The organism is Lentzea chajnantorensis (assembly GCF_054300775.1).
On record NZ_JBSDZT010000002.1, the window covers coordinates 1,688,528 to 1,803,616 of the forward strand.

A 115,089-nucleotide genomic window follows, 5' to 3' on the forward strand; every position below is an offset into this window, starting at 1 on the left:
GAGCTGCGCGACAAGAGGTTCATGAAGATCATCTCGCTGGCTCCGGAGGTGCTCTGACCATGAAGGTGAAGAAGGGCGACACGGTCGTCGTAATCGCCGGCAAGGACAAGGGCGCGAAGGGCAAGGTCATCCAGGCCTACCCGGAGACCGGCAAGGTCCTGGTCGAGGGCGTCAACCGGATCAAGAAGCACACCAAGATCACGCAGACCCAGCGGGGCGCGCAGTCGGGTGGCATCGTGACCCAGGAAGCCCCGATCAACGTCTCCAACGTGATGGTGGTCGACTCGGACGGCAAGCCGACCCGCGTTGGTTACCGTACGAACGACGAGGGCAAGCGGGTCCGCATTTCCCGTCGTAACGGGAAGGACATCTGATCATGACTACCGCAGAGAAGATCATCCCGCGGCTCAAGACGCGCTACCGCGACGAGGTCAAGGGCGAGCTGCAGAAGCAGTTCTCCTTCGCCAACGTGATGCAGATCCCCGGCGTCGTCAAGGTCGTCGTCAACATGGGTGTCGGCGACGCCGCCCGTGACGGCAAGCTGATCGACGGTGCCGTCAAGGACCTGTCGATCATCACCGGCCAGCGTCCCGAGATCCGTCGGGCCCGCAAGTCCATCGCGCAGTTCAAGCTGCGCGAGGGCATGCCGATCGGCGCGCGCGTCACGCTGCGCGGCGACCGCATGTGGGAGTTCCTCGACCGCCTGCTGACGATCGCTCTCCCGCGCATCCGCGACTTCCGCGGACTCTCGGGCAAGCAGTTCGACGGCAACGGCAACTACACGTTCGGTCTGAACGAGCAGTCGATGTTCCACGAGATCGACCCCGACTCGATCGACCGTCCCCGCGGCATGGACATCACCGTCGTCACCACCGCCACGAACGACGAGGAGGGCCGGGCGCTGCTGAAGCTCCTGGGCTTCCCGTTCAAGGAGAACTGAGTCGATGGCCAAGAAGGCGTTGATCAACAAGGCCGCGAAGAAGCCGAAGTTCAAGGTCCGGGGCTACACCCGGTGCCAGCGTTGCGGCCGCCCCCACGCGGTGTTCCGCAAGTTCGGCCTCTGCCGGATCTGCCTGCGCGAGATGGCTCACCGCGGTGAGCTGCCTGGCGTGAGCAAGTCCAGCTGGTAATTCAGAGCACCATTACTTCGCTGTAGGCCCGCACGCGACCGTCCTGGCCCCTTCACGGGGGCCAGGTCTGGACCCCGAGCGGTGAACCGCAGCGAGAAAGGTTGACCAGGTCACCATGACGATGACCGACCCGATCGCAGACATGCTCACTCGTCTGCGCAACGCGAACTCGGCTTACCACGACAAGGTCGTGATGCCGCACTCGAAGCTGAAGGCCAACATCGCCGAGATCCTCAAGCGCGAGGGCTACATCGCCTCGTACCGCGACGAGGAGGGCGAGGTCGCGAAGAACCTCGTCGTCGAGCTGAAGTACGGCCCGAACCGGGAGCGCAGCATCGCCGGCCTCCGCCGCGTGTCGAAGCCCGGCCTGCGCGTGTACGCGAAGTCCACCGGTCTGCCCCGAGTTCTCGGTGGCCTCGGTGTGGCGATCATTTCGACCTCTGGTGGTCTCATGACCGACCGCCAGGCCAACAAGGCAGGCGTGGGCGGAGAAGTCCTCGCCTACGTTTGGTAAGGGGGAGTAGACATGTCGCGCATCGGTAAGCAGCCGATCATTGTCCCCTCCGGGGTCGACGTGAACATCGCCGGTCAGGACGTGAGCATCAAGGGCCCCAAGGGCACCCTGACGCTGACGATCGCTGAGCCGATCAGCCTGGAGAAGGCTGAGGACGGCACTCTCGAGGTCAAGCGCCCGAACGACGAGCGCCGCAACCGCGCGCTCCACGGCTTGTCGCGCACGCTGGTGCACAACATGGTCGTCGGTGTGACCCAGGGTTACGAAAAGAAGATGGAAATCCACGGCGTCGGTTACCGCGTCGCGCTCAAGGGCTCTGAGCTTCGAGTTCGCGCTCGGTTACTCCCACCCCGTCAAGGTCGAGGCCCCCGCGGGCATCACCTTCGCGGTGGAGACCCCGACCCGCTTCTCCGTCTCGGGTATCGACAAGCAGCTGGTCGGTGAGGTCGCCGCCAACATCCGCAAGCTGCGCAAGCCCGACCCGTACAAGGGCAAGGGCGTCCGCTACTCGGGCGAGAAGATCCGTCGCAAGGTCGGAAAGACGGGTAAGTGACATGAGCGAGTCGACTGTTACGAAGCGCAAGCCGGTGGGCAAGGACATCTCCACCAGGCGTCGTGTTGCCAAGGCCCGTCGCCACTTCCGCCTCCGCAAGAAGGTCAACGGAACGGCCGAGCGCCCGCGCCTGGTCGTGCACCGTTCGTCGAAGCACATCACCGTGCAGATCATCGACGACCTGAAGGGCCACACGGTCGCGTCCGCTTCCTCCATGGAGGCCGACGTCCGTGCCCTGGAGGGCGACAAGAAGGCCCGCGCGGCCAAGGTCGGCCAGCTGGCCGCGGCCCGTGCCAAGGACGCCGGTGTCACGGCGGTCGTGTTCGACCGCGGCGGCAACGCGTACCACGGCCGGATCGCTGCTCTGGCGGATGCCGCTCGCGAGGCGGGGCTGGAGTTCTGACAATGATCATCACTGGAATTGAGAGGGACGCCTGATGCCAGGACGTACGCGTCGCGAAGGCGGCGGGGGCGAGCGCGGAGAGCGCCGCGACCGTCGTGACGGCGGCCGCGGCGGCGCGGCCCAGGAGAAGACCCCGCACCTCGAGCGCGTGGTTGCGATCAACCGCGTGTCCAAGGTGGTCAAGGGTGGTCGTCGCTTCAGCTTCACCGCCCTCGTGGTGGTGGGCGACGGCGACGGCATGGTCGGCGTCGGCTACGGCAAGGCCAAGGAAGTTCCCGCGGCCATCGCCAAGGGTGTCGAGGAAGCGAAGAAGAACTTCTTCCGCGTGCCTCGCATCGCCGGCACCATCCCGCACCCGGTGCAGGGTGAGAAGGCCGCCGGTGTGGTCCTGCTGCGTCCGGCCTCGGCCGGTACCGGTGTCATCGCGGGTGGCGCCGTCCGCGCCGTCCTCGAGTGCGCCGGCGTGCACGACGTGCTGTCGAAGTCGCTCGGCTCCGACAACGCGATCAACATCGTGCACGCGACCGTGGCGGCCCTCAAGGGCCTGCAGCGTCCCGAAGAGGTCGCGGCCCGTCGTGGCCTGCCCCTCGAGGACGTCGCCCCCGCCGGCATGATCCGCGCTCGCGCGGGCCAGGGGGTGTGATCATGGCTCAGCTGAAGATCACGCAGGTTCGCAGCACCATCGGTACCAAGCACAACCACCGCGAGTCGATGCGCACCCTCGGGCTGCGCAAGATCCGCCAGTCGGTCGTGCGTGAGGACACCCCCCAGGTGCTCGGCCTGATCCACGCCGTGCGCCACCTGGTGGTTGTTGAGGAGGTCCAGTCGTGACCATCAAGATTCACGACCTGCGTCCTGCCCCCGGGGCCAAGACCGCCAAGACCCGCGTCGGTCGTGGTGAGGGCTCCAAGGGCAAGACCGCCGGCCGCGGTACGAAGGGCACGGGCGCTCGCAAGAACGTCTCGCCGCGCTTCGAAGGTGGCCAGATGCCGCTCCAGATGCGGCTGCCCAAGATGAAGGGCTTCAAGAACCCGTTCCGCACCGAGTACCAGGTCGTGAACGTCTCCGACATCGCTGCCTCGTTCCCCGAGGGCGGTTCGGTCGACGTCGCCGCGCTGGTGCTGGCCGGGCTGGTCCGCAAGGGCTCGCTCGTCAAGGTGCTGGGTGACGGTGAGGTCAGCGTCAAGCTCGACATCACCGCGAACAAGTTCTCCAAGACCGCTGTGGAGAAGATCGCTGCTGCGGGTGGGACGACCACGGTCGCCTGATCCGCGGGACTGTCTGAAGGGCCTCGGGGCGTTGCCCCGGGGCCCTTCGGCGTTTCCGGGGGACGTGGCCGCGAGCGCGGTGGCGGTGACGGCGACGTCGGCGCGGAACCGCTCGCGGAGGGCCTTGACGCCTCGCCTTCGGCGTCGGCTGGGCCGGCGCGGCCCGATCGTGCTGCGGCGCGACTCCGCGGCCCGACCGTGGTGCAACCCGACCGTGGTGCGGTGCGGCTCGGCAGCGCGACGCGGTGCGGCGCGATTCGGCGCGCGTGCGGGGTTCTGCGAACAGCTGAACTTTCCGCCCGATCGGAGGGAACACGAAGAGTGGTGTGGACGTTCCGCCGGGTCTGTTCTGGCTGCTGGTAGCACGGATTGTCCGGGTTCGGTACCCCGAAAGGACCAGTGGACCGGGCAGAGATCAACCGAGTTGAACCTGTGATTGGCCACTGGGTACGACCAGGTGGTGGGGGGCTGTTAGTGTTGCGGGCTGAACCCGGATGTCCTCCGGGTTGCTTGGTCGTGGCTACCTACCTCGGCCCTGCCATCTACCGCATGCGCCGGTCCCTGGGGGTCGGCAACGCTCAGGAGGTTCGCGTGCTCGGCGCATTCCGCTCGGCTCTCGCGACGCCGGATCTACGCAAGAAGATCCTCTTCACGCTCGGGATCATCATTGTGTACCGGCTTGGTGCGACCATGCCCGCGCCGGGCGTGTCCTTCAAGAACGTGCGGGCGTGTGCCGAGCAGCTCGAAGGCCAGAACATCTACTCGCTGATCAACCTGTTCAGCGGTGGTGCGTTGCTCAACCTGTCGGTGTTCGCGCTGGGGATCATGCCCTACATCACCGCGAGCATCATCATCCAGCTGCTCACCGTGGTCATCCCGCGGTTCGAGCAGTTGAAGAAGGAAGGGCAGGCCGGGCAGGGCAAGCTCACGCAGTACACCCGCTACCTCACGATCGGGCTGGCGATCCTGCAGTCCACCGGTCTGGTGGCGCTGGCGGTGCGCGGGCAGCTGTTCGGCGAGTGCGACCAGGACGTCATCCCCGGCAAGGACAGCATCTTCACGCTGATCGTGCTGGTCATCACGATGACGGCCGGTACCTCGGTCATCATGTGGCTGGGTGAGCTGATCACCGAGAAGGGCATCGGCAACGGCATGTCGTTGCTGATCTTCACCGGCATCGCCGCCCGCATCCCGGCCGAGGGCAAGAACATCTGGGACAAGGACCAGTCGCGGATCACCTTCGTCCTCGTCATCATCGCCGCTCTGATCATCATCGCGAGCGTCATCTACGTCGAGCAGGCGCAGCGCCGCATCCCGGTGCAGTACGCCAAGCGCATGATCGGTCGCCGCATGTACGGCGGCACCTCGACCTACCTTCCGTTGAAGGTGAACCAGGCCGGCGTCATCCCGGTCATCTTCGCCTCGTCGCTGCTCTACCTGCCGGACCTGATCGTCCGCCTCACGAACTCCACGGGTGAGCCCAACTGGTTCACCACGTTCGTGCAGACCTACCTGGTCAAGCAGTCGAGCTGGGTGCACATCAGCGCGTACTTCCTGCTGATCGTCTTCTTCACCTACTTCTACGTCGGCATCACGTTCAACCCGGACGAGCGCGCTGACGAGATGAAGAAGTTCGGTGGCTTCATCCCCGGCATCCGTCCCGGTCGCCCGACCGCCGAGTACCTCAAGTTCGTCCTGGGCCGCATCACGCTGCCCGGTTCGCTCTACCTCGGCATCGTGGCGATCCTGCCGAACCTGTTCCTCGACATCACCAGCGAGGGCCAGAACCAGAACTTCCCGTTCGGCGGTACCGCGGTTCTGATCATGGTCGGTGTCGGTCTCGACACCGTGAAGCAGATCGAGAGCCAGCTCATGCAGCGCAATTACGAAGGGTTCCTCCGCTAGTGCGACTTGTTCTCGTTGGCCCGCCGGGTGCGGGCAAGGGCACTCAGGCCGAGGTGCTGAGCACCAAGCTCGGCGTGCCGCACATCTCGACGGGCGACCTCTTCCGGTCACACATCAGCAACCAGACCGAGCTCGGGCTGGAGGTGCAGAGCATCCTCGACGAGGGCGCTCTCGTACCGGACAGCATCACGAACGAGATGGTGCGCAAGCGCTTGGCCGAGTCCGACGCCACGGACGGGTTCCTGCTCGACGGGTTCCCGCGCAACGTGGCGCAGGCCGACAAGCTCGCTGAGTTCCTCTCGGTCGACGGACACGGGCTCGACGCGGTGCTGGAGTTCCGGGTCGACGAGGACGTCGTGGTGGAGCGGTTGCTGGCGCGCGGGCGCACGGACGACAAGGAAGAGGTCATCCGGCACCGGCAGCAGGTGTACCGCAACGAGACCGCGCCGCTGCTCGACTACTACGCGGACAAGGTCATCACCATCGACGCCGTCGGTGAGATCGACGAAATCAGTGAGCGGGCCCTCGCTGCGCTGCACGCGCTGCGCGGCGAGAAGTGACCGGTGGACTGCTCGACCGACTCCGGTCTCTAGTTTCCCCAGGCAGTGAACGCATGATCGAGATCAAGACCCGCGGCCAGCTGGAGGCCATGCGCGCCTCCGGCCTGGTCGTGGCCAGGGCCCTGCGCAACGTCGTCGACGCGGTCAAGGTCGGTGTCTCCACGCAGGAGCTCGACGAGATCGCGGAGCAGACGATCCGCGACGCCGGCGCCGTCCCGTCGTTCAAGGGCTACCACGGGTTCCCCGCGAGCATCTGCGCCTCCGTGAACGAGCAGATCGTCCACGGCATCCCCAGCAGCAAGCAGGTGCTCGCCGAGGGCGACCTCATCTCCATCGACTGCGGTGCCATCCTCGACGGCTGGCACGGCGACTCGGCGGTCACCGTGGGCGTCGGCGAGCTCTCGCCGGCCGACCACCGGCTCTCCGAGGCGACCAGGCTGTCGATGCTCGCGGGCATCGAGGCCGCGGTGCCCGGCGGGAAGCTCACCGACATCTCGTTCGCCATCGAGTCCTCGGCGATCGAGTCCGGTGAGCGCGACGGCATCGAGTACGGCATCGTCGCGGACTACGGCGGCCACGGCATCGGCACCAAGATGCACATGGACCCGTTCCTGCCGAACTACGGCAAGCCCGGCAAGGGCCCGCGCCTGAAGGTCGGCATGGCCATCGCGATCGAACCGATGCTCACGCTCGGCTCCGACGACTCCCAGGAGCTGGACGACGGCTGGACCGTCGTCACGCTCGACGGGACGCGGGCCGCGCACTGGGAGCACTCGGTCGCCATCACCGAGGACGGCCCCTGGGTGCTCACCGCGCCCGAGGAGTGACCCGGCAGCACCACGAACGTCTCCGGCACGGCCCCCGTCTCCACGCGAGGCGGGGGCCGTGCCGTTGTCGCGCCCCGAGTGGCGAGCGGGCCGCCGTCGGACCTGAGCTCCGGTCCCGCGCTCGTCGATGCAGCTCAGCGGTGTTCCAGCGACACCGCGCACAGGCGGCGCGGCACTGTTCAGCGGGGCGCACGGGGCCCGATTTGGGTTGCCGGGGTGAACTGCGTACACTGGTCAGGTGGCGCACCCGTAGCGCCGGTTCTGTCGTGCCCTTCAAGGTGAGATCGAGCCGGGCCGAAACGCGTCCAAAGGTTATTATCACCGTCACGAAACGCGGAGGACATGGGCAAGAAGGACGGGGCCATTGAGGTCGAGGGCCGCGTAGTCGAGCCGCTCCCCAACGCGATGTTCCGCGTCGAGTTGGAGAACGGTCACAAGGTACTCGCGCACATCAGCGGCAAGATGCGTCAGCACTACATCCGCATCCTCCCTGAGGACCGGGTTGTCGTGGAGCTCTCGCCCTACGACCTGTCCCGCGGGCGCATCGTCTACCGCTACAAGTGACCTCCAATAGCAGGAGACTTCAGGCGTGAAGGTCCAGCCGAGCGTCAAGAAGATCTGCGACAAGTGCAAGGTGATCCGCCGTCACGGCCGGGTCATGGTGATCTGCGAGAACCTGCGCCACAAGCAGCGCCAGGGCTGAGCAGCTCCACCACGCGCTCGTCGAGACCTTCGATGACGCAGTAACGAGAAACTCCTCGCACCTGCCGCACGCAGGGCTTCAAGCGTGCGGACACCCCCGGATTCCAGGCCGGGGCCGGGACACCGGCTGTGAGAGCAGCCGGAACGACACAGCGAGTCAGTCGCCGGAACTGGGCGAGGAGCAGACCTGGAAGTAATCGACAGGAGTTAACCGCCACATGGCACGACTCGCTGGCGTCGACCTCCCCCGCGAAAAGCGGATGGAGATCGCGCTCACCTACATCTTCGGCATCGGCCGCACCCGTTCCAAGGAGGTGCTGGCCGCCACGTCGATCTCGCCCGACCTCCGGGTGAAGGATCTGACGGACGACGACGTCGCCACCCTGCGGGACTACATCGAGAACAACTTCAAGGTCGAGGGTGACCTCCGTCGCGAGGTCGCGGCCGACATCCGTCGCAAGATGGAGATCGGCTGCTACGCGGGTCTTCGGCACCGTCGCGGCCTGCCCGTTCGCGGGCAGCGCACCAAGACGAACGCTCGTACCCGCAAGGGTCCGAAGAAGACCGTGGCCGGCAAGAAGAAGGCCGGCAAGAAGTAAGACCTCGGGTCTGCTGCCCTCAACTTAGGAGTTTGTTTTGCCACCGAAGTCCCGCACGGGCGCCGGGGTCAAGAAGATCCGGCGCAAGGAAAAGAAGAACGTCTCGCACGGCCAGGCGCACATCAAGAGCACGTTCAACAACACCATCGTGTCCATCACGGACCCGATGGGCAACGTGATCTCGTGGGCGTCCGCCGGCCACGTCGGCTTCAAGGGTTCTCGCAAGTCCACGCCGTTCGCGGCGCAGATGGCTGCCGAGAACGCCGCCCGCAAGGCCGCAGAGCACGGCATGCGCAAGGTGGACGTGTTCGTCAAGGGTCCCGGCTCCGGCCGTGAGACCGCGATCCGTTCGCTGCAGGCCGCCGGTCTCGAGGTCGGCACCATCCAGGACGTGACCCCGCAGCCCCACAACGGCTGCCGCCCGCCCAAGCGGCGCCGGGTCTGAGGCACGGGGAGGAGTAAGAACTAATGGCTCGTTACACGGGACCCGCGACGCGCATCTCGCGTCGCCTGAAGGTCGACCTCGTTGGTGGGGACCAGGCCTTCGAGCGCCGTCCGTACCCGCCCGGCCAGCACGGCCGCGGCCGGGTCAAGGAGTCCGAGTACCTGCTGCAGCTCCAGGAGAAGCAGAAGGCTCGCTACACCTACGGCGTTCTTGAGCGGCAGTTCGTCCGCTACTACAAGGAAGCGGTTCGCCGCCCCGGCAAGACCGGCGAGAACCTGCTCCAGATCCTCGAGGCCCGCCTCGACAACGTGGTGTACCGCGCGGGCCTCGCCCGCACGCGTCGCCAGGCCCGTCAGCTGGTCGCTCACGGTCACTTCCTGGTCAACGGCCACAAGGTGAACATCCCGAGCTACCAGGTGTCGAAGTTCGACATCATCGACGTGAAGCCGAAGTCCATGCCGACGCTGCCCTTCGAGGCTGCTCGCGCGTCCTTCGGTGACCGCCCGATCCCGGCTTGGCTGCAGGTCGTCCCCTCGAACCTGCGCATCCTCGTGCACCAGCTGCCCGAGCGCGCGCAGATCGACACGCCTGTCACCGAGCAGCTCATCGTCGAGCTCTACTCGAAGTGATCCTCTCCGGGCGACTGTCCCTCGTGGACGGTCGCTCGGGTCGGGTCCCGCATCGGCGCGAAGGGTGTGCCGAGTGCGTTTGCCGGTCTCCGCACCGGCGTCGTGACGGCGTCAAATAGCGGGCGTCGTTGTAGAAAGGTTGAACCCAGTGCTGATTTCCCAGCGCCCCTCGCTCGGCGAGGAAGCGGTCTCCGAGACCCGTTCCCGGTTCGTCATCGAACCGCTGGAGCCGGGCTTCGGCTACACGCTCGGCAACTCGATCCGCCGCACGCTGCTCTCGTCGATCCCCGGTGCTGCTGTCACGAGCATCCGCATCGACGGCGTGCTGCACGAGTTCACCACGGTTCCCGGGGTGAAGGAGGACGTCACCGACGTCATCCTGAACCTGAAGGAGCTCGTCGTCTCGTCCGAGGAGGACGAGCCGGTGACCATGTACCTGCGCAAGCAGGGCCCCGGTGTGGTGACCGCGGGCGACATCGTGCCTCCGGCCGGTGTCACCGTGCACAACCCCGACCTGCACATCGCGACCCTGAACGGCAAGGGGAAGCTGGAGATCGAGCTCGTCGTCGAGCGCGGTCGCGGCTACGTCCCGGCTGTCCAGAACAAGCAGGCGGGCGCCGAGATCGGCCGCATCCCCGTCGACTCGATCTACTCGCCGGTTCTCAAGGTGACGTACAAGGTCGAGGCGACGCGTGTTGAGCAGCGGACGGACTTCGACAAGCTGATCCTCGACGTGGAGACCAAGCCCTCGATCACCCCGAGGGACGCGGTTGCCTCCGCGGGCAAGACCCTGGTGGAGCTGTTCGGCCTCGCTCGCGAGCTGAACATCGACGCCGAGGGCATCGAGATCGGCCCGTCGCCGGCCGAGGCCGACACCATCGCCGCGTTCGCGATGCCGATCGAGGACCTGGACCTCACCGTCCGGTCCTACAACTGCCTCAAGCGGGAAGGCATCCACACCGTCGGCGAGCTGGTTTCGCGCAGCGAAGCGGACCTGCTGGACATCCGCAACTTCGGTGCGAAGTCGATCGACGAGGTCAAGATGAAGCTCGTCGGCCTCGGCCTCGCGCTGAAGGACTCGCCTCCTGGGTTCGACCCGTCCGCCGCCGCGTCGGACTACCACCCGTCCGACACGGGCTGGGGTGCCGGCGCAGGCCTGGACCCCCACGACGACGGCCAGGACTACGCGGAGACCGAGCAGCTCTGAGGCTCTGAACCAGAGCTAGAGGATCGCAACAGTTACAGGAGTAAGCGATGCCCACCCCTACCAAGGGCCCCCGGCTCGGTGGGTCCCCGGCGCACGAGCGGCTGCTGCTCGCCAACCTGGCGACTGCGCTGTTCGAGCACGGCCGGATCAAGACCACTGAGGCGAAGGCGAAGCGGCTGCGTCCGTACGCCGAGAAGCTCATCAGCAAGGCGAAGGTCGGCGACCTGCACAACCGCCGCGAGATCATGAAGTTGATCCGCGACAAGGACGTCGTGCACAAGCTGATCGCCGAGATCGGTCCGTTCTTCAGCGACCGTTCCGGTGGCTACACCCGCATCACCAAGACGCTGGCGCGCAAGGGCGACAACGCCCCCATGGCCATCATCGAGCTGGTGCAGCAGAAGCTCGTCTCCACCGAGGCCGAGGCTGCGCGCAAGACCAAGTTCGCCAAGGACGAGAAGCCGGCCGCCGCCGAGGCCCCGGTCGTCGAGGCGGACGACGAGGTGAAGGACCAGGACGCCGACGCGCCCGAGTCCGCCACCAAGGACGCCGCCGCGGAGCCCGCTGAGGGTGCCGTCGAGGTTGACGGCGAGCCGTCGGCCGAGGACGTCAAGGCGGAAGAGGCCAAGGACGAGTCCGCCAAGGACAAGTCCTGAGTCTGACCGCTGACGAGCCCGCCGTTCCCGCTTCCGGGGACGGCGGGCTCGTTCGTGTGCGCCTTGATCTCGGTTACGACGGCACCGAGTTCTCCGGCTGGGCCCGCCAGCCCTCCCGCCGGACGGTGTGCGGTGTCCTGGAAGACACCATGTCGATGGTGCTGCGCGAGGACGTCGTCCTGACCGTCGCGGGCCGCACCGACGCCGGTGTGCACGCCTCCGGGCAGGTCGCCCACGCCGACCTGCCCGCGTCCCTGGACGTCGCCGCTTTCCCGAAGCGCCTGGCGCGTGCGCTGCCTTCGGACGTGCGGGTCTTCTCCGCCAGGGTCGTGCCCGCCGCGTTCGACGCGCGGTTCTCGGCCCTGCGCCGCCACTACGAGTACCGCGTGACCGACGCGCCGTTCGGTGCGCACCCGTTGCGCCGCCTGGACACGCTGGCCTGGCCACGCCCCCTGGACGTCGGCGCGATGAACGCCGCCGCGACGTTGTTGCTGGGGGAGCACGACTTCTGCGCGTTCTGCAAACGCCGCGAGGGCGCCACGACGATCCGCGAGCTGCAACGGCTCGAACTGGTCCGTGCCGGGAACGACGGTGTGATCACCGCGTTCGTGTCCGCCGACGCCTTCTGCCACTCGATGGTCCGGTCGCTCATCGGGGCGCTGCTGGCCGTCGGGGAGGGGCGGAAGCCGGTGGAGTGGCCCGGTGGGCTGCTGTCGCTGCACGGGCGGGCCAGCGGGGTCACCGTGGCGCCGGCGCACGGCTTGTCGTTGGTGCGGGTGGACTTCCCGGCCGACGAGGAGCTGGCCGCGCGGGCCGAGGCGACCCGCCGGGTGCGCACCCTGTCCTGAGCCGTCACCGGCCGTGTCCTCCTCCCGCGCACAAGGGAGGAGCCCCCGGTGGTGCACCGGGGGCTCCGGGAGCGGGATGAGCGTCAGAGCTTCAGGGTCCACGAGTCGATGTGGCCCGTGTCCTGGCTGTAGGCGTCGCGGACCCGCAGGTGCCAGGTGCCGTTGGCGTTCTCGGTGGAGACGTTGACGGAGTAGGTGGCGTTGACGTCGTCGGCGCTGTCACCGCTGGTGGCGACCTTCAGCAGCTTCACGGCGCCCGAGGGGGTGACCAGGGCGAGCTCCAGGTCACCGCGGTAGGTGTGCTTGATGGCGACCTTCACCGAGGCGGTGGCGGTGGCCTTGCCGTTGCACCCGGCGATGGTGATCGGGGAGGTCACCGAGCCCGCGTCGGGGATGGCCGTGTCGGTGTCGTTCGTGACCGCCGGGCACTGGCCGGGCGGGTTGCCGGGGGTGGTGCCGGTGATGTGCAGCAGCTTGTTCGGGGAGCCGGTGCCGGGGTTGGTGACGACGTCGGAGGTGGCGTTCTCCACCAGGGCGTCACGGACCTGCTGCGGCGTGGCGGCGGGGGAGGAACCGAGGAACACCGCTGCCGCGCCCACCACGTGCGGGGTCGCCATCGAGGTGCCGGAGATGGTGTTCGTGGCGTTGTCGTCGGTCAGCCAGGCGCTGGTGATGCCGGTGCCGGGGGCGAAGATGTCGAGGCACGTGCCGATGTTCGAGAAGCTCGAACGGACGTCGGTGCGCTCGGTGGAGCCGACCGTGATGGCCTCCGGCGTGCGGGCCGGGGAGGTGTTGCAGGCGTTGGAGCCGCTGTCGTTGCCCGCGGCCAAGCCGTAGGTGACGCCGGCGGCGATGGAGCGCTTCACGGCGTCGTCGACGGTCTGGTTCGCGCCGCCGCCGAGGGACATGTTGGCGACCGCGGGCTTGCGGGCCGGGTTGCCCTGCACGTCGGCGGTGACCCAGTCGATGCCGGCGATGACGCCCGCGAACGTGCCGGAGCCCGCGCAGTTGAGGACGCGGACGGCGACGAGCTTCACGTCCTTGGCCACGCCGAAGCGGGTGCCGCCGACCGTGCCGGCGACGTGGGTGCCGTGGCCGTTGCAGTCGGTGGCGTCGTTGTCGTTGTCGACGGTGTCGCGGCCGTGGGAGGCGCGGCCGCCGAAGTCGCTGTGGGTGGTGCGGATGCCGGTGTCGATGATGTAGGCGGTGACGCCGGAGCCCGCGTTCGGGTACGTGTAACTGTTGTCCAGCGGGAGCGCGCGCTGGTCGATGCGGTCGATGCCCCACGACGGGGTCGGCGTCTGCGTGTCGGAGATGCGGACCTCGGCGTCCTGCTCGACGTACGCGACGCTCGGGTCAGCCGCGAGGCGCTTGGCCTGGGACTCGGACATCGTCGCGGAGAAACCCCGCAAAGCGGACTTGTAGGTGTGTTTCACCTGAGCGTCGTACTTGGCGCTGAGGCTTTCGACACTGGTGGTGCTGAAGTCCTTCAGCACCACGACGTAGCTGTCCTTGACCGCGTTGGACGCACCGAGGTTGCGAATCTCCCCCTCGGGCGCAGCGGTGGCGGAGACGGACGTCAACGCGAGCGCGGTGCCCGCAACCAGTCCGATTCCAGCCGCTCGTCTGAGCCACGATTCACCCATAGCAGCGTTCTCCCTCGTCGCCTGGTCCTGCAGGTGAAGTTTTTCCTAGTGGCGTGGACGGATTGCGCACAAGAAGTTTCACGGATTAAGACGCGTTCGGCCATTCCACAGATTTCGCGTCCGTGTGAATTAGTTGGTGCAGCGGGTCTATGGACAGAACAATGCGGCTTTGGGGAAGCGGACGGCTCGCGCGGCGCGGCCGGCGGTGCCCTCGCCGGTCCTGGAGTCGGTCCAGGTCGGGCCGGTGCGCACGCTCACGGCCGCCACGCAGTGAGAGTAGGCGGTCACGTGGGGCGTTCAAGTGTGGTTGAACATGTTTCACCCGTGCTCTACGTTCAGTTGTGGGAACACAAGTTCTTCTGGGGTTGTTCCCGGAGTTTCGGAACATGGGGCTGGGGGGCTCAGATCGTGCTTCCGCGCGTCGAGAAGATCGATGTCGAATGGCCGGGAAGTGGCCTGTTTTGCCTGGTGAACCGCGTTCGCGGGCGGTGACAGGTCGTCTCGTCAGCGCGTCCCCGGCTTGATTGCGCAATCGAACAACGCACGATGAACAGCGCGCGATGTGCTGTTCCTATTTGGTGACCTTGAATCACTGAGGAGAAACCAGCAATGATTCGTCGCTTCGTTCAGCTGGCTGCGATCACCGGTGCGGCCCTGGCGCTCACGACCTCGACCGCCGGTGCCACGCCGGTTGCGGTGCCGACCGCACCGGGGGTCCTGGCCTGCCACAACGCCGACAACCCCACCAAGACGACGGGCTGGGTGCACGGCAGGGGCTCCGGCAGCTGTGCCCAGGGTGTCGACGTCTTCCTCCAGCGGCTCCGCGCGTGGGGCTGGGTCATCGAGGCCAGCGCCCACTACCAGGGTCCCGGCAGCGCGATCGCGTCCTGGAACTGCTCGGGCTCCGGCCACTACACCTACCGCACGCTCGTCCAGTGGCGCGACGGCGCCGGTGTCCCGCAGAGCTCGATCTCGGGTGAGAGCCGCTTCGAGTGCTGATCAGGCCCGGCACGACCGCGCCCCCGAACGGATCACCGTTCGGGGGCGCGGTTCGTCGGGTCCTCAGTCGCCGCGGCGGACCGCTCCGAGGATCTGCTGCTCGGTGGGCGTGGTGTACAGGCGCAGGTGCGCCCACATGTCCTGGCCCATCGCGATGACCTGGTCGTCCTTCAGCTGGGTCAGCTGCTGGAACATCTGCGGGCGCAGGCGCCACATCTGCCCGGCGAGCTGCGCCTGGCCCATCGGGAGGCGCTGCAGCAGCACCAGGTCCGCGTTGTTCGCCGTCGACGAGGCCTGCGGGTGCAGGTACGGCAGCACGTACATCGTGGTCTGCCACGCCGCCCGCGGCGGGAACAGCTCCTGCGGGACGTGGCCGCCGTCGTGGATGACGAGCAGCGGCATGTCCTCGGTCGGGCGGGGCAGGTCGGCCGGCGACAACCGGCGCAGCTGCACCAGCTGGGACGGGCGGCCGTCCGGGCCCTGGCCCGCCGCACGCACCACCGGCTGCCAGGCCTGCGGGCGGCCGGTCGCGATGATGATCCACGCACCGGTCGCCATGGCCCGCAGCGCGATCTGGCGGGCCAGGTACAGGCCGCCGACGACCACCATGCGGGTCGGGGTCGGGCGCAGCACGGACACCGTGAGCGGCTCGCCCTTGGTGCCCTGGCCGAGCATCATGCCGCCGCGGTCACCGCTCGGGCTGACCAGGTCGAGCATGGACGGCGACACCAGGAACTCCGGTGCCACCGCGCCGCGGCCGCGGGCGTCCAGCAGACGGGTCGACGTGCTCATGCCACACCTCCCAGCGGCAGCGTCGCGGCGAGACCCGCGAGCTGCATGCCCCGCAACGGGGTCAGCGTGATGTCCAGCTTGTCGCTCAGCTTCGTCAGCTGGTCGTCGGCGCGGTCGAGCTCGCTCGGCGTCCTGGCGCTCACCCGCACCAGGCCGCGCAGCGACACCTGACCGTCCTCGCGCGACGGCGAGATGGACATCGCCAGCGTCGACGAGAGAGCGCGCACACCGGTCAGCGCGTTCAGGTTGCCCTTGAGGCCCTTCGCCGGCCAGCCGGTGATCGCGTAGCTCGCGTGGCCGACGCCGCCGGCCGTGACGCCGGACCACTTCTCCCGCAACGACACGGGGGTGGTGCCGCCGACCGCGGCGGTCAGCTCGGCCGAGGAGATCGCCGCGCGCAGCAGCTCGTCGGAGTCGAGCGGGCGGATCGCCACACCGGCGGACTCCAGCGCGTTGCGGACGCGCGACAGGGCGCCGATCAACGCGCGGTGCGCGCCGACGACGCCGCCGCCGCGTTCGCGGATGGCCTCGCCGCAGCGGCGCGGGTCGAGCCGGACCGTGATCCACGTGGTGCGCCTGGCCGCCGCGGGCAGCGGGCCGAGCACCTCCATGTACGAGCTGAGCGCGGGCGACGACGGCGGGAGCGCCGCGCTGCCGGGGTAGCAGTGCCAGAGCACGGTGATCGCGTCCAGCACCACGCCGCGGTCCTCCAGGCACGGCACCAGCGCGCCGAGGGGCAGCGACGGGGCGGAGCCGACGGCGGAGATCAGCGGCGGGGTCGGGTCGACGAGCAGCACCGCCGTCCACACGCCGTCGTGCCACGACAGCGCGAGCGGGCGGCGTTCGTGGTCGACGCCCTTGGCGATCACCAGGTCCGGGATCGCCAGGCGCAGCAGCGCGACGCGCGGGTCCTCGGCGCCGAGGACCTGCATCTCGTCGTCACCGGGCTTGGACTCCTGCTGCGCCTCGCGGTTCGCGGTGCGGCTGTGCGAGCGGAAGCTGTAGCGCAGCCGGACGCCGATCCACTGGGTCAGCCAGCGCCCCCGCGACCGGGTGAAGGCCACTACCAGCGCGATCAGCAGCACGCCGCCCGCGATCGACAGCGAGACGACGTTCAGGTTGCCCGCGGCGTCCTTCACGCCGACGAGGGTCAGCACGAGGAGTGCGATGGCGAGACCGACCTCGATCGTGACTACGTTCGACACGGGCAAGGAGCCCAGGCTGACGCCGGCCGCCCTGCGCCGGACGCGCCCGACGGGACGGGGAGGCGCCGGTGCCTGCTGGCCAGGAGTCCCCGGACCCTGCGGCCGTGCCATCCCGGGGTTCGGCCGGGGCGGATGTGGAGTGGTCACGGACATCCGTTGTGGTCTCTTTCCCCTCGATGGTCGGTGGGCTTGGCGAACCGGCCCACGGAGCAACCTGCGTCCGGCTATCCTGCCGAACCGTACCGCGACTGGGAGAGCAGCGAGCCGAGAATGGCATCAACACCCACCACCAAGTCACAGGTCCAGGCCTACCAATTCGTCCTGCGGCGGATGCAGTCCGCGCTCGTCCGCAGAGACGCCGTGATGCTGCATGACCCCATGCGCAACCACTCCCGCGCGACATCGGTCGGTGTGATCCTCGGCATCGTCGGTCTGCTCGGCTTCCTGGTGTACGGGTTCTTCAAGCCGGCACCGCGCCTGGACAAGGAAACGCAGATCGCCATCAGCAAGGAGACCGGGCAGGTCTACGTCGTCGACAACGCGACGTCGACCCCCGTGCTGGTGCCGATGACGAACCTCGCCTCGGCACGCCTGCTCTGGTACTCGCGGTCGAACCCGGACCAGGCGCAGAGCGGTGGCGGTGACGCCCCTGGCGGCTCGGTCGGCGGCGCCTCCGGTGGTGCCGCGGGCGGGGAGCCCAAGCTCGTCAGCGAGGCCGCGCTGTCCAAGTACCCGCGCGGGCGCCTCACCGGCCTGCCGGACGCGCCGGACGTGCTGCCCAAGCCCGAGACCCGCATCGACGCGCAGTGGTCGGTCTGCGACACCCTCGACCTCGACGCGTTCCGCAGCAACCAGGCGGCGGCCAACCAGATCAAGACCTCCGTCATCGCGGGCGTCAGCGAGGGCAACCCGAAGCTCGGCGACAACGCCGTGCTCGTGCAGCAGCGGACGGGCGCCAAGAAGGCCTACCTGATCTACAAGAAGCCCGAGGGCTTCGACATCTCATCGTCCACCGTCCGCGCCGAGGTGGACCTCAAGGACGACAAGGTGATGAACGCGCTGAACCTGCGGGGCAAGCAGCCGCGCGCGGTCAGCACGGCGCTGCTCAACTCGATCTCCGAGGCCAAGCCGCTGAAGGCGCCGGTCATCCCGAGGCAGGGCGAGCAGGCCGCCTACGTCACCGAGACCAGGGTCAACATCGGCGACGTCATCTCGGTCAGCCTGACCGGCACCCAGCGGTTCATGGTGGCGCTGGAGGACGGCTTCCAGGAGGTCGGCCAGACGGTCGGCGACCTGCTGCGCTGGGCGTACGCGAACAACAAGAAGGCGACCGAGCTCTCCCCGAGCGCGGTCACGAACAACCTCGAACCGAAGAACAAGCTCGACCTCACGCAGTACCCGGAGAAGACGCCGACCACGATCGAGCCGAACGCGAACAACGCGGTGCTGTGCCTGGGCTGGAAGGGCAAGGACTACGAGTCGCAGAACCGGACCCAGCACGCCATCGACACCTCGGTCACCATCGGTTCCGCGCTGCCGGGCCCGAAGGACATGAGCCCGGTGCAGCTGGGCGCTCCCGGTGCGGCCGGCGAGATCATCGACCAGTTCCTGATGCTGCCCGGCAAGGCGGCGGTCGTGCGGGCGAGCCAGGGCACCGGTGACTTCGGCGCCGGTCCGGTCCACATCGTGACCGGTCGCGGTGTGCGGTACGGCGTTCCGGACGGGGGCACCGCCGCGGCGCTCGGGCTGGAGGGGACGTTCCCACCGGCACCGAACGACATCCTGAACCTGCTGCCGCAGGGCCCGCAGCTCAACCGCGGCGACGCGAACCGCAGCTACGACGCGATCCCCGCGGTCAAGGGCCAGATCAAGGACCCGGCGCAGCAGCAGAAGTGACGGGAACCGTTCCGGGTGCACCGCAGTCGTAGGGGTGCACCCGAGGTGGCACCGTCGTGAAGGGACAGTCCGTGGCCGGTCGAATCGCCGTCAACCCCGAGTGGCTCGAGTCCTACGCCGACCGGATCGACGGCACGACCGACGACCTGCGGCGCGTGCGGGACGCCATGAGGGTGTCACCGCTGCGGCCGGAGTCGTTCGGCGAGGTCGGCAGGGCGCTGGGCAGTGCCCGGGGCTACGCGCGGGCGGCCGAGCTGCTCAACTCCCAGCTCGCCCGCGCCTGCGACACCCTGGACGCGGCGGCCAAGGGGCTGCACGCCGTGGCGGAGCACCACGGGTACAGCGAGGAAGAGGCCGTCCACGGTCTCAAGAAGGCCGATCGCAGGTAGTGGGGAGCTCGAAGGTGGCCGAGGACGGCAGGCAGATCGCGGCCGAGGTGGGTCCCGAGCTCGACTTCCTCTCGCGGGTGAGCCGCAGGCTGGGCGTGGTCGACCTCGTCCACGAGTTCTTCGACCCGCTCGTCGGCGACTGGAACGACCTGCGCGAGGAAGCGGAGCGCTGGCGCAAGGCCGCCAGGGTCACCGAGGCGGTCACCAAGCACGTCGCTGGCCCGCTCGGCGGTGTCGACGCGGCGTGGCAGGGCAGGGACGCCGACGCGTTCCTGGAGCACATGCGCAAGGTCGGGCTCGCCGGCGGCGACATGTCCGACGCGATGACCGCGATGGCCGACGCGCTGGAGGAGACCGCCGACGCGGTGCGCGACATCGTGCGGGACATGGCCCACGTGCTGGCCGACGCCGCGGACTCGGTGTCCGGCGTGGCGGCGCTGCCGCTGGAGGGCGACAACCGGGCGCGCGTGCACATCGAGGACCTCAGGGACCCGGTGCGCGAGCTGTTCGAGTCCGGCCGGCAGGTGCTGGAGGCGTTCCTCGCGCTGTGCGACGGGGTCGCCGGCGTGGAGGGCGGCTTCGGCGCCGTGCGGATGGAGCACCGGTACCCCGAGCAGAACTGGACGTACGCCCCGCCCGCCAAGCCGGCCGTGACGGCACCGGAACCGGCAGGGGCCTCCGCGACGGCGGCCGCGGCGACCGGTGGCGGCGCTCCCGGCTCCGGAGGCGGTGTCGGTGCGAGCGGTGTCGGTGGCAGCGGTGTCGGTGGCAGCGGTGTCGGCGCGGGTGGTGTGGGTGGCACGGGCGCACCGGCCGCGGCGCAGCAGATGCAGTTCGGCGGGGCCACGGGCGTCAGTGAGAGTCTGCCGCCCGCCGAGCAGGGCGCGACGACGGCTGCGGCCGCCGGTGGCCGTTCCGGGGCCGCTCCCGGCGGTGGCGCGATGATGGGCGGCATGGCGCCGATGATGGGCGCGATGGGCGGCGGCGGGCAGCAGGGCGGCGACAAGGAGCACAAGTCGAAGCACCGGCTCACCGGTTCCGTCGAGGACGTGCTCGGCAAGCCGAAGAAGGCCGCTCCCAAGGTCATCGGCGAGGACTGACCCCGGCGGAACGACAACGGCCCCGCTCGACGTCCGAGCGGGGCCGTTGTCGTTGCCGCGGCTAGGCCGTGCCGCCGCGCTTGCGGTTCGAGTTGCGGACGAACAGCGTCAGCGCCAGCAGCACCGCACCGATGCCGATCCCGGACAGCGCCACGATGATCGGCGGCCAGTCCAGGCTCTTCGGCGGCGTGGGCGCGGTGACCATCACCTTCGGCTCCGGCGCCGTGAAGCCCGCGGCCTCCGCCGGGAGCACGGCGGTGAGCGCCGCGACCGGGTTCACCATGCCGTGGCCGGACTTGTGGTCCTTGCCGGTCACGTTGCCCGGCTGCAGCGCCGTCGCCTTCAGCCGCGCCATCACCTGGCGCGCCTTCAGCTCCGGGAACCGCTCGCGCACCAGCGCGGCGATGCCCGCGACGTAGGGCGAGGCGAAGCTGGTGCCCTTGATGTCGCTGGTGCCCTGCGCGGTGACGTTCGCGTTGGTGAGGCCGTCACCCTTGGGGTCGACCGAGATGATGCCCTCGCCGGGGGCGGCGATGCTGACCCACGGGCCCCAGATGCTGAACTCGGAGACCTCGCCGGACCGCGCGATCGACGCCACCGAGAGCACGTCGTCGGCGAACCACGCCGGGGACGAGATCACCTTGACGTTGTTCGGGTCCATGTTGTCGTTCTGGGCCGGGCAGCCGTTGCCCTGATCGTCCTTGTTGCCCGCGGCCGTGACCACCACGACGTCCTGCACGTCCACCGCGTACCGGATGGCGGCTTGCAGGTTCCGGTCGTCCTGGCTGAACCCCTTGGGGGTGCCGCAGTTCGTCAGCGAGATGTTGATGACGCCCGCGCCCTTGTCGGCCGCGCGCACGATCGCCTCGGCCAGCGTCTTGACCTTGCCCGCGCCCTTGCGGGCCTCGTTCGTCGCGTCGCCCTTGAACTCGTAGCGGTCGCTGGTCTGGCGGATGGCCAGGATCCGCGCGTCCGGTGCGGCGCCGACGAAGTCGCCCTCGGTCTTCTTCGCGGCGGCGACGCCGGCCACCTCGGTGCCGTGGCCGTCGCAGTCGTCAGTGCCGTTCTTGGTCTTGTCGACGTAGTCGCCGCCGGGGTCGACGCGGCCGGCGAGCCGCGGGTTGCGGGGGTCGACACCGGTGTCGATGATCGCGATCACGACGTTCTTGCCGGTCGCGAACCGGTGCGCCTCTTCGAGGTTGAGGCTCAGCTGGCCCCACGGCATCTCTTCGATGAGCTCGTTCTTGGTGTCGGACGCCACGCACTCCTTGTTGGTGCGCTTGTACTCCACATCCGGCTGACCGGTGTCCTTCGGCGGCGCGGTACCGGGCGGCAGCGGTGGCGGCTCCGAGTTCACCTTGGGCGCCGAACCCGTCGCCGACGTCGGCGCCGCTGCGGACGTCGAGGACGGCGGTTGCGCTGACGACGGTTGTGCGGCGGAGGCGGCGGCGGGCACCGCTCCCGTCAGCAGCAGCAGTCCGGCGGTCGCAGCCGCCGTGGTGCGCCTGATACCGGTCCTCATGGCGTGATCAGGCTCCGGAAGACGGAGTACATGTCCATGACCGCGAGCGCCAGCGGCACCACGGCGGCGATGAGGATCGCCTCCAGGATGTCCACCGTGCGGCGCAGCGGCGGCGAGAACTTCTGGCCGGGGAAGATCACGCCGAGCACCAGCGCGGCCGCGCCCAGCACGAGCAGCGTGCCGAAGACGAAGACGATCAGGTTGAACTCGGAGGCCTTGGCGATCCAGGCGACCAGGATGCCCGCCGCGGCGAACATGCCGGTCGAGAGCAGCGCCACGGCCTGCGCACCGTTCGCGTACGCACGACCGCGCATCATCAGCACGATCGAGACGACGACGCCGTAGATCGGGCCCCAGACCGTGCCGTCGCCGGACGCGACGATCGCGGCCAGCGCGGCGATCACGCCGGTGCCGATGATCATGCCGGTGAGGTACTCGTGGGCGACGGCCGTGCGGCGCTCGATGACCGCGAACTCCGGGAAGCCGCTGTCCTCCTTGAGGTCCTCCGCGTTCGTCGGCACGACGGGCGGCGGGATCTTGGCGAGCTGCAGCGTGAGCCGGGGCAGCATCGACATCGCGCCCAGCGCCACCGCTCCCGCCGCCGCGGCCACACCGGCCAGCGGGTGCTCGACGAACGTGGCGACGAGGAACGCGAGCGCGGCGATCGTGCCGGCCGTGGCCGCGGCGATGAACACCGTGACGCCCTGGCCGATCAGCAGGATGCCGCCCCACGCGAAGATCATCATGAGCGCTGACGCGAGCAGCATCTTCGGCTCGAAGTTGACGCCCGGCACCGCGTGGAAGCCCGCGACGAACGCCATCGGCAGCGAACCGCACGCGGCGATCAGCACACCGGTCGACACCGCCTTGTAGGCGCGCGCGATGGTCGCGCCCGTGGCGAGCGCGGCGACGGCGGCCACACCGGCGGCGATGGCGGCCGCGAGGGCGCTCCCCTTGCCGGCGGTCACGACCGGGCCGGACAGGAACAGCGCCACCGCGGAGGCGATCAGCGCGAGCGCGCCCGCGAGGTGACCGAACTTCTGCGCGGTCTCCTTCGTCCACGGCCGGAACGAGTCGGGGTCGGACTCGGCGATCGCGTCGACCACGTCGTCGTACAGCGGCGGCGGCGGGTTCTCGTTGCGGCGCCGCAACTGCAGCAGTTCGCCGTCGACCACGCCGAGCGACGCGAGCGTGCGCGCCGGGTCGAGCGGGCTGTCGCCGAGCTTCGCGAGGCACCAGCCGCCGTGCCGGACACCACCGTCCGGAGTGGCCTCCCTCGCCATGTCGAGCAGCATCGGCAGGAGATCGGCCACCGCCACGTCGGCAGGCAGCGCGACGTCGATACGCGTTCGAGGTGCCACCACCGTGACACGGCTGAACACCGTCGTACCGGTCGCCACCAGGGCCCCCTAAGTCAGATCAGCACTTACGAATCAACGGCCCGACCCTATTCGTCCAGCTGGCCGCTCGTCGGGCGGCCCTAGTATGGCCGGACCGACGCCTGTTGCACGTGTGGTTCGCCGGAACCCGTCAGACTGGGTTTTTTCCCGACCCAGCTTCGTCACGCGCGCGGATGCGCAATAGTGTCGGTTGCTACTGGTGGCGTAACGAGTCGAAGAGGTGCCTGTCAGTTGAGCACGCTGCAGTTCAAGCGAACGGCACGCCTTGCTGCTCCCCGGCCTCCTGGCGGCGAGGTGCACCTCGAGCCGCCACCCGAGGTCCCCAGGATCATCCCCGGCAACATCATGATGAAGGCGATGCCCGTCGTCATGATCGTCGCCTCCGTGGGCATGATGGGCATGATGTTCGTGTACTCGAACAGGCAGCCCATGGCGATGCTCATGCCGGGCATGATGCTCATCTCGACCGTCGGCATGATGGCCAGCGGCATGGGCTCCGGCAAGGGCCAGAAGAAAGCCGAGATGAACGAGGACCGCAAGGACTACCTGCGGTACCTCGGCCAGATGCGCGACCGCGCCCGCGAAGCCGCCGACGAGCAGCGCGCCGAGCGCGAGTGGGTGCACCCGGACCCGCAGCAGCTGTGGTCGCTCGCCACCACCCGGCGCATGTGGGAACGCCGCCAGAACGACCCCGACTTCTGCCACCTGCGCGCGGGACGGGGCTCGCAGCGCCTCGCCACCCGCCTGGTGCCGCCGCAGACCGGTCCCGTCGAGGAGCTGGAGCCGATCGCGACGCTGGCGCTGCGCCGGTTCGTGCGCGCCCACTCGCTCGTCCCCGACCTGCCGATCTCCATCGCTCTGCGCGGGTTCGCCGCCGTCGGCCTGCTCGGCGACATCGAGGACCGCCGCAACCTCGCCCGCGCCCTGCTCGCCCAGCTCGTCACCTTCCACGCCCCTGACGACCTGCTGATCGCGGTCGTCAGCGCGGGCCGCACCAAGCAGCAGTGGGAGTGGGCGAAGTGGCTGCCGCACGTGCAGCACCCCACCGACATCGACGGCATCGGCCAGCGCCGCATGATGGCGAACTCGCTCGCCGAGGTCGAGGCGATGCTGGACGAGTACCTGCGCGACCGGCAGCGGTTCACCCGCAACGCCCCGCCGCCGCCCGACCAGCCGCACATCGTGATCGTGATCGACGACGGCGACATCAGCCGCGAAGAGATGATCATCCTGGAGGAGGGGCTGGTCGGCGTCACGCTGCTCGACCTCTCCGAGTGCCTGGGCAACCTGACCGCCCGCCGCGGTCTGCGCCTGGTCATCGAGAACAACCAGCTGGGCGCCCGTTCCGCGAGCGGCGTCGAGTGGTTCGGCGCACCGGACGGCCTGTCCGTCGTCGAGGCCGAGGCACTGGCCCGCAGGCTCGCCCCGTACCGCATGGGTGCGGCGGGCGACGTCGGCGGCGACGGTGGCGAGGACCCGTTGGCGATGAACAACAACCCGCCGCTGCTCGAGTTCATGGGCATCCCCGGCGACCCGATCACGTTCGACGTGCAGCAGGCGTGGCGGCCCCGGCCCAAGCGCGACCGCTACCGCATCCCGTTCGGCATCGGCGAGCACGGCCAGCAGGTCGAGCTCGACATCAAGGAGGCCGCGGAGGACGGCATGGGCCCGCACGGCCTGTGCATCGGCGCGACCGGTTCCGGCAAGTCGGAGTTCCTCCGCACGCTGGTGCTCGGCCTGCTGGCGTCGCACTCGTCGACCGCGCTCAACATGATCCTCGTCGACTTCAAGGGTGGTGCGACGTTCCTCGGTCTGGACAAGGCACCGCACGTCGCCGCGACGATCACCAACCTGGCCGGCGACCTCAGCCTCGTCGACCGCATGAAGGACGCCATCGCCGGTGAGGTCTCGCGCCGGCAGGAGGTCCTCGCGAAGGGCAACTACAAGAACGTCTGGGACTACGAGAAGGCCCGCGAGAACGGCGCCCAGCTCGACCCGCTGCCCGCGCTCTTCATCTGCATCGACGAGTTCTCCGAGATGCTGACGGCGAAGCCGGACTTCATCGACATCTTCCTCCAGATCGGTCGTGTCGGCCGGTCGCTGCAGATGCACATGCTCCTCGCGTCGCAGCGGCTGGAGGAGGGCAAGCTGCGCGGCCTGGACACGTTCCTCTCGTACCGGATCGGTCTGAAGACGTTCAACGCGGCCGAGTCGCGTGCGGCGATCGGCGTGCCCGACGCCTACGAGCTGCCGCCGATCCCGGGCTCCGGCTACCTCAGCGTGCAGGGCATGCCGCTGACCAGGTTCAAGGCGCTCTACGTCTCGGGCACCTACCGGCCGTCCGGCATGCAGTCCGCCGGTGAGTCGGTGGCCGTGCGCAGCGACAAGCGCCCGCGGTTCTTCGTGCCGGACTTCATCGAGATGCCGAAGGAGCCGGAGCGCCCCGTCGAGCCGGTCGCGGTCGCGGCCGCACCGGTCAAGGAGGACGCGAACGAGCCGACGCAGCTCGAGCTGATCGTCGACCGCCTCGTCGGCCAGGGCCCGCCCGCGCACGAGGTGTGGCTGCCGCCGCTCAACGAGCCGCCGACGATGGACACGATGCTGCCGCCGCTCGACGTGACGCCGGACCGCGGCCTCACGCCGCCGCAGTACCCGGCCAACGGCATGCTGCAGATCTCGGTCGGCGTGGTCGACAAGCCGTTCGAGCAGCGCCGCGACCTGCTGTGGGCCGACTTCTCCGGTGCCGCGGGCCACGGTGCGGTCGTCGGTGGCCCGCAGTCGGGCAAGTCGACGCTGCTGCGGTCGATCATCGCCTCGATGGCGCTCACGCACACCCCGCAGGAGGCGCAGTTCTACTGCATCGACCTCGGTGGTGGCACGCTCGCCGCGATGGAGAACCTGCCGCACGTCGGTGGCTTCGCCGGCCGTCTCGACGTCGACAAGGTCCGCCGCATGGTGGCCGAGCTGCAGACCCTGATCACCGAGCGCGAGCTGCGGTGGCGCGAACAGCGGATCGACTCGATGGTCGAGTTCCGCAACCGCAAGCGCCGCGGTGAGATCAAGGACGACCACTTCGGCGACGCGTTCCTGGTCGTCGACGGCTGGATGAACTTCCGCCAGGAGTTCGAGATGGTCGAGCCGCAGATCCAGGCGCTCGCCGCCCAGGGTCTGTCCTACGGCGTGCACGTGATCGTCGCCGCGAACCGGTGGGCGGAGATCCGGCCCGCGATGAAGGACCTCCTCGGCACCCGCTTCGAGCTGCGCCTCGGTGACCCGAGCGAGTCCGAGATCGACCGCAAGGTCGCGGCCAACGTGCCCCCCGGCCGTCCCGGTCGCGGTCTGACCGGCGACAAGCTGCACTTCCTCACGGCACTGCCGCGCATCGACACCTCGCAGGACCCGACCACGATCTCCGCGGGTGTCCAGGACCTCGACGCCAAGCTCAACCAGGCCTGGCAGGGCCCGCGCGCGCCGCAGGTGCGGATGCTGCCCGACGTGCTGGAGCACGCGCAGCTCATGGCGCAGGTCCAGCAGGTCAACCCCAACCGCGGCCACCTGGTCCCGGTCGGCGTCAACGAGGACGAGCTCGCGCCGGTCTACTTCGACTTCGACGCGGACCCGCACTTCATGGCGCTGGCCGACGGCGAGTCGGGCAAGACGAACATCCTGCGCACGATCGTCCGCGGCATCATGCAGAGCTACACCTCCTCGGAGGCGCTGATCGTCCTCGCGGACTACCGCCGCACGATGCTCGGCTTCATCGACACCGACCACCTCCTGACCTACGCCGTGTCGTCGACCCAGTTCGCCGACACGATCAAGGAGGTGCGCGGTTCGCTCGGCCGCCGCATGCCCGGCCCGGACGTCACCCAGGAGCAGCTCAAGAACCGCTCCTGGTGGACCGGCCCCGAGGTCTTCGTCGTCGTGGACGACTACGACCTCGTCGCCCCGCAGGGCGCCGCGAACCCGCTGCAGCCGATCGCCGAGTTCATCCCGCAGGCCAAGGACGTCGGTCTGCACGTGGTCGTCGTCCGCCGCATGGGTGGCGCCTCCCGCGCCATGTACGACCCGGTGATGGGCAAGCTGAAGGAGATCGCGGCCCCGATCTTCGTCGGCTCCGGCTCGAAGGAGGAGGGCGCGATCATCGGCACGCTGAAGCCGTCGCCCCAGCCTCCCGGCCGCGGCACCCTGGTGACCCGCAAGCACGGTCAGCAGCGCATCCAGTTCGCCTGGATCGCTCCGGACTAGCCGTTCCGCCCGGTGGCCCCCGTCGTTCCGCGGCGGGGGCCGCTCCGGTTTCCGGCACGGAGAAAGGCCCTCGTGGACCGGTGCACGTGAAAAGGGCCCGCAGCCGAAGCTGCGGGCCCACCGAACAGCAGGGGACTGTCCGGTTCCCCCCCCAAGAACCGACGCCCTTCCGGTCCGACCCACTGGGGAGGGCCGATCCGGCAGGACCACGACGGTCGCGACACCCCCCAGGGCTTGCGTTGCCGCTCTCGTCGTCCGGCTGAGGAGAACTCTGCCCGACGGCGCTCACACTCCGGTCACACCGCGAGCACGCGTCGCCGGGGCTGCTGGAGAGGCCGGTCCGGCCACGGTGAAGAGGGAGGTAACCGCGGTCGAACCGGCCACGCACATGGTCTCCGCGGACGCTCACAATCCGGTCACACAGGGGGGAACGTGGTAGGGCCTGTGTCGAGGTCCATGTTCGCGACAGCCGGGCCTGAGGCGGCCCCTGGGGGCACGGGCGACCAGCCCACATACAACACCGGTATGCGGGCTGGTCGCCCGCACCGCCAGGAACCACCTCAGGCGCGACTCTCATCGAACGGGACCTCGACACAGGCCCTAGCCGAGTACCGGGTGCTCGGTCCGCTGGAGGTGCTGCTCGACGGGGTCGTCGTGCCGCTGCCGGCCGGCCGGAGCCGAGTGCTGCTCGCCACGTTGTTGTTGCGCCCCAACCAGGTCGTCTCGATCGACGCGCTGGTCGACCGGCTCTGGGACGGTGAGCCGCCGACACCGGACCGGGCGCACAAGACGCTGCACACGGTGGTCATGCGGCTGCGCCGGGCGCTGGGCGAGGCGGACTGCGTGCGCACCTCGACCGGTGGTTACCTCGCCGAGGTGGCCGTGGACGCGCTCGACCTGACCCGGTTCCGCCGGTTGGTCGCGGCGGGGGAGTTGGCCGCCGCCGTCCGGTTGTGGCGCGGGCCGATGCTCGTCGACGTGCGGTCCGGTGCCCTGCACCAGCACGACGTCCCGCTGGTGACCGAGGAGTGGCTGCACGCGCTGGAACGGCGGATCAGCGCCGACCTCGACGCCGGCCGGGCCGCAGAGGTGGTGCCCGAGCTGCGCGGCCTCACCGCCCAGCACCCGTTCCGCGAGGCGTTCTGGGCGCAGCTGGTGCTGGCGCTCGCGATGTCGGGGCAGCAGGAACGCGCGCTGGCCGCCTACCGGGAGGTCCGGGCGCTGCTGGCCGACGAGCTCGGCGTCGACCCCGGTGACGAGCTGCGGGCGGTGCACCAGCGCGTGCTCGCCGGTCCCGTTCCGGCGCGCAGGACGGCGGCCGTGCTCCGGCCGGTCCCGCGCCAGCTGCCGACGACGACACCCCGGTTCGTCGGGCGGTCCGCCGAGCTGCGCGACCTGACCGGACTGGCGGCCGGCGACGGGCTGGTGGTCGCGGCGATCACCGGAACCGCGGGCGTCGGCAAGACGACACTGGCCGTGCACTGGGCGCGGGGCGCGGCGGACCGGTTCCCGGACGGCCAGCTCTACGTGAACCTGCGCGGGTTCGACCGCCACCGCGAACCGGTGGCGCCCGGCGACGCGCTCAGCCGGTTCCTCGAAGCGCTCGGCGTGCCGCCGGACCGCATCCCGGCCGCGCTCGACGCCCAGTCGGCGCTGTACCGCAGCCTGGTCGCCGAGCGCCGGGTGCTCGTGCTGCTCGACAACGCCCGCGACCCCGACCACGTGCGGCCGCTGCTGCCCGGTCCGTCGTCGTCGTTCGTGCTGGTCACGAGCCGCGACCGGCTCACCGGCCTGGTCGTGAACGAGGGTGCGCGCGAGCTGGCGCTGGACGTGCTCACGCCCGCGGAGGCACGCGCGTTGATCGTGAGCAGGCTCGGTGCGCGGCGCGCGGGTGACGCCGACGAGCTGATCCGGTGGTGCGGTGGCCTGCCGCTGGCGCTCGCGATCGTGGCGGCCCGCGTCGCCCAGTCGCCGGAGCTTCCCGCTGGCCGGGCTGGTCGCGGAGCTGTCCGACGCCCGCACCCGCCTCGACACGCTGGACACCGGTGACGCGGCGACCACCGTGTGCACCGTCTTCCAGTGGTCCTACCGGCAGCTCGGCCCGGCGACCGCGCGGGTGTTCCGGCTGCTCGGCGTGCACCCGGGGCCGGACATCACCGTCGCGGCCACCGCGAGCCTCGCCGGCCTCACCGAGGACGAGGCGCTGCGGCACGTGCGGGAGCTGGTCGAGGCGAACCTGCTCGCCGAGCCCGTGCCCGGCCGGTTCACGAGCCACGACCTGCTGCGCGTGTACGCGGCGGACCGGGCGGAGGCCGAGGAGCCCGCCGAGTCCAGGGCGGCAGCCGTCGAGCGGATGTACGACCACTACCTGCACACGCTGGTCGCGATCGACGCCTCCTGCTTCGCCGGGCGCAGGCAGGCGCAGGCGGTGATCGAGCTGCGGCCGGCACCGGGCACGCGGCCGGAGCTGCCGGCCGGGCGCGAGGAGGCCGACGACTGGTTCCGCGCCGAACGCGCCGTGCTGCGCGCGATCATGGTCCAGGCCGCGGAACGGGACCTGCACCGCTACGCCTGGCAGCTGCCGTGGTTCACCTTCGACCTGGTCGACCGGGTCGGCCCGTGGCAGGAGTGGGTCTGGTCGATGGAGGGCGCCGTGGCGGCGGTCACGCACACCGGTGAACGCCTCTGGGACGCCCGGATGCAGTTCACCCTCGCCGTGGCCCACTGCCGGGCCGGCCGCTTCGACGACGGCAGCGACCTCTTCGCGCGCAGCGCCGACGTGTACCGCGAGGTCGGTCGCGTGACCGGTCAGGCGCGCGCGTTGAGCGGGCTCGCGTGGTCGCTGGGCGAGGCGGGCCGGCTGCGGGAGGCGCTGGAGGTGTCCAAGGAGGCGCTCACGACGTTGCGCGCGTCGCCGACGCCGTACCCGTTGCAGACCGGGATGGCGCTGCACCAGGTCGCGGCTGACCACCTCAAGCTGGGCGAGTACGCGGAGGCGCTCGTGTGCTGCGCGGAGTGGGAGGCCGAGTTCGCGGTCGACATGACCGCGGAGTGGAAGGGGCTCCTCGCCGCGATGAAGGCCAGCGTCCAGGTGGGGCTGGGCGACCACGCGGTCGCGGTCGAGAACGCCCACCTCGCGCTGGGGCACTTCGAGACCGAGGGTTCCTGGCACCACATCGCCGACGTGCACAACACCCTCGGCGACGCGCACCTCGGCCTGGGCGAGCCCGACGCGGCGCGGAGCTGGTGGACGAAGGCACTGGAGGCCTACGAGTACAACGACCACGCCGACGCCGAGCAGGTGCGCGCCAAGCTCGCCGAGCTCCGCTGAGAACTGGTGAGCGGTGCTGGTGACCCCCCAGGAACTGTGCCACCAGCACCGCTGAGGAGAACTCTGCCAGGGGCCGCTCACACTTCGCTCACACCGGGACCACAGGGCCCCTAGACTGGGTTTTCGAGCCGGTGGAGGGGTGTGCGAGCCGAGTACCGGGTGAATCCGTCACCGTCGCGACAGGACGGTCGCAGGCACTGCTCGCCGGACTGGGAGGGCGCCGTCTCCGCGGCGAGCACCGGGCGGCAGCGACGAGCCCCCAGGTGCTTTCCCGTCGCTGCCGTTCCCGGCCGAGCACCACGTTGCCGCACGGCGCTCACACATCGGTCACACCGGGTCCGAAGAGGACGGGAGCAGGGAGTCATGAACGTCGAGTACCGCGTCCTCGGACGGGTCGAGGTGCTGCGTGACGGCGTGCCGGTGCCGTTGCCGGCCGGGCGCGGACGGGTGCTGCTCGCCACGCTGTTGTTGCGGCCCAACCGGTTCGTGCCGGTGGACGAGCTGGTGGACCGGTTGTGGGACGGGGAGCCGCCGACGGTCGACCGGGCGCACAAGACGTTGCAGATGGTGGTGCGGCGGCTGCGGGTGGCGTTGGGGGACGCGGACTGCGTGCGCACGGCGACCGGCGGGTACCTGGCCGAGGTCGACCCCGAGCGGCTGGACCTGACCCGGTTCCGGCGGCTCGCGGCCGACGGGGAGTTCACGGCGGCGCTGGCGCACTGGCGGGGACCGGTGGCAGCGGACGTCGACTCGGTGCTCCTGCACCGCGAGGACGTGCCGCCGCTGATCGAGGAACGGCTGGTGGTGCTGGGCCGCAGGATCGACGCCGACCTCGCGCGGAGCCGGGGTGCCGAGCTGGTGGACGAGCTGCGCGAGCTGACCGGCGAGCACCCGTTGCGCGAGGGGTTCTGGGCACAGCTGGTGCAGGCGCTGCACCAGGCGGGCCGGCCGCGGGACGCGCTCGCGGCCTACGAGCAGATCCGCGCGCACCTGGCCGACGAGCTCGGCGTCGAACCCGGCCAGCAGCTGCGGGAGCTGCACGAACGGTTGCAGGACCCGGAGGCCCGCAGCGACGTGCCGCGGCAGCTGCCCGCACCGTCGGCGCACTTCACCGGGCGGGACGCGGAGCTCGCGAAGCTCACCGCGCTCCTGGACGCGGGAACGGCGGTGGTGATCGCCACGATCGACGGCACGGCCGGCGTCGGCAAGACCGCGCTCGCCGTCCGCTGGGCGCACTCGGTGGCCGACCGCTTCCCCGACGGCCAGCTCCACGTCGACCTGCGCGGCTTCGACCCGTCCGCGCAGCCGCTCGACCCGTCCGCCGTGCTGGCCTCGTTCCTGGCCGCGTTCGGCGTGCCCGGCGGCAAGGTGCCCGCGGACCTGCCGGAACGGGCCGCGCTCTTCCGCAGCGTCAGCGCCGACCGCCGCGTGCTCGTGCTGCTCGACAACGCCCGCGACGTCGAGCAGGTCCGGCCGCTGCTGCCGGCCGGGCGCGGCTGCCTGGTCGTGCTCACCAGCCGCAACCGGTTCACCGGGCTGGTCGTGCGGGAGGGCGCGTTCCCGGTGACGCTGGACGTGCTCGCCGAGCCCGATGCCGTCGCGCTGCTCACCGCGCGGCTCGGCGCCGGCCGGGTGCGGGCCGAACCGGACGCGGTCGCGGACCTCGTGGCGTTCTGCGGCGGCCTCCCGCTCGCACTCGCCGTCCTCGCGTCCCGGGCGGCCGGGGCGCCCGAGCTGTCCCTGCGCGCGCTCGCCGACGAGCTGTCCGACGCGAGCGGCGGGCTGCTCACCGGCGTGGAGACGGTCTTCGCCACCTCCTACCGCTGCCTCGACCCCGACTCGGCCCGCCTCTTCCGGCTGCTCGGGCTCGCCACCGGCCCGGACGTCTCGCTGGACGCGGCGGCCGCGCTCGACGGCAGGCCCCGTTCCGCGGTGCGCCGGTCGTTGCACGTCCTCACCCGCATGAACCTGGCCGTCGAACGCGCACCGGGCCGCTACACGTGCCACGACCTGCTGCGGGCGTACTCGCAGACGCGGTCGGTGGCCGAGGACACCGACACCGGGCGGCACGAGGCGGTGCGCCGGCTGCTGGACTTCTACCTGCACACGGCGGAGAGCGCCGACCGGCTGCTGCGCCGCACCCGCGTCGCGCTGACGCTGCCGCCGCTCGCCGAGGGCGTGCACCCGGCGCTGCTCGCCGACCGGGCCGCCGCGCTCGCGTGGTGCGAGACCGAGCACCGCAACCTGATGGCCGCCGCGCGCCTGGCCGGTGAGCACGGGTACCACCAGCACGCGTGGCAGCTGCCCACCACGATGTTCGGCTACCTCAACTTCCGCCAGCTCCCCTCCGAGCGCATCGAGCTGTGCAAGGTCGCGCTCGCGGCGGCACGGGCCGCCGAGGACCAGTTCGCCGTCGGCAACACCCTGCACTCGCTGGGCAACGCGCTCGGCGCGCTCGGGGCGTTCGAGGAGGCCGACACCGCCTACGCCGAGGCGCTGGAGGTGCGGGAGGGCATCGGCCACCTGCACGGCATCGCCGTCACGCTCGACCAGTGGGCGGTCAACCAGGCCAGGCAGGGCCGCTTGGAGTCCGCGCGCTCCCTGCACGAACGGGCCGTGCGGCGCCGCCGCGAGCAGGGCGACCCGGCCGGGCTCGCCATGGCGTTGAACAACCAGGCCATGACCCTCGTGGCGCTGGAGGACCTGGAGGCCGCGCTGGCCGCGAGCGACGAGGCGTACGCCACGATCACCGGCGGCGGCATCGACCACCTGCTCCCGTCCACACTGGACACCCGCGGCCTGCTCCAGCTCCGCCTCGGCCGGGTCGACGCGGCGATGGACACGTTCCACCAGGTGCTGGCGCTGCCCGACGACGAGGTGCCCAACGCCGTCCGCGCCGTCACGCACGAGAACATCGCCGACGCACACCTGCGCTGCGGTCGCACCGCGGAAGCCGTTGCGGCACTGGAGGAAGCGCTGCTCATGCGGGAGGCGCAGGGCAACGCGCGCGCGGTCACCCGGCTGCGGGCGCGCCTCGCCGGGCTGGTACCGGAACGCCGCTGACGCTCACGCCTCCAGCTCGCGGACGAGCTCGCGGATCTCGCCCGTCCTGCTCAGTGCGCTGCGTTCGGAGATGACCAGGGCCTGGCGCGCGCAGGACAGCGCGGCGGTCACGTCACCGGCCGCGCGGAACACCTCGGCGCCGCTGAGGAGGGTCATGGTGCGCGTGAAGCTGCTCTCCTGGTCGAGCAGCGGGCCGGCGAACAGGTCGCGGTAGATCCGCACCGCGCCGTCGAGGTCGCCCATCCGGAACTTGGCCTGCGCCCTGGTGTCCTCCAGCGCGCCGTCCACGACGCCCAGCGAGGCGTACACCTCCGCGGCCCGGTCGGCGGTCTCGACGGCCTCCGCGAACTCGCCCAGCTCCACGAGGGTCATGGCGACGGCGTTCAGCGACCTGGCCCAGCCGCGCGGGTTGCCCGCCGCCCGCCAGTGCTCGCCGGCCGCGCGGTCGTGCCGCAGCGACTCCCGGTGATCGCCCTGTTCGAAGTGGACGTTGGCGAGCTCGGTCTCGGTGGTGGCGAGCGTCCACGGGTTGCCGTGCTCCCGCCGCAGGGCCAGGGCGAGGGTGAGCGACCGCAGCGCCTCCGCGAAGTCGCCGGACCTGCGGTGCGCCACGCCCAGGCTGTGCAGCGCGACCGACTGGCCGTACCGGTTCCCCGACCGCTCGGCGGCTTCGAGCGCGATCGCGTAGAGCCGGAAGAAGTCGTCGGCAGACCCGTTCACCTGCAGGTAGCTCCACAGGCAGCCGGGCAGCATCCACGCGTGGTCGAGGTGTCCCTCCGCCAGTGCGAACTCGCAGAGCTCGACGAGCAGGCCGTGTTCGTTCCGGCACCACGCGAGCGCGCCCTCGCGGTCGGTGAACGCGGCCGCCTCGACGACCGGGTCGCGTTCGGTGAGCGGTTTGTCGCGGCGGTCGACGCGGAGGGCGCGTTCGGCGTTGTCGACCGAGTGCAGGTGGTGGTCGAGGAACCGCACCACGGCGGCCCTGCGCTGCTCGGCGGTCTCCTCGGCGTCGGCGCGCTCGCGGGCGTGCAGGAAGAGCAGGTCGTGCAACGAGAACCGCTGCGGCGCGTGCTCCTCCGCGAGGTGGAAGCGGGTCAGCGTGCGCAGCAGCGCCAGCGCCCGCTCGCTGCTCACGCCGAGCAGGGCCGCCGCGGAGCGCGGGGTGAAGTCGGCGCGCGGGGCCAGGCCGAGCACCCGGAACATGCGGCGTTCGTCGGGCGCGAGCGCGGTGCAGGAGAGGTCGAACGCGGCCCGCACGGCCGCCTCACGGTCGTCGCCGATCTCCAGCGCCGCCAGGCGGTTCCCCGACCGCAGCTGGTCGACGAGGCTGCGCACGGACCGCTCCGGTTCGACGGCGAGCATCGACGCGGCGATCCGCAACGCGAGCGGCAGGCACACGCACAACCGCGCCAGCTCCGCGGTGGCCTCCTGCTCGGCGCGCACGCGCGCGGCGCCGATCATCTTCTCCAGCAACGCCAGCGCGTCGTCGAGCGGCAGCACGCCGAGCTGCAGCAGCGTGGCGTCGTTCAACGCCACCAGGCCGCGCAGGTCGGAGCGGCTGGTGATCACCGCGACGGACCGGCCGCCGGTGGGCAGCAACGGCCGCACCTGCTCGGCCGTGCGCGCGTTGTCCAGCAGCACCAGCACGCGGCGGTCGGCGACCAGCGAGCGGTACGTCCCGATGCGCTGACCGGTGTCGAGCGGGATGTCCTTCGACGACAGGCCGAGCCCGCGCAGCAGCTGGTCGAGCGCGTCGTGCGGGCTCAGCGGTTCCTCGCGGTCGTACCCGCGCAGGTTGACGGCGAGCTGGCCGTCCGGGAACCGGTCCTGCACGCGGTGCGCCCAGTGCACGGCGAGCGCGGTCTTGCCGACACCGGCGCTGCCCGCGATCGCCGAGATCACCACCGGGTGCCCTCCCGACAGCGACCGGTCGAGCCGGGCGAGGTCCTCGGTCCGCCCGGTGAACCGCGGCAGGTCCGGTGGCAGCTGGCGGGGACCGGTGGCGGCCCGCCGGGGTCCGGGGCCGGGCTCCGAGCGCAGGATCGACCCGTGCAGCTCCCGCAGCACCGTGCCGGGGTCGATGCCGAGCTCGTCGGCGAGCATCCGGCTGACCCGGCTGAACGCCTCCAGCGCCTCCGCCTGGCGGTCCGAGCGGTACAGGGCGGTCATCAGCTGGGCCCAGAACCGCTCCCGCAACGGGTGCTCCGCGGTCAGCGCCCGCAGCTCGGGCACCAGCTCGCCGGCCCTGCCGTCGTCGAGGTCGGCCTCGATGCGCTTCTCCAGCACCAGCAGCCGTTCCTCGACGAGCCGCGGCACGTCCTCGCGGTGCAGGGCGTCGGACGTCACGTTGGTGAGCAGCGGACCGCGCCACAGCGCCAGCGCGGCGTGCGGGTCGGTGCGCGCCAACGCACGGAACCGCAGCAGGTCCAGGTCCTCGACCTCGGCGAGGTAGCCGTTCGTGGTGGTGACCACGCGGTTGGCCGGCCCGAGCGCCCGCCGCAGCCGTGCGACCGTCATGTGCAACGTCTTGACCGCGCGGTCGATCGAGGGCGGTGAACCGTCCCAGAGGCGCTCGACCAGCTCGTCGACCGACACGAACCGGTTGGGGCGCAGGAGCAGCGTCGCGAGCAGCACGCGGCCCTTGCCCGCCGGCACCACGACCCGTTCACCGGCGAAGAGGACGTCCAGCGGTCCCAGCACGCGGTACTCGGCCCCCAGCACGCGCACGAGCTTAGGGCCGCCCCTCCGTCCCGGTGCGACCCACGCCCGTCCCGAAGCCCCACAGCGTGACCGGTGTGTCGCAATCCGTGATCCGCGGTGAACTCCCGGTGGCCACCTGGACCATCCGTGTCGTCCGGCTGTGCCGCATCCGGTAAGCATGTGCGCGGAAGAGGGGATGGTGCATGAGCCTCCAGGTCGCGGTGGACTTCGGCACGTCGAGCACCTGCGTCGCGATCTCGGTGCACGGCAGGGAGCCGCAGGTCGTCGTTTTCGACGGCCAGCCGCTGGTGCCGTCCGCCGTGTTCGCGGCCGCGGACGGGACGTTGTTCGTCGGGCAGGAGGCCGAGCGGCAGGCCGCGGTCGACCCGGCCCGCTACGAGCCGCACCCGAAGCGCCGTATGGACGAGGGGGAGCTGCTGCTGGGCAGCACCGTGCTGCCCGTCGTGGACGTCGTGCGCGCGGTGCTGACCCGTGCGGTCGGGGAGGCGCGGCGCGTGGGCGGCGGTGCGCCCGTCGACCTGCTCGTGCTCACCCACCCCGCCGACTGGGGCACGGTCCGCACCCGCGTGCTGGTCCAGGCCGCGCGCGGGCTGGGGCGGGAGCTGGCGCTCGTGCCGGAACCCGTGGCGGCCGCCGTCTTCCACTCCGCGAGCCACTCCGTTCCCGACGGTGCGGCGCTGGCCGTGCTCGACCTCGGCGGCGGCACCGTCGACGCGAGCGTGGTCGCGCGCACCGGCAGGAGCTTCCGGGTGCTCGCGACGAAGGGCGACCCCGGCTTCGGCGGCGCGGACGTCGACCAGGCGTTGCTGGAGCACGTCGGCGCGCTCGTGTCGACGGAGGACCCGGACGCGTGGCGGCAGCTCGTCGAGGGCCGTGAGATGACCGACCGGCGCAAGCGGCGGGTGCTGCGGCAGGACGTCCGCGGCGCCAAGGAGACGCTGTCGCGGCACGCCTACACCGACGTGCCGATGCCGCCGCCGTTCCCCGACGCGCACGTCACCCGGTCCGACCTGGAGCAGCTGGTGGCGGTCCCGCTCGGCGGTGCGGCCGCGCTGGTGGGCTCGGCCGTGCGGGAGGCCGGTCTGGCGCCGCAGCAGCTGGCCGCGGTGTTCCTGGTGGGCGGCTCGTCCCGGATCCCGCTCGTCGCGCGGCTCGTGCACGAGCACACCGGCGTGGTGCCGACGAGCATCGACCAGCCGGAGACCGTCGTGGCCCGCGGTGCGCTGCGCGCGGTGAGCCTCGACCCGGAGCGCACCGGCGGCATGGCGCAGGGTGCGCCGGCCAAGCCACCTCAGAACCGGGCGCACCCACCGTCCAGGGGCCCCTCGGGGGAGGTGACCCACAACCTGCGCGTGTCCGGCGACACCACCCGCAAGATCACCCGCCGCATCACGCCGCCGCCGGTCGCGCAGTTCCCCGCGTCGTTCCCGTCGATGACGCCGCCGATGACGCCGCCGGAGAAGAGGAGCAAGGCGCCGTTGTTCATCGCGCTCGGCGTGGTCGTCGTGCTCGTGGCGGCCGGCGTCGGCGGGTTCCTCTGGTGGCAGCACCGGGAGGGGACGGGAACCGCCACTCCGCCGCCCGCGGACCAGATCGCGCAGTACGACTACAGCTTCACCCGGCCCGACGGCTGGGAGCAGACCGGCGGCGCACCCGCGGCCAGGCAGGTGCTCCTGCAACCGGTCGACCGGGAAAAGAACACCGGTGATTCCCCGGCGGACCGCATCGCTGTGCAAGAGCAAAAGCTGGAGTACAACAGCGACCAGGACCGCGGGCGGGCATTCGCGGAATTGCAGAAGCAATATGGCGAGCGCGAGGAGAGGGGCGACAAGGTCGCCGCGTTCAGCGATCGCCACACATTCGCGGGCAAGTCCGTTGTTCACTATCGCGAAGAGATCGGCGGGGCCGGGGTCGACTGGTACATCCAGTTCGTCGGTACGGCTCAGGTGAGCGTGGGCTGCCAGGCGACCGAGACCGGCCGTGACCGCGTCCGCACCGCCTGCGAGCAGATCGTCCGCTCGCTGACCATCAAGCCGTGAACAGCACCAGGGGAGTCGCCTGATGTCCGCCAACGAGGTCCTCGCCCGGTTCCGCGCCGAGGTCGGCCACGCGGTCACCCGCGCACGCCGCGCCGCCGGTGAGGCCGGCGCGCGCAACGCCGAGCTGCGGGAACGCACCCGCGAGCTGGCCCGGCAGGCCCGTGACCGCCGGGTGGAACCGGCGGCCGGTGCCACGCCGGGCGACGTCCGCGAGGCCGCCACGGGGTTCCGCACCGAGCGCGGACTGCCCGTCGAACGGACTCCGGAGGCCGCCGAGCTCGCCGCCGCGGCGTCTCAACCGGTTCCGGGACCTGAGGTTCCCGCCACCCCCGGTTCGACCGCGGTCGCCGGTCCGAGTGGCCAGCTTCCCCGCGCGGGTGACGATGACGAGGACTTTTCGCAGTCGCGAATCCTCTACTGACACCGTGCGTTCACCTGGCGTCGTTTACTAGCGCAACTACTTCGAAAGAAGTCGCGACAGGGCGGAACCGACATGGCAGGGTCCTCGTCGGAAGAGGCGTACGAACCAAGAAGTACGACCTGAAGTTCTCTGAAGGGGGCATCTCCCAATGGCTGGTTTCGGTACCACGACCGAAGAGCTCGACACTCTGGCGAAGCGCATCATCGAGGCCGACGAGACCGCGCAGGCGAAGATCCGTCAGGTCCGCGACGCCGCCGAGACCGTCTCCGCCGCGTGGAAGGGCTCGGCCCACACCGCGTTCCAGAGCCTGATCTCCCGCTTCGACGCGGACGCCGCGAAGGTCCAGGAGGCGCTCCGCGCGATCGCCGAGCAGATCTCCGACACCTCGAAGGTCTACGCGCAGAACGAAGCGGCCCAGGAGGCCGAGATGAGCAACGTCACCGCGCGCCTCGGCTGATCCTCCTGCTCCGCAGGTCCTCGTTCCGCAGTCCAGTACTTCACAGACTTTTCTAGGGGAGATCCACAATGGGTGAAATCAAGGTTGAGTTCGGTCAGATCGCGCAGGCGGCCTCGACCATCACCACGCAGTCCAAGGAGATCGACGGCGTCCTGGACGAGATCCGCGCCGAGGTCGTGCGCGTGCTCGGCACCTGGGAGGGTGAGGGCTCGGACACCTACAAGCAGTCCCAGGAGAAGTGGGACAACGCCGCGGCCGACCTGAACTCGGTCCTCGCCGCCATCGGTACCGCCGTGCAGCAGGCCGGCGAGGCGTACCAGCAGGCTGAGAAGCAGAACGTCTCGCGCTGGTAAGACCGCGCGTGGTGGCAAGACCCCTCGTGAGCCCCGGAACCACGTGGTCCGGGGCTCACGTACGTCCGGAGCGGGGTCGGTAGGAGGGGCCGTTTTGGTCCCCGCGCCACCCATCCGGTATCTTCTTACGTTGTTGTGCGGTAGCTGGCGCCTGTGTGTGCCGCGCCTGTCTCGGAACCACCGCTTGGTTCGTCCAAGATCGGTCTGGGGCAACCGCCGCAGTGACCCCAGACGCAAGTGACGACGAGGTAATTCCGTGCGCACGTACAGCCCGAAGCCCGGTGAGGTGACCCGCACCTGGCACGTGATCGACGCCCAGGACGTGGTGCTCGGCCGGCTCGCCACCCAGGCCGCGACGCTGCTGCGCGGCAAGCACAAGCCGACCTACGCGCCTCACGTTGACACCGGTGACTTCGTGGTCATCGTCAACGCTGACAAGGTCGCTCTGACCGGCTCGAAGCGCGACCAGGCGTTCCAGTACCGCCACTCCGGCTTCCCCGGTGGTCTGCGCAAGCAGTCCTTCGGCGAGGTCCTGGACACGCGCCCGGACCGCCTGGTGGAGAAGGCGATCAAGGGCATGCTGCCCAAGAACCGCCTTGGCCGTCAGATCGCGAACAAGCTGAAGGTCTACAGCGGACCGAACCACCCGCACGCGGCGCAGCAGCCGCAGGCCTTCGAGATCAAGAAGATCGCCCAGTGAGCGACGAGTACACCGAGGAAGTTCCTGTGACCACCCCTGAGAACGAGACCCCCGAAGCCGTCGAGGCGGAGGTTGTCGAGGCCGAGGTCGTCGAGGCTGCTCCCGAGGCCGACGCCGAGGCCGCTGAGGCTGAGGTCGAGGTCGCCGAGGACGAAGCCTCCGCGCCGGTGGTCGTCGCTCCCTCGCTGAACGGTGCGCCGCACCTGGCCCAGACCGTCGGCCGCCGCAAGGAGGCCGTCGTCCGCGTCCGCCTCGTGCCCGGCACCGGCAAGTTCACGCTGAACGGCAAGGCCCTCGAGGACTACTTCCCGAACAAGGTGCACCAGCAGCTCATCAAGGAGCCGCTCGTCACCACGGAGAAGCCCGAGACCTTCGACGTCATCGCCAACCTGCGTGGCGGCGGCATCACCGGCCAGGCCGGTGCGCTGCGCCTCGCCATCGCGCGTGCGCTGATCGCCGTCGACTCCGAGGACCGCCCGGTCCTGAAGAAGGCCGGCTTCCTCACCCGTGACCCGCGGGTCAAGGAGCGCAAGAAGTACGGTCTGAAGAAGGCCCGCAAGGCGCCTCAGTACTCCAAGCGCTGAGCGAGTTCCACAGCTGTACCTGCGGGAGCAGCAGTTCACCTCGAACTGCTGCTCCCGCAGTGTTTTCCGGGTCCTTCCCGTCGCCTCGCAGTGTCCATTTCGGAGGATTCATGGCCCGCCTGTTCGGCACCGACGGTGTGCGCGGTCTCGCCAACGCCGACCTCACCCCCGAACTCGCGATGTCCGTCGCCGCCGCGGCGGCGCGCGTGCTCGCCGAACACGACCGTTCCCACCGCCCGGTCGCCGTCGTCGGCCGCGACCCCAGGGCGAGCAGCGAGATGCTGGACGCCGCCGTCACCGCGGGCCTCACCTCGGCCGGTGCCGACGTGCTGCGCGTGGGCGCACTGCCCACCCCCGCCGTCGCGCACCTGGTCTCCTCGCTGGGCGCCGACATCGGCGTGATGATCTCCGCCTCGCACAACGCCATGCCGGACAACGGGATCAAGCTCTTCGCCGCGGGCGGCCACAAGCTGCCCGACTCGGTCGAGGACGAGATCGAGCAGCGCATGGGCTCCGGTTTCGAGCGCCCGACCGGTGCCGCGATCGGCCGCGTCCGCGACATCGCCGACGCCGAGACCCAGTACGTCGAGCACCTGCTCAAGGTCACGCCGCACCGCCTCGACGGCCTCAAGGTCGTGGTGGACTGCGCGAACGGCGCCGCGTCGGTGGCCGCGCCGGACGCCTACCGCCGCGCGGGCGCCGAGGTGGTCGCGATCAACGCGGACCCGGACGGCCTCAACATCAACGACGGCTGCGGCTCCACGCACCTCGATGTGATCTCTGCCGCAGTCCGCGAGCACGGCGCCGACCTCGGCATCGCCCACGACGGTGACGCCGACCGCTGCCTGGCCGTGGACGCCGAGGGCAACGAGGTCGACGGCGACCAGATCATGGCGGTCCTCGCGGTCGCGATGCGCGACGCGGGCGAGCTGTACGAGGACACCCTCGTCGCCACCGTGATGAGCAACCTGGGCCTGCACATCGCCATGCGCGAGGCCGGCATCCGGCTGCGCACCACCGCCGTCGGCGACCGCTACGTGCTGCAGGACCTCAAGGCCGGCGGCTACTCGCTCGGCGGCGAGCAGTCCGGCCACGTGGTGCTGCCCGCGCACGCCACCACCGGCGACGGCCTGCTCACCGCCCTGCGCCTGATGGCCCGGATGGCCGAGACCGGCAAGTCGCTCGCCGACCTCGCCGGCGTGATGCGCCGCCTGCCGCAGGTCCTGATCAACGTCAAGGTCGGCGACAAGGCCGCCGTGGCGAAGGCCACCTCCGTCAGCGAGGCCGTCGCGGCCGTGGAGGCCGAGCTGGGCGACACCGGCCGCGTGCTCCTGCGGCCGTCGGGCACCGAGCAGCTCGTGCGGGTGATGGTCGAGGCCACGAGCCACGACCAGGCCGAGTCGGCGGCGCAGCGCCTCGCGGATGTGGTTTCCTCGGTGCACTGAGGACGTGCGACGGGGGCTGGCCGGTCATGAGCGTGATGATGCTGTTGATCCTCCTGGTGCTGCTGGGAGGAGTGGCCGCGGTGGTGGTCGCCGTGGTCTCGGCGTCGAAGAAGAAGACACCGCCCCCGTACCCGCCTCAGGGCTTCCCGCAGCAGCACCACGGGCAGTACCCGCCTCAGGGGTATCCGCAGCCTGGCCACCAGCACCCCCAGCCCGGCCAGTACCCCCAGCCCGGCCAGCACCCTTACCCGCAGCAGGGCCAGTACCCGCAGCAGGGACCGCCACCCGGCCAGCAGCCGCCCACCCAGTGGTGATCGTCGGCGAAATGCGCCGAATGGCTGTTTACTAAGGCAACCGACATCGCGGAGCTCCGGTCGGCGTGTGAGCGGAGCTGGCACTGTATGGCGGAACCCGATGAGGCCGAACTGCGTCAGATCGGGGACTAGGGGAGGCGAGGAATGGCTGGTTTCGGCGTACAGTCCGGCGATCTCACGAAGACCGCGGGGACCTACGAGGCCGAGGGATCACAACTGATCTCGATGAAGCCGACGATCGTCCCGGTCGTGGGGGCCGGCCAGGTCGGGCGCAAGTTCCAGGCCGTCCACGCCACCTACAAGGGCTTCTTCGACCGGCTGGGTGTCAGCTGCGACACCTTCGGCAAGGAGGCCAACAACATCGCCACCCGGCTGAAGGACGTGGCGAAGTCGTACGAGTCGAACGAGTCCCAGACTTCGCAGCAGTTCAAGGGGTAGTGCGTCGTGGCCGACCAGAACGAGATCAAGAAGCTCCTCGACGACCCCAACGTCACGCCGGAGACCAAGAAGGCACTCGTCCCCGCGCTCGCCGGTGCCGGCGCGCCGGAGGAGGAGGTCGAGCGGTACGCCAAGGCGAACGGCGTCGACGTCCCCAGCGACCCCGGCCTCGGCAGCCACATCCTCGGTGCCGCACTCGCCGCGCCCACGGCCGGTCTCAGCACCGTCTTCGTCGGTGCCAAGGAGATCAACCGCTCCCAGTGGGAGAAGAAGGGCGGCGAGGCCGACGAGCTCGTCGCCAAGGCCAAGGAGGAGCGCGAGCTCGGCGCCACCCAGAAGGTCCTGAACGAGCAGGGTGACGTCCCGAGCAGCAACACGCTGCTCGACGCCGGCGCACCCGGTCTGCGGTTCTTCGAGAAGTTCATCCCGGTCTACCAGAAGGCCGCTCCCGCGTGCGGTCACCAGGGCGCAGCGCCGAACCTCGAAGGTGACGTCTACCGCAGGTACGACGAGGTCCGCGACATCGAGTTCGCCAAGTTCCGCGAGGACTCGGTGAAGCTCCAGGAAGCCGTCGGGAAGCTCCAGACCCACGACAACGCGCTCGGCAGCGCGTGGAACGGGCTGGGCTCGTGGGAGGGCCAGGCCGCTGAGGCGGCACGCGGCTACCACGACAAGTTCGCCGGCTCCTCCAAGACGCTCGTCCAGCAGACCGGTCAGGCCCCCGGTGCGATCACCGCCGGCGTGACGAACATGCAGAAGCACGTCAAGGAGTTCGCGCAGCAGATCCACGACCAGTACTCGGAGAAGTGCGGCGGTCTGACGGTCGAGGAGGCCGAGACCGCGATCCGGCACGCGAACGGCGACCTCTTCGAGAACGACGGCGGTGTCCTCGACTGGCTGCACGGCGTGCCCGGCCCGCTCTTCGGCGCCGTCACCGGCGCGATCTGCGGCGGCCCGCTCGGCATGCTCGCCGGTCTGGGCTGGGGCAGCTGGATCAGCAACACCCGCGAGGGCATCATCAACGCGGCCAAGGACAAGCTGCGGGCGCTCTGCCAGGAGTTCGACGCCAAGAAGAAGGCGTTCGACGGCTACTGCCAGACGGTGCAGGCCGGTGTGCAGAGCGACTACGACACGATGTTCACCGCGCTCAACGCGGCGATCCCCGCGGAGAGCCCGTTCGCGAAGATCGGTGACCCGCCCGCGTTCAGCGAGGACGGCGGCGGCCGCAAGCAGGTGCCCGGCACCGACGGCGGTGGCGGCGGCACGCCCGGTGGTTCGACTGGTGGCGGCGGCGGTGGCACGCCCGGCGGTGGCGGCGGCGGTACGCCCGAGATCCCCAAGCCGGAGAACCCGCTCGACAAGGACGGCGACGGCAAGCCCGACGTCCCCGGCGACACCGACGGCGACGGCAAGCCCGACGACCTCGACGGCGACGGCAAGCCGGACGACCTCGACGGCGACGGCAAGCCGGACGACCTCGACGGCGACGGCAAGCCGGACGACCAGCCGAAGCCCGAGGAAGAGCTCGAGAGCGTCACGGTCAAGGCGGGCGACAACACGATCAAGATCACGGAGCCCGACTCGAACGGGCACGTGAAGATGACGATCGACACGCCGAAGGGCGAGCCGAAGACCTACGACCTGGACTTCAGCAAGAACCCGGAGGCCGCCAAGGCGCTCATGGGCCAGAACGGCGCCCAGGCCGTGACGGCGCTGGCGAACCAGGTCACCGGCGGCCAGGTCACGGGTGGCCAGGCCACCGGCACGCCCACGACCGGTGCGACGCCCGCACCCGGCGGCGGTGGCGCGCCCGGCACGGGTCCCCTCGGTTCGGAGTCGAACCCGATCCCGGTCGAGGTGGGCGCCGACGGCAAGATCCACATCGAGCAGGACGGCGTGAGCTTCACCGCCGAGGTGAACCCGGACACCGGCGAGATCAACCTGACCGCGGACAACGGCGACGGCACGCCCGACCAGATCGGCGTGGCGTTCGGCGAGGACGAGAACCCGGCAGCGGCCGGTGGCTCCGGTGGCGGTGCGGTGGACGACCTGCGCCTCGACGATCCGGTGCAGATCCCTGAGCAGGACTTCCCGCGTCCGGTCGAGGGCGAGTTCCAGACGATGCCGGCCCAGGCGGACTTCCAGCCGATGCCCGCCCCCGCGGCCGAGCAGGTGTGGAGCCCGCCCGGTCAGGACGCCCCGGGCTTCCAGGAGGCGGTGGGCCGCAACTACGTCCAGGACAACGGTTTCATGCCGGGCCTGGGCGAGCCGAGGATGCCGGCGGACGGCCCGCAGTTCGCCACCGCGCAGGCCTCCGACAGCACCTCGACCTCGGGCGTCTCGTTCACCGGCGGCGGCTCCAGCGGCAGCGAGTCCGTTCTCGGCGGCTCGTCCATGGACAGCGCCTGGAACACCCCGTCCACCGGCGACAACGGCACCGGCTTCACCACGAACACCTCCGAGGCCGGCCAGCCCGGTTCCGCGAACCTCCCGTCCATGCAGGACGGTGCCCAGGCCCCCTCGGGCGCCGCGGCCGGCGGGATGATGGGCGGCGGGATGATGGGCGGCGGCATGGCAGGCGGAGGCGCGGGCGGCCAGCAGGGCGGCGACACCGAACGGGGCGCCAGCCAGTGGCGCACCACCGGCACCCTGTTCGACGACGACCGCGACAACAACAACCCGCTGAGCGCCGTGCACACCGTCCTGGGTGACGACCGAGGAGGCCGCTGACCCATGTCGACCGGGCAAGTGGACCCCAAGATCCAGGCGCTGTTCGACGAGAACATCGCCCGCTCCCGCCGCGCCAACACCGAGATCACGGCGGACCTCAAGGCCGACCAGGCCCGCCTGGCCGCCGAGGCGAAGGCCCGCGAGGACAAGCACCAGCGCGACCTCGCCGCGGCCAACGAGGCCGCGGAGAACATCGCCAAGCAGGGCGACAAACCCCAGCGCAAACCCCAGTGGGAACAGCGCGACCGCTCCGCGGGCGAACTGGCCTTCGGCCCCGAGGACGACGACGGCAGCTACGCCCCACCCCCGCAACAACCCCAGTTCACGCCGCCACCGCCACCGCCTCCGCCGCCGGTTCCGCCGGCGCGCAGCCGTCGGCCGGCTCCGGTGGCGGATGACGACGACGATTTGAGCGGTCAGACCTGGCTCAGCTGATCCGAGGCCGCTGACTCATCGGCGCACCCCGGTTCGTTCCGCGATGCGGAGCGGGCCGGGGTATTCGCGTTGACGGCCCCCGCGCGTCAGGCCGGCTTGCGCAGCCCTTCTCGCTGCAACACCAGCTCCGCGCCCTTCGAGTCCTCGTCCAGCAACGAGTCGTACGCCCGCTCACCCAGCAGCACCCGCAGCAGGAACGCCGCCACGAACGCCCGCCCGATCTTCTGGGCGCCGCGCTCACCGCGCCCGTCGAGCATGAGTTCGCTCCAGTGCCGCCCCTCGGTGAACCCGAGGTGCGAGGCCTTGGGCAGCAGTCGCAGCTGCACCGGGCCGCCCCAGGCGGTCGCGATGGCCTCGGAGTGGCCGACGGGCGGGGCGATGCGGTCCTCGCCCGCGGCGAGGTGCAGGCCGGGGGCCGACACCGAGCGGGCCGCGTCCAGTGCCGAGGGGCGGGTCTCCGTTGCGGCCAAAGTCACAACGGCTCGCACCTTCGGGGACGAGGAGGCCGCCAGCACGGCCGCGCCGCCGCCCATCGAGTGGCCGGCGAGGGCCAGGCGGGTGGGGTCGACGCTGATGTCGCCGGTGCCCAGGCGGACGCCGGTGCAGATGTCCAAAGTGGTCAGCAGGTTCGCCGACAGCACGCGTGCGGAGAGCAGCGGGCCGCGTTCCACGGCCGGTGCCGCGGCGACCACGCCCCACGAGGCGAGGTGGCGCAAAAGGCCGTGGTAGCGGCGAACCGGCTGCATCCAGCCGTGCCCGAAGGCGACCGCGGGCAGGCCGAGACCGGTGGCCGGGGTGAACACGACGCCGGGCAGGCCGACGAGGGCCAGGTCGCCGCGCAGCACCGGGTGGGGACCGGGGCGGCTGAGCTGCTCGAGAGCCTGTTTCGCGGTCAGCGTGATCACGCGGCGAGCCATGGCTGAACCGTAGTCGATGGTGTCGCCGTCGCCACATCCAAGATTGGTCTACACCAAAGCTGGCCCTGACCTGCGCTGATTCACCACCCTCGCCCTTTAGGGTTGACGCCGTGGTCTAGCTACCCTGTCTTCCGTGTGCGGAATCGTGGGATACGTGGGTCACCAGTCGGCGCTCGACGTGGTGCTGGACGGGCTGAGGCGGCTCGAGTACCGGGGTTACGACTCGGCCGGTGTCGCGGTCGTCGCGGACGGTGAGCTCGCCGTCGAGCGCAAGGCCGGGCGGCTGCAGAACCTGGAGGCGAGGCTCGACGAGGTGGGTCGCGACGGGTTCGCGGGCACCGTCGGCATGGGACACACGCGGTGGGCGACGCACGGCGCGCCGATCGACCGCAACTCGCACCCGCACCGCGACTCGGCGAACCGGGTCGCCGTGGTGCACAACGGCATCATCGAGAACTTCCTCGCGCTGCGCGGCGAGCTCGAAGGGCTCGGCATCGAGATGGCGTCCGACACCGACACCGAGACGGTCGCGCACCTCGTGGCCATCGCGTACGGCGACGGTGACACGAAGGGCGACCTGCCCGCCAGCGTGCGCAAGGTCGTGAGCCGCCTGGAGGGCGCGTTCACGCTCGTCTTCACGCACGCCGACGAGCCCGACACGGTCGTCGCCGCACGCCGCAACTCGCCGCTGGTCGTCGGCGTCGGCGAGAACGAGTACTTCGTCGCGAGCGACGTCGCAGCGTTCATCGCGCACACCAAGGAGGCCGTCGAGCTGGGGCAGGACCAGATGGTCGTGCTCACCCGCGACGGCTACGAGGTCACCGACTTCGACGGCGCGCCGGCCGAGGCCAAGCCGTTCACGGTCAACTGGGACCTCAGCGCCGCCGAGAAGGGCGGCCACGAGTACTTCATGCTCAAGGAGATCGAGGAGCAGCCGGAGGCGCTGGCGAACACGCTGCGCGGCCACTTCGCGAACGGCCGGATCGTGCTCGACGAGCAGCGGCTGTCCGACCAGGACCTGCGCGACGTCGACAAGGTCTTCGTCGTCGCCTGCGGCAGCGCCTACCACTCCGGTCTGGTCGCGAAGTACGCGATCGAGCACTGGACGCGGCTGCCCGTCGAGGTCGAGCTGGCCTCCGAGTTCCGCTACCGCGACCCGGTGCTCGACCGCGACACGCTCGTCGTCGCCGTGTCGCAGTCCGGTGAGACCGCGGACACCCTCGAAGCCGTCCGCCATGCCCGCGCGCAGAAGGCCCGCGTCCTCGCGGTCTGCAACACCAACGGCGCGCAGATCCCGCGCGAGTCCGACGCCGTGCTCTACACGCACGCCGGCCCCGAGATCGGTGTCGCGTCGACCAAGGCGTTCCTCGCCCAGATCGCGGCGAACTACCTGGTCGGCCTGGCCCTCGCGCAGGCCCGCGGCACCAAGTACCCGGACGAGGTCGCCCGCGAGTTCCACGAGCTGGAGGCCATGCCCCAGGCCGTGCAGCGGGTGCTCGGCACCATCGACCAGGTCAAGGCGCTGGGCCGGGAGCTCGCCGACTCGAAGGCGGTGCTGTTCCTCGGCCGCCACGTCGGCTACCCGGTGGCGCTGGAGGGCGCGCTCAAGCTCAAGGAGCTCGCCTACATGCACGCCGAGGGCTTCGCGGCTGGCGAGCTCAAGCACGGCCCGATCGCGCTGATCGAGGAGGACCTCCCGGTCGTCGTGGTCATGCCGTCGCCGAAGGGCCGTGCCGTCCTGCACTCGAAGCTGGTGTCCAACATCAGCGAGATCCAGGCCCGCGGCGCCCGCACGATCGTGATCGCCGAGGAGGGTGACGAGACGGTGCGCCCGTTCGCGGACCACCTGATCGAGATCCCGGCCGTCCCGACGCTGCTGCAGCCGCTCATCTCGACCATCCCGCTGCAGGTGCTCGCGGCCGAGATCGCGACCGCCCGCGGCTACGACGTCGACAAGCCTCGCAACCTCGCGAAGTCCGTTACCGTCGAATAGGTGAGAGGCGTCTGGCACACCGAACGCGTCAAGTCCGCTGAAGAGGAGCTCATGGCGGTCGTCCCGCCGGGCTCGCTGATGCGCAAGGCCGCGTTCGGTGTGGCCACCCACGCCCTCCGGCTCCTGCGGGGCCGCCGCCGCGTCACGCTGCTCGTGGGCGCTGGCAACAACGGCGGCGACGCCCTGTGGGCCGGGTACTTCCTGCGTCGCCGGGGGGTCGCGGTGTCCGCGGTCCTGCTCACCCCCGGCAAGGCGCACGCGGAAGGCCTCGCCGCGTTCCGCGGGGCAGGCGGCCGGGTCGTCGACGAGGTCGGCACCCCCGACCTGGTGATCGACGGCATCGTCGGCCTGTCCGCCCGCGGCCCGTTGCGCCCGGAAGCCGCCAAGCTCGTCGAGGGCGTCACGGCCCCGGTCCTCGCCGTGGACCTGCCCAGCGGCATCGACCCGGACACCGGTGAGATCTCCGGTCCGCACGTAAAGGCCCACACCACGGTCACGTTCGGCTGCCTCAAGCCGGTCCACGCGCTGGCCGACTGCGGCGAGGTGCACCTGGTCGACATCGGCCTGCGCCCGCGGGACCCGGACTTCGTGCTGCTGGACCGCGCGGACATCGCCTGGCCGCTGCCGGGCCCGTCCGACGACAAGTACACCCAGGGCGTCACGGGCGTCGCCGCCGGCAGCTCGACCTATCCCGGTGCCGCGGTGCTCGCCACCGGTGCCGCCGTGCTCGCGACGTCGGGCATGGTCCGCTACGCCGGTCCCGCCGCCGACGCGATCCGCGCCCGCTGGCCGGAGACCATCTGCACCGGCTCGATCACCGACGCGGGCCGCGTGCAGGCCTGGGTCGTCGGCCCCGGCATGGGCACGGGCAGCTCGTCCGCCGAGGTGCTGAGGTTCGTGCTGGACGCGAACGTCCCGGTGGTCGCCGACGCCGACGCCATCACGCTGCTGGCGCAGCAGCCGCAGCTGTGGGACGCCCGCGACCCCGACTCGGCACTGGTGCTGACCCCGCACGACCGCGAGTTCGAACGCCTGGCGGGCCCGGTCGGCGGCGACCGGGTGGCGGCCGCGCGCAAGGCCGCCCAGCGCTTCAACGCCGTGGTGCTGCTGAAGGGCCACCGGACCGTCGTGGCCGCCCCGGACGGCCGGGCGCTGGTCAACTCGGCCACCTCGTCCTGGCCGGCGACCGCCGGATCGGGTGACGTGCTGTCCGGGATCATCGGGGCGTTGCTGGCCGCCGGTCTCGACCCGTTCCTGGCCGCGGGGTACGCCGCCCACGTGCACGTTCTGGCAGCGGAGCTGGCCGCGGACGGCGCACCGTTGCCCGCGTCCGGGCTGATGACCGGGATCACGGCGGCGATCAGGAGCCTCTGAGCGCTCGCTCACACCTGATGAGCTGCGCTCTTGTGGAACGATGACCGGGTTATGGCCCGTTCAGAAGTAGTCGTCGACCTCGGCGCGCTGCGGCACAACGTCGCGCTGCTCGCCGGCCTCGCCCCTGCCGCCCAGACCATGGCCGTCGTGAAGGCCGACGGGTACGGGCACGGCGCGGTGGAGGTCGCCAGGGCCGCGCTCGAAGCCGGTGCGACCTGGCTCGGTTCGTGCTCCACGCAGGAAGCCCTCGCGCTGCGCAGCGCCGGCATCCAGGCACCCATCCTCGCCTGGCTGGACGCACCGGACGAGGACCTGGCCGCGGGCATCGCCGCCGACGTCGACCTGTCCGTCGCCTCCCTGTCCGACCTGCGCCGGGTCGAGCAGGCCGCCGAGGAGGCCGACGCCCGGCCGCGGCTCCACCTCAAGATCGACACCGGCCTGAGCCGCAACGGCTGCCAGCCGCGCGACTGGCCGGAGCTGGTCCAGGCCGCCCGCCACCACGACGTGGTCGCCGTCTGGTCGCACCTCGCCTCCGCCGACGAGATCGGCGACCCGTCCATCGACCTGCAGGCCAAGCGGTTCGACGACGCCTACGAGGTGGCGCGCGCGCACGGCCTCGACCCGCTGCGGCACATCGCGAACTCCGCGGCCCTGCTGACCCGGCCCGACCTGCACTTCGACCTGGTCCGGCCCGGCATCGCGATCTACGGCCTGAACCCGGTGCCGACCGACCACGACCTGCGGCCGGTCATGAGCTACCGCTCGCACGTGGCGCTCACGAAACGCATCCCCGCCGGTGAGTCGGTCTCCTACGGGATGACGTGGACGGCGCGGGAGGACACGACGCTGGCACTGGTGCCCGCGGGGTACGCGGACGGTGTCCCGAGGGCGCTCTCCGGCCGGATGGAGGTGCTCCTGGACGGGAAGCGCCGCCCGGTGGTCGGCCGGGTCTGCATGGACCAGGTCGTGGTGAGCTGCGGGGACGACGAGGTGCGCGAGGGCGCCGAGGTCGTCCTGTTCGGCGACGGGAGCCGGGGCGAGCCGACGGCGAGGGAGTGGGCGGAGCTGACCGGGACGATCGACTACGAGATCGTCTGCGGGATGTACCGGCCGCGGGTGCGGAGGATCTACACGTGAGACCGGTGTGGAAGGTCGTCGGCTGGGTCGGTGGCGCGCTCGGTGCCGCCGTCGCCGGTGCCGCCGTCGCGCAGACCGCGAAGGTGTCGCACGAGCGCAAGACCGCGTCCGACGGCCTCGCCGACGAACAGCTGGGCCTGCTGCGGCCCGACCGCGAGTCGACGGTCGCCGCCGACGACGGCGTGCCGCTCTCCGTCGAGGAGGTCGACCCCGCCGACGGGGGCGAACCGGACATCGCCGTCGTGCTCGTGCACGGCTTCGCGCTCGACCGCCGCTGCTTCCACTTCCAGCGCCGCGACCTCGCCGAACTGCTGGACCCGCGCGTGCACCAGGTGCTCTACGACCAGCGCAGCCACGGCCGGTCCGGCCGGTCGTCGGCGGAGGGCAGCACGATCGACCAGCTCGCGCTCGACCTCGACGCGGTGGTCCGCGCGGTCGTGCCGGACGGGCCGCTGGTGCTCGTCGGCCACTCCATGGGCGGCATGACGATCATGGCGCTGGCCGAGAAGCACCCTGAGCTCTTCGAGGAACGGGTCCGCGGCGTCGCGTTGATCGGCACGGCCGCCGGTGCCGTCGGCGGCGCGGGCCTGCCGAAGTCCGTGCTGTCGCGCTACAACCCGGTGACGCTCGGCGTCGGCCGGCTCGCCGGCGTGCAGCCGGGCCTCGTCGAGTGGGTGCGCAAGAGCGCGAAGAGCCTGACCTGGAGCGGCATCCGCACGCTGGCGTTCGGCGACCGCAAGGTGGCGCCGTCGCTCGTGGACCTGATGGACCAGATGATCGGCGGGACCACGGTGAAGGTGCTCACCGAGTTCCTGGAGACCCTCGGCACGCACGACCGCTACAAGGCGCTGGCCGGTCTGCGGCACTGCGAGGTGCTGATCCTGAGCGGGGACGCGGACAAGCTCACGCCGTTCTCGCACGCAGAGCGGATGGCCGAGGAGATGCCGCACGCCACGCTCGTCCGTGCCCCCGGTGCCGGGCACATGGTGATGATGGAGCAGGCTGACCTGGTCAACGACCACCTGGTCGCGCTGATCGAGCGGTGCGCGGCCGACCGCGGAGGAAATCAGGAGAAGTGGTGGCGTCGAGCGTGAAGACCGTCGAACTGCCCCTGGTGACCGACACCGAGGAGTTCGGCCGCAGGCTGGGCGAGCTCGTCCGCGCGGGCGACCTGCTGCTGCTGGCCGGTCCGCTGGGAGCGGGGAAGACGGCGCTCGTGCGCGGTCTGGCCCGCGGCCTCGGCGTGCAGGGCCGGGTGTCGTCGCCGACGTTCGTCGTGGCCCGCGTCCACGAGCCCGCCGAGGGCGGCAGGGGCGTGCGGCTGGTGCACGTCGACGCGTACCGGCTCGGTGGCCACCTGGACGAGCTGGACGACCTCGACCTGGACACCGACCTGGTCGACGCCGTGGTCGCCGTCGAGTGGGGCGAGGGCCTCGCGGAACGGCTGAGCGAGGACCACCTGCTGATCCGCCTCGAACGCGGAACCGACGACGTTCGCACGGCGCAGCTCGTCCCGCACGGCGGGTGGACGGGTCGTCCCCTCCCGGTGTGACGCCGTCCAGCAGATGGGGTGACACCCGTCAAGGGCGGAACGGCCGGCGCCGATGGACCTACCATGATCAACAAGTCGCTCCTCGCGACCGCCGTCGTCGGCGGTGCCCTCCTCGCCGCGGGAGCGCCCGCCTCCGCCGGTGAGCACAGCCGCGCCGGCGGTATCCGCGTCGCGGACAACTTCTGCGCAGCCCCGTGGCTGTGGAACGGCCCGGCCGCGCTGCTGCACGAGGGCCACGCACCCGGCTACGCCACGTGCACCGACGTTCGCACCGCCGGTGACGACGCCGTCAGCGTCCTGGACGACGCCTGCGCCGCGCCGTGGCGGTGGAACGGCCCGCTGGAGATCTTCACGATCGACCACTCGTCGGCCTGCTCGACCGGCTGAGCGCCACCAGCTCGGCGGGATGGCCGGACCGAGCCCGCCGGCCATCCCGCCGTCCGTCCCCTCAGGACAGCTCGCCGTCTCGTTGCGCCGCGTCTGTGAGGGCTTGAGGACGCGTGGGAACTGTGGGTGCGGACACATGTGTTCGATTGCCGCTGCTCCGCAGACGGCGACGAGGTCGTCGAGAAGTCGGCCACCCGGCCGCCGCTTCCGGCCGAATCGCCTCCGGCGGTTGACCGGAAGAGGCAACCGGATGACCGACACGACCTCGTACTACCCTGGACAATCGTGCTAGTGCTCGCCGTCGACACGGCCACCCCCGCAGTCACCGCCGGTGTGGTCGAACTCGCGCCCGACTCCCCGCCGCGCCTGCTCGCGAAGCGGGTGACGCTCAACGCCAAGGCGCACGGCGAGCTGCTCACCCCCCACATCTCCGCCGCGCTCGACGAGGCCGGCAAGGCGTACTCCGACCTGGACGCGATCGTCGTCGGCGCGGGTCCCGGCCCGTTCACCGGGCTGCGGGTCGGTCTCGCCACCGCCGCGGCGCTCGGGCAGGCGCTCAACCGCCCGGTCTACCCGGTGGCCACCACGGACGCGATCGCCAAGGACGCCGCCAGCGGGCACCCGCTGCTGGTCGCCACGGACGCGCGCCGCAGGGAGGTCTACTGGGCCGCCTACGACGCCGCCGGTCGCCGCACCGACGGGCCGCACGTGGAGCGCCCGCAGGACCTCGCGGAGAAGCTGCCCGCGCTGGGCGTGCACCAGGCGACCGGTGAGGGTGCGGAGCTCTACGCCGACGTCCTCGGCCTGGAGCTGCTCCAGGCGAAGCACCCGTCGCCGGAGGGGCTGGTCGCCGCCGCGGCCGCCGAGGTGCTCGCGAAGGCCCGTCCCGCCGCGCTCACCCCGCTCTACCTGCGCCGCCCGGACGCGGTCGAGCCCACCGGCCGCAAGCGGGTGACCAGGGCATGACCACCGGCACCGTCACACTCGGGCCGTTGCAGCACGCCGACGTGCCGCGGTGCCACGAGATCGAGCTCGACCTGTTCCCCGGCGAGGACCCGTGGAGCGAGACCGCGTTCCACAGCGAGCTCGACCGCGGCAACTACTACCGGGGCGCGTACTGCGACGGCGAGCTGATCGGGTACGCGGGGCTCGCCGCGTCGGCGTACGAGGCGAGCGTGCACACCATCGCCGTCGCCCGGCCCTGGCAGGGCAGGGGCGTCGGCAAGATGCTGCTGCGCGACCTCCTCGCCCGCGTCGACGAGATCGACGTGCCGGTGTTCCTCGAGGTCCGCACGGACAACGAGCCCGCGATCGCCCTCTACCTCGCGCACGGCTTCGAGCACCTCGGCTTGCGCCGCCGCTACTACCAGCCGTCGGGTGCCGACGCGTACACGATGGGAAGGCCCGCGAAAAGTGTCTGACCGACTCATTCTCGGCATCGAGAGCTCCTGCGACGAGACGGGCTTCGGCATCGTCCGGCTCGGGCAGGACGGCTCGCTCGAGCTGCTCGCTGACGAGGTCGCCTCCAGCGTCGAGGAGCACGCCCGCTTCGGCGGCGTCGTGCCGGAGGTCGCCTCGCGCGCCCACCTCGAAGCGCTGGTGCCGACCCTGCGCCGGGCGCTCGACACCGCGCGGGTCGAGCTTCTCCCAGCTCCACTCGATCGCCGTCACCGCGGGTCCCGGTCTCGCCGGGGCGCTGCTGGTCGGCGTGTCCGCCGCGAAGGCCTACGCCGCCGCGCTCGGCAAGCCGCTCTACGGGGTGAACCACCTCGCCGGCCACGTCGCCGCGGACACGCTGCAGCACGGTCCGTTGCCACAGCGCTGCCTCGCGCTGCTGGTCTCCGGCGGCCACTCGCAGCTGCTGCTCGTCGAGGGCGGCCTGGCCGGCTCGATCACCGAGATCGGCTCCACCGTGGACGACGCCGCCGGCGAGGCCTACGACAAGGTCGCGCGGCTGCTCGACCTGCCCTACCCCGGCGGCCCGCCCATCGACAAGCTCGCCAAGCAGGGCAACGGCTGCGCGATCGCGTTCCCGCGCGGTCTCACCGGCCCGCGCGACGCGAAGTACGACTTCTCGTTCTCCGGTCTGAAGACCGCGGTCGCCCGCTGGGTCGAACGCGCCGAGAGCGCCGGCGAGGAGATCCCGCTGGCCGACGTCGCCGCGTCGTTCCAGGAGGCCGTCGCGGACGTGCTGACCGCCAAGGCCATCCGCGCCGCCAAGGACCTCGGCGTCGACACGCTGGTCATCTCCGGCGGTGTCGCGGCGAACTCGCGGCTGAGCGGCCTGGCCGCCGAGCGCTGCGCGGAGGCGGGCATCGAGCTGCGCGTGCCGAGGCCGCGGCTGTGCACCGACAACGGCGCGATGATCGCCGCTCTCGGCGCGCACCTGGTGGCGGCGGGCGCCAAGCCGTCGTCGATGGACCTCTCGACCAACCCCGGCCTGCCGGTCAACTCGGTCCAGATCCTCTGATCACAGCCGGTGCAGGCCCGGCCTGCGGTCCTCCACGGCGAACGACGCCCTGGTGGTGACCGGGGAGCCGGGCCTCGTCACGTGGTCGAGGCCGCGGAAGTCCGCGCGCAGCTCCTCGGGCGTGAACCTGGCGATCGTGTAGCCGCGGCGGTTGTTGAAGTACTTCACGTGCGGGTTCTCGCGCAGCCACGACGGCGTCTCGGCGTACTCCTCCGACCCGTCACCGCCGGCCGTGATCGACGTGGTCACCAGCTCGGTCGCGAGTGCCCGCGACGACGGGTCGTCCCAGCGCTGTTTGACCTCCGCGGCCCACGCCGCGTGCACGTCCCCGGTCAGCACGACCGGGTTCCGCACGTCCGCGAACCGCGCCACCACCCGGTCCCGGTCGGCCACGTAGCCGTCCCAGGCGTCCAGCAGGAACTCGTCGACCTCGCCGGGGACGTAGTCGTACTGCGAGAAGAACACCTGCTGGCCGAGCACGTCCCACCGCGCCCGCGACCCCCGCAGCCCGGCGAACAGCCAGTCCTCCTGCTCGGCGCCGAGCATGGTGCGCTCGGGCGCCAGCCGCTCCGGGCAGAGCTGCAGGCCGTCCCCGCAGGCCTGGTCGGTCCGGTACTGGCGGGTGTCGAGCAGGTGGAACGTGGCGAGCGCACCCCAGCCGATCCGCCGGTACAGCCGCGGCGACCTGCGCAGGGGCATGTTCTCGTAGTAGGCCTGGAAGGCCGCGGCCCTTCGCGCGGGGAAGTCCGGCTGCGGCCGGTCCGGCACCAGGCCCGCCCAGTTGTTGTCGATCTCGTGGTCGTCCCAGACGACGCTCCACGGCGCCGCGGCGTGCGCTGCCTGGAGGTCCGGGTCGGCCTTGTACTGCGCCTGCCGCCGCCGGTAGTCCGCGAGCGTGGTGGTCGTCGGGCCCTCGACGTGCCGGACGTTGCCGCTCGGGGCGACGTGGACGCCCGCCTCGTACTCGTAGGTGTAGTCGCCGAGGTGCAGGACCAGGTCGGGTTCGTCCTCGGCCAGCCGCCGGTACGCCGTGAAGTAGCCGTGCTCGTACTGCGCGCACGAGGCGAACGCCATCGTCAGCGGCACCCGCAGCGAACCGGGCGCGGGCGCCGTGCGGGTGCGGCCGGTCCGGGAGAGGTGGTTGAGGGCCTTGAAGCGGTAGAAGTACTCGCGGCCGGGCGCCAGCCCGGCGAGCTCCACGTGGACGCTGTGCGCCCGCTCCGGTCGAGCCGTGGTGGAGCCGTGCCGCACGGTTCGGGTGAACCGCTCGTCCTCGGCGACCTGCCACTGGACCTCCACCGGGCGCGCCGGCATGCCTCCCAGGCCGTCCTCCGCGAGCGGTTCGACGGCCAACCGGGTCCACAGCACCACCCCGTCGGGTGTCGGGTCCCCCGAGGCCACGCCCAGTGTGAAAGGGTCGGACCGGCGGGCGGACCCCGCGACCGAGAACGCTGTGACGCCGGCCACTCCGGAGAGCAGCAGCGTGCGGCGCGAGAACGTGACCATGGCCTGAACACGGCTCCCACCGGGTGAGCGGTTCGGGACCCTCGTTGAAGCGTTGGCACTCTCATGGGTAGAGTGCCAACTGCACGGCACCAGCACCGCCCCGACCCCCGCGACGGCGGGGTGGCAGGAGCCGTTTATTCGAACCTGCCAACGACCCGTGGAGGTCATCCCGGTGAGCGTGAACATCAAGCCGCTCGAGGACAAGATCGTCGTTCAGGCCTCCGAGGCCGAGACGACCACTGCCTCCGGCCTCGTGATCCCGGACACCGCGAAGGAGAAGCCCCAGGAGGGCAAGGTCCTCGCGGTGGGCCCCGGCCGCATCGACGACAAGGGCAACCGCGTCCCGCTGGACGTCGCTGTCGGCGACGTCGTCATCTACTCGAAGTACGGCGGCACCGAGGTCAAGTACAACGGCGAGGAGTACCTGATCCTCTCCGCCCGCGACGTGCTGGCCGTCGTCAACTAAGACGCTCGGCTGTCATGCCTGACGCCCCGGCGCCCCACTCCGGGGCTTCCGGGGCGTTTCGCTACCAGAGAGGCTTTAGGCAATGCCCAAGCAGATCAGCTTCGACGAGGACGCTCGTCGGGCGCTCGAGCGCGGCGTCAACAAGCTCGCGGACACCGTCAAGGTCACCCTTGGCCCGCGCGGGCGCCACGTCGTGCTCGACAAGAAGTTCGGTGGCCCGACGGTCACCAACGACGGTGTGACCATCGCCCGTGAGATCGAGCTGGACGACGCGTTCGAGAACCTCGGCGCGCAGCTCGCCAAGTCGGTCGCCACCAAGACCAACGACGTCGCGGGTGACGGCACCACCACCGCCACCGTGCTGGCGCAGGCGCTGGTCAAGGAAGGCCTGCGCAACATCGCCGCGGGTGCGAACCCGACCGCGCTCGGCCGTGGCATCCAGGCCGCCGCCGACGCCGTCGTGGACGCGCTCAAGGGCAAGGCCACCCCGGTCAAGGGCCGCGACAACATCGCCCAGGTCGGCACCGTCTCCTCGCGGGACACCTCGATCGGCGCGCTGCTCGGCGAGGCCATCGAGCGGGTCGGCGAGGACGGCGTCATCACCGTCGAGGAGTCCTCGACGCTGGCGACCGAGCTCGCGATCACCGAGGGCGTGCAGTTCGACAAGGGTTACGTGTCGACGCACTTCTCGACCGACCTCGAAGCGCAGGAGGCCGTCTACGAGGACGTCCGCATCCTGCTGCACCGCGAGAAGATCTCGGCGCTGGCCGACGTCCTCCCGATCCTCGAGAAGGTCGCGGAGTCCGGCAAGCCGCTGCTGATCATCGCCGAGGACGTCGAGGGCGAGGCCCTGTCCACCCTGGTGGTCAACGCCGTCCGCAAGACCCTGAAGGTCGTCGCCGTGAAGGCGCCGTTCTTCGGTGACCGCCGCAAGGCGTTCCTGGACGACCTCGCGGTCGTCACCGGCGGCGAGGTGATCTCCTCGGAGATCGGCCTGAAGCTGTCCGAGACCACGCTCGACCAGCTGGGTTCCGCCCGCCGCGTCGTCGTGACCAAGGACGACACCACGATCGTGGACGGCGGCGGCACCAAGGCCGACATCGCCGGCCGCGCGGAGCAGCTGCGCCGCGAGATCGAGGCCACGGACTCCGACTGGGACCGCGAGAAGCTCCAGGAGCGCCTCGCGAAGCTCTCCGGCGGCATCGCCGTGATCAAGGTCGGCGCCGCCACCGAGACCGAGCTGAAGGAGCGCAAGCACCGCATCGAGGACGCGGTCGCCGCTACCAAGGCCGCGGTCGAGGAGGGCATCGTCCCCGGCGGTGGCTCCGCTCTCGTGCACGGCGCCAAGGTGCTCGACGGCGGTCTCGGCCTGACCGGTGACGAGGCCACGGGTGTCGCGCTCGTCGCGAAGGCGCTGTCCGCGCCGCTGTTCTGGATCGCCTCGAACGCCGGCCTCGAAGGTGCCGTCGTGGTGAACAAGGTCCGCGAGGGCGAGTGGGGCTTCGGCATCAACGCCGCCTCGCTGGAGTACGGCGACCTGCTGGAGCAGGGCATCATCGACCCGGTCAAGGTCACCCGCTCCGCCGTGGCGAACGCCGCCTCCATCGCCCGCATGGTGCTCACGACCGAGAGCGCCATCGTGGAGAAGAAGGCGGAGGAGCCGGCCGCTGCCGGTCACGGCCACGGCCACGGGCACGGCCACTGAGTCGCCGCTCCCGCTTCCGTCGGGACCGCGATCTCTGAGCTGGAACGAGAACCGGGGCGGCACCACTCACGTGGTGCCGCCCCGGTTCTTCTCGTCCACCACCCCGCGCCCCCTTGAAGCCAGCAGAGCGACGGGGAGAGGGCGACCCGGTCAGACGATCGCCAGCTGGCGTTTTCTCGCCTTGATGATGTGGTCGCGTTCCGACTCCGAGAGCCCGCCCCAGATTCCGTAGGGTTCCTGGACCGCGAGCGCGTGCCTGCGGCACATCTCCAGCACCGGGCAGGCGAGGCAGACGGCCTTGGCCCGGGCCTCCCGGCGAGATCTCGCCGGACCCCGTTCACCGTCGGGGTGGAAGAAGAACGCGCTGTCCATGCCCCGGCACGAACCGCGCATCTGCCAGTCCCACAGGTCTGCGTTGGGACCGGGGAGCCTTCGGGTGTCCGCCATCGAGACCGCCTCCGTGACGACTGCTCCATTCGGCTTAACGAAGATCCACCGTAGAACCGCGTCAATACTTGTTCAAGAGGCAGAAGACCCTTATCAACTGATGGGTGACAGCACGCGTGTTCGATCACTCACCGCCCGGAGTTGCCACCCGGAAGAGGTGAACGGAACATGTTTGCCGTGATGATCCAGCCGGAGCACAGATCTGCCGGTGGTCACACGGGTGAACCCCTCCTGTCCGTGGCCGCGGTGGCCAGGCGGCTCGGGGTGGCACCCGCGACGCTGCGCACCTGGGACCGGCGCTACGGACTCGGGCCGAGCGGCCACACGGTCGGACGGCACCGCAAGTACGGACCGCGCGACGTGGCCCGCCTTGAGCTGATGCAGCGCGCGCTCCTGCGTGGCGCCTCGTCGGCCGAAGCCGCCCGGTTCGCGCTCGACTCGAAGGCGTCGATGACGCACGGTGAGGTGCCCGCCGCACCCACCGGTGGCCGCGGTCTGAAGTTGCCGGGTGCCTCCCGGCTCGCCCGCGGGCTCGGTCGTGCGGCGCTCGCCATGGACTCGATCGCCGTGCAGGAGGTGCTGGCCGACTCGCTCGCCTCCGAGGGCGTGGTCGCGACGTGGAACGAGGTCGTGCGGCCGGTGCTGGCCGCCGTCTCCGCGCGGTGGGAGCTGTCGGGTGCCGGCGTGGAGGTCGAGCACCTGCTGAACGAGTGCGTGCTCGCCTCGTTCGTCCGCGCGACACCGCTCGTCACCCTCGGGCGCAACCACCGGCCCGTGCTGCTCGCGTGCATGCCGGAGGAACGGCACAACCTGCCGCTCTACCCGTTGGCGGCCGAGCTGGCGCAGCGCGGGATCGTCGTCCGGCTGCTCGGGGCGGCGTTGCCGGCGGACGCGCTGGCCGCGGCGGTGCGGCGGACCGCGCCGTCGGCGGTGGTGCTGTGGGCGCAGCTGCCCAGGTACGCCGATCCGGGAGTGCTGGCGGCGGTCCCGCGGACCCGGCAGCAGGTGCGGGTGTTCGTCGGCGGGCCGGGCTGGCGGCGGGGGATGGTGCCGACGCCGGCCGAGCGGGTCGACGACCTGGGTGACGCGGCGGCCGCGGTCGAGGCCGCCGTCACCTGACGGCACACTGCCTGTTCGTGAACTCCGGAGAAGACGCGCTGCGCCGGGCCGCTTTCGGTGCCGCGCCGGGCGACGACGTCTGGGCCGCACTGGGTGCGCCGAGCGCTCGGGTGCGCTGGCTCGCCGCCGTCGTGCTCGGCGGGCAGGGGCACTACGCCGCCGCGGCGACCGCCCTCGACGCGCTGCGGCACGACCCCGACCCGGTCGTCGCCTCGCTCGCCCTGTCGACCCGCGCCTCGCACCACCGCCAGCTCGGCGCGCACCACCTCGCCCGCGGCCTGGACGGCCGGGCGCTCGCCCACGTGCGGGGCGACGACGCCGGCGACCCGGACGGGGTGGACGCCGCCGGGGCCCGCACCGACGCACTGCTCGGGCTCGCCGCCGACGCGATCGGTGCCGGGCGCACGCACGAGTCGCGCCGGCTGCTCGCCCGCGTCGGGCGGACCCCGTCCTGGCGGAGCGCGGTGCGGTTCGGCTGGGTGAGGGCGGAGGTCGAGCTGGCCTCCGGGAACGCCGGGGCCGCGGTGGCACCGGCCGAGGAGGCGCACGGCGTGGCGACGAGGGCAGGAGCCGTCCGCCACACCGTGAAGTCGGCCCTCGTGCTGGGCACCTCGTTGATCGTGTCGGGGACGCCCGAGGGCACGGCCAGAGGGGTTGAACTGGTCGAGTGTGACCTAAATCACAGCGTCATGGACGGGCTCCAACCGTTGATCTGGCCGAGCGCTCTGGTGCTGGCAGACCATGCCCCCACGGTGGGCGCAACCGCCATCGACCGGGCGACGGAGGCTCTGAGCTGCGTGTTACGCAGAGCTGATCCAGTCAGCCGTCGGGTCGCCCTCGAGTCCCCCTGGGTGCCGACCGGGCTGCTCCGTTCCGGGGAACCCCCGAATGCAGACCCTCAGACGAACTTCTTGACGGATTAAGCACCGGATCGTGTCAAGGTCGGGCCATCAGCGTCCGATAGGGGATATGGAACGTCACTCGGCTGCAGGAAAGGAGTCCCCGTGACCACGGTCCTTATTTGCGACGACCGGCGCAGTGTGCGTGAGGGTCTCACCCGCGTGATGTCGGCTGTCCCCGGGGTCAGCCGCATCGACTGCGTAGCGCACGGTGACGAGTTGTTGGCTCGCTTTTCCAGGCAGCCGGTCGACGTCGTACTGGTGGGAACCCAGCGCGCCGTCCCGACCGGGGTGGAAGCAACCCGTCGGCTCGTCTCCGCGAACCCGCAGGCAAACGTCATCGTGTTCGGAGCCCCCGACGACGCGGGCAGCATCGCCGCCGCGATCGCCGGTGGCGCCCGCGGCTACCTGAGGTGGGACGCGTCGCGCCCCGAGCTTGTGGCAGCCCTCGCGCACACGCTCGCCAGCACCTCCGTACCGGCACCGCGCCAGCCCTCCGACCCCGGCGTGCAGCTCACGGAGCGCGAGCTCCAGGTGCTGCGCGGCATGAGCCAGGGCAAGAGCAACGGTCAGATCGGCCGCGAGCTCTACCTGTCGGAGGACACGGTCAAGACGCACGCCCGCCGCTTGTTCCGCAAGCTGGGCGTCCGCGACCGCGCGCAGGCGGTGGCGCACGGCTTCCGGCGCGGTCTGGTGCAGTAGTCCAGGCCACAGCGTTGGGCTGAGTTCGCACGATCAGCCGCAATCCCCCAGCCCGGTGACGATGTCGCCGGGCTGCGGCCGTTCGGCGTGCCGGTTGTTCACTCGGTGTGTCCATGCCCCGTTGATGAACGGACGGCCCGCTGACCGGTACGGTGAGGGTTGCTGCTTCGAGTCGCCGTGAGTGACTCGTGTTGTTCCCTGCCGGTACGCCAACGAGTAACACCAGGGCTGTTGTCTGCGATGACCAACTTGGGGGACGGACTGGACGCCGAAGTGGGCGCGGCCGTCGACGGTGACCGCCGGGCGATCGAACGCCTGCTGGCCTCCATTCGTCCTCTGGTGGTGCGGTACTGCCGCGCCAGAGTTGGCAGGCAGGAGCGGAGCTTCGCTTCGGCGGACGATGTGGCCCAGGAGGTGTGTCTCGCGGTGCTCACGGCATTGCCCAGCTACCGCGACCAGGGTCGGCCCTTCCTCGCGTTCGTCTACGGGATCGCGGCGCACAAGGTCGCCGACGCACATCGGTCTGCCGCCAGGAACCGCTCGGAGCCCGTTCCCGAAGTTCCCGACGCGCCGGAGACCGGAGCTGGTCCTGAGCAACGGGCCCTTCAGGGCGAGCTCTCCGGCCGGATGGCGGTCCTGTTGCGCGTCCTGCCGGAGAAGCAGCGGGAGATCCTGCTGTTGAGGGTGGTGGTCGGACTCTCCGCCGAGGAAACTGCCGAGGCGGTCGGTTCGACGCCGGGTGCGGTCCGGGTGGCGCAACACCGTGCGCTGGCTCGGCTCCGCAAGTCGCTGGCAGCGGAGGAGGTGGTCTGAGTGGCCGACGAACACGGGAAGGACGACGAGGAAGTGCGCGGACAGGACGACAGAGCCCCGCACGAGCCCGTCGCAGACGATCTTTCGGCTGTACAGGCCGATGACCGGCTGCTGGACGCGCTGGGGTCCGCGACTCCGGGTGCGGCCGGCGCGCTGGTCGACGACGAGCTGAACGCGTTGCTGCTCGCGTGGCGGCACGAGGTGGAGACCGAGCCCTTCGGGGAGCTCGTCGACACCGAGACCGCCATCGCCACGATCCAGGCTGCCCGTCCGCAGCCGGTGAGCAGGCACCGCTTCCTGATCCCGCTGGCGAGCGCCGCGGCCGTGCTGGCCATCGCGTTCACCGGCGTGAGCCTCGTGGCCCGCGACGCCCAGCCGGGCGACGCGCTCTGGGGTCTCACCCGCGTGCTCTACTCCGAGCACGCGAAGTCGATCGAGGCCGCGGCCATCATCAACACCGACCTGGAGTCGGCCCGCCTCGCGCTGCGCGAGGGCAAGGTGACCGAGGCCCGCGAGAAGCTGAACAAGATCGAGGCCAGTCTGGGCTCCGTCAACACCGACGACGGCAAGGCCCAGCTGGAGGAGAAGCACAAGGAGCTCGAGAAGCAGCTGGGCACGAACACGTCGGTGACGTCACCCACGACGCCACCGCCCGTTGTGACCAAGCCGACCGAGACCAGCGCCAAGCCGACGACGCCGTCCTCGACGCCGACGACAGCGCCCTCGACCACCACGCCGCCCACGTCCCCGTCGTCGGAGACCCCTCCGCCGCCGGACCCGACGTCGAACGGCGAGGAACCCCCGCCGCCTCCGCCCGCACCGGGGGAGACCCAGGGTTCCAACGGGGTCACCAGCGTGAACGAGGGAACCGGAACCAACTGAGACGTGCTGTGAACGCCCCTGACTTCGCCGAGGTCAGGGGCGTTCACACGTCAGGTGGAATGGATTTCGGGTGACCCGGATGGGCCGTTCGGCGGCAGCCGGTCACCGGGAACCGCCGGAGGCGGACTGACCGGGCGCGACCAACGTCACCCCGCGACCTCGGTCACCTCGTCCGGGTGAAAAACCGGACATTCCGGGCAGAGGTCAGCGGGCCGACTCCGTCGCCGTCACCCCGTCCGCGTACCCGCGGCAGTACTCCCAGCTCACGTACGCGCCCGGATCCGGGTCGAACGCCGGCTCGTGCGGCCGCATCCGGCCGTCGGCGAGGAGCTGTTCGAGCGAGGCGCGCAGCAACGCCCAGTCGTGGAAGTGCGGTTCCTGGCACTCGCCGCAGTCCACGACGATGCCGCGAACGCCCCTGTGTTCGAGGAGGGCCTGGTAGACGGCCAGGTCGCTGAGGTCGCTGACCAGCTCGGCGCGTTCCTCGTCGTCCATCGGGTCGTGGTCGTGGTGGTCGGGCTCACCGAGAGCGCGCGCGGGGTCCTCGGGGTCGCCCGCGAAGGGGTCTGGTGGCAACGCGTCGTGCGGCACGACCCCGCACGGTACCCGCCGTACCCCGGGATACGTCCAGATACCATGGGCAGCACCGCCTCCGCCTGCGGAAACCGGACGCAGGGACGGGAGGTGCCGCACGACGGAAGGCAAGCCACCCGCCATGACCAGCGAGCTCAACGCTGACGGAGTCCCGAGCAAGTTCGCGATGCTGGGATTGACCTTCGACGACGTGCTCCTGCTGCCTGCCGAGTCGGACGTCGTCCCGAGCGGCGTCGACACGAGCACCAGGATCTCGCGCAACATCAGCCTCAAGGTTCCGCTGGCCAGTGCCGCCATGGACACCGTCACCGAGGGCCGGATGGCGATCTCGATGGCGCGGCAGGGCGGCATCGGCGTGCTGCACCGCAACCTCAGCATCGAGGACCAGGCCCGGCAGGCGGAGACCGTGAAGCGGTCCGAGGCCGGCATGGTCACCGACCCGGTCACGTGCTCGCCGGACGCCACGCTCGCCGAGGTGGACGCGCTGTGCGCGCGTTACCGGATCTCCGGCGTGCCGGTGACCGACTCGAACAACAAGCTGGTGGGCATCATCACGAACCGCGACATGCGGTTCGAGCTCGACCACTCCAAGAAGGTCAGCGAGGTCATGACCAACGGCCCGCTGGTCACGGCGCAGGTCGGCGTGTCGGCCGAGGCCGCGCTGGGGCTGCTGCGCCGGCACAAGGTCGAGAAGCTGCCGATCGTCGACGGTGACGGCAAGCTCAAGGGCCTGATCACGGTCAAGGACTTCGTGAAGACCGAGCAGTACCCGAACGCCACCAAGGACCCGGACGGCCGCCTGCTGTGCGCCGCCGCCGTGGGCGTGGGAGAGGACTCGTTCGTGCGCGCGATGACGCTCGCGGACGCCGGCGTGGACGTGCTGATGGTCGACACGGCGCACGGCCACTCGCGCGGCGTGCTGGAGATGGTCGCGCGCATCAAGAAGGAGCTCGGCGACTCGACGGACGTCGTCGGCGGCAACATCGCGACGCGGGCCGGCGCCCAAGCGCTGATCGACGCGGGCGCGGACGGCGTCAAGGTCGGTGTCGGGCCGGGCTCGATCTGCACCACGCGCGTCGTCGCGGGTGTCGGCGTGCCGCAGATCTCCGCGATCTACGAGGCGTCCCTCGCGTGCCGTCCGGCGGGTGTGCCGGTGATCGGCGACGGCGGCATCCAGTACTCCGGCGACATCGCGAAGGCCATCGCGGCCGGCGCGTCCGCCGTGATGCTCGGCTCGCTGCTCGCGGGCACCCAGGAGGCGCCCGGCGACCTGATCCTGGTCAACGGCAAGCAGTTCAAGACCTACCGCGGCATGGGCTCGCTGGCGGCGATGCAGTCGCGCGGCGAGAGCAAGTCGTTCTCGAAGGACCGCTACTTCCAGGACGACGTGCTCAACGAGGACAAGCTGGTCCCGGAGGGCATCGAGGGCCGCACGCCGTTCCGCGGCCCGCTGTCGCAGGTCGTGCACCAGCTCAACGGCGGTCTGCGCGCGGCGATGGGCTACACGGGCTCCCGCACGATCGCGGAGCTGCAGGACGCGCAGCTCGTGCGCATCACCGCGGCGGGGCTCAAGGAGTCGCACCCGCACGACATCACCATGACCGTCGAGGCCCCGAACTACACGACCCGTTAAGGTCTGTCGGCTGTTCGCTCAGGGGTGAGGTGCGTCCGCGGAAAGCGCGGACCACGCTCGCCCGCCGTGTTTTCTCTGGGGGCGGCCCCCAGACCCCCGGACGAAGGAGAACAACAGGTGCGCGATCTGGTCGAGATCGGCATGGGCCGGACCGCGAGGCGGGCCTACGAGCTGGACGACATCGAGATCATCCCGTCGCGTCGGACGAGGTCGTCGAAGGACGTCTCCACGACGTGGCAGATCGATGCCTACCGCTTCGACATCCCGCTGATCACCCACCCGACGGACGCGATCGTGTCGCCGGGCACGGCGGTCGCGATCGGCGAGCTGGGCGGACTCGGCGTGCTCAACGCCGAGGGCCTCTGGGCCCGCCACGGTGACGTGGACGAGGCGTTGTTCCGCCTCGTGCAGGCCACCGAGGACAGCGACGACCCGGCAGCGGCGGTCAAGGTGCTGCAGGAGCTGCACGCCGCCCCGCTGCGAATGGACCTCATCGCCGAGGCGATCAAGCAGATCCGCGAGTCGGGCGTCACGGTGGCGGCGCGGGTCAGCCCGCAGCGCGCCGCCGAGCTCACCCCGGACCTGCTGGCCGCGGGCGTCGAGATCCTGGTCGTGCAGGGCACGATCATCTCGGCCGAGCACGTGTCGCGCGACGGTGAGCCGCTGAACCTGAAGTCGTTCATCGCGGACCTCGACGTCCCGGTGATCGCCGGCGGTGTCGGCGACTACCGCACGGCCATGCACCTCATGCGCACCGGCGCGGCGGGCGTGATCGTCGGCTACGGCTACTCGCCCGGCGTCACGACCACGGACTCGGTGCTGGGCATCGGCGTGCCGATGGCCACGGCCATCTCGGACGCGGCGGCTGCCCGCCGCGACTACCTCGACGAGACCGGTGGCCGGTACGTGCACGTCATCGCCGACGGCGGCATGCAGACCTCCGGCGAGGTCGCGAAGGCCATCGCCTGCGGTGCGGACGCCGTGATGCTCGGCGAGCCGCTCGCCGCCGCGACCGAGGCACCCGGTCAGGGCCTGTACTGGACCGCGTCGTCGGCGCACCCGTCGGTGCCGCGCAGCCTCGTCGCCGAGGCCGTGGACCAGGAGCTCGACCTGCGCACCTTGCTGTTCGGGCCGTCGTCGGACCCGCGCGGCGTGACGAACCTGTTCGGCGCGCTCAAGAGGGCCATGGCGAAGACCGGTTACTCGGACCTCAAGGAGTTCCAGAAGGTCGGCTTGACCATCCGGGGCTAGTCGTCTGCTGCGGAAGGGCGCGTTCCGGTTGGGACGCGCCCTTCTGCTTTGCTGGGTCCCGTGCCGCTCGTCGAGATCACGTACGCCCCCCACATCCCCCACGCCCTGCTCAAGGACCTCGCCGCGACGCTCCCGCACGCCGTCTCGGTGGCGGTCGAATGCCCGGAGGAGCCCTACGACGGCAACCTCCAGCCCGGTGACGTCGAGTTGCGCTTCCGGCCGCGCGGACCGTTCGACTCGACCGGCATGGACATCGTCGTCGAGGTCAGGTCGAAGTGGTTCGAGAGCCGCGCGGCCAACCGGCAGGACCGGGTCGACGGTCTGTGCACGGCCGTCGTGAACGCCACCGGCCTGCTCGACGTGGGCGTCTACCTCAGCCTCCCGGTCGCGGCCTGGGCGCAGAGCTGATCTTGCAACCGAACCGGTGTCCCGTGCGTCCTGTAGTGCGTGGAACTGGATGCCCTGTTCGGCAAGGACAACAGCAGCGTCGACACGGTCGAGGAGCCCGAGGTCGACGAGGTGCAGGAGGAGACCGCTGACGAGAACAGCATCGGCTGGAAGGCCCTCGCGCTGTTCATCTGCGGTGGACTGGTGATCATGGCGTTGGTCGTGGCGTTCTCGGTGTGGGTCATCGAGGGCCTGGTCCTCTGACTCTGAATCGATGGGGGACTAGGCGTTACCCGAAGTAACGCCTACTCTCCGGTACATGGGTGAACTCGCCGGTAACTTCGACGTCGTCATCGTCGGCTCCGGGTTCGGCGGGAGCGTGGCCGCGCTCCGGCTGACCGAGAAGGGCTATCGCGTCGCCGTGCTCGAAGCCGGCCGTCGCTTCGCCGACGACGAGTTCGCCAAGACCAGCTGGGACCTGAAGAGGTACCTGTGGGCGCCGCAGCTCAGGTGCTTCGGAATCCAGCGCATCCACCTGCTGCGCAACGTGATGGTGCTGGCCGGGGCGGGCGTCGGCGGCGGCAGCCTGGTGTACGCGAACACGCTGTACCGGCCGCTCAAGCCGTTCTACGAGGACCGGCAGTGGGCGCACATCACCGACTGGCAGGCCGAGCTCGACCCGTTCTACGACCAGGCGAGCCGGATGCTGGGCGTGGTCACGAACCCGACCACGACACCGAGCGACGTCGTCATGCGGAAGGTCGCGAAGGACATGGGCGTCGAGGACAGCTACCACCCCACGCCCGTCGGCGTCTTCTTCGGCGAACCCGGCAAGCCGGCGGAGGACCCCTACTTCGGTGGTGCGGGACCGGCCAGGACCGGCTGCACCGAGTGCGGCAGCTGCATGTCCGGCTGCCGGGTCGGCGCCAAGAACACGCTGGTCAAGAACTACCTCTACCTCGCGGAACAGCTCGGGGCGAAGGTCTTCCCGCTGACCACGGTGACCGGGCTGAGCGAGTCCGGTGGCCGGTGGACGGTCCAGGCCAAGCAGACCGGTGGCCGCGCCAGGGCCACGTTCACCGCCGACCAGGTCGTGGTCGCGGCCGGCACCTGGGGCACGCAGCAGCTGCTCCACCGGGCCAGGGCCACCACGCTGCCGAAGATCTCGGCCAAGCTCGGCGAGCTCACCCGCACCAACTCCGAGGCGATCATCGGGGCCGGGCGGTACACCGTGGACCCGCAGAACGACTTCACCAGGGGTGTCGCGATCACGAGCTCGATCCACCCCGACGAGATCACGCACATCGAGCCCGTCCGGTACGGCAAGGGCAGCAACGCCATGGGCCTGCTGCAGACGCTCGCCACCGACGGCTCGGCGAGCGTGCCGAGGTGGCTGCAGTTCCTGCGCGAAGCGGTCAAGCACCCGCTCAAGCTGCTGCGGCTGCTCAGCGTGCACCGGTGGAGCGAGCGCACGGTGATCCTGCTGGTGATGCAGAGCCTCGACAACTCCATCACCACGTTCCTCAAGCGCGGCAAGCTCACCAGCGAGCAGGGCCACGGCGAGCCCAACCCGGCGTTCATCCCGGCCGGCCACCGGGCCAACCTGCTCGCGGCCGAGCACATCGACGGCATCGCCGGCGGCACCTGGGGCGAGCTGTTCAACATCCCGCTGACCGCGCACTTCATCGGCGGCTGCGCCATCTCCAGCACCCCGGCCGAGGGCGTGATCGACCCGTACCACCGGGTCCACGGCTACCCCGGTCTGTCCGTTGTGGACGGTGCGGCGATCAGCGCCAACCTCGGCGTGAACCCGTCGCTCACCATCACCGCGCAGGCGGAGCGGGCGTTCTCGCTCTGGCCGAACAAGGGCGAGCGGGACCAGCGGCCGGCGCAGGGCGAGCCGTACCGGCGGATCAACCCGGCGAAGCCGCGCACCCCTGCGGTTCCCGAGCAGGCCCCGGCCGCGCTGCGGTTGCCGATCGTGGAGGTGTCCTGACCTCGATCACTTTGGCTACCGTGGAGGCATGGCCAAGAAGCCGTTCGCTTCCAGCGCGGACCTCGCCGACAAGGACGAGGTCTTCGTCGAGCTCGCCGAGGGCGTCTACACCCTGACCGCCGAAGGCGACCCCAACGTCGGTGCGATCGAGGCCGACGACTTCCTGATCTGCTTCGAGGCGCGCGCCACCCCCGCGGCCGCGCGCCGCTGGCTCGCGACCCTGCGCAAGCACACGAGGAAACCGGTCCGCTACCTCGTGCTGAGCCACTACCACGCCGTCCGCACGCTGGGCGCCAGCGCGTTCGACGCGCAGGAGGTCGTGGCGCACGAGATGACGCGGGTCCTGATCGCCGAACGCGGCCGGCAGGACTGGGAGAGCGAGTACGGCCGCATGCCGCGGCTGTTCGAGCAGCCGGCCGAGATCCCCGGCCTGACCTGGCCGACGCTCACGTTCTCCGACCGCATGACCATCCCGCTCGGCGGCGAACGCGGCGACCTCGTGCTGCAGCACCTGGGCCGCGGCCACACCGCGGGCGACGTCGTGGCGTGGCTGCCGCAGCAGCGCATCCTCTTCGCGGGCGACCTGGTCGAGTCGCAGGCCGCGCTCTACACCGGTGACGCGTTCCACGACGAGTGGGCGACGTCCACTTTGGACAACGTGGAGGACCTCGGCGCCGAGGTCCTGGTGGGTGGCCGCGGCAAGGTGGCCCGCGACCGGATCGAGGTCGAGGCCGCGATCGCGCAGAGCCGGCACTTCCTGGACGAGCTGCGCCGCACGGTCGGCGGGGTGCACGCCGAGGGCGGCACGCTCAAGCAGGCCTTCGAGCTGGCCCGCGAGACCCTGGCGCCCCGGTACGGCCGCTGGCCGATCTTCGAGCACTGCCTGCCGTTCGACGTGCAGCGCTACTGGGACGAGTGCGACGGCAAGGACTGGCCGGAGATCTGGACCGCGCGCCGCGACCGCGCCGTCTGGGACACCCTGCAATGACCGTGCTGGTCGTCGGTGCGGGCCCGGTCGGGCTCACGGCGGCGCTGCTGCTGGCCCGCGCCGGCGTGCCCAGCGTGGTGCTGGAGAAGGCCACCGAGCGGTCCCGCGTGGGCAGCCGGTCGATCTGCGTGCAGCGCGACGTGCTGGAGGTCCTCGAACGGGTCGGCGCCGGGCAGGCCGTGGCCGACGCCGGCGTCACCTGGTACACCGGCCGGACCTACCACCGCGACCGCGAGGTGGCGACCCTGACCTTCCCGGCGGCAGCGGGCTTCCCGCCGTTCGTGAACACCCCGCAGACCGTCGTCGAGCGCATCCTGGAGGAGCGGGTCCGCGCCGAGCCGTTGGTCGAGCTGCGCTACGGCCACGAGGTCACCGGCCTGACCTGGGACGCCGACGGTGTGTCCACATCGGACGGAATCGCCGGCACCCACTGCATCGCCGCGGACGGCGCGCACTCGACCGTGCGGCGGCTGCTCGGCGTGCCGTTCGAGGGTTTCTCGTTCGACGACCGGTTCATCATCGCCGACGTGCGCGTCGACCTGGACTTCCCGGCACCGGAACGCCGCTTCTACTTCGACCCGCCGTGGAACCCAGGCCGCCAGGTGCTGCTGCACCCGCAACCGGACGGCGTGTGGCGGATCGACTGGCAGGTCGCCGAGGACGTCGAGCTCACCGACGACCACCTCCGCGCGATCGTCGGCGACAAGCCGTACGAGGTCGTCTGGCAGTCCACGTACCGCTTCCACCAGCGGCGAGCGGCGACGTTCCGCGTCGGCCGGGTCCTGCTCGCGGGCGACGCGGCGCACGTCATGAGCCCGTTCGGCGCGCGCGGCCTGAACTCGGGGATCTGCGACGCGGACAACGCGGCGTGGAAGATCGCCGCTGACCGCAACGGCGAGGCCGGGCCGGGTCTCTTGCGGTCCTACGACGTCGAACGCGGTGCCGCCGCCGACGAGAACCTGCGCATCACCGGCGCCACCATGCGCTTCCTGGTGCCGGGCAACGACGACGAGCGCGCGCAACGGCAGCGTGCGCTGGAGTCCGGCGAGGGCATCGACTCGGGCAAGCTGTTCACCCCGTTCGCCTACACCGACTCCCCGCTGACCACGGATGGCGGCGAGCTGATCGCGGGATCTCGCGTGGCCGGACCGGGGTTCCTGGTGCGGGACGGCCGCCTGATCAGGCCGGACGGTCACGTCGCCGGCACCGCGGCGAGCGATGAGGTGACGCGTCGCGCGCTGGGCTGGTGAACTGGACCACATGGGGATGAGCAGAAGGACTTTCTTACGGGGAACCGGATTAGCGGTCGCGGGCATGGGGATCGGTGGCACCGCCGCGGCGGACACGGACTGGGGGAGACTGCGGCGCAGGCTGGGCGACCGGCTCGTCCTGCCGCAGGACACCGGCTACGACGCGCTGCGGCTGCCGTTCAACACGGTCTACGCCCACCGCAGGCCGGCCGCGATCGCCCGGTGCGTGCGGACCGAGGACGTGCAGGCGTGCCTGGACTTCGCCTCGCACCAGGGCATCCCGGTCGCCGCCCGCAGCGGCAGGCACAGCTACGCGGGCTACTCGGTGCCGGAGAACGGCCTCGTCGTCGACGTGAGCGCGTTGAACGACGTGCGCTTCCGCGGCACCGACGTGCGGGTCGGCAGCGGCACCCGGCTCGGCGACTTCTACGAGACCATCGGCGCACGTGGCCGCGCGGTGCCGGGTGGCACCTGCAAGTCCGTCGGCATCAGCGGTCTCACGCTCGGCGGCGGCATCGGCGTGATCGGCCGCAAGTACGGTCTGACCTGCGACAACCTGCTCAGCGCGCGGATCGTCACGCCGGACGGCTGCGTGCGCACGGCGTCCGCGGACTCCGAGCCCGGCCTGTTCTGGGCGCTGCGCGGCGGTGGCGGCGGCAACTTCGGCATCGTCACGTCGTTCACCTTCCGCAGCGTGCCCGCGCCGGACATCACCCGCTTCCTGCTGCTGTACCCGGACGGCGCGACCGCCGACGTGGTCGACGCGTGGCAGGAGTGGTTCGCCGACGCCCCGGACGAGCTGTGGGCGATCTGCGAGACGCTCTCCGGCACGCCCACCAGCACCGCGGTCGGCGGCACCTACCTCGGTCCCGCGAAGGACCTGCACCCGTTGCTCGACCGGATGCCGAAGGGCACGCAGCGGGTCGTCGAGGAGCTGACCTACCTGGAGGCCATGCGGTTCTACGCGGGCGGCGACGAGACCGGTGCCGCGTTCGTGGCGTCGTCGCGGATGGCCTACGAGCACGTGCCCGGCTCCCGCGTCGACGAGCTGCTGCGGGGCGGCAGCCGGTACCGCATCCAGTTCGACTCGTTCGGCGGCGCGCTCGGCCGGGTCGCACCGGACGCGACCGCGTTCCCGCACCGGCGGGCCAAGGCCAGTGCCCAGTGCTACGTCAACGTCGTGGACGGCCGCACCGAGGCGGAGGGCCGGCGGATCCTGGCGTCGTTGCGCGACGGGCTCGGCACCGGCACCACCGGGTACGTCAACTACGTGGACCCGGAGATGCCGGACTGGGCGAGGGCCTACTACGGCCGCAACCTCCCGCGGTTGCGGGAGGTGCGCCGCCGCTACGACCCCGACCGGGTGCTCGCGTTCGCCCAGGGGCTGTAGCGCGATCCCGTGCCTAGATCTGAACTCCGGTCAGGACGGTCACCCGTTCCTCGGTGAAGTCCTCCATCGCCGACCGGACGCCCTCGCGCCCGGTGCCCGAGCCCTTCACGCCGCCGTAGGGCATCTGGTCGGCGCGGTAGGACGGCACGTCACCGATGATCACGCCGCCGACCTCCAGCTCGGCCGCCGCCTCGAACGCGACCTGCACGTCACGGGTGAACACCCCGGCCTGCAGCCCGTACTTCGAGTCGTTGACCTGCGCGAACGCCTCCTCGACGCCGTCGACCACGGACACCACCAGCACCGGCCCGAAGACCTCCTCGCGCCACACCTTCGCGTCCAGAGGCACGTCGGTCAGCACGGTCGGCTCGACCGTCGCGCCGGTGCGCTTGCCGCCGGTGAGCACCTTGGCGCCCGCGTCGGCGGCCATCAGCACCCACTCCTCGACGCGGCGCGCGTTGTCCTCGTCGATCAGCGGCCCGACCTCGACCTCGGGATCGTGCGGGTCGCCGGTCCGCAGCGCGGCGACCTTCTCGACGAGCTTCGGCACGAACTCCCCGGCCACCGACCGGTCCACGACCACCCGCTGCACCGCGATGCACGACTGCCCGGCCTGGTAGTTGCCGAACGTCGCGATCCGCTGCGCCGCGAAGTCCAGGTCCGTCCAATCAGGACAGACGACGGCGGCGGCGTTGCTGCCCAGCTCCATCACGACGTGCTTGCGCGGCGCGGAGTCCATCAGCGACCAGCCGACCTTCGTCGACCCGGTGAAGGAGATGACGGGCAGCCGTTCGTCGGTGACGAGCTTCTCCATGTCCTTGCCCCGCACCGGGAGCACGGAGAACGCGCCCTCCGGCAGGTCGGTCTGGGCGAGGACCTCGCCCAGCAGCAACGCGCTCAGCGGCGTGGCCGAGGCGGGTTTCACAACCACCGGCGCACCCACCGCGAGCGCCGGCGCGACCTTGTGCGCCACCAGGTTGAGCGGGAAGTTGAACGGTGCCACCGCCAGCACGGGACCGCGCGGCACGTGGCGCACGATCGCCATCCGGCCCTCGCCGCCCGCGTCGGTGTCCAGCCGCTGCACCTCGCCGCTGAACCGGCGGGCCTCCTCGGCGGCGAACCGGAACGTGTTCACCGCGCGCTGGACCTCGACCTCGGCCCACTTGAGCGGTTTGCCGTTCTCGGCGGTGATCGTCTCGGCGATCTCCTCCGCGCGGTCGGTCAGGGCCTGCGCGACCTGCTGCAACGCGGTCGCGCGCACGTGCGCCGGTGTTCTGCGGAACTCGCGGGCCACGGCGTGGGCAGCGGCGACGGCACGTTCCACCTGGTCAGGGCTCGGCACGGCGACCGAGGCCACCTCGGTGCCGTCGAACGGGTGGAACACACCCAGCGCCTGCTCGCCCTGTTCGGGACGGCCGGCGATCCAGCACGGCCTCGGTTGTGGCGTGAACGCGTCCATGGGCTCACGGTAGGCCCTGACCGCCGGTTGGCACCCGCTGAGCGCGCGACTGCCTTCGGGGTCCGCCCGCGTGGCCAACCTCACCGGGGACCGCAACCCGTTCCCACGTCTGGTGGTCCGGTCTCGAACACCTGGTCAACCCGGCCACCGGTAGGCGCCCGACCTGCGGCGCATGACATCCTTAGGCCGTGTCCGACACCAGCAACCGCCCTGTTCTCGTCGTCGACTTCGGCGCCCAGTACGCGCAGCTGATCGCCCGCCGCGTCCGCGAGGCCCAGGTCTACTCCGAGGTGGTCCCGCACACCGCGACGGTGAGCGAGATCCTCGACAAGAACCCGTTGGCCATCGTGCTGTCCGGTGGCCCGTCGAGCGTCTACGAAGAGGGCGCGCCGCAGGTCGACGCCAAGCTGTTCGAGACCGGTGTCCCGGTCTTCGGCATCTGCTACGGCTTCCAGGCGATGGCCCGCGCCCTCGGCGGCGAGGTCGCGCACACCGGCACCCGCGAGTACGGCCGCACCGACCTCGGCGTCACCGCGGAGGCGGGCGCGCTGCACACGGAGCTGCCCGCGAGCCACCCGGTGTGGATGAGCCACGGCGACGCCGTCACCAAGGCCCCCGAGGGCTTCACGGTCACCGCGACCAGCGAGGGCGCCCCGGTCGCCGCGTTCGAGGACACCGAACGCCGGTTCGCCGGTGTGCAGTACCACCCGGAGGTGCACCACTCGCCGCACGGCCAGGAGGTGCTGCGCCGGTTCCTGCACGACATCGCCGGCCTGCGCCCGCAGTGGACCACCTCGTCCATCGTGGACGAGCAGGTCGCCCGCATCCGCGAGCAGATCGGTGACGGCAAGGCCATCTGCGGCCTGTCCGGCGGCGTCGACTCCGCCGTGGCCGCCGCCCTGGTCCAGCGCGCCATCGGCGACCGCCTCACCTGCGTCTTCGTCGACCACGGCCTGCTGCGCTCCGGCGAGCGCGCCCAGGTCGAGCGCGACTACGTGGCCGCGACGGGCATCAACCTGGTGACCGTCGACGCCCGCGAGCGGTTCCTGACCGCCCTGGCCGGCGTCACGGACCCGGAGGAGAAGCGCAAGATCATCGGCCGCGAGTTCATCCGCGTGTTCGAACAGGCCGAGCGCGACCTCAAGGCCGAGGGCGACTACCGCTTCCTCGTCCAGGGCACCCTCTACCCCGACGTCGTCGAGTCCGGCGGCGGCGCGGGCACCGCGAACATCAAGTCGCACCACAACGTCGGCGGCCTGCCGGACGACCTGCAGTTCGAGCTGGTCGAACCGCTGCGCGCGCTGTTCAAGGACGAGGTCCGCCGCGTCGGCACCGAGCTCGGCCTGCCCGAGACCATCGTGCAGCGCCAGCCGTTCCCCGGCCCCGGCCTCGGCATCCGCATCATCGGCGAGGTCACCCAGGACCGCCTCGACACCCTGCGCCAGGCCGACGCCATCGCCCGCGAGGAACTCACCGCGGCAGGCCTCGACCGGCAGATCTGGCAGTGCCCGGTCGTGCTGCTCGCGGACGTCCGCAGCGTCGGCGTCCAGGGCGACGGCCGCACCTACGGCCACCCGGTCGTGCTGCGCCCGGTGTCGTCCGAGGACGCCATGACCGCCGACTGGACCCGCCTGCCCTACGAGGTGCTGGAGCGGATCTCCACCCGGATCACCAACGAGGTGGCGGAGGTCAACCGTGTGGTGCTCGACGTGACGTCGAAGCCGCCGGGCACCATCGAGTGGGAGTGACCACGTGACGAGGCCCCCGGCAGGACGCCGGGGGCCTCGTCCGTTCGATCAGCGCTGCCGGTGCCGGAGAAAACTGGAGTCGACCGCGACCGGTCCGGTCAACCGCCACGCGCCCCGCTCGAAAGCGAGGTTGCCGGTCACCGTGAACGGCAGTCTGTTGGTGTGGGCGAAGATCGCCCAGCCGTAGTCGTCCCCGCTCAACGGGATGTGGATCTTTCGTGTGCGCCCCCGGACCTCGGCGCTCAGCACGATCGTCGTTTCCTCCTGGTCGTCGCCGCTCGACTCCTCCCTCGTCAGCGAGCGGACCTGGCCGACGAGTGTCTCGGTGCTCGGCGGTTCCTCACGGCGCACCAGACGTTCCCGAACACGCGGCAGCCCCGCGATCGCATCGCGGTTGATCACGATGCGGGAGGAGGGGACCTCCGGCGGCGGCGCGCTCGCCGCCCAGTCGAACGAGAGGTCCAGTTCGCGCAGGGTGTCCGACTCCGTCAGGTCTTGGAGCGACTCCACGAGGTTGGCGCTGAGTCCCTGTTCCGCGGCACGTTCGACCGCACCGGGGTTCCAGCTCAGCGAGAGGTCCCTGGCCGCGTGCAGACCCGTGGCGAGCGTTTCCATCACGCGGCGCTGGAAGGGGCCCTCCGGGCCGTCCTCGTGATCGGGCAGCGGATCTCCGAGCCGGGTGACGACCGTGAAGACGAAACTGCCGCGCTTGGTGTGCCCGAGCCGGATGTCGTCGTCCAGGAAGTCGTTCACCGTGCTGGAGCGGCGGCCTCGGTGGGAATGCGTCGGATCGTCGGCCGAGGTGGCAGCGGCCTTCATCATCTTGAACAGGCCGTCAAGGGTTCTCTCCGCCTGTTTGAACGGCAGCGTTCCGTCGATCATGATCTGGTCGAACCGGACGAAGAACAGGTCGGCACGGGTCGCCGTGATCCGCTCGGCCAGCCGCTGCGGATCCCAGTCGTACACGGTGGCCAACGACCGGAGGGTGTCGCGGAAGCGCTGGGCGAAGTCGACGAAGTCCGTTGCCAGGGGAAGCATCACCCGTGCTCGGTCGTGGAGGCGCCAGATCTGCCGGACGTCGGGAACCTGTGCTTCGAGTTGCCAGTCGTTGGCAGCGAGGTACTGCTGCACCGCCAGCGGGTGGAGGCTTTCGGCGAGTTCGCGGTAGTCGTCGAGTGACGGGCTGCTCACCAGGTCGTCCATGTGGAGTGTGTGTCGCGAAGCCGGTCGTGCTGCGTGGTGCACTTGAGCTGGAGCTCGAACTCCGGGCAGTAGTACTTCACGTACTCGGTCGACGACGAGATGGTGATGTCGACGCCGTCGTAGTCGGTTGCGTGCCACTTGATCGAACAGCCGGCCGCAGCAGCGATCATCTTCACGAAAGCGAGACCGAACTGCTCCTGACGAGCTGTGAACGGCAAGCCTTCGTCAAGTGGTGCTTCCGCGCTGCCGCTTCCGTCGGCCATGGGCTCCCTCCTCGTGGCGGCGAACTGGCAGCACCACAGGGAGCGGCCGGTCCGACGCAGGGAGGAATCGATCTTCGTCACCCGGAAGCGTGACGAGGCCCCCGGCAGGACGCCGGGGGCCTCTCGCGTTCGGTCAGCGCTGCCGCCGGCGCAGTGAGTTGGTCAGCAGGACCACACCCACCAGGATCGCCGTCCCTCCCAGCGCCCACCGGAAGTCGAACCAGAACCGCCCGTCGCTCAGCACGTAGGCCGCTGTCAGCAGCCCGCCGATGCCGAACACCAGGCCCACCACGTCGATCCGGCGGCGCACGGCCTGTCCGGAAGTCTGCTCAGCCACGGAGCACCCTCACCTCTCCGACGCTCGTGCGAACGTCCAGGTCGATCTTCAAGCCGCCTTCGCCGTCGTCGCCGAGGTCCTTGCCCTCGACCTGCACGGCACCGCCCTCCGCCTTGCGGTCGAGGCAGTCGAGCTCACCGATGGACGTGGCGTCGCAGGTGAACGTGACGTCGGCGGTCTTCGGCACGTGCACGACGACCTCGCCCAGGTCGGCGTTCACGGCGGTCTGCACCGAACCGGAGTCCGGCAGTTCGCGCAGGTCCAGCAGCACGCTGCCGACGCCGATCGAGTACTTCGCCTGCACCTCGTCGAGCGTCTTGGGCGTGGGGGAGATGCTGCTGACCGTGGTGGGGCCGTCGAAGTCGACGGCGGTCACGCCGAAGCCGACCACCGCCAGCGGGACCAGCAGCCACACCAGGCCGCGACCGCCGCCGGTGAAGGCACCGACCAGCAGACCGGCCGCCAGCACGGCGATCGCCAGGCCGATGACGTGCGGCGCGGTGAACCACGGCACGACCGGGGCCGCGATGGCGGAGCCGGCGACCACCAGCATCATCACGCCCAGGGTCGCCAGGCCGATCCGCGGCTTGCGCGGGCGCGGTGCGGGGGGCGGGGCCGGGGCGGGTGCCGGTTCGGGCAGGTCCCACGCGAACGGGGCGGCGCCCAGCGGGTCCCAGGCCGGTGCCCCCGGCACCGGTGGCACCGGCGGTGGTTCGGCCAGCGTCGTCGCCGGCTGCAGGTGTCCCCGGTTCTTCTGCAGCAGGTACACGCCACCGACCGCCGCCGCCAGCGTCACGACGACCTGGAAGCCGCCGCTGCCGAACGTGAAGGCGAGCGCCGGGAACATGAGGATGCCGAGGAACAGCGTCTTGGCCGGCGGCATCTCGCTCTGTCCCTTGTGGACCAGCGCCTCCAGCGGCGACACCGCGTCGCCCTCCTCCGGCAGCACCAGCCAGCCCGCGAGGTACAGCGGCAGGCCGACGCCGCCCGACAACGCGAGCGCGACGAAGGCGATCCGCACGATCACCGGGTCGATCTGGTAGCGCAGGGCGATGCCGGTGGCGACGCCGCCGAGCTTCCGCCCTGCACGGGGCCGCACCGGCCGGTGGGCCCAGAACTCCCTGAGCGTGTCCGCCACGCCCTGCATTGCCTTCTCAGTCCCGCTCACGACGACAAGGTTGCGCTGCCGGAGCGCGAACCACATCAGGGAGCAGCCCTGATTCCGCGAACCGGGGTCATCCCTGATGAACAACCCGCCGGGACGTGTGACGATCAGGTGGTGAGTGCAGGGATCGAGCCGATGCGCCGCCGCCGCACCGGCCGGGTGATCGCGGGCGTCGCGAGCGGGCTGGCGAACCACCTGGGTGCACCCGTCTTCTGGGTGCGCCTGGTGTTCGCCGTCTTCGCCGCGTTCAGCGGTGTAGGGATCATCGCCTACGCGCTGCTGTGGATGTTCGTCCCGCAGTCGCCGGTGGCGGAGCCCGAGACCGAGCAGGACCGCAAGGAGTGGCAGCAGGCAGTGGGGCTCGCGGCCGTCGGCATCGGCGTCGCGGTCTTCACCGGCCTGATCAACGGCGGTGCGAGCGGCTGGAGCGGCTGGATCACCGGCCCGATCGCCGTGGCGCTCGTGGGTGCCGCCGTCGTGTGGCGGGAGGCCGACGAGGCCCAGCGGCGCCGGTGGCGCGACGGGGCGATGGCCCAGGGGAAGACGGGGATCGTGCGGACGCTGGCGGGTGGTGCCCTGGTCGTGGCGGGGGTCGCCGCGTTCCTGGTCGCCAACGACTCCCTCCAGAACCTCTCCACGGTCGTGCTCTCCGTGCTCGCGACCCTGATCGGCGTCGCCGTGCTCACCGTGCCGCTGTGGATGCGGCTGGTGCGCGACCTGGACTCCGAGCGCCGGGCCCGCATCCGCACCGAGGAACGCGCCGAGATCGCCGCCCACCTGCACGACTCCGTGCTGCAAACGCTTGCGCTCATCCAGAAGCAGGCCGAGTCGTCACGCGAGGTCAAGCGCCTGGCCCGCAGCCAGGAACGGGAGCTGCGCAGCTGGCTCTACGGCCGTGAGGTGGGCGAACAGCCGCAGACGGTCAGCGTGGCCATCGCCCAGGCCTGCGCCGAGGTGGAGGACGACTTCGCCATCGCCGTGCAGCAGGTCGTGGTCGGCGACTGCGAGCTGGAGGACGGGCTGATCCCGCTGGTGCAGGCGGCGCGGGAAGCGATCGTCAACGCGGCCAAGCACGCGGGCGTGGCCGAGGTCAGCGTGTACGCGGAGGTGGAACCCGAAAAGGTGACGGTGTTCGTGCGCGACCGGGGCAAGGGCTTCGACCCCGACACCGTGCCGGAGGACCGGCATGGCCTCGCCGGCAGCATCCGGGGGAGGATGAGCAGGCACGGTGGCGAGGCGCGGCTGCGGACCGCGCCCGGTGAGGGGACCGAGGTGCAGCTCGAGATGCCGAGGAAGACGGAGGCCAGGACATGAGCGTCAGGGTGTTCCTGGTGGACGACCACGCGTTGTTCCGCGCGGGGGTGCGTGCCGAGCTCGACACGATCACCGACGAGGTCGAGGTGGTCGGCGAGGCGGGCGGCGTCGGCGAAGCGGTCGCGGGCATCGCCCACCTCAAGCCGGACGTCGTGCTGCTCGACGTGCACATGCCCGACGGCGGCGGCGCCGAGGTGCTGCGGCAGATCCGGACCAAGATCCCCGAGGTCACGTTCCTCGCGCTGTCGGTCTCGGACGCCGCCGAGGACGTCATCAACGTCATCCGCGCCGGTGCGCGCGGGTACGTCACCAAGACGATCTCCAGCCAGGAGCTGGTCAAGGCGGTCGTGCGGGTCAGCGAGGGCGACGCGGTGTTCTCCCCGCGCCTCGCCGGGTTCGTCCTGGACGCGTTCGCCGACCGGCCGGGTGCCGCGCCGATCAGCGACCCCGAGCTCGACCTGCTGACCCCCAGGGAACGCGACGTCCTGCGGCTGCTGGCCCGTGGCTACGCTTACAAGGAAATCGCGTCCGAGCTGTTCATCAGCGTGAAGACGGTGGAGACGCACGTGTCGAGCGTCCTGCGGAAGACCCAGCTCTCCAACCGGTACGAGCTCTCCCGCTGGGCCACCGACCGCCGACTGGTCTGAAGGGTTCCCGGGGGCTTTGGTCACGAAGGTCGCCCGCGCTGCCACCGAGGTGCTGGCGCCGTGGGTCTGGATCGTCCTGCTGCCGTTCATCGTCGCCGCGGCCTCCGACGGGCTGTGGAAGACGGTGCTGTGGGGTCTCGTCGTCGCCGTGACGGCGTCCGTCATCCCCATGGCCGTCATCGTGCGCGGCGCGCGCAAGGGCAAGTGGGACGGCCACCACGTCACGAACCGCGAGGGCCGGCTGGTCCCGCTGCTCACGGCGGGTGCGTCGCTCGCGGCCGGCACCGTGGTCATGCTGCTGGGCGACGCCCCGGCCAGCATGCTCGCGCTGGCCGGGAGCATGTTCGCCTCGCTGCTCGTCAGCATGGCGATCACGTTCGGGCTGAAGTGGAAGATCTCGCTGCACGCCGGCGTGGCGTGGGCCGCCGTCGTGACGCTGGCGATCGTCTACGGCCCGTGGCCGCTGCTGATCGCACTGCCCGCCGCGCTGGTGTCGTGGTCGCGCGTCCAGCTCGGCGACCACACGCTCGGGCAGGTGCTCGGCGGCACGGCGATGGGCCTGGTCGTGGGCGGCGGCACGTTCTGGCTGCTGCTCACCTCGTTTGGATGATGCTGACGATCTTCATCTCGTTGTTGACCGCGGCGACCACGACCTCGTAGGTGCCAGCCTGCAGCTGGCCGCCGGTGGTCTGGAGGTTCAGGTCGACCGTGACCACCCAGTTCGGCCCGTCCGAGCGGATGGGCGTGCTGGAGGGGTTGCACTTGACCGACCGGTAGCCCGACCAGCGCGACAGGTACACGTCCACGGGCTCGCTGGCCTTGCCGTGCAGGTTGCGCCACGCCACCTCGGCCCTGGCCGGGAAGCTCGGCGTAGTGGTTCTGCACGAAGGACTCCGCCTCCGCGGCGGAGAAGTAGCGGGCGCCGGTGTCCCTGGGGAAGCTGCTCTGGTTGACCGGGGTGTCGTTGCCCGTGCCGTTCCAGTAGGCGGCCGCCGCACCACCGCCGATCGCCAGCAGCCCGATGAGCGACAGCACGGTCAGGATCCGCCGGTTCGGCGGCTTGCGCCGGGGCAGCTCGGGCGGCAGCACCAGCGGCTGCGACGGCTGCGGTGAGGCGGCCAGCAGGTCGGCGGCCTCCTGCGCGGTCGGCCGGTCCTTCGGGTCGGCGGCGAGCAGCCGGTTCAGCAACGGCGTGAGCTCACCCGCGTTCTTGGCGTCCCGCAGCTGCCCGCTCGCGGCCCGGTAGATGAGGCCGAAGCTGTTGTCGCTGGGCCCGTAGACGGACTCGCCCTCGATCGCCGTGTAGATCGTGGCGCCGAGCGAGAACACGTCGGAGGCCTCGTCGGGGTGCTCACCGCGCGCCACCTCGGGTGCGAGGTAGGCGGGGGTGCCCGAGATCATGCCGGTGTCGGTCAGCGTGCCGTCACCGCTGGACTTGGAGATGCCGAAGTCGGTGATCTTGACCGTGCCGTCGTGGCCGATCAGGACGTTGCCCGGCTTGATGTCGCGGTGCACCAGCCCCGCGGTGTGCGCCGCGGACAGCGCCGAGGCGATGAACCCGCCGATCCGCGCGGCCTGGGCCGGCTTGAGGGGCCCCTTGTCGGCGAGCAACGCCGAGAGGCTCTGCGACGGCAGGTACTCCATGACGATCCACGGCTGCTCCTCGTCGTCCCCGACGACGTCGAACACCGCGATCGCGTGCGGGTGGTGCAGTCTCGCCGCGTTGCGCGCTTCCCGCATGGCGCGCTGGTGGTCGCCGGTGACGAGCTGCTTGACAGCGACCTCGCGCGCCAGAACCTGGTCCCGCGCCCGCCAGACCACCCCCATCGCTCCGCTGCCGACGCGCTCCAGCAGCGTGTAGCGGCCCCCGACGGTTGTCACACCGCCAGAGTAGTCAAGGTCGGGTCCGCGCTTTGCGGGGTTCCCGTCGAAGCCGTTCGCGTGGTGCCGCGGTGGGGACCGTGCCTGGTGCGTCGTCGCTGCCCACGACGTCGGGCACCATGCCGTCGGTGGTCTCGGGTGACGAGCTGGTCGGCCACCTCGTCCCGCGCCCCTGCCACCGTCCGACCGGCACGCGCAGGCGCACTAGTCGAGCGTCGAGACCAGCTTCTGCAGCTCCCGGTCGAAGTCGATCCACAGGTCCTCTTCGCCCGGCTGGACGACGTCGTAGGAGCTGTCGAGGAACGTCGCCACGTCTTCGGCGACGGCGCTCAGGATCGCGAACCCGGTCGGCGCGTTCAGCTCGACCAGCACCCGCTCCGGGTCGTCGGAGGCCGGGCGGACCAGGATGTCGCCCTCGCCGCACGGCGTCAGCAGGCCGTCGGCCAGCAGGTCGCGGGCGAACATCCACTCGACCCGGCCCGAGCCCGTGTGGAACACGATGGCGACGGCGTAGGGGTCTTCTGGGTCGTAGACCAGCTCCGCCTCCACCGGTGCGGGGGCCGCGCCGGGGGCGAGGAGGTGAAAAGTGGTGCGGGTGACGACCTTCAGGTTTTCGTTGTTCATGTCGATGTCCTTCTCAGGCGGTTGTCCATCTCCTTCAACAATGAGGAGACGGCTCAGCAGCTCGATAAGGACGCGATTCGTCTCGGAACCATCCTATTGGGGGAGACGCACGTCTCACACCTCAGCGTTTGACCAGGTCGTGCGTCTCGTTTGGTGAGACGCCCTGACCTGCCGAGACGGGCTTCCGGCGGGTCAGCGCGACGCCCATCAGGACCACCAGCATCCCGATCACGACCCTTGCGTTCAGTTGCTCCCCGAGGAAGACCGCTCCGAGGAGTACCGATACGACCGGGAGCAGGTAACCGACCGTAGTCGCCGTGGTGGCGCCCTCGTCGGCGATGACGCGGTAGTTGAGGATGAACGCGACACCGGTGCCGGCGACGCCGAGGACGATGACGGCGACCACGCCGATCCAGTGCAGGTGCAGCGGCTGCAGGCCGCCGAACGGCAGCGCCAGCAGCAGCATGCCCATCGCGGTGGTCAGCTGCATCGCCGCCAGCTGCGTCGAGGTGGCGCCCGTGTTGACCAGGTAGCGGCCCGCGTACGAGTAACCGATGGCGTAGCTCGCGGCGCCGGCCAGGCACAGGACCGCGCCCCAGCTCGCGATGCTGTTGGCCTGCTGCCACGGCGCGAAGATCAGCAGGACGCCCGCGAAGCCCAGCCCCAGCCCCAGCATGCGAACCAGGTCGCTGATCTTCTCCGTGCCCAGCACGAGCCCGATGGCCAGCGCGAACAGCGGCGTCGTGGAGTTGAGCACCCCGGACACGCCGGAGTCGACGGTCTGGCCGCCGATGGCGAAGAGCGTGAACGGGACCGCGCTGCCGAAGAACGCGACGAACGTCATGTGCGCCCAGACCCGCCGGTTCCGCGGCAGGGTCATCCGCGCGGTGGCGAGCACCACGAACAGCACGAGCGCCCCGAAGAACGTCCGCACGATCGAGATCTGCAGGGGTGACAGGCTCCCCAGCGCGAGCTTCATCCACAGGAAGCTGGAGCCCCACAGCAGGGCGAGCACGCCCATCCTGATCAATGTTCCGCGTTGGTTCACGCGGACAACGATGCGCCGCACAACCCGTAAAGACAATTTAATTGTTGTGCATAACCTTTAAGCGCCGCTGTATGGTCGGGGCATGCTCGACGTGCGCCGCATGCAGGTCCTCAGGGCCGTCGTGACCACGGGTTCCATCACCGCGGCCGCCACGAACCTCGGCTACACCCCGTCCGCGATCTCCCAGCAGGTGGCGGGCCTGGAGAAGCAGGCGGGCCTCCCGCTGCTGGAACGCGTGGGCCGCGGCGTCCGCCCCACCGCCGCCGGCCGCCTGCTCACCGAGCACGCAGCCCGCCTCACCGAACAGCTGGCCGAGGCCGAGAGCGCCCTCACCGCGTTGCGCAACGGCTGCGCGGGCACCCTGCGCGTCCGCTACTTCGCCACCGCCGGCGCCGCCCTCGTGCCACCCGCCGTGGCCCAGTTCCGCGCCGAACGCTCCGGTGTCGAGCTCGACCTGAAGCTCACCGAGCCGGCCGACCCCTTCGAGGAGCTCGCCGCCGGCCGCGCGGACGTCGCCATCACGGTCATGGAACCCGACGAGCCCGCCCCCGCCGGCATGGTCGCCCGCCACCTGCTCACCGACCCGTTCTACGCCGTCCTGCCCCGCGGCCACGCCCTGGCCCGCAAACGCGTCCTGGACCTCGGCGAGCTGGCCGACGAGTCGTGGATCTACGCCGACTGCGGCGCCTCCGGACCGTGCAAGGACCTCGTGCCGAACGCGTGCGCGGGCGCCGGCTTCGCGCCGCAGGTCGTGGTGGAGAGCGACGACTACGCGACCGCGCAGGGCTTCGTGGCGGCCGGGCTCGGCGTCACGATCATCCCGCGGCTCGGGCTGGGCTACGCGCATCCGGGCGTGGTGCTGCGCAAGGTGCGCAACCCCGAACCGGTGCGGCACATCCACGTCGTCTACCGCGAGGAGGCCGCGTGGAACCCCGCGGTGCTCGCGCTGGCCGAGGCGCTGGAGAGGGCCGCGCGGGCCTCCTGACTACGCCCCGCCGAACGGCTTGTCGTAGCTCAGCAAGAAGTTGCTGTTGCGCCACCACAGCGAGATCTGCCGCTGCATGGTCGCCTTCGTGCCGTCCTTCTTCGTGACCTCGACGTCCACGACGTAGTAGAACTCCTGCCGCTGGTCGGCGTTCACCAGCTTGGCCTGCTTGTAGGGCGACCAGAAGGTCTTGAAGCCGGCCATGCCACCGGGGTAGTTGGCCTGGAAGTCGGCGTTGCCCATCTTCCACGCCTCTTCCGGTGAACTGGTGGCCAGCTGCAGGTAGGCCTCCAGCAGCGCCTGCCGCTCTTCCACCGAAGGGCTGGCGCTCCACGCGCCTGCCTTTTCGAGGATCTTCGGCTTCTCCGTGTTCGTCGGGTCCGCGTTGTTGCCCGTCGTCTGCTGCGTGGAGGTGTTGCCGCCGGCGTTGTTGTTGCCGTTGCCGTTGTTCCCGCCGCCACCGTTCGAGATCATGCTCGCGAACATGATGCCGACGACCGCGGCCGCCACGATCGCGATCGCGGTGTAGACGGTCGACTTCTTGCTCTTCGACGACGGCGGCGCCGGGCGGGAGGGCTTGGGGCGCTGCGAGTACTGCGGTGCGGCGGCCGGGCGGTGGTGCTGCTGCTGGGGCTGGTGCTGCTGCGCCGGCATCGCGCGGGGCGGCGTGTGCGGCGCGTGCGAGTGCATGTCGACCCGCGTCGCGTTGGGCGGCGGCGGGGGCGGGAGGGCGCGGGTCGCGGCCGGCTGGGGCTGCTGGACCGGGGCGCCGCGCCACGACGGCGGGTGCGTCGGGGCGACCACGGAGGGCGTGAAGGCGGGGGTCGCCTGGCCGTTGGCGACCGCGGCGAGCGCGTCGCGGGCCTCGACCATCGTCGGGCGCTCCTCCGGCTCCGAGCGGAGCAGGCGCATGAGCAGCGCGGTCAGCGGGCCGGCGTTGCGCGGCGGGTTGACCTTGCCGGAGGCGACCTTGTGCAGCAGGGCGATGGTGTTCTCGCTCAGGCCGAACGGCGGCTCGCCCTCGATCGCGGCGTACAGCGTGGAGCCGAGGGAGAACACGTCGGACGGGCTGCCGGGGTCGTAGCCCTTGGCGACCTCGGGGGCGAGGTAGGCGGGGGTGCCGGCGAGCATGCCCGTGGCGGTGACGGTGACGTCGCCGGTCGCGCGGGAGATGCCGAAGTCGGTGATCTTCACGGTGCCGTCGTCGCCGAGCAGCACGTTGCCGGGCTTGATGTCGCGGTGCACGATGCCCGCGTTGTGCGCGGCGGCCAGCGCGGAGGCGACCTGCATGCCGATCGAGGCCACGTCGCGCGGCGGGAGCGTGCCGCGTTCGGACAGGACGCCGGACAGGCTCTTCGACGGCAGGTACTCCATCACGAGCCACGGCTGGCCGTCGTCCTCGGCCACGTCGTACACGGCGACGGCGTGCGGGTGCTGCAGGCGCGCGGCGATGCGGCCCTCGCGCATGGCACGTCTCTTCGCCTCGTCCACGTCGCCGTCGGCGAGCCCTGGCTGCAGGAGCAGCTGCTTGACCGCGACGGTCCGGTGCAGGCGCTCGTCGTGTGCTGTCCAGACGACGCCCATGGCACCACTACCGATGCGCTGGCTCAATCGGTAGCGACCAGCGACCAATCGGCCATCGTCGGTCACAGTTGCTCCCCGCTGTGCGGTCACTTGCTCTCTGTTCAACGGCTCATCACACGTCTGAGTTCACATCACCCATCGGTGCGGTTACCCACCTTACGAGATAACTGCGACGGTTTTGTGCTTAGCCCGCTGGCGGAGGTACCGATGCGGAGCTTGGCGGCACAGACGACGCCGGAGGCTTGGCCGTGGTCGTCGTCGTTGTGGTGGTCGTCGTAGTCGTAGTCGTCGTAGTAGTGGTGGTTGTGGTGGTCGTCGTGGTGCTGGGCGCTGTTTCGCGCGTCGTCGTTGCCTCGGGCGTGGTGGTCGTCACCTCGGGCACCGTCGTGGTCGTCGGCACCACGGAGGACGAGCTCGCCGGCGGCGCGGACGGTGTCTGCTGCTCCTTGGTGAACACGCCCAGCGCGACCAGGAGACCACCGATGACCAGCAACAACGCCAGCACGACCGCCGCGATCACCAACGGGCGGTTGTCCTGCGGCCTGGCCGCGGGCGCCATCGGTGGAGCGGTCCGCGGCGGCGACGTGCGCGGAGCCGCCCGGACGATGCGCGTCCGCTCGGGTTCCACGATCGCCGTGGGGTCGGGTCCGGCCACCGCGGCGAGGCCCGTGAACGACGGCGCACGGCCGTTCGCGACCGCCGCCAGCAGCTCCCGCGCCTGCGACATCGTCGGCCGGTCGTCGGCCTCGAAGTTCAGCAGGTACAGCAGCGTGTCGGCGAGCGGGTGGTCGACCGTCGGCGGGTTGATCCGGCCGGCCGCGACGGCGTGCAGAACACCGAGCGTGTTCTCGCTCACCCCGTAGGGCGGTTCGCCCTCCATCGCGGCGAACAGCGTCGAGCCGAGCGAGTAGACGTCGGAGGCCGGCGTCGGGTCCTGGCCCCGCGCGATCTCCGGTGCCAGGTAGGCGGGCGTGCCGGCGATCAGGCCGGTCTTGGTGACCGTGATGTCGTCGCTGGCCCGCGAGATGCCGAAGTCGGTGATCTTGACGATGCCGTTCTCGGCGATCAGCACGTTGCCGGGCTTCACGTCCCGGTGCACGATGCCGGCCGCGTGCGCCGCCGCCAGAGCCGCCGCGCACTGGGCGCCGATGCTGGCGACCTCGACCGGGTCCATCGGCCCGCCCTCGGCCAGCGCGTCGGCGAGGCTGTAGGACGGCAGGTACTCCATGACCAGGCACGGGACGCCGTCCTCCTCGACCACGTCGTACACCGCGATGGCGTTCGGGTGGTGGAGCTTGGCGGCGATGCGGCCCTCGCGCATGGCGCGCTGGATCGCCTCGTCCTGCTCGGCCTCGTCCAGGCCGGGTGCGAGGAGCAGCTGCTTGATCGCGACCTCGCGGCCGAGGCGTTCGTCGTGGGCGCGCCAGACGATGCCCATCGCGCCGGAGCCGATCCGGTCGAGGAAGCGGTAGCGGTCGGCGACCAGCCGCCCGTCAGTGGCGTCGGACGTCGTCACGTGACCACCCCGGCGCGCAGCGAAGGGGAGACCGCGGTGGCAGCAGGTCCCACGCTCGTGCTCCTCGTGCGGTAGTCAGCGGTCGTCCGGAGTGCCCGCACAGGGTACCCCTGTCGTGTACGACCGGTGTGCTACCGGGTTGATGCGTTACTCAGCCGGTGCGAAGAAGTCGAAGACGCCGACGGTCTGCTCGGCCGTGCCGCCGACGGTGTTGAGCACCGGGTCCAGCACGCCGAGGTCGACGCTCACGTCCACCGGGTTCGACGGCGTGGGCAGCGGGGTCTGCGACGAGCTGGGCGGCGGCGGGGGCGTGGTGCTGCTGCTCGGCGGGGTCGCGCTGGACGAGCTCGGCGGCGGAGGAGGCGTCTCACTCGACGGCGGCGTGCTCGGCGTGGTGGGGGTGGTCTGCGTCTCCGACGACGGGGTGCTCGCGGTCGGGGGCTGCGCGGGCTGCTGCTGCGTCGGCTGCTGGACCTGCGGCTGCTGCGCCGGGCGCTGCTGGGCCGGCTGCTGCGTGTACGGCGCGACCCGCACCTGCTCGGTGGTCGGGTCGGCGGCGGCCGTCTCGGTCTGGTCGGCCTGCTGCGTCTTGTTCGACGGCAGCTTCACGACGCCCTCGGTGCCGGCGCTCGCGCCACGGGCCTGGGCCCGCTCGTCGAACCGCACCTGGGCGAGCGGGCGCTCGTCGGGGGAGGACAGCCAGGAGGAGGCGGCGAACGCGACGGTGCCGCACAGCACGACGCCGCCACTGGCGGCCGCGGCCAGCTTGCCGACGGTGAAGCCGCTGCTCTGCGCGTCGTCACCGCGGCCTTCGCGGCGCAGCAGCTCGGTGATGTGCAGCTCCTTGGCGGGCTGCTTGCGCGGCTTGCTGCCGGGGTGCTTGGCGTCCGGGGTCCGCACCGACCTGAACTTGATCGTCGGCTCGAACGCCTCGGGGGTGATGTCGTCGGTGATCACCGGGATCGGCATGGTCTCCGCCTCGCGGCGGGCGATCAGCTCGGCAACCGACAGCTGTCCGGTCGACTCGGCAGAGCCGGTCAACCGCCGACGATGGTCCTCAATCGACACCGCTCGTTCACCCTTCCAGGCTTGCTTTGCGCACTGGCGGAAACATGGATACCGAATCGTGACCCGAGATGTAACCCCTTTGGGGGAATTTTCACGATCGAACCTCATCTTCGCGACGAGCGGTCACCGTTCGACTGCGAACGGCGAACGGGGTTGAGCGCGGCACAACTCGGCGGGCTAGCTCCGTTGTGCCGAAAGGACCTCGGTGCCGATGATCCGCGGCTGGGTCGTGTCGGTGAGCCAGAAGAGCTGCTCGATGCGCAGCCAGCTCCCGTTCCACTCCTGCATCGAGACGACGGCGAGCACGCTGCCGTTCGGGCGCAGCGAGGTCTGGTCGACGTTGACCGTGCGGATCGTGCCCCACGACTCGACGAACTCCCGCGGGTTCGTGCCCACCAGGTCGGGCGAGAGCAGCTTGGCCGCGGCACCCGGCTTGGTCGTGAGCAGCTCGTAGAACCGCTTCACCACGTCCACCTGCGGCTGCGGGCCGGTCGACACCAGCGGCGTGGCGGGCTCTCCCGACGGCTCCGCCGACGGCCCGGCCGACGGGTCCGCCGACCGCGTGGGCGAGGTCAGCAGCAGCGCGGACGGTTGCGGCATGGGGACCTCGGGAGCGGTCCGCGGCGGTGTGTACTCGCTCGGCAGCTGGGCGGACAGCAGGTCAGGGCGCAGCGCCTGCGCACCGGACAGCGCGACGGGGCGCTCGGTGAACGGGACGCCGGAGTTCGGCGGGCGGCTGCCCGCGAGGATCGCCGCGCCCGCGATCGACGAGACGAGGACGATCGCGCCGGTGAGCACGCCCGCGACCTGGGCGGCGCGGCTGTCGCCCGCACGGCGCCGGCGGCCGGGTCCGGCCGGTGGCGCGGGCTCGGTGGGGCCGAGCAACGACGTGACGAGCGCGTCGGTCGCGGCTTCCTCGGCGGACGGGATGCGCATCGGGCCCGGCTGCTGCCTGATCAGCTCGGCCACGCTGATCGACCCGGCACGGGTGTGACGTCGTCCGGTCGTCGCGGGACGCTGCACTGTCCTGGTCCTCCGTACTGTCCGTGGTCACCTGAAGACGTACCGTGGCCTCACGCGGCAACGCCAGTTTCTCGACGGACTTCAGCCGTTTGTGGCGTCCAGCGGAGCCGTGGATTCGCTCGAAGGTGTTACCTACTACGGTCGGTAGCTCAGGGCCGGACCTTGAGTGCCGGTCACCCGCCGGCTTTCAACCGTTCACCGCTGATCAGCGGCAGCTCGCCGAGCGTGAAGCTGAGCTCGCGCTTCTCCTGGCTGACCGAGCCGTCCTTCTTGGTGAGCCGCAGCAGGCTCACGGTGAGGCCCTTGCCGGGGTCGACCACGATCTCCTCCACCTCGATCAGCGAGATGTCGGCGAGCCGGCCCTCCAGCAGCGAACCGGCGTTCGCGCGCACGGTGTCGGTGGTCAGGGCGAGCGCGGTGTCCGCGTTCGCCGTCATCTCCCGGTAGAAGTCCTCGGTCCGCTGGGCGATCTCGGTGCCGTCGACCGCCGGCGCCTGCGAGAGCGGCACGGTGGTGATGACGGGCGCTGCGGTGCCGGGCGGCTTGGTGCCGCTGCCGGTCGGGGCGCCCTGGCCGCTGCTGCGGGGCGCCGCGGAGCCGGGTGTGGCGCCGCCCGTGCCGGGGACGGGGTTGCCGCGGCCGGTGTTCGCAGGGGACGTCCGCGTGCCGGCGGTGGTCGCGGACGTCGGGCTGACCGCCGTCGGCAGGGCCGAGATCAGCGGCACGTCCGACGGGTAGCCGGGCAGGCCGATCCGCTCGACCTGGCCGCCGCCGCTGACCAGCTTGGCCGCGGCGACGCTCAGGCCGACCAGCACGAGCACCGAGGACACGACGGCGAACCACGCCGCCCGCTTCCAGGTGCGCGGAGGCGTGACCGACGCGGGAACCATGCCGATGTTGAACTTGCGCAGCCCGTCGGTGTCCGCGATCGGGTCGATCGGGCGGCTGCGGGGCAGTGGGATGCGGTCGCCCCCGACGACGGGTCGTTCGTGTGCGACCCAGTCGTCGAGACGATGTTTGCCCGGTTGTTCGTCCATCCCGACACCCCTCTGCGACGCAACCAGGGTAGGGCCGTTCGGACGTGCGGAAGCGACCTGAAGGGGTAATTCAGGACGAGTGACACCCGGAGGTGTGAACTTCTACCGCGGAGGCAGCTGAGCTTGGCCGCTCTTCAACTGCTTCTGCGTGCGCTGCACGCCGTTCAGGGCCGCGAGACCGCTGCCGCCGGCGATCAGCGCACCGATGACGTCGGCGCCCAGGGTGTCACCGCCGGTGATCAACAAGCCGATCACGGCACCCGCGGTGGTGATGATCGCCGCCTTCCAGCGGCTGCGGACGAACTGCGCGACAGGTGCTCCGGCCGCGCCCTTCTTGCCGGCGGCAGAGCCGAGCATGCCCAGGTATGCGTCGTGCGCCAAGGCGGCGAGCAGGCCGGCGATGGCGATCAGTGCGGCGATGAGGCCCATGCCTCCAGTGTGCCCCCGGATTTTTCCGGTGGACCATCCGTGATCGCCCTGATATCCGATTCGGGTGGACATGTTCTGGCACGACGACTGCCTTGAGCACGACGCCGGCGAGGGGCTGTGGGAGCTGCCGGGCTCTTGGCCGTGGCTGGACGTGCCGGAGCCGCACCCGGAGAACGCGGCGCGGCTGCGGACGTTCCGGCACGCGCTGAAGCACGGCCCGGTGGCGGGGCACCTCCGGTGGCACGAAGGGCGCCATGCATCCGTGGACGAGCTTCTGCGCGTGCACTCGGCTTCGTACCTGGACTCGTTGCGGGTGTCCGAGCGTGTGCCGCTGGAGGTGAACACGGTCGTCGGACCCGAGACGTGGAACGCGGTCCGTGCGGCGGCGGGCACCTCACTGGCCGCGCTGGAGTCCGGCGCACCCCTGGCCTACGCGCTCGTGCGACCGCCCGGCCACCACGCGCAGCCGGCGATGGCGGACGGCTACTGCTTCGTGAACAACGCCGCGCTGGTGGCGGAGACCGCGCGGCGCCAGGGCCTGCGGGTCGCGGTGCTGGACTGGGACGTGCACCACGGCAACGGCACCCAGGAGGTGTTCTACGACCGGTCCGACGTGCTGACCGTCTCCGTGCACATGCGGCACGGGGCGTGGGGCGCGAACCACCCGCAGACGGGCGCCCCCTCGGAGGTGGGCGCGCAGGGGCGGAACGTGAACATCGAGCTGTCCCTGGGTGCTGGCGACACGGCGTACCTGCGCGCGTTGGACGAGATCGCGTTCCCGTTGCTGCGGTCGTTCGAACCGGACCTGCTGGTGTGCGCGTCGGGGTTTGACGGGTCGGCGTTCGACCCGAACGGCCGGCACAACCTGACCGCCGCCGGGTACCGCGAGATCGGGCGGCGGGCGGCGGCGTTCGGCACGCGCGTCGTGCTCACGCAGGAGGGCGGCTACCTGCGCGGGTACGGCGCGTTGTGCCTGCACGCGCTGGTGGAGGGCCTGCTGCGGCTGCCGGAGCCGTTGCTGGAGGACCCGCTGGCCTACGTGCCGGACGACGACCAGCTCGTGGACGCGGACTTCGAGCGGGTGCTCGCGGCGCTGCGGCCTTTTTGGCCCGGCGTCCTGTGACGCCGGGCCGGTGGGCGACTACCTGCCGAGCGGGCCGCGACCCATCTTGAGCAGGACCAGTGCGAGGTCCTTGCCCTCGGGACCCAGCGGCTTGTAGCGGTTGAGCACGTCGATCTCGCGGTTGTGCACGATCTTCGTGCCGCCCGCCGCCATCCGCGCGGCGCCGATGATCTTGGAGATCTCGACCCTGCGCTGGACCAGCCGCAGTATCTCGGCGTCCAGGTGGTCGATCTCCTCGCGCAGCTCGGTGATGTCGGACGCGGCGGTGGTGGTGGATTCCATCGTGGTGACCTCTCGACTCTTCTTGAGTCCCGGCCCGGAAGCGACGAAGCCCCGGGGTCCGAGGACTCCGGGGCTTCGTGGTGGCTTCGTCAGCGCTGGACGACCACGGGAGCCGGAGTCCGGGTCCCGTAGAAAAACTCGAAGAACGTCGCGCGCATGGACGTAGTGTGCCACATGTCGCGCCGTTCACGCTTCGGCGTCTCACACAGTGACCTGGGGGTCTTCATGAAGTACGTGCTCGGGGTGGCTGCTGCCCTCGTGCTGTCCGCCTTCACCGTTCCCGCCGCTCAGGCGGAGACCGGCTTCGCGTCGGTCGCGCTCACGCCCACCTCCGGCTGGCTGGTCGGGCCGGACGGCACCTGGAAGGTCAGGGGCGGGTACGCGGGCGGCTTCGCGATCGACATCACGAACCGGTCGGCGGTCGACGTCGACGACCTGTACGTCCGCGTCTCGTTCCCGACCGACGAGCTGGAGGTCACCGGCTACGAGGGTGACCACTGGACGTGCTGGGACGTCGCGGGTGGTCCCGGCGTCGAGGGCGTCCACTGCCAGGCCGACTTCCTCGCGGTGCCGAACGAGGCGTTCCCGACGCTGACGCTGGGCACCAAGGGGCTCCAGCACCACACGGACAGCATCGACGTCTACGCCGAGAGCGCGGGCCACGACGACGTCCATGCCGGGGTCGCCTACGAGGTCGACACGAGCACCTGATCGAACCTGCTCGTCGAACACATGGTCGGGCGGTACCGGATTTGTCGGTGCCGCCCGGTACCGTGGATGGACGATGAGCGCCTTGTTCGACTTGCCCTCAAGTCCCCCCGTTTCCCGCGCGGGCCACCTGCTCGACGACCTGAACCCCGCGCAGCGCCGTGCCGTGGAGCACGCCGGCACGCCCCTGCTCGTGGTGGCGGGCGCCGGCTCCGGCAAGACGCGCGTCCTCACCCGGCGGATCGCGTACCTGCTGGCGGAGCGCGACGTGCACCCCGGCGAGATCATGGCCATCACGTTCACGAACAAGGCCGCCGCGGAGATGAAGGAGCGCGTCGCCGACATGGTGGGCGCGCGCGCCCGTTCGATGTGGGTGTCGACGTTCCACTCGATGTGCGTGCGGGTCATGCGCCGCGAGGCGAAGACGCTGGGCATGTCGTCGAACTTCTCGATCTACGACAGCGACGACACGCGCCGGCTCATCACGCTCGTCGCCCGCGACCTGGACCTCGACCCGAAGAAGTACGCGGCGCGCACGCTGGCCGTGCACGTCTCGAACCTCAAGAACGAGCTGGTCGACCCGGAGACGGCGACCGCGCAGGCGACGAACGACCTGGAGCGCCGCGTCGCCGAGGTCTACACCGTCTACCAGCGGCGGCTGACCGAGTCGAACTCGCTCGACTTCGACGACCTGATCATGAAGACGGTCGAGCTGCTGCAGACGTTCCCGGACGTGGCCGAGCACTACCGCCGCCGCTTCCGGCACGTGCTGGTCGACGAGTACCAGGACACGAACCACGCGCAGTACACGCTGGTGCGCGAGCTCGTCGGCAAGGCGGGCGGCGAGCTCCCGCCGGCCGAGCTGTGCGTGGTGGGCGACGCCGACCAGTCGATCTACGCGTTCCGCGGCGCGACGATCCGCAACATCGTGGAGTTCGAGCGGGACTACCCGGACGCCACGACGATCCTGCTCGAGCAGAACTACCGCTCCACGCAGAACATCCTGACCGCGGCGAACGCGGTGATCTCGCGCAACGCGAACCGCCGCGACAAGACGTTGTGGAGCGACCTCGGCGAGGGCGAGAAGATCGTCGGCTACGTCGCGGACAACGAGCACGACGAGGCCGCGTTCGTGGCCAACGAGATCGACCGGCTGGTCGACGGCGGCGAGGTCAACAACTCCGAGATCGCCGTCTTCTACCGCACGAACAACCAGTCGCGCGTGTTCGAGGAGATCTTCATCCGCCTCGGCCTGCCGTACCGGGTCGTCGGCGGTGTCCGCTTCTACGAGCGGCGCGAGGTCCGCGACGCGCTGGCCTACCTGCGCACGCTGGCCAACCCCGAGGACACGGTGTCGTTGCGCCGCATCCTCAACGTGCCCAAGCGCGGCATCGGCGACCGGGCGGAGGCCTGCGTCTCCGCCTACGCCGAACGCGAGCGGATCAGCTTCGCCGCGGCCCTGCGCGAGGCCGTCCACGACCGCGTCCCGATGCTGAACCCGCGCTCCCGCAACGCGATCGCCGGTTTCGTCGAGATGATGGACGCGCTCGGTGAGATGGTCGCCCGCGAGGACGACGTGGCCGACATCCTCGAAGCGGTGCTGGAGCAGACCGGCTACCGCACCGAGCTGGAGGCCAGCGAGGACCCGCAGGACCACACCCGCGTGGAGAACCTGAACGAGCTCGTCACGGTGGCCCGCGAGTTCACCGAGCTGGAGCTCCCCGAGGGTGCGGAGCCGGTGCCGTCGCTGCCCGCGTTCCTGGAGCGCGTGTCGCTGGTCGCGGACGCCGACTCGATCCCCGACGCCGAGTCCGACGGCGTGGTCACCCTGATGACCATCCACACCGCCAAGGGCCTGGAGTACCCGGTCGTCTTCTCGACGGGCTGGGAGGACGGCGTCTTCCCGCACATGCGCGCCCTGGGCGACCCGGCCGAGCTGGCCGAGGAACGCCGCCTCGCCTACGTGGGCATCACCCGCGCCCAGCGCCGCCTGTACCTCTCCCGCGCACTGGTCCGCTCCGCCTGGGGCCAGCCCTCGGCGAACCCGGCCTCCCGCTTCCTCGGCGAGATCCCCCAGGACCTCATCGACTGGCGCCGCGTGGAACCCTCCCGCTCCGCCCCCGCCGCGGCCACGACCTGGGGCCGTTCGGCGGCCTCCAGCGGCGGCATCGCCTCCCGCGGCCTCACCCGCCCCGCCCCCGGCAAGGCGGGCTGGAAGGACGCCCCGGCGATGAAGCTGGAGGTGGGGGACCGCGTCACCCACGACAAGTACGGCCTGGGCCGCGTCGTGGCCGTCGACGGCGCGGGTCTGCGCGCCACCGCCACGATCGACTTCGGCGGTTCGGGCACGGTCCGCCTGATGCTCATCGGCAGCGTGCCGATGACGAAGCTCTGACCGCACGAGCCAGCACACCCGCGCCGCCAACGCCGTCGTTGGCGGCGCGTGCTGTTTCGGCGCCGTGCACCCGCGCGCTCGGCGGGGCGTTCCGCTGACTTCACCTGCCCGGGTGACAGCCGGGACACCGGTCGCACCCCGTCTGACCTGCGACTTGAGTTGCGCTTGACCAAATTCACAGCAATTCGGAAAACCTGCGCAACGACCCGCAACCCCGTGCGTCTATGTGGGTGTCGCAAGCAGCACGGCCATCGGAACGTTCGGGGCGGTCCGGGGCAAGCAGGAGCAGCTCGCGCACGAAGGGGAGCGAAGGGATGGCGGGGGCCCAACTTCGCGGCGAAGGTGCGGCCGGACCGAACGGGAGAGCGGTCCGGCCGCATCGTTTTCGCAGGTGGGGCGCGGTGCGCCGAAATTGTCAGACCCCCTGAGCACAATCGACCGCATGAGGAACTCGACTCGGCGGGAGTGCTCGCGGTGGATCACGTACTTGCTCAGGTTCTGCGCGAACGTGTGTTCGGCGATCTCGCGCGGCTCGAAGCCGGCGCGAGTGGGAACCCAGAGCACGCGGTCATGCTCGTGGAGGCCTGGCGGGCGCTCCTGCGCCTCCACGAGACGACGGAGAGCGGGGCCTGCCGGGGGTGCGGGCGGCGGTGGCGCAGGCGGATGTGCTCGGTCTGGCGGGTGGCGGTCGCTCACTTCGTCCGGCACGAGCGCGACTGCGGTGGCGCTTGAGGCTCCTGAGGCCCCAGGGACGCCTGGAGCGACCCGCACCACCAACAGCACCTGGCTCAAACCCGGAAAGCCCCTCAGGAGGCCGCTGGGCCGTAGTTCACCGCCGGACGAACCTGCGGAACCGGTCAGACCGTGACGCCGCGCTGGTTCAGCCAGGTCAGCGGGTTGATCTTCTGACCGCCCGGCTCCCAGACCTCGAAGTGCAGGTGGGGCCCGGTGGAGAAGCCGCGGTTGCCCATGCGGGCGATCTGCTGGCCCGCCTTGACGCGCTGGCCCTCGCTCACGTTGTAGTCGTTCACGTGGCCGTAGACGGTGATGGTGCCGTCGGCGTGCTGCACGCGGACCCAGAGGCCGAAGCCGGAGGCGGGACCCGCCTCGATCACGACGCCGTCGGCGGCGGAGAGGATCGGGGTGCCGATCGGGCCGGCGATGTCGATGCCGAGGTGCATGGTGCCCCAGCGGCCGCCGTAGCCGGAGGTGAACTCACCGGCGGCGGGGCGGACGAACTTCGGGCGCTTCTTCTCGGCCTCAGCGGCTTCGCGCTGGACGGTGAGCTGCTGGCTGCGCAGGAGCTTCGCGGCTTCCGCGGAGCCTTCCGACGTCGTCTTGGAGACCGCGAGGATCTGCGGCGCGGAGGCGGTGTCACCGCCCATGCCGTCGAAGGTGGCGGCGCCGCCGGTGTGGTTGGCGAGCTGGACGTCCTTGCCCTCGTCCGCGGCTGCCTGGCCGATCTGGCCGGCGCCGGCTGCGGCGAAGGCGCCCACTGCGACGGCGGCGACGACGATGCGTCCGCGCAGCGCCGACGGCGGCGGGGGGAGCCGGTGCGAGCTGACGGTGCGCGTGGAAGCGCGGTCGACTGCCTCTTCAAGCGCAGTGCGTTCAAAGCCGCCGGGGGAGCGGTGGTGACTCAAAGCTTGCCCTTCCGCCTTCGGGGAGCCTGGTCGGGTGGACTGCCGGGCGGGGGATTCCCGGTGAGTCAGATTTCGGGGTTCTGACTCGGTGTCCTTCTGTGACCAGACCGTGACAACGGACCGGGGGACAGTAACGGCGGCGAGCGCCGGAGGGCAAACCCCAGTTCGTTATGTCGACCGAATGGGCGGCGACCAGCAAGTTTCAACTGTCAACTGTGACGGTCGGTCAGCCCGGGCGCGTGACACGCCTCCCCACCGGCGGCGATGGGGTGAGTTGACGAGTCATCCATACGGGTGATGGCGGTAACAACGACGTGAAGCGTTCTCGTGTCAACCGGGAGGGAAAGGTGACCTGAATCACGTATCTGGTGCTCTTCGACGAGCAATGACGGGTGCTCCAGTCGGGCGTTGCGCTGCGGGACGATGACCTGGTCCATCTCCGACCAGACCACGACGAACCGGGTGCGGCACGGCCGGCAGGGCTCGGCGAGTTCGGAGAGGAGCTCCGAACCGGGACGCAGCTGCCTGGTCAGCGGGGTCGGCATCAGATAGGCGGTGAGAGTGCCGTTGTGCGGAGTCCCCAAGGTCACGAGCGTGCGCACTCGTGAGTCGCCGTGCAGCCGTTGTACGTAATACCTGGCGATGAGACCGCCGAGTGAATGGCCGACGACGTGCACCTGGTCGGAACCGGTCTGCTCGCAGATCCGCTCGACCTGCTCCCCGAGCAGGGCGGCCGACCGCCGGACGTCGCCGGTCAGCGCGGTCAGCACGCTGTAGTTGACGGCGTGCACCACCCCGAAGCCCCGCCTCCGCAGCGCCCCCGACAGCACCGCGAAGGCGGAGCGGTTGTCCCCGATGCCGTGCACCAACACGATCGGGGTGCCCGCCGCGTCCATCGCCGAAACCACCAGCCCCCGCTGGCGGGGCGGCAGGCCGTCGGTGCGGTAGTGCCGGAAGTGGCCGTCCGGGCGCAGCTGCTCGGTGACGGCACCCCAGGGGTAGAGCACGGCGTGGGCGGTCAGCCAGACCGCCTCCATCGCCGCCCCGCGCACGCCGCCGGGCGTGGCCAGCGCACGCAGCGCGACCTTGGCTTCTTCGGTGATGTCGCGGGCCGTGTGCACACCTCGGCCGGCGCGATCGAGAACGGCGTCGGCGAGACGCCCCGTCCACGACCGGCCGTTGTCGCTCATGGGGGCGACGGTAAGTGATGATCTCACCGGAAAGGAGTACCCAGCGGCCCTTTTCCACAAGCGAACGCGTCCCGTCTCAACGGGCTTCGTTCACCTGCGTGAACAGGTGCGTCCGTTCGTCCGCCCACCTGGGGGACCACCGCCTTCCACCAGGGCGCCGGCGTGGCGGCGGGGTGTGGTCTTGCTAGGTTCGCCCGCGATGACTCGAACCGAGCTCGAGAACCAGACACCGGCGGTCACCCGGCTGCGCGTCGCGTGGGGCCTCGCCGCGGCAGGAGCCCTCCTCGCGACGATCGGGCCGTTGCTCGGCGTCGTGGACGGCAGTGCGCCGGCGTACACGTCATGGCCGCTGCTGGCCGTGCTCGCGCTGCTGCCTCCCGCGCTCGCGGGGGCGTTGTGGCTGCGCGGCCGCCCGTTCGTCGCGGCCGCGGTGCTCGCGGCGGTCGGTGCGTTCGCGCCCGGACGGCTGCTCGGCGACCTGCAGATCATCGGTCACACGATGACGGTGAGCAGGCCTGAGCTGTTCCGGCCGTCGGGGCTCGTGGCGCCGCCGACCGGTGCCGGGCTCTGGGTCCTCGTCCTCGGTCACGCGCTGGTGCTCGCCGGCGGTCTGCTCGCGGCGGGCCGGCTCGGCGTGCCCGCCGACGAGGAGGAGGACGCGCCGCGCCAGCTCGCGGTCCTGCTGCCGGTCACCGCGCTCGCCGCGATCGCGCTGCTGGGCGAGCCGTTCAGCTCCTCCGACGTCTACCTGCTGCCGCGCAGCCCGTGGGACCTGCCGGTGCTCGGGCTGGTCGGCGGGCTGCTGCTGGCCGTGGCCGCACCGCTGGTCGCCGCGCTCACCGGCAGCTCGTCCGACCCGGACACGCGCCGCGGCGGCATGCTCGGCGTGGCGCTCGGCCTGGCCGCGGTGGCCGTGCCGTCGCTGGCCGCCGGCCTGCTCGCGGACGGCCTCGGCGTCACCTGGGGCCCGGTCGTGGCGGTGCTCGTCGCCGTCGTGCTGGTGCTCCTGTCGTTCCGCGGTGCGCGCGCGGACAGGAGTGAGAAGGACGGGGCGGCGGAGCAGGTCGCCCTGCCCGCCCTGCACCGGCTGCACGCGGCCACGGGCGTGTTCGCCCTCCTGGCCGCCGTCGCCGCCGTCGTGGGCGCCCTCTCCCCGCTGATCGTGGTCGACGGCGAGGCACCGGTGGCCTACGCGGCCCGGCTGCTGTGGCCGACCGGCCTGGTGCTCGCGGTGCTGGGGCTGCTGATGTTCGTGCGCGCCGCCGCCGGCCGGGTCCGCCCGGCACTGGTCTTCACGGTCTACGCGACCCTGCTCGCGTCCGTGTTCTCCGTGCAGACGGTGAGCCTGGCCAGCCAGTCCGGCCTGGCCGAGCCGGCGCCGGGCTTCTGGCTCATGTCCGCGGTCTACCCGTTCGGGTTGATCGCGCTGGTGTGCGCGGCCGTCGCGGGCGGTGCCGAACGCGAGAGCGTCGAGCAGCACAAGGCCGAGCAGGTGCCGGTCGCAGAGCTGGGTGCGGTGCTGTTGGCCGGGCTGTTCGCCGTGGGCGCGTTCGCGTTGCCGACGATGAAGGCCGCCGGCTACACCCCGCCGGACCTGCTCGGCAACTACGACCCGATCGTCTCCACGACGCTCGTCGCCGCGTTGCTGCTGGTCGTCACCGGCTTGGCCCTCGCGCTGCGATCCCGCCCGGAACGCGGTGCGGCGGTGCTGGCCGGTGCGGCCGTGCTCGTCGGCGTCCGCGCGCTGGAGCTGCCGCTGACCGGTGACCGGGTCGAGGGGATGACCGCGGCGCCGGGCACGTGGCTGGCGCTCGCGTCCGTGGTCGCGCTCCTGGTCGCGGCGGGCTCTATGGCGGCTCGCGCGAGCAGGTGAGAAGGCTCGCACCCGGCTTCCGCAGGGGCGCTGGGACGCACGTACGCATGCACGCGTGATCGACCTCACCGCCGTTGAGACCGACCTCACCGGGAGTGGCGTGCGAGCAGTAGGCGCAGGTCGATAGTGTCTGGGCCCAGCCGCGTCAAGTGGGTTCTGACGGCCCCTTGAGGACCACCCAGGCGCGGTGTTCCGACACCGACGTCGCAGGAGACCCGAGTGGACCTGTACGAGTACCAGGCGAAGGACCTCTTCGCCGCCCACGGCGTCCCGGTACTGCCGGGCGATGTGGCCACCAACCCCGCCGACGCCAAGGCCATCGCCGCGAAGTTCGGCCAGCCCGTCGTCGTCAAGGCCCAGGTCAAGACCGGTGGCCGCGGCAAGGCCGGCGGCGTGAAGCTGGCCAAGGACGCCGACGAGACCGAGGAGAAGGCGACCGCCATCCTCGGCCTCGACATCAAGGGGCACATCGTTCACCGCGTGCTGGTGACGCCCGCCTCCGACATCGCGGAGGAGTACTACTTCTCCTTCCTGCTCGACCGCGCCAACCGCACCTTCCTCGCCATGGCGAGCGTCGAGGGCGGCATGGACATCGAGGAGGTCGCGGCCACCAAGCCCGAGGCCCTCGCGAAGATCCACATCGACGCCATCCAGGGTGTCGACCAGGCCAAGGCGACCGAGATCGCCGACGCGGCGAACTTCCCGGCCGAGGTCAAGGACCAGGTCGTGGACGTCATCGTCAAGCTGTGGGAGACCTTCGTCGCGGAGGACGCCACGCTCGTCGAGGTCAACCCGCTGGTCCGCGACCCCGAGGGCAAGGTCATCGCCCTCGACGGCAAGGTCACGCTGGACGAGAACGCCGGCTTCCGCCACCCGGCCCACGCCGAGCTGGTCGACAAGCAGGCGGAGAACCCCCTCGAGGCCAAGGCCAAGGAGAAGGGGCTCAACTACGTCAAGCTCGACGGCGAGGTCGGCATCATCGGCAACGGTGCCGGTCTCGTGATGTCCACCCTGGACGTCGTCGCGTACGCCGGTGAGCAGTACGGCGTGAAGCCCGCGAACTTCCTCGACATCGGCGGCGGCGCGTCCGCCGAGGTCATGGCGAACGGCCTGGACGTCATCCTCGGCGACGAGGCCGTCCGCTCGGTCTTCGTCAACGTCTTCGGCGGCATCACCGCGTGCGACGCCGTGGCCAACGGCATCGTGAAGGCGCTGGAGATCCTCGGCGACTCGGCCACCAAGCCGCTCGTCGTCCGCCTGGACGGCAACAACGTGGAGGAGGGCCGCGCGATCCTCGCCGAGGCCAACCACCCGCTGGTGACCGTTGTCGACACGATGGACAACGCGGCCGCCAAGGCCGCCGAGCTCGCGGCTGCGGGGGTCTGAGTCAGATGGCTATCTTCCTCAACGAGAACAGCAAGGTCATCGTCCAGGGCATGACCGGTGCCGAGGGCACCAAGCACACCAAGCGCATGCTCGCGTCCGGCACGAACATCGTCGGTGGCGTGAACCCGCGCAAGGCGGGCGAGAAGGTCGACTTCGACGGCACCGTCCTCCCGGTCTTCGGCACCGTCAAGGAGGCCATGGAGGCCACCGGCGCGAACGTGACCGTGATCTTCGTCCCGCCGGCCTTCTCGAAGGCCGCCGTGGTCGAGGCGATCGACGCCGAGATCGAGCTGGCCGTCGTCATCACCGAGGGCATCCCGGTGCACGACACCGCCTACTTCTGGGCGCACGCCGTCGCGACGGGCAACAAGACCCGCATCATCGGCCCGAACTGCCCCGGCATCATCAGCCCCGGCAAGTCGAACGCCGGCATCATCCCCGCGAACATCGCGGGCAGCGGCAAGATCGGCCTCGTGTCGAAGTCGGGCACGCTGACCTACCAGATGATGCACGAGCTGCGGGACTTCGGTTTCTCCACCGCGATCGGCATCGGTGGCGACCCGATCATCGGCACCACGCACATCGACGCCCTGGAGGCCTTCGAGGCCGACGAGGAGACCGTCGCGATCGTGATGATCGGTGAGATCGGTGGTGACGCCGAGGAGCGCGCCGCGGCGTACATCAAGGAGAACGTGACCAAGCCGGTCGTCGGCTACGTCGCGGGCTTCACCGCTCCGGAGGGCAAGACCATGGGCCACGCCGGCGCCATCGTCTCGGGCTCCGCGGGCACCGCGCAGGCGAAGAAGGAGGCCCTCGAGGCCGCCGGCGTCAAGGTCGGCAAGACGCCGTCCGAGACCGCCGCCCTCATGCGCGAGATCATGAACGCCCTCTGACCCGAGCCGGTCTGAGCTGAACCGCACGCGGGGACCTTTCGTACCGTCATCGAGTACGAAAGGTCCCCGCGTGCGTCTGCGGCAGGGGTAATTTCGGGTCGGACGGGTTCGTGTGGCGGAACCGGCGTGATCCGGTCATCGTCTGAGCACACGCATCGACTAGCGTTTGGGATTCACCCAGCTGGAGGAGGAGACCTCGACATGTCCGTGCCTTACGGCGCACCCCAACAGCAGCCGCCGGGTCCGGCACCGCAGCAGCCCAGCGCCGCTCCCGGCGCGAGCAACCTCAACCTGGGCATGATCCTCCCGATGGTGGGCGCCGGTCTCGGCCTGGTCGCCTACCTGCTCGCCTTCTCCGACAGCGTCGGCGGCGTGACGTGGATCCTGGCGGCCGCCGCACTCGCCGCTCTCACGCTCCTGCCGAACGCCCCGAGGTTCCTGCCGGTCGCCGCCGCGCTCGCCGCGGTGCAGACGCTGGAACTGCTCCAGGGCATCATCAAGGCCTCGTCGGTCGACGGCCTCGCGATCGTGCTGCTGATCGTCTCGCTGCTGCAGACCGCCGCGCTCGTGCTGGCGTTGCTGCTCGGCGAGGGCATCGTGAAGTTCGACCCAAAGCCGGCGAACCCGTACGCGGGCCAGCCCGGTGGCTGGAACCCGCAGTCGGGCGCGTTCCCGCAGCAGGGCCACCAGCACCAGCAGCAGCACGCCGCTCCGCAGCAGCAGTTCGGCCAGCAGCCGCAGCAGCAGGCACCGCAGCAGCAACAGCAGTTCGGTCAGCAGCCGCAGCAGCCCCAGCAGCCGGGTCAGCCGCCGCAGCAGACGAGCTTCATGCCGCAGCCGGGCCAGTTCGGTTCGCCGGGCACGCCGCCCGGTGGCTTCGGCGGCCCGCAGCAGTAAGCAGTCGGGGCGTCTGCAAGTACCACCGACTTCGTGTTGGTAGTACTTGCAGACGCCGTGGGCAGGAGGGGCGGTACCGGACCACGGTGCCGCCCCTCCTGCGTGCGGCGAGCCTCATCCGGATGGACCAGCCGGCCTGACACAGTGGGGAAATGCCCGTGCTGCAACGCGACGTGACCCGCGAGGTGACGGCGGTGCGCCCGCCGGAGTTCTCGCGTGCCGAACGCATGCGCGTCCTCGCCGCGGCCGCCGTCGGTTCGGTGGTGGTCGGCTACGCCGCCGTCGCCGCTCTGCTCGCGCTGATCACGGCCACCGCCACGTACGCCGACTTCGACACCGCCGGCGTGCTCACGGGCGCCGCGCCCGCCTGGCTCGCCGCGCACCACGTGCCGCTGCGCTTCGAGGCGGGTCAACTCGGCGTGCTGCCGCTGCTGCCGACGGCGCTGCTGATGCTGCTGGTCGGCAGGACCGCCGCGGGCACCGCCGACCGGCTCGGCCTCTACGAACCGCTGCAGGCCCGTTCCGTGGTCCTGAGCATCTCCGGCGCCCACGCGGTGGTGGGCGGCATGATCGCGCTGCTGATGGGCGACGACGGGCTCGTGCGCGCGACGCCGGCCGTCGCGTTCTTCGGCTGCGCCGCGGTCTCCGGTGTCGCTGCCACGGTCGGAGTCGCCCGCCGCTGCGGCCTGGTGGAGCTGGTGTTCGACAAGCTCGACCCGGTGGCGTTCCAGGGGCTGCGGTCCGGCTTCATGGCGTTGTTCGCACTCTTCAGCGCCGGTGCGCTGGCGGTGGCGGCCGGGCTCGCGATCTCGTGGCCCAGGACCGCGGAGCTGTTCGCCGACGCGGGTCCGTCGGTCGGTGTCGGGCTCGGCGTGTGGCTGCTGTGCCTGGGCTACCTGCCGAACGCCGTCGTCGCCGGCCTGTCCTACGTCGCGGGCTCCGGTTTCTCGATGGGCCTGGTCGAGGTCACGCCGCTGACGTTCACCGGTGGTCAGGTGCCCGGTGTGCCGCTGCTCGCGGCGATGCCGGAGGGTGAGCACCTGCTCAGCCCGGCCGTGCTCGTCGTGCCCCCGCTGATCGGCGCGTTCGTCGGGTGGACCTGCCGCAAGGTGTCCGACCGGCCCACGTCGCGGCTGCGGGCGGTGCTGGTCGCCGCGATCACCGCGGCCGTCGGCAGCCTGGTGCTCGCCGCGACGGCGGGCGGGCGGCTCGCCGGTGGTGCGTTCGACCCGGTCACCATCCCCGCCGGCCTGCTCGGGCTGCTCGTGGCGCTGTGGGTGCTGGTGCCGGGAGCGCTCGTCGCGTGGCTCGCCGGGGCGCGGGTGAAGCCGGTCGTGGCCGCGGACGCCGAGTTCGTCGAGCCGGACTTCGTCGAGGACGCCGAGGCCGTGGACGAGGAGGTCGTCTTCGAGGACGACGAGCTCACCGACCAGCTCCAGGTCGTGGCGGCCGACGAGTTCGAGGTCGAGGAGGACCTCGACGACGACTACTACGACGACGAGGCCGAGTACGACGAAGCCGAGTACGACGACGCTGACGCCGAGTACGACGAGGACGACGAGGCCGTCGCCGACGAAGCTGTCGCCGACGAGGACGAGGACGAGTACGAGGACGACGTCGCCGAGGACGAGCCCGTCGACGAGGACAAGAGCTCCGAACCCGAAGTGGTGGAAGAGGAAGACTTCGACGCGGAGTTCGACGAGATGCTCGGCATGGGTCCGGAGGAGGACCTGGACGACAAGCCGCGGCGGTGACGACCTAAACTGCCCCTGAGCTGCTGCAACACCGCTGCAAGACCAGGAGTAGACGCTGAGCACCGAACTTCGGCTTCCCACACCGGCGCGCGTCGTCGTGCTCGTCTCCGGTTCCGGAACCCTCATGCAGGCGTTGCTGGACGCCACCGACCTCCCGATCGAGGTGGTCGCCGTCGGCGCGGACCGCGAGGACATCGAGGGCCTCAAGCGCGCCGAACGGGCGGGCGTCCCGCACTTCGCCGTCAAGCTGCGCGACCACGCCGACCGGGCCGCGTGGGACGTCGCGCTGACCGAGGCGGTCGCCGCGCACGAGCCAGACCTGGTCGTGTCCGCCGGCTTCATGAAGATCATCGGGCCGGAGTTCCTGGCCCGCTTCGGCGGCCGGATGATCAACACCCACCCCGCGCTGCTGCCGGCGTTCCCCGGCGCGCACGGCGTCCGCGACGCGCTGGACTACGGCGTGCGCGTGACCGGGTCGACCGTGCACCTCGTCGACGCGGGCGTGGACACCGGGCCGATCCTGGCGCAGGAGGCCGTTGTCGTCGAACCCGGCGACACCGAGGAGACCCTGCACGAACGCATCAAGGTCGTCGAACGCCGGCTGCTCGTCGAGACGGTCGGCAGGCTCGCCCGCGAGGGCTGCACCGTGAACGGACGAAAGGTGAGCATTCCGTGAGCACTCCCGCCGAGAGGCGACCGGTCCGTCGGGCACTGGTCGGTGTCTCCGACAAGGCCGGCCTGCTGGAACTGGCCACCGGCCTGCACGCGGCCGGAGTCGAGATCGTGTCGACCGGCGGCACCGCGAAGGTGCTGGCCGCCGCCGGTGTGCCGGTCACGCCGGTCGAGGAGGTCACCGGGTTCCCCGAGTGCCTCGACGGCCGCGTGAAGACGCTGCACCCGCGCGTGCACGCCGGTCTGCTCGCGGACCTGCGCAAGGAGACGCACGCGCAGCAGTTGCGCGACATGGACATCGCGCCGTTCGACCTGCTGGTCGTGAACCTGTACCCGTTCACCCAGACCGTGGCGTCCGGTGCTTCGCCGGACGAGTGCGTCGAGCAGATCGACATCGGCGGCCCGGCGATGGTGCGCGCGTCGGCGAAGAACCACGCGAACGTGGCCGTGGTCGTCGACCCCGCGCGCTACGACTGGGTGCTGGAGAACGTGCGCGAGGGCGGCTTCACCCTGGCCGACCGCCAGCGCCTGGCCGCGGACGCGTTCCGGCACACCGCGACCTACGACGTGGCCGTGGCGTCCTGGATGGGCAACGCCCTGGCGCCCGACGACGAGGGGTCGGGCTTCCCCGGCTGGGTCGGCGCGACCTGGAACCGCTCGAACGTGCTGCGCTACGGCGAGAACCCGCACCAGCACGCCGCGATCTACGCGCAGGGCGACGGCCGTGTGGGTCTCGCGTCGGCGAAGCAGTTGCACGGCAAGGAGATGTCGTACAACAACTACCTCGACGGCGATGCCGCGTGGCGCGCCGCGTGGGACCACGAGCGCCCCTGCGTCGCGATCATCAAGCACGCCAACCCGTGCGGCATCGCGGTGTCCGACGTGAGCATCGCGGACGCGCACCGCAAGGCGCACGAGTGCGACCCGGTCAGCGCGTTCGGCGGCATCATCGCGGCCAACCGCGAGGTCACCGTGGAGATGGCCGAGTTCGTCTCGGAGATCTTCACCGAGGTGGTCATCGCTCCGTCCTATGCGGACGGTGCGGTGGAGGTGTTGCAGCGCAAGAAGAACGTGCGCATCCTGGTCGCCGAGGCACCCGCCCGCGGTGGTGCGGAGATGCGCCCGGTGTCCGGCGGCCTGCTGCTGCAGCAGCGCGACGCCATCGACGCCGACGGCGACTCGCCCGCCAACTGGACGCTGGCGTGCGGCAAGCCCGCCGACGAGCAGACGCTGGCGGACCTGGAGTTCGCGTGGCGCGCGATCCGCGCGGTCAAGTCGAACGCGATCCTGCTGGCGGACAACGGTGCCACGGTCGGCGTCGGCATGGGCCAGGTCAACCGGGTCGACTCGTCGCACCTCGCGGTGAAGCGCGCGGGTGAGCGGGCCAAGGGCGCGGTGGCGGCCTCGGACGCGTTCTTCCCGTTCCCGGACGGCCTCGAGGTGCTGCTGAACGCGGGTGTGCGCGCGGTCGTGCAGCCCGGCGGTTCGGTCCGCGACCCCGAGGTGATCGCGAAGGCCGAGGCGGCGGGCGTGACGCTGTACCTGACCGGAACGCGCCACTTCGCGCACTGATCGGTGCTGTGAGGAGGGGCCGCTTCCCTTGGGGGAGCGGCCCCTTCGCGTCTCAGAGCTTGGCGAGCATCTCCTCGGCGATGCCCTTGGCCGCGGCCTCGAACTCGGCGGTGTCCCCGCGCTTCGGGCTGAACAGCCCGACGTCCCAGCCGGTGTGGTCGACCTCGACCACGTGGTCGCCCTTGCGCGCGATGATCGAGATGTCGGTGAACGCCGACGTGCCGTCCATCAGCACGGCGGTGGCCTCGTCACCGAGACCGTCGATCGGCTTCTGCCGCGGTGTGCCCTGAGTGTTGGCCATGGCCATCTGCACGGCCTCCTGGTACGCCCTGTCCTCTTCCTTCGCGTCCTGCGTGACGTACACGTCGGTGTTGCGCAGGCCTTCGCCGTCGACACCCTCGGTCTGGTTCCAGGAGCAGATCGTGCGCTTGCCCCTGCCCAGGTCGGTCTCCGACGAGCCGAGCCCGTTCGGGTTGGTCGTGCGCGCCTTCTTCAACGCCGCCTCGGAGACGTTCGAACAAGCCGCGGGCAGCTGGTCGGCACGCTTGGGAGAGCCGCCGTCCTCGTGGGCGCCGAGGTACAGGACCGCGGCGGTGATGCCGCCGCCGAGGACCAGCAGCGCGACGATCGACAGGGCGATGATGACCGGCGCCTTGCTCTTACCGGGTGGTTGCGGCGGACCCCAGCCGGGCTGCTGCGGGTGACCCCGGTACTGCTGCTGCGGTGGTTGCCGGTGCCAGCCGTGCGGAGGTGGTTGGTTCACTGTTTCCCCAGATAGCGGTGCTGTTCGAGCCACCGTAGAGGACCGTCCGGACCCGTGTGCGCATGTCCACCGAAAGGGTGACACCCCAGCATTGACACAGGGGTGCTTGGACGCGCTACGATCATGACGTTCGTTCGAACAAGAGTTCGAATAAGCAAGTCGCCGAACTTCCCGCGGCGATCGTGCACAGGGGTGCGCACGATCAGGACGGGAGGTGGGTGGAGTGTCGAGGTCGGCAACGGCGTCGTTGGCCGCGCTCGGGGTGAACCCGGCCAGCGAGCTGACCCGCTCTTCCACCGACCAGACCACGGGGCGGGTGCTGCCGGTTCGCGGGGAACTGGCGGACCTGCTGCCGTGGGGCGGCTTGCGGCGTGGCAGCACGGTGTCGGTGGGCGGATCGACATCGTTGCTGCTCGCCCTGCTGGCGGGTGCGACCGCGGACGGCTGTTGGGCCGCCGTGGTCGGCCTGCCGCAGGTGGGGGTGCTGGCCGCGGCCGAGCTCGGGGTCTCGGTGCAGCGGCTGGCACTCGTCCCACACCCCGGCACCGATCCCGGCCCGGTGATCGCCGCCCTGCTGGACGGCCTCGACCTCGTCGCCGTCGGCTGCCCCCTGCCCCCTTCGCTGGCCCGCCGCCTCACCGCCCGCGCCCGGCAACGCCGCGCCGTGCTGATCGCGTTCGGCACCTGGCCCTCTCCCGACGTGGAGCTGACGGCGGAGTCCGTGCGCTGGAACCGGCTCGACGACGGCGCCGGCACCCTGCGCCGCCAGCAGATCGACGTCCGCACCGGCGGCCGCGGCTCCGCAGGCCGCCCGCGCACCGCGGTGCTGACGTTCGGCGAGGAAGAAATCGAGCTCCCGCTGGTGACCGGTGACCCGGTCCGGCCCGACGAGCCGGCTGATGCCGGTCCGGGCCGGTCTGACGAGCCGGTCACCAGGCGGGTGAACGCGTTGGGGGACAAGCGCTCTGCCGCCGAACGCGCGGCCGCGGTCGTGGCCAGGTGGGCGGCGGCCGAGAGGGATGAGCTGGCTGCGCGGCGGGGGCGGCAGGGGGAGCGGGTGCGGCGGGCGGAAGGGACGCGGCAGGGGGAGCAGGAGCTGCAGGCCCAGCGGGCGCGGCAGGCGGAGGGGGCTGAGCGGGCGTGGGAGGCGGAGCAGGCGCAGCAGGCGGAGCGGGCCCAGCAGGCAGAGCGAACGCGCACGCTCGCGCAGGGGTCCCCTTCGGCCTGGGATCCCCCACATTCCATTCTCCCAGGCACCACCGACAGTTCCGGCGCAGCGGAGCCGCGGTGAAGGACACCCGGCTGCTCGTCGTCTGGTGCCCCGACTGGCCCGTGATCGCCGCCTGCGCCGCCACGGGCACCAGCCCGCACGTCCCGGTGGTCGTGGTCGACGGCAACGAGGTCGTGGCCACCTCGGCCGTCGCGCGGGCCGAGGGGATCCGCAGGGCCATGCGCCGGCGGATGGCCGAGGCGATGTGTCCCGAGCTCGTCACGTTCGAGCACGAGCCGCAGCGGGATGCGCGGTTCTTCGAGCCGGTCGCGGAGGCGGTCGAGGAGCTCGCTCCCGGTGTCGAGGTGGTGGAGCCGGGGGTGGTGGCGGTGCAGGCGCGGGGGCCGATCGCGTACTTCGGCGGTGCCGAGCGGGCGGCTGAGCGGCTGGTCGACCACGTCGCGGCCAGGACCGGCACGGAGGCGCAGGTCGGGGTGGCCGACAGCCTGTTCGCCGCCACGAAGGCCGCGCACCGCAACGTGATCGTGCCGCCACACCGGACCGCGGAGTTCCTCCGGCCGCTCGGTGTGCACGAGCTGGCAGAGCCGGGGCTCGTGGACCTGCTCAGGAGGCTCGGGTTGAAGACGCTCGGCGCGTTCGCGGACGTGCCGGAGAACGCGGTGGCGTCCCGGTTCGGCGGTTCGGCCACGAGGCAGCACCGGTTGGCGCGCGGGTTGTCGGAGCGGCCGCTCGACAAGCGCAGGCCGGCGCCGGAGCTGGCGGTCGCGGAGACGTTCGACGAACCGGTCGACCGGGTCGACTCGGCCGCGTTCGCCGCGCGGACGCTGGCGGCGAGGCTGCACGCCAACCTCGCTGACCGCGGGCTCGCGTGCACCCGGCTCGGCATCCACGCCCGCACCGAGCGCGACGAGGAGCTGCACCGGGTGTGGCGGGCCGCGGAACCGTTGACACCGCGGGGGATCGCGGACCGGGTGCGGTGGCAGCTGGACGGCTGGCTCACCCGTGAACGGCTCACGTCGGGCATCCGGACGCTCACCCTCGAACCCGCCGAGGTCGTCGACGGCACCGCGTTGCAGCTCGGGTTGTGGGGGCAGGACGACGAACGCGCGGTCAGGGCGTTGCTGCACGTGCAGGGGTTGCTGGGGCCGGACGCGGTGCTGGTGCCGGTGCTCGACGGCGGACGCGGGCCGCGGGAGCGGGTCAGGCTCGTGTCGTGGGGGGACGAGCGGACGCCGGCGCTCAACCCGGACCACCCGTGGCCCGGCCGCCTCACCCGCGCTCCCGCCACGCTCAGGGACGAACCCGCCGCGCTGAGGGACGCGAACGGCGGCGAGGTCGGTGTGACCGGACGGCTTGAGCTCACGGCACGGCCGCGGCAGGTCACCGCGAACGGCAGAACGCGGGACGTGGTCGCGTGGGCGGGCCCGTGGCCGGTGGACGAGCGGTGGTGGGCACCGGACGCGCACCGGGCGGCACGGGTGCAGGTGCAGACCGAGGACCAGGCGTTCCTGTTGATCCGCAGGGACCAGAGGTGGTTTCTGGAAGGGGTGTACGACTGATGTTCGACGACTACGACTACGAGGTCCCCGAGGGCCTGGAGCAGCTGATCCCGTCGCCGCGCAGGGCACCGGATGGGCTGGAATGACCCGCCGGTCCGCTGGAAGGACCTGGAACGCGCGCTCTCCGGCAAGCCGCACGAGCAGAGGCCCGACGGCGGTGACGGTCCCGCCTGGTCACGGCGGCGCGACCGGTACTCGGCGCCGCCGGGGTTCCAGCTGCGCGCCGACGAGCGGGTCACCCGCATGCGCGTGCCGTACGCGGAGCTGCACTGCCACTCGAACTTCAGCTGGCTCGACGGCGCGAGCCACCCGGAGGAGCTCGTCGAGGCCGCGCAGCGGCTGGAGCTCGACGCGCTCGCGCTGACCGACCACGACGGCATGTACGGAGTGGTGCGGTTCGCCGAGGCGGCGAAGGAACTGGGCGTGCACACGGTGTTCGGTGCGGAGCTGAGCGTCGGCCTGAGCAGGCCCGCCGGCGGCGAACCGGACCCCGAGGGCGACCACCTGCTGTTGCTGGCGTGCCGGCAGGAGGGCTACCACCGGCTGTGCCGCACGCTCACCACCGGCCACCTCCACGACGACGCGGAGAAGGGAAAACCCGTCTACGACCTCGATCAGCTGCTGGCCGACACCAGGGGCGAGGTCGTGGCGTTGACGGGCTGCCGCAAGGGAACCGTGCGCCGCGCGCTCACCAGGGAGGGTCCGGAGGCGGCGTTCCGCGAACTGGTCCGGCTCACCGACCTCTTCGGTGCGGAACGCGTCTACGTCGAGCTCACCGACCACGGCCTGCCGGAGGACAGCCGCCGCAACGACCTGCTGCACGCGATGGCCAAGCACCTCGAACTCCCGGTCGTGGCAACGAACGCCGTGCACTACGCGACACCGGACCGCGGCCGGCTGGCCGCCGCGATGGCCGCGGTCAGGGCGCGCAGCAGCCTCGACGAGATGGCCGGCTGGCTGCCGCCGTCACCCGCGGCGTTCCTGCGCAGCGGCGAGGAGATGATGCACCGGTTCCGCCGTTTCCCCGGCGCCGTGCACAACGCGGCACTGCTCGGCATGCAGCTCGCGTTCGACCTGAGGCTGGTCGCGCCGCGGCTGCCGCCGTTCGACGTGCCTGCCGGTCACGACGAGATCAGCTGGCTGCGCCGGCTCACCCACGAGGGCGCGCACCGCCGGTACGCCGACTCCGAGCACCGGGAACGGGCGTTCGCGCAGATCGAGCACGAGCTGAAGGTCATCGAGCAGCTCGGCTTCCCCGGCTACTTCCTCGTCGTGCACGACATCGTGAGCTTCTGCAGGGAGAACGACATCCTCTGCCAGGGCCGGGGCAGCGCCGCGAACTCCGCGGTGTGCTTCGCGCTCGGCATCACCAACGTCGACGCGGTCCGCTTCGACCTGCTCTTCGAACGCTTCCTCGCCCCCGCCCGCGACGGCCCTCCCGACATCGACGTCGACATCGAGTCCGACCGCAGGGAAGAGGTCATC

107 protein-coding genes and 3 pseudogenes (2 of these 110 only partly in view) are annotated in these 115,089 nt (G+C 71.0%); 82 read left to right on the top strand and 28 right to left on the bottom strand.

All coding sequences use genetic code 11. From position 1 onward, the window contains the following. From rplN to truA, 21 genes and pseudogenes are all read left to right on the top strand, one after another. A protein-coding gene (rplN, locus tag ACVDFE_RS09125) for a 50S ribosomal protein L14 (protein ID WP_089915281.1) crosses the window boundary here: on the top strand, positions 1-57 show its 3' end. 312 nt of this gene lie to the left of the window's left edge; 57 of the gene's 369 nt are visible here — the last part of the coding sequence; the start codon falls outside the window, past its left edge; it ends in the stop codon at positions 55-57. Positions 58-59: 2 nt separating this feature from the next. After that, a complete protein-coding gene (gene rplX / locus ACVDFE_RS09130; RefSeq protein ID WP_045309812.1) occupies positions 60-374 on the top strand; it encodes a 50S ribosomal protein L24 in 315 nt (104 codons plus the stop codon). A gap of 2 nt (positions 375-376) precedes the next feature. Beyond that, positions 377-940 (top strand): 50S ribosomal protein L5, encoded by a 564-nt coding sequence (rplE, locus tag ACVDFE_RS09135; protein ID WP_360395736.1) that lies wholly within the window; start codon positions 377-379, stop codon positions 938-940. Positions 941-944: 4 nt separating this feature from the next. Further along, positions 945-1,130, top strand: a complete 186-nt coding sequence (locus ACVDFE_RS09140) for a type Z 30S ribosomal protein S14 (protein WP_030473455.1) — start codon at positions 945-947, stop codon at positions 1,128-1,130. Between the two features lie 115 nt (positions 1,131-1,245). Then, positions 1,246-1,644 carry a 30S ribosomal protein S8 gene (rpsH, locus tag ACVDFE_RS09145; RefSeq protein WP_030473454.1) on the top strand — a complete coding sequence of 133 codons (399 nt, stop codon included), beginning with the start codon at positions 1,246-1,248 and terminating at the stop codon, positions 1,642-1,644. Positions 1,645-1,656: 12 nt separating this feature from the next. Then, positions 1,657-2,197 (top strand): annotated as a pseudogene (gene rplF, locus ACVDFE_RS09150) (50S ribosomal protein L6). 1 nt (position 2,198) lies between these two features. Continuing rightward, on the top strand, positions 2,199-2,600 hold the full coding sequence (rplR, locus tag ACVDFE_RS09155) for a 50S ribosomal protein L18 (RefSeq protein ID WP_360395738.1): 402 nt from the start codon (positions 2,199-2,201) through the stop codon (positions 2,598-2,600). Between the two features lie 34 nt (positions 2,601-2,634). Further along, complete coding sequence (rpsE, locus tag ACVDFE_RS09160) at positions 2,635-3,243, top strand: 30S ribosomal protein S5 (RefSeq protein ID WP_030473451.1); 609 nt, start codon at positions 2,635-2,637, stop codon at positions 3,241-3,243. A gap of 2 nt (positions 3,244-3,245) precedes the next feature. Continuing rightward, positions 3,246-3,431, top strand: coding sequence for a 50S ribosomal protein L30 (gene rpmD, locus ACVDFE_RS09165; RefSeq protein WP_045309828.1), 186 nt, complete (start codon positions 3,246-3,248; stop codon positions 3,429-3,431). Beyond that, entirely contained in the window at positions 3,428-3,868 is a 441-nt protein-coding gene (gene rplO / locus ACVDFE_RS09170) for a 50S ribosomal protein L15 (RefSeq protein WP_360395741.1), read from the top strand. The genes rpmD and rplO overlap by 4 nt, the downstream gene beginning before the upstream one ends. 591 nt (positions 3,869-4,459) lie before the next feature. Beyond that, complete coding sequence (gene secY, locus ACVDFE_RS09175; protein WP_360396061.1) at positions 4,460-5,773, top strand: preprotein translocase subunit SecY; 1,314 nt, start codon at positions 4,460-4,462, stop codon at positions 5,771-5,773. Continuing rightward, entirely contained in the window at positions 5,773-6,333 is a 561-nt protein-coding gene (locus tag ACVDFE_RS09180) for an adenylate kinase (RefSeq protein ID WP_360395742.1), read from the top strand. The genes secY and ACVDFE_RS09180 overlap by 1 nt, the downstream gene beginning before the upstream one ends. Positions 6,334-6,386: 53 nt before the next feature. Continuing rightward, a complete protein-coding gene (gene map, locus ACVDFE_RS09185) occupies positions 6,387-7,160 on the top strand; it encodes a type I methionyl aminopeptidase (RefSeq protein ID WP_458430188.1) in 774 nt (257 codons plus the stop codon). Positions 7,161-7,502: 342 nt separating this feature from the next. Then, positions 7,503-7,724, top strand: coding sequence for a translation initiation factor IF-1 (infA, locus tag ACVDFE_RS09190; RefSeq protein WP_005166804.1), 222 nt, complete (start codon positions 7,503-7,505; stop codon positions 7,722-7,724). Positions 7,725-7,749: 25 nt separating this feature from the next. After that, positions 7,750-7,863, top strand: a complete 114-nt coding sequence (rpmJ, locus tag ACVDFE_RS09195; RefSeq protein WP_010148647.1) for a 50S ribosomal protein L36 — start codon at positions 7,750-7,752, stop codon at positions 7,861-7,863. A gap of 217 nt (positions 7,864-8,080) precedes the next feature. Further along, positions 8,081-8,461, top strand: a complete 381-nt coding sequence (gene rpsM / locus ACVDFE_RS09200; RefSeq protein WP_053733134.1) for a 30S ribosomal protein S13 — start codon at positions 8,081-8,083, stop codon at positions 8,459-8,461. A gap of 37 nt (positions 8,462-8,498) precedes the next feature. Next, positions 8,499-8,906 carry a 30S ribosomal protein S11 gene (gene rpsK / locus ACVDFE_RS09205; RefSeq protein ID WP_086669042.1) on the top strand — a complete coding sequence of 136 codons (408 nt, stop codon included), beginning with the start codon at positions 8,499-8,501 and terminating at the stop codon, positions 8,904-8,906. Positions 8,907-8,929: 23 nt separating this feature from the next. Then, on the top strand, positions 8,930-9,535 hold the full coding sequence (gene rpsD, locus ACVDFE_RS09210) for a 30S ribosomal protein S4 (RefSeq protein ID WP_089915251.1): 606 nt from the start codon (positions 8,930-8,932) through the stop codon (positions 9,533-9,535). A gap of 148 nt (positions 9,536-9,683) precedes the next feature. Then, the gene (locus tag ACVDFE_RS09215; RefSeq protein WP_053733132.1) at positions 9,684-10,742 is read left to right on the top strand and encodes a DNA-directed RNA polymerase subunit alpha; all 1,059 of its coding nucleotides are present in this window, start codon (positions 9,684-9,686) and stop codon (positions 10,740-10,742) included. Between the two features lie 47 nt (positions 10,743-10,789). Beyond that, a complete protein-coding gene (gene rplQ / locus ACVDFE_RS09220) occupies positions 10,790-11,398 on the top strand; it encodes a 50S ribosomal protein L17 (RefSeq protein ID WP_458430189.1) in 609 nt (202 codons plus the stop codon). Positions 11,399-11,454: 56 nt separating this feature from the next. Further along, a complete protein-coding gene (truA, locus tag ACVDFE_RS09225; RefSeq protein ID WP_360395747.1) occupies positions 11,455-12,246 on the top strand; it encodes a tRNA pseudouridine(38-40) synthase TruA in 792 nt (263 codons plus the stop codon). A gap of 83 nt (positions 12,247-12,329) precedes the next feature. Here the strand turns inward: truA and ACVDFE_RS09230 are convergent, their stop codons facing one another. After that, positions 12,330-13,892: a S8 family peptidase gene (locus tag ACVDFE_RS09230; RefSeq protein WP_360395748.1), complete on the bottom strand. Its 1,563-nt coding sequence runs from the start codon at positions 13,890-13,892 to the stop codon at positions 12,330-12,332. A 609-nt stretch (positions 13,893-14,501) separates the two neighbouring features. On the opposite strand from ACVDFE_RS09230, the gene ACVDFE_RS09235 reads away from it, so the two are divergent. Then, entirely contained in the window at positions 14,502-14,891 is a 390-nt protein-coding gene (locus ACVDFE_RS09235) for a hypothetical protein (RefSeq protein ID WP_360395749.1), read from the top strand. A 63-nt stretch (positions 14,892-14,954) separates the two neighbouring features. On the opposite strand, the gene ACVDFE_RS09240 is transcribed toward ACVDFE_RS09235, so the two are convergent. Both ACVDFE_RS09240 and eccE read right to left on the bottom strand, forming a co-directional pair. Continuing rightward, positions 14,955-15,683: a hypothetical protein gene (locus ACVDFE_RS09240; protein ID WP_360395751.1), complete on the bottom strand. Its 729-nt coding sequence runs from the start codon at positions 15,681-15,683 to the stop codon at positions 14,955-14,957. Further along, positions 15,680-16,888, bottom strand: coding sequence for a type VII secretion protein EccE (eccE, locus tag ACVDFE_RS09245; RefSeq protein WP_360395753.1), 1,209 nt, complete (start codon positions 16,886-16,888; stop codon positions 15,680-15,682). The genes ACVDFE_RS09240 and eccE overlap by 4 nt, the downstream gene beginning before the upstream one ends. Before the next feature lie 270 nt (positions 16,889-17,158). Between eccE and eccB the strand changes: the two genes are divergently transcribed. Genes eccB through ACVDFE_RS09260 form a run of 3 tightly spaced genes read left to right on the top strand, consistent with a single transcriptional unit; the run spans position 17,159 to position 20,273 of the window. After that, entirely contained in the window at positions 17,159-18,784 is a 1,626-nt protein-coding gene (eccB, locus tag ACVDFE_RS09250) for a type VII secretion protein EccB (RefSeq protein ID WP_458430190.1), read from the top strand. Positions 18,785-18,840: 56 nt separating this feature from the next. Next, complete coding sequence (locus ACVDFE_RS09255; protein WP_458430191.1) at positions 18,841-19,173, top strand: hypothetical protein; 333 nt, start codon at positions 18,841-18,843, stop codon at positions 19,171-19,173. 14 nt (positions 19,174-19,187) lie between these two features. After that, a complete protein-coding gene (locus ACVDFE_RS09260) occupies positions 19,188-20,273 on the top strand; it encodes a WXG100 family type VII secretion target (protein WP_458430192.1) in 1,086 nt (361 codons plus the stop codon). 61 nt (positions 20,274-20,334) lie between these two features. Here ACVDFE_RS09260 and mycP read toward each other — a convergent pair whose 3' ends face one another. Both mycP and eccD read right to left on the bottom strand, forming a co-directional pair. Further along, positions 20,335-21,795: a type VII secretion-associated serine protease mycosin gene (gene mycP / locus ACVDFE_RS09265; protein ID WP_360395759.1), complete on the bottom strand. Its 1,461-nt coding sequence runs from the start codon at positions 21,793-21,795 to the stop codon at positions 20,335-20,337. Beyond that, positions 21,792-23,195 carry a type VII secretion integral membrane protein EccD gene (gene eccD, locus ACVDFE_RS09270; RefSeq protein WP_360395760.1) on the bottom strand — a complete coding sequence of 468 codons (1,404 nt, stop codon included), beginning with the start codon at positions 23,193-23,195 and terminating at the stop codon, positions 21,792-21,794. Before eccD ends, mycP begins: the two co-directional genes overlap by 4 nt. A 231-nt stretch (positions 23,196-23,426) precedes the next feature. Between eccD and eccCa the strand changes: the two genes are divergently transcribed. From eccCa to ACVDFE_RS09290, 4 genes are all read left to right on the top strand, one after another. Then, on the top strand, positions 23,427-27,443 hold the full coding sequence (gene eccCa, locus ACVDFE_RS09275) for a type VII secretion protein EccCa (protein WP_360395762.1): 4,017 nt from the start codon (positions 23,427-23,429) through the stop codon (positions 27,441-27,443). 615 nt (positions 27,444-28,058) lie between these two features. Next, positions 28,059-29,492, top strand: coding sequence for a BTAD domain-containing putative transcriptional regulator (locus ACVDFE_RS09280; RefSeq protein ID WP_458430193.1), 1,434 nt, complete (start codon positions 28,059-28,061; stop codon positions 29,490-29,492). A gap of 649 nt (positions 29,493-30,141) precedes the next feature. Next, positions 30,142-30,774, top strand: a complete 633-nt coding sequence (locus ACVDFE_RS09285) for a tetratricopeptide repeat protein (protein WP_458434298.1) — start codon at positions 30,142-30,144, stop codon at positions 30,772-30,774. A 363-nt stretch (positions 30,775-31,137) separates the two neighbouring features. Next, positions 31,138-33,837 (top strand): BTAD domain-containing putative transcriptional regulator, encoded by a 2,700-nt coding sequence (locus tag ACVDFE_RS09290; RefSeq protein WP_458430194.1) that lies wholly within the window; start codon positions 31,138-31,140, stop codon positions 33,835-33,837. Positions 33,838-33,840: 3 nt separating this feature from the next. On the opposite strand, the gene ACVDFE_RS09295 is transcribed toward ACVDFE_RS09290, so the two are convergent. After that, positions 33,841-36,558 carry a BTAD domain-containing putative transcriptional regulator gene (locus tag ACVDFE_RS09295; RefSeq protein WP_458430195.1) on the bottom strand — a complete coding sequence of 906 codons (2,718 nt, stop codon included), beginning with the start codon at positions 36,556-36,558 and terminating at the stop codon, positions 33,841-33,843. A 182-nt stretch (positions 36,559-36,740) separates the two neighbouring features. On the opposite strand from ACVDFE_RS09295, the gene ACVDFE_RS09300 reads away from it, so the two are divergent. From ACVDFE_RS09300 to ACVDFE_RS09350, 11 genes are all read left to right on the top strand, one after another. Next, positions 36,741-38,597 (top strand): type VII secretion-associated protein, encoded by a 1,857-nt coding sequence (locus ACVDFE_RS09300; protein WP_458430196.1) that lies wholly within the window; start codon positions 36,741-36,743, stop codon positions 38,595-38,597. A gap of 22 nt (positions 38,598-38,619) precedes the next feature. Next, a complete protein-coding gene (locus ACVDFE_RS09305) occupies positions 38,620-39,018 on the top strand; it encodes a hypothetical protein (RefSeq protein WP_458430197.1) in 399 nt (132 codons plus the stop codon). 148 nt (positions 39,019-39,166) lie between these two features. Further along, entirely contained in the window at positions 39,167-39,475 is a 309-nt protein-coding gene (locus ACVDFE_RS09310; protein ID WP_360395773.1) for a WXG100 family type VII secretion target, read from the top strand. Between the two features lie 68 nt (positions 39,476-39,543). Further along, entirely contained in the window at positions 39,544-39,828 is a 285-nt protein-coding gene (locus ACVDFE_RS09315; protein WP_360395775.1) for a WXG100 family type VII secretion target, read from the top strand. Positions 39,829-40,084: 256 nt separating this feature from the next. Next, entirely contained in the window at positions 40,085-40,528 is a 444-nt protein-coding gene (gene rplM / locus ACVDFE_RS09320; RefSeq protein ID WP_360395776.1) for a 50S ribosomal protein L13, read from the top strand. A 26-nt stretch (positions 40,529-40,554) separates the two neighbouring features. Further along, on the top strand, positions 40,555-41,112 hold the full coding sequence (gene rpsI, locus ACVDFE_RS09325; RefSeq protein WP_360395777.1) for a 30S ribosomal protein S9: 558 nt from the start codon (positions 40,555-40,557) through the stop codon (positions 41,110-41,112). Between the two features lie 110 nt (positions 41,113-41,222). Further along, entirely contained in the window at positions 41,223-42,557 is a 1,335-nt protein-coding gene (glmM, locus tag ACVDFE_RS09330; protein ID WP_458430198.1) for a phosphoglucosamine mutase, read from the top strand. 26 nt (positions 42,558-42,583) lie between these two features. Continuing rightward, entirely contained in the window at positions 42,584-42,871 is a 288-nt protein-coding gene (locus tag ACVDFE_RS09335) for a hypothetical protein (protein ID WP_360395781.1), read from the top strand. A 144-nt stretch (positions 42,872-43,015) separates the two neighbouring features. Beyond that, positions 43,016-43,309 carry a hypothetical protein gene (locus ACVDFE_RS09340; protein WP_360395782.1) on the top strand — a complete coding sequence of 98 codons (294 nt, stop codon included), beginning with the start codon at positions 43,016-43,018 and terminating at the stop codon, positions 43,307-43,309. Positions 43,310-43,315: 6 nt separating this feature from the next. Continuing rightward, the gene (locus tag ACVDFE_RS09345; protein ID WP_458430199.1) at positions 43,316-46,039 is read left to right on the top strand and encodes a hypothetical protein; all 2,724 of its coding nucleotides are present in this window, start codon (positions 43,316-43,318) and stop codon (positions 46,037-46,039) included. Positions 46,040-46,042: 3 nt separating this feature from the next. Next, a complete protein-coding gene (locus ACVDFE_RS09350) occupies positions 46,043-46,474 on the top strand; it encodes a hypothetical protein (protein WP_360395784.1) in 432 nt (143 codons plus the stop codon). 86 nt (positions 46,475-46,560) lie between these two features. Here ACVDFE_RS09350 and ACVDFE_RS09355 read toward each other — a convergent pair whose 3' ends face one another. Continuing rightward, positions 46,561-47,391 carry a dienelactone hydrolase family protein gene (locus ACVDFE_RS09355; RefSeq protein WP_458430200.1) on the bottom strand — a complete coding sequence of 277 codons (831 nt, stop codon included), beginning with the start codon at positions 47,389-47,391 and terminating at the stop codon, positions 46,561-46,563. Between the two features lie 133 nt (positions 47,392-47,524). On the opposite strand from ACVDFE_RS09355, the gene glmS reads away from it, so the two are divergent. From glmS to tsaD, 9 genes and pseudogenes are all read left to right on the top strand, one after another. Then, positions 47,525-49,384: a glutamine--fructose-6-phosphate transaminase (isomerizing) gene (gene glmS / locus ACVDFE_RS09360; RefSeq protein ID WP_360395787.1), complete on the top strand. Its 1,860-nt coding sequence runs from the start codon at positions 47,525-47,527 to the stop codon at positions 49,382-49,384. After that, entirely contained in the window at positions 49,385-50,758 is a 1,374-nt protein-coding gene (locus tag ACVDFE_RS09365) for an NAD(P)H-hydrate dehydratase (protein WP_458430201.1), read from the top strand. Positions 50,759-50,809: 51 nt separating this feature from the next. Next, entirely contained in the window at positions 50,810-51,895 is a 1,086-nt protein-coding gene (gene alr, locus ACVDFE_RS09370; RefSeq protein WP_360395791.1) for an alanine racemase, read from the top strand. Continuing rightward, positions 51,892-52,989, top strand: a complete 1,098-nt coding sequence (locus tag ACVDFE_RS09375) for an alpha/beta fold hydrolase (protein WP_360395793.1) — start codon at positions 51,892-51,894, stop codon at positions 52,987-52,989. Before alr ends, ACVDFE_RS09375 begins: the two co-directional genes overlap by 4 nt. Beyond that, positions 52,986-53,447: a tRNA (adenosine(37)-N6)-threonylcarbamoyltransferase complex ATPase subunit type 1 TsaE gene (gene tsaE, locus ACVDFE_RS09380; RefSeq protein ID WP_360395795.1), complete on the top strand. Its 462-nt coding sequence runs from the start codon at positions 52,986-52,988 to the stop codon at positions 53,445-53,447. Before ACVDFE_RS09375 ends, tsaE begins: the two co-directional genes overlap by 4 nt. Positions 53,448-53,510: 63 nt before the next feature. Then, positions 53,511-53,834 carry a hypothetical protein gene (locus ACVDFE_RS09385; protein ID WP_360395796.1) on the top strand — a complete coding sequence of 108 codons (324 nt, stop codon included), beginning with the start codon at positions 53,511-53,513 and terminating at the stop codon, positions 53,832-53,834. Positions 53,835-54,119: 285 nt separating this feature from the next. After that, complete coding sequence (gene tsaB / locus ACVDFE_RS09390) at positions 54,120-54,800, top strand: tRNA (adenosine(37)-N6)-threonylcarbamoyltransferase complex dimerization subunit type 1 TsaB (RefSeq protein WP_360395797.1); 681 nt, start codon at positions 54,120-54,122, stop codon at positions 54,798-54,800. Then, positions 54,797-55,255 carry a ribosomal protein S18-alanine N-acetyltransferase gene (gene rimI / locus ACVDFE_RS09395; RefSeq protein WP_360395798.1) on the top strand — a complete coding sequence of 153 codons (459 nt, stop codon included), beginning with the start codon at positions 54,797-54,799 and terminating at the stop codon, positions 55,253-55,255. Before tsaB ends, rimI begins: the two co-directional genes overlap by 4 nt. Continuing rightward, positions 55,248-56,304 (top strand): annotated as a pseudogene (tsaD, locus tag ACVDFE_RS09400) (tRNA (adenosine(37)-N6)-threonylcarbamoyltransferase complex transferase subunit TsaD). Before rimI ends, tsaD begins: the two are co-directional and overlap by 8 nt. Here tsaD and ACVDFE_RS09405 read toward each other — a convergent pair. After that, positions 56,305-57,810: an alkaline phosphatase D family protein gene (locus ACVDFE_RS09405; protein ID WP_458430202.1), complete on the bottom strand. Its 1,506-nt coding sequence runs from the start codon at positions 57,808-57,810 to the stop codon at positions 56,305-56,307. 172 nt (positions 57,811-57,982) lie between these two features. Here ACVDFE_RS09405 and groES point away from each other — a divergent pair, with 172 nt between their 5' ends. Then, positions 57,983-58,276 carry a co-chaperone GroES gene (gene groES, locus ACVDFE_RS09410; protein ID WP_030478362.1) on the top strand — a complete coding sequence of 98 codons (294 nt, stop codon included), beginning with the start codon at positions 57,983-57,985 and terminating at the stop codon, positions 58,274-58,276. 82 nt (positions 58,277-58,358) lie between these two features. Next, positions 58,359-59,981, top strand: a complete 1,623-nt coding sequence (groL, locus tag ACVDFE_RS09415; protein ID WP_360395804.1) for a chaperonin GroEL — start codon at positions 58,359-58,361, stop codon at positions 59,979-59,981. Between the two features lie 150 nt (positions 59,982-60,131). Here the strand turns inward: groL and ACVDFE_RS09420 are convergent, their stop codons facing one another. Continuing rightward, entirely contained in the window at positions 60,132-60,428 is a 297-nt protein-coding gene (locus tag ACVDFE_RS09420; RefSeq protein WP_086663892.1) for a WhiB family transcriptional regulator, read from the bottom strand. Positions 60,429-60,596: 168 nt separating this feature from the next. Between ACVDFE_RS09420 and ACVDFE_RS09425 the strand changes: the two genes are divergently transcribed. The 5 genes from ACVDFE_RS09425 to ACVDFE_RS09445 all read left to right on the top strand — a co-directional run bounded on the left by ACVDFE_RS09425 (position 60,597) and on the right by ACVDFE_RS09445 (position 64,843). Continuing rightward, positions 60,597-61,547, top strand: coding sequence for a MerR family transcriptional regulator (locus tag ACVDFE_RS09425; protein WP_360395806.1), 951 nt, complete (start codon positions 60,597-60,599; stop codon positions 61,545-61,547). Positions 61,548-61,564: 17 nt separating this feature from the next. Continuing rightward, entirely contained in the window at positions 61,565-62,470 is a 906-nt protein-coding gene (locus ACVDFE_RS09430) for a hypothetical protein (protein WP_458430203.1), read from the top strand. Between the two features lie 81 nt (positions 62,471-62,551). Next, complete coding sequence (locus ACVDFE_RS09435) at positions 62,552-63,148, top strand: response regulator transcription factor (protein WP_030471988.1); 597 nt, start codon at positions 62,552-62,554, stop codon at positions 63,146-63,148. A 240-nt stretch (positions 63,149-63,388) separates the two neighbouring features. Next, positions 63,389-63,961, top strand: coding sequence for a sigma-70 family RNA polymerase sigma factor (locus ACVDFE_RS09440; protein ID WP_360396063.1), 573 nt, complete (start codon positions 63,389-63,391; stop codon positions 63,959-63,961). Continuing rightward, positions 63,962-64,843, top strand: coding sequence for an anti-sigma-D factor RsdA (locus ACVDFE_RS09445; RefSeq protein ID WP_360395810.1), 882 nt, complete (start codon positions 63,962-63,964; stop codon positions 64,841-64,843). It abuts the gene before it with no gap. Positions 64,844-65,047: 204 nt separating this feature from the next. On the opposite strand, the gene ACVDFE_RS09450 is transcribed toward ACVDFE_RS09445, so the two are convergent. Further along, entirely contained in the window at positions 65,048-65,434 is a 387-nt protein-coding gene (locus ACVDFE_RS09450; RefSeq protein ID WP_360395812.1) for a DUF5319 domain-containing protein, read from the bottom strand. Positions 65,435-65,558: 124 nt separating this feature from the next. Here ACVDFE_RS09450 and guaB point away from each other — a divergent pair, with 124 nt between their 5' ends. The 8 genes from guaB (at position 65,559) to ACVDFE_RS09490 (ending at position 74,332) form a co-directional block, all read left to right on the top strand. After that, the gene (gene guaB / locus ACVDFE_RS09455) at positions 65,559-67,070 is read left to right on the top strand and encodes an IMP dehydrogenase (protein ID WP_458430204.1); all 1,512 of its coding nucleotides are present in this window, start codon (positions 65,559-65,561) and stop codon (positions 67,068-67,070) included. A 117-nt stretch (positions 67,071-67,187) separates the two neighbouring features. Continuing rightward, positions 67,188-68,321 carry a GuaB3 family IMP dehydrogenase-related protein gene (locus ACVDFE_RS09460; RefSeq protein WP_360395816.1) on the top strand — a complete coding sequence of 378 codons (1,134 nt, stop codon included), beginning with the start codon at positions 67,188-67,190 and terminating at the stop codon, positions 68,319-68,321. Between the two features lie 60 nt (positions 68,322-68,381). Beyond that, positions 68,382-68,729 carry a hypothetical protein gene (locus tag ACVDFE_RS09465; protein ID WP_360395818.1) on the top strand — a complete coding sequence of 116 codons (348 nt, stop codon included), beginning with the start codon at positions 68,382-68,384 and terminating at the stop codon, positions 68,727-68,729. Positions 68,730-68,768: 39 nt separating this feature from the next. Beyond that, a complete protein-coding gene (locus ACVDFE_RS09470; protein ID WP_360395820.1) occupies positions 68,769-68,972 on the top strand; it encodes a hypothetical protein in 204 nt (67 codons plus the stop codon). A gap of 55 nt (positions 68,973-69,027) precedes the next feature. Continuing rightward, entirely contained in the window at positions 69,028-70,704 is a 1,677-nt protein-coding gene (locus ACVDFE_RS09475; RefSeq protein WP_360395822.1) for a GMC family oxidoreductase, read from the top strand. A 28-nt stretch (positions 70,705-70,732) separates the two neighbouring features. After that, entirely contained in the window at positions 70,733-71,692 is a 960-nt protein-coding gene (locus ACVDFE_RS09480) for an MBL fold metallo-hydrolase (RefSeq protein WP_458430205.1), read from the top strand. Continuing rightward, positions 71,689-72,942, top strand: coding sequence for an FAD-dependent monooxygenase (locus ACVDFE_RS09485; RefSeq protein WP_458430206.1), 1,254 nt, complete (start codon positions 71,689-71,691; stop codon positions 72,940-72,942). The genes ACVDFE_RS09480 and ACVDFE_RS09485 overlap by 4 nt, the downstream gene beginning before the upstream one ends. Before the next feature lie 64 nt (positions 72,943-73,006). Beyond that, positions 73,007-74,332 carry an FAD-binding oxidoreductase gene (locus tag ACVDFE_RS09490; RefSeq protein WP_458430207.1) on the top strand — a complete coding sequence of 442 codons (1,326 nt, stop codon included), beginning with the start codon at positions 73,007-73,009 and terminating at the stop codon, positions 74,330-74,332. Between the two features lie 13 nt (positions 74,333-74,345). Here ACVDFE_RS09490 and ACVDFE_RS09495 read toward each other — a convergent pair whose 3' ends face one another. Beyond that, entirely contained in the window at positions 74,346-75,791 is a 1,446-nt protein-coding gene (locus ACVDFE_RS09495; RefSeq protein WP_458430208.1) for an aldehyde dehydrogenase family protein, read from the bottom strand. A 188-nt stretch (positions 75,792-75,979) separates the two neighbouring features. On the opposite strand from ACVDFE_RS09495, the gene guaA reads away from it, so the two are divergent. Next, on the top strand, positions 75,980-77,539 hold the full coding sequence (gene guaA, locus ACVDFE_RS09500; RefSeq protein ID WP_360395832.1) for a glutamine-hydrolyzing GMP synthase: 1,560 nt from the start codon (positions 75,980-75,982) through the stop codon (positions 77,537-77,539). 48 nt (positions 77,540-77,587) lie between these two features. Here the strand turns inward: guaA and ACVDFE_RS09505 are convergent, their stop codons facing one another. The 4 genes from ACVDFE_RS09505 to ACVDFE_RS09520 form a co-directional block, all read right to left on the bottom strand. Then, positions 77,588-78,742, bottom strand: a complete 1,155-nt coding sequence (locus ACVDFE_RS09505; protein WP_458430209.1) for a hypothetical protein — start codon at positions 78,740-78,742, stop codon at positions 77,588-77,590. Next, positions 78,727-79,005 (bottom strand): DUF4365 domain-containing protein, encoded by a 279-nt coding sequence (locus tag ACVDFE_RS09510; protein ID WP_458430210.1) that lies wholly within the window; start codon positions 79,003-79,005, stop codon positions 78,727-78,729. Before ACVDFE_RS09510 ends, ACVDFE_RS09505 begins: the two co-directional genes overlap by 16 nt. A gap of 133 nt (positions 79,006-79,138) precedes the next feature. After that, positions 79,139-79,342 (bottom strand): hypothetical protein, encoded by a 204-nt coding sequence (locus tag ACVDFE_RS09515; protein WP_360395838.1) that lies wholly within the window; start codon positions 79,340-79,342, stop codon positions 79,139-79,141. Beyond that, complete coding sequence (locus tag ACVDFE_RS09520) at positions 79,335-80,510, bottom strand: PspC domain-containing protein (protein ID WP_360395839.1); 1,176 nt, start codon at positions 80,508-80,510, stop codon at positions 79,335-79,337. Before ACVDFE_RS09520 ends, ACVDFE_RS09515 begins: the two co-directional genes overlap by 8 nt. A gap of 69 nt (positions 80,511-80,579) precedes the next feature. Here ACVDFE_RS09520 and ACVDFE_RS09525 point away from each other — a divergent pair, with 69 nt between their 5' ends. From ACVDFE_RS09525 to ACVDFE_RS09535, 3 genes are read left to right on the top strand one after another with little or no spacing between them, the layout of a single operon-like run. Continuing rightward, the gene (locus ACVDFE_RS09525) at positions 80,580-81,821 is read left to right on the top strand and encodes an ATP-binding protein (RefSeq protein WP_458434299.1); all 1,242 of its coding nucleotides are present in this window, start codon (positions 80,580-80,582) and stop codon (positions 81,819-81,821) included. Beyond that, the gene (locus tag ACVDFE_RS09530) at positions 81,818-82,468 is read left to right on the top strand and encodes a response regulator transcription factor (protein ID WP_360395841.1); all 651 of its coding nucleotides are present in this window, start codon (positions 81,818-81,820) and stop codon (positions 82,466-82,468) included. Before ACVDFE_RS09525 ends, ACVDFE_RS09530 begins: the two co-directional genes overlap by 4 nt. A 16-nt stretch (positions 82,469-82,484) precedes the next feature. Continuing rightward, the gene (locus ACVDFE_RS09535) at positions 82,485-83,078 is read left to right on the top strand and encodes a phosphatase PAP2 family protein (RefSeq protein WP_360395843.1); all 594 of its coding nucleotides are present in this window, start codon (positions 82,485-82,487) and stop codon (positions 83,076-83,078) included. A gap of 530 nt (positions 83,079-83,608) precedes the next feature. Here the strand turns inward: ACVDFE_RS09535 and ACVDFE_RS09540 are convergent. From ACVDFE_RS09540 to ACVDFE_RS09550, 3 genes and pseudogenes are all read right to left on the bottom strand, one after another. Further along, a pseudogene (locus ACVDFE_RS09540) lies at positions 83,609-84,349 on the bottom strand (serine/threonine-protein kinase); the annotation flags it as partial. Between the two features lie 204 nt (positions 84,350-84,553). Beyond that, positions 84,554-84,973: an SsgA family sporulation/cell division regulator gene (locus ACVDFE_RS09545; RefSeq protein ID WP_360395847.1), complete on the bottom strand. Its 420-nt coding sequence runs from the start codon at positions 84,971-84,973 to the stop codon at positions 84,554-84,556. 121 nt (positions 84,974-85,094) lie between these two features. Continuing rightward, entirely contained in the window at positions 85,095-86,021 is a 927-nt protein-coding gene (locus tag ACVDFE_RS09550; protein WP_458430211.1) for a DMT family transporter, read from the bottom strand. 82 nt (positions 86,022-86,103) lie between these two features. Here ACVDFE_RS09550 and ACVDFE_RS09555 point away from each other — a divergent pair, with 82 nt between their 5' ends. Further along, positions 86,104-87,006 carry a LysR family transcriptional regulator gene (locus ACVDFE_RS09555; protein WP_458430212.1) on the top strand — a complete coding sequence of 301 codons (903 nt, stop codon included), beginning with the start codon at positions 86,104-86,106 and terminating at the stop codon, positions 87,004-87,006. Here ACVDFE_RS09555 and ACVDFE_RS09560 read toward each other — a convergent pair whose 3' ends face one another. The 6 genes from ACVDFE_RS09560 to ACVDFE_RS09585 form a co-directional block, all read right to left on the bottom strand. Continuing rightward, positions 87,007-88,656 carry a protein kinase domain-containing protein gene (locus tag ACVDFE_RS09560; RefSeq protein WP_458430213.1) on the bottom strand — a complete coding sequence of 550 codons (1,650 nt, stop codon included), beginning with the start codon at positions 88,654-88,656 and terminating at the stop codon, positions 87,007-87,009. 118 nt (positions 88,657-88,774) lie between these two features. Beyond that, on the bottom strand, positions 88,775-90,106 hold the full coding sequence (locus tag ACVDFE_RS09565) for a serine/threonine-protein kinase (RefSeq protein ID WP_458430214.1): 1,332 nt from the start codon (positions 90,104-90,106) through the stop codon (positions 88,775-88,777). Positions 90,107-90,253: 147 nt separating this feature from the next. Continuing rightward, positions 90,254-91,147, bottom strand: coding sequence for a hypothetical protein (locus ACVDFE_RS09570; RefSeq protein ID WP_458430215.1), 894 nt, complete (start codon positions 91,145-91,147; stop codon positions 90,254-90,256). Between the two features lie 204 nt (positions 91,148-91,351). Continuing rightward, the gene (locus ACVDFE_RS09575; RefSeq protein ID WP_360395860.1) at positions 91,352-92,197 is read right to left on the bottom strand and encodes a hypothetical protein; all 846 of its coding nucleotides are present in this window, start codon (positions 92,195-92,197) and stop codon (positions 91,352-91,354) included. Positions 92,198-92,370: 173 nt separating this feature from the next. Continuing rightward, positions 92,371-93,234 (bottom strand): RodZ family helix-turn-helix domain-containing protein, encoded by an 864-nt coding sequence (locus tag ACVDFE_RS09580; RefSeq protein WP_360395862.1) that lies wholly within the window; start codon positions 93,232-93,234, stop codon positions 92,371-92,373. 102 nt (positions 93,235-93,336) lie between these two features. Then, on the bottom strand, positions 93,337-93,663 hold the full coding sequence (locus tag ACVDFE_RS09585; RefSeq protein ID WP_065916047.1) for a hypothetical protein: 327 nt from the start codon (positions 93,661-93,663) through the stop codon (positions 93,337-93,339). Positions 93,664-93,733: 70 nt separating this feature from the next. Here ACVDFE_RS09585 and ACVDFE_RS09590 point away from each other — a divergent pair, with 70 nt between their 5' ends. After that, complete coding sequence (locus ACVDFE_RS09590) at positions 93,734-94,786, top strand: histone deacetylase (RefSeq protein WP_458434301.1); 1,053 nt, start codon at positions 93,734-93,736, stop codon at positions 94,784-94,786. Between the two features lie 18 nt (positions 94,787-94,804). On the opposite strand, the gene ACVDFE_RS09595 is transcribed toward ACVDFE_RS09590, so the two are convergent. Further along, a complete protein-coding gene (locus tag ACVDFE_RS09595; RefSeq protein WP_360395863.1) occupies positions 94,805-95,068 on the bottom strand; it encodes a chorismate mutase in 264 nt (87 codons plus the stop codon). 225 nt (positions 95,069-95,293) lie between these two features. Here ACVDFE_RS09595 and ACVDFE_RS09600 point away from each other — a divergent pair, with 225 nt between their 5' ends. Together ACVDFE_RS09600 and pcrA are read left to right on the top strand one after the other, a co-directional pair. Then, complete coding sequence (locus tag ACVDFE_RS09600) at positions 95,294-95,779, top strand: hypothetical protein (RefSeq protein WP_458430216.1); 486 nt, start codon at positions 95,294-95,296, stop codon at positions 95,777-95,779. A 73-nt stretch (positions 95,780-95,852) separates the two neighbouring features. Then, the gene (gene pcrA / locus ACVDFE_RS09605) at positions 95,853-98,171 is read left to right on the top strand and encodes a DNA helicase PcrA (RefSeq protein ID WP_360395865.1); all 2,319 of its coding nucleotides are present in this window, start codon (positions 95,853-95,855) and stop codon (positions 98,169-98,171) included. An 857-nt stretch (positions 98,172-99,028) separates the two neighbouring features. Here the strand turns inward: pcrA and ACVDFE_RS09610 are convergent. Together ACVDFE_RS09610 and ACVDFE_RS09615 are read right to left on the bottom strand one after the other, a co-directional pair. Then, positions 99,029-99,667 carry a M23 family metallopeptidase gene (locus tag ACVDFE_RS09610; protein WP_360395867.1) on the bottom strand — a complete coding sequence of 213 codons (639 nt, stop codon included), beginning with the start codon at positions 99,665-99,667 and terminating at the stop codon, positions 99,029-99,031. Between the two features lie 356 nt (positions 99,668-100,023). Then, a complete protein-coding gene (locus tag ACVDFE_RS09615) occupies positions 100,024-101,004 on the bottom strand; it encodes an esterase/lipase family protein (RefSeq protein ID WP_458430217.1) in 981 nt (326 codons plus the stop codon). 199 nt (positions 101,005-101,203) lie between these two features. On the opposite strand from ACVDFE_RS09615, the gene ACVDFE_RS09620 reads away from it, so the two are divergent. The 7 genes from ACVDFE_RS09620 (at position 101,204) to purH (ending at position 110,051) form a co-directional block, all read left to right on the top strand. After that, on the top strand, positions 101,204-102,877 hold the full coding sequence (locus tag ACVDFE_RS09620) for a hypothetical protein (protein ID WP_458430218.1): 1,674 nt from the start codon (positions 101,204-101,206) through the stop codon (positions 102,875-102,877). Positions 102,878-103,096: 219 nt separating this feature from the next. Further along, the gene (gene sucC, locus ACVDFE_RS09625) at positions 103,097-104,263 is read left to right on the top strand and encodes an ADP-forming succinate--CoA ligase subunit beta (protein WP_360395872.1); all 1,167 of its coding nucleotides are present in this window, start codon (positions 103,097-103,099) and stop codon (positions 104,261-104,263) included. A gap of 5 nt (positions 104,264-104,268) precedes the next feature. Beyond that, the gene (gene sucD, locus ACVDFE_RS09630) at positions 104,269-105,156 is read left to right on the top strand and encodes a succinate--CoA ligase subunit alpha (RefSeq protein ID WP_236215987.1); all 888 of its coding nucleotides are present in this window, start codon (positions 104,269-104,271) and stop codon (positions 105,154-105,156) included. Positions 105,157-105,357: 201 nt separating this feature from the next. Further along, positions 105,358-106,053 (top strand): DUF5336 domain-containing protein, encoded by a 696-nt coding sequence (locus tag ACVDFE_RS09635; RefSeq protein WP_360395873.1) that lies wholly within the window; start codon positions 105,358-105,360, stop codon positions 106,051-106,053. A gap of 152 nt (positions 106,054-106,205) precedes the next feature. Continuing rightward, complete coding sequence (locus ACVDFE_RS09640) at positions 106,206-107,807, top strand: cell division protein PerM (RefSeq protein WP_458430219.1); 1,602 nt, start codon at positions 106,206-106,208, stop codon at positions 107,805-107,807. 124 nt (positions 107,808-107,931) lie between these two features. After that, a complete protein-coding gene (purN, locus tag ACVDFE_RS09645; protein ID WP_458430220.1) occupies positions 107,932-108,483 on the top strand; it encodes a phosphoribosylglycinamide formyltransferase in 552 nt (183 codons plus the stop codon). Next, a complete protein-coding gene (gene purH / locus ACVDFE_RS09650; RefSeq protein WP_360395876.1) occupies positions 108,480-110,051 on the top strand; it encodes a bifunctional phosphoribosylaminoimidazolecarboxamide formyltransferase/IMP cyclohydrolase in 1,572 nt (523 codons plus the stop codon). The genes purN and purH overlap by 4 nt, the downstream gene beginning before the upstream one ends. Positions 110,052-110,103: 52 nt before the next feature. Here the strand turns inward: purH and ACVDFE_RS09655 are convergent, their stop codons facing one another. After that, positions 110,104-110,814 (bottom strand): hypothetical protein, encoded by a 711-nt coding sequence (locus tag ACVDFE_RS09655; protein WP_458430221.1) that lies wholly within the window; start codon positions 110,812-110,814, stop codon positions 110,104-110,106. Positions 110,815-111,037: 223 nt separating this feature from the next. Between ACVDFE_RS09655 and ACVDFE_RS09660 the strand changes: the two genes are divergently transcribed. From ACVDFE_RS09660 to ACVDFE_RS09670, 3 genes are all read left to right on the top strand, one after another. Beyond that, positions 111,038-112,105: a hypothetical protein gene (locus ACVDFE_RS09660; RefSeq protein WP_458430222.1), complete on the top strand. Its 1,068-nt coding sequence runs from the start codon at positions 111,038-111,040 to the stop codon at positions 112,103-112,105. After that, positions 112,102-113,604, top strand: coding sequence for a DNA polymerase Y family protein (locus ACVDFE_RS09665; RefSeq protein ID WP_458430223.1), 1,503 nt, complete (start codon positions 112,102-112,104; stop codon positions 113,602-113,604). Before ACVDFE_RS09660 ends, ACVDFE_RS09665 begins: the two co-directional genes overlap by 4 nt. A gap of 72 nt (positions 113,605-113,676) precedes the next feature. After that, positions 113,677-115,089: the start of an error-prone DNA polymerase gene (locus ACVDFE_RS09670; protein ID WP_458430224.1), read on the top strand. Its footprint extends 1,881 nt past the window's final position; 1,413 of the gene's 3,294 nt are visible here — the first part of the coding sequence; its start codon is at positions 113,677-113,679; its stop codon lies beyond the right edge, outside the window.

Bases quoted from the DNA above. Each gene is read 5' to 3' on its own strand.
- rimI (WP_360395798.1), top strand. From the start codon at position 54,797: ATGACCACCGGCACCGTCACACTCGGGCCGTTGCAGCACGCCGACGTG.
- ACVDFE_RS09305 (WP_458430197.1), top strand. From the start codon at position 38,620: ATGTCCGCCAACGAGGTCCTCGCCCGGTTCCGCGCCGAGGTCGGCCAC.
- ACVDFE_RS09600 (WP_458430216.1), top strand. From the start codon at position 95,294: ATGAAGTACGTGCTCGGGGTGGCTGCTGCCCTCGTGCTGTCCGCCTTC.
- rplQ (WP_458430189.1), top strand. From the start codon at position 10,790: ATGCCCACCCCTACCAAGGGCCCCCGGCTCGGTGGGTCCCCGGCGCAC.
- ACVDFE_RS09545 (WP_360395847.1), bottom strand. From the start codon at position 84,973: ATGAACAACGAAAACCTGAAGGTCGTCACCCGCACCACTTTTCACCTC.
- ACVDFE_RS09505 (WP_458430209.1), bottom strand. From the start codon at position 78,742: ATGGACGACCTGGTGAGCAGCCCGTCACTCGACGACTACCGCGAACTC.
- ACVDFE_RS09355 (WP_458430200.1), bottom strand. From the start codon at position 47,391: ATGGCTCGCCGCGTGATCACGCTGACCGCGAAACAGGCTCTCGAGCAG.
- alr (WP_360395791.1), top strand. From the start codon at position 50,810: ATGGCCCGTTCAGAAGTAGTCGTCGACCTCGGCGCGCTGCGGCACAAC.
- groL (WP_360395804.1), top strand. From the start codon at position 58,359: ATGCCCAAGCAGATCAGCTTCGACGAGGACGCTCGTCGGGCGCTCGAG.
- ACVDFE_RS09580 (WP_360395862.1), bottom strand. From the start codon at position 93,234: ATGGACGAACAACCGGGCAAACATCGTCTCGACGACTGGGTCGCACAC.
- sucD (WP_236215987.1), top strand. From the start codon at position 104,269: ATGGCTATCTTCCTCAACGAGAACAGCAAGGTCATCGTCCAGGGCATG.
- ACVDFE_RS09585 (WP_065916047.1), bottom strand. From the start codon at position 93,663: ATGGGCCTCATCGCCGCACTGATCGCCATCGCCGGCCTGCTCGCCGCC.
- guaB (WP_458430204.1), top strand. From the start codon at position 65,559: ATGACCAGCGAGCTCAACGCTGACGGAGTCCCGAGCAAGTTCGCGATG.
- ACVDFE_RS09340 (WP_360395782.1), top strand. From the start codon at position 43,016: ATGGCTGGTTTCGGCGTACAGTCCGGCGATCTCACGAAGACCGCGGGG.
- rplR (WP_360395738.1), top strand. From the start codon at position 2,199: ATGAGCGAGTCGACTGTTACGAAGCGCAAGCCGGTGGGCAAGGACATC.
- ACVDFE_RS09440 (WP_360396063.1), top strand. From the start codon at position 63,389: ATGACCAACTTGGGGGACGGACTGGACGCCGAAGTGGGCGCGGCCGTC.
- ACVDFE_RS09290 (WP_458430194.1), top strand. From the start codon at position 31,138: ATGAACGTCGAGTACCGCGTCCTCGGACGGGTCGAGGTGCTGCGTGAC.
- ACVDFE_RS09235 (WP_360395749.1), top strand. From the start codon at position 14,502: ATGATTCGTCGCTTCGTTCAGCTGGCTGCGATCACCGGTGCGGCCCTG.
- rpsE (WP_030473451.1), top strand. From the start codon at position 2,635: ATGCCAGGACGTACGCGTCGCGAAGGCGGCGGGGGCGAGCGCGGAGAG.
- ACVDFE_RS09285 (WP_458434298.1), top strand. From the start codon at position 30,142: ATGCAGTTCACCCTCGCCGTGGCCCACTGCCGGGCCGGCCGCTTCGAC.
- eccB (WP_458430190.1), top strand. From the start codon at position 17,159: ATGGCATCAACACCCACCACCAAGTCACAGGTCCAGGCCTACCAATTC.
- ACVDFE_RS09140 (WP_030473455.1), top strand. From the start codon at position 945: ATGGCCAAGAAGGCGTTGATCAACAAGGCCGCGAAGAAGCCGAAGTTC.
- ACVDFE_RS09480 (WP_458430205.1), top strand. From the start codon at position 70,733: ATGGCCAAGAAGCCGTTCGCTTCCAGCGCGGACCTCGCCGACAAGGAC.
- ACVDFE_RS09420 (WP_086663892.1), bottom strand. From the start codon at position 60,428: ATGGCGGACACCCGAAGGCTCCCCGGTCCCAACGCAGACCTGTGGGAC.
- rpsD (WP_089915251.1), top strand. From the start codon at position 8,930: ATGGCTCGTTACACGGGACCCGCGACGCGCATCTCGCGTCGCCTGAAG.
- ACVDFE_RS09555 (WP_458430212.1), top strand. From the start codon at position 86,104: ATGCTCGACGTGCGCCGCATGCAGGTCCTCAGGGCCGTCGTGACCACG.
- rpsH (WP_030473454.1), top strand. From the start codon at position 1,246: ATGACGATGACCGACCCGATCGCAGACATGCTCACTCGTCTGCGCAAC.
- ACVDFE_RS09485 (WP_458430206.1), top strand. From the start codon at position 71,689: ATGACCGTGCTGGTCGTCGGTGCGGGCCCGGTCGGGCTCACGGCGGCG.
- ACVDFE_RS09230 (WP_360395748.1), bottom strand. From the start codon at position 13,892: ATGGGTGAATCGTGGCTCAGACGAGCGGCTGGAATCGGACTGGTTGCG.
- ACVDFE_RS09640 (WP_458430219.1), top strand. From the start codon at position 106,206: ATGCCCGTGCTGCAACGCGACGTGACCCGCGAGGTGACGGCGGTGCGC.
- ACVDFE_RS09310 (WP_360395773.1), top strand. From the start codon at position 39,167: ATGGCTGGTTTCGGTACCACGACCGAAGAGCTCGACACTCTGGCGAAG.
- purN (WP_458430220.1), top strand. From the start codon at position 107,932: ATGCAGGCGTTGCTGGACGCCACCGACCTCCCGATCGAGGTGGTCGCC.
- rpmD (WP_045309828.1), top strand. From the start codon at position 3,246: ATGGCTCAGCTGAAGATCACGCAGGTTCGCAGCACCATCGGTACCAAG.
- ACVDFE_RS09475 (WP_360395822.1), top strand. From the start codon at position 69,028: ATGGGTGAACTCGCCGGTAACTTCGACGTCGTCATCGTCGGCTCCGGG.
- ACVDFE_RS09490 (WP_458430207.1), top strand. From the start codon at position 73,007: ATGGGGATCGGTGGCACCGCCGCGGCGGACACGGACTGGGGGAGACTG.
- ACVDFE_RS09510 (WP_458430210.1), bottom strand. From the start codon at position 79,005: ATGGCCGACGGAAGCGGCAGCGCGGAAGCACCACTTGACGAAGGCTTG.
- pcrA (WP_360395865.1), top strand. From the start codon at position 95,853: ATGAGCGCCTTGTTCGACTTGCCCTCAAGTCCCCCCGTTTCCCGCGCG.
- ACVDFE_RS09315 (WP_360395775.1), top strand. From the start codon at position 39,544: ATGGGTGAAATCAAGGTTGAGTTCGGTCAGATCGCGCAGGCGGCCTCG.
- ACVDFE_RS09350 (WP_360395784.1), top strand. From the start codon at position 46,043: ATGTCGACCGGGCAAGTGGACCCCAAGATCCAGGCGCTGTTCGACGAG.
- rpsM (WP_053733134.1), top strand. From the start codon at position 8,081: ATGGCACGACTCGCTGGCGTCGACCTCCCCCGCGAAAAGCGGATGGAG.
- ACVDFE_RS09385 (WP_360395796.1), top strand. From the start codon at position 53,511: ATGATCAACAAGTCGCTCCTCGCGACCGCCGTCGTCGGCGGTGCCCTC.
- ACVDFE_RS09405 (WP_458430202.1), bottom strand. From the start codon at position 57,810: ATGGTCACGTTCTCGCGCCGCACGCTGCTGCTCTCCGGAGTGGCCGGC.
- infA (WP_005166804.1), top strand. From the start codon at position 7,503: ATGGGCAAGAAGGACGGGGCCATTGAGGTCGAGGGCCGCGTAGTCGAG.
- glmM (WP_458430198.1), top strand. From the start codon at position 41,223: ATGGCCCGCCTGTTCGGCACCGACGGTGTGCGCGGTCTCGCCAACGCC.
- ACVDFE_RS09595 (WP_360395863.1), bottom strand. From the start codon at position 95,068: ATGGAATCCACCACCACCGCCGCGTCCGACATCACCGAGCTGCGCGAG.
- ACVDFE_RS09590 (WP_458434301.1), top strand. From the start codon at position 93,734: ATGTTCTGGCACGACGACTGCCTTGAGCACGACGCCGGCGAGGGGCTG.
- ACVDFE_RS09425 (WP_360395806.1), top strand. From the start codon at position 60,597: ATGTTTGCCGTGATGATCCAGCCGGAGCACAGATCTGCCGGTGGTCAC.
- rplE (WP_360395736.1), top strand. From the start codon at position 377: ATGACTACCGCAGAGAAGATCATCCCGCGGCTCAAGACGCGCTACCGC.
- ACVDFE_RS09300 (WP_458430196.1), top strand. From the start codon at position 36,741: ATGAGCCTCCAGGTCGCGGTGGACTTCGGCACGTCGAGCACCTGCGTC.
- rplX (WP_045309812.1), top strand. From the start codon at position 60: ATGAAGGTGAAGAAGGGCGACACGGTCGTCGTAATCGCCGGCAAGGAC.
- ACVDFE_RS09240 (WP_360395751.1), bottom strand. From the start codon at position 15,683: ATGAGCACGTCGACCCGTCTGCTGGACGCCCGCGGCCGCGGCGCGGTG.
- mycP (WP_360395759.1), bottom strand. From the start codon at position 21,795: ATGAGGACCGGTATCAGGCGCACCACGGCGGCTGCGACCGCCGGACTG.
- ACVDFE_RS09530 (WP_360395841.1), top strand. From the start codon at position 81,818: ATGAGCGTCAGGGTGTTCCTGGTGGACGACCACGCGTTGTTCCGCGCG.
- ACVDFE_RS09615 (WP_458430217.1), bottom strand. From the start codon at position 101,004: ATGAGCGACAACGGCCGGTCGTGGACGGGGCGTCTCGCCGACGCCGTT.
- ACVDFE_RS09635 (WP_360395873.1), top strand. From the start codon at position 105,358: ATGTCCGTGCCTTACGGCGCACCCCAACAGCAGCCGCCGGGTCCGGCA.
- ACVDFE_RS09335 (WP_360395781.1), top strand. From the start codon at position 42,584: ATGAGCGTGATGATGCTGTTGATCCTCCTGGTGCTGCTGGGAGGAGTG.
- ACVDFE_RS09620 (WP_458430218.1), top strand. From the start codon at position 101,204: ATGACTCGAACCGAGCTCGAGAACCAGACACCGGCGGTCACCCGGCTG.
- map (WP_458430188.1), top strand. From the start codon at position 6,387: ATGATCGAGATCAAGACCCGCGGCCAGCTGGAGGCCATGCGCGCCTCC.
- ACVDFE_RS09495 (WP_458430208.1), bottom strand. From the start codon at position 75,791: ATGGACGCGTTCACGCCACAACCGAGGCCGTGCTGGATCGCCGGCCGT.